Source organism: Microbacterium sp. BR1, assembly GCF_002812725.1.
In the GTDB taxonomy this organism is placed as follows: Bacteria; Actinomycetota; Actinomycetes; order Actinomycetales; family Microbacteriaceae; genus Microbacterium.
In genome coordinates, this window is record NZ_NMUN01000003.1 from 1 (window position 1) to 113,550 (window position 113,550).

Genomic DNA, 113,550 nt, shown 5'->3' on the forward strand with positions numbered 1-113,550 from the left:
CCTTCAAATGCTGAAAAGTCGCTCGCTTTTTCGGAACTCGTGCTGCAGGCGGCCGCGGTCCTGTTTTCTTTTCGGTGAACGCAACCGCGGCTTTTTTTTAAACCCCTTTGCCCCCGGAATTTTTTGGTTTTTCGGCGGAAGTGAATAAGTCCTCGGCGAATCTGAAGAAATCAGCGCCGCGAGCCTGACGAGCCTGAGCGTCGCGCTGGTTGCACTTGGCGGGGTTCTCATCCTCCTGCGCGCGACAGATCTGGGCCTGAAGATGCGCGCGACGGCACAGAGTATGTCGACCGCCGCCCTGGTCGGCGTGCGCACCCGACGTGTCGTCACCACGGCTCTCGTGATCGCGGGCGTACTGGCCTGCATCGCATCCTTCCTCTGGTACGCAAAGGCTGGCAGCGTCACCCCCCGGTCTGGCCTCGAGATCACGATGGTTGCATTCGTTGCGCTCGTCCTCGGGGGGCTGCGCAACATCGGCGGCGCCGTGCTGGGCGGGCTGCTGCTCGGACTCGTGGACTCGTTCATGGCCGCATATCTGCCCAGTGACGTTCAGGGCCTCACGCGCGCCCTCACGTACACCCTGCTGATCGCGGTTTTGCTGCTGCGACCGGACGGACTCCTTCAACGCAAGGTGGTGCCCACGAAATGAGCAGATCACGAATGTTCTTCCCCGACAGGGTGCAGACCTCGCGGGGATACGCCAGCGCGGTCGGCGGGCCGACGGCAATCTCACTCGTCGTGGTGGCAATCGCGTTTGCGATCGACGCCGCCACCGGCGGCACTTTCGAGGCCATCGTGGTCTCGGGTCTGGTCTTCGTCTGCCTGACGGTCTCGTTGCAGGTGATCATGGGCAACACGGGCCTGATCTTCTTCGGCCAGTTCGCTTTCGTCGCCGTCGGCGCCTATGTCTCCGGGGTTCTGACCGTCCCCGTGGCGTCGCGGACAAGTCTTCTGCCCGATCTGCCCGAGTGGCTCGCGGGTGTCGAGGTGAGCTTCGGGGTCAGCGTGCTCATGGGTGGACTCGCGGGCGCCGTGGTCGCGGCGATCGCGGGGCCGGTGCTCGTGCGGGTATCGGGACTTGCCGCCGCGGTCGTCAGCCTGGGGCTCATGTTCATCGTTTCCGATCTCTTGCGCGAGACGCCGGCGATCACGCGCGGGGCAATGGTCTTTCCGGGGGTGCCTTACGACACGACGATCCCGGTCGCCGGGCTCACCGTGGTCGCGATCACCCTCATCGGCACGGCATTCAAGTTCTCGCGGTGGGGCCTGGAGGCTCGCGGAGGGCGCGACGACGCCGTTGCCGCGGAGTCCTCCGGACTCTCGCCTACTCGGGTGCGTATGCCGGCTCTCCTGTTGGGAGGCCTCCTCTCCGGAGCCTCGGGGGCGGTGTGGGCGCACTACCTGACGGCATTCTCGCCGACGACTTTCAGCATCGACCCGGCGATCGTCGTCGTGATCATGGCCGTGATCGGCGGGGTGCGCAGCATCAGTGGAGCGATCGTCGGTGCGGCTATCGTCGCGATCTGGCAGGAGCTGGCGCGTCAGGTAGAGAGCGGGCTGTTCCTGTTCGGGTTGCAGCTGCCGCGCATGCCGGAGTTCGGGGCGCTGACGCTCGGAATCGGTCTGATCGTGGTCCTTGCGCTCCGACCGCAGGGGCTGTTCGGGTCGAACGAGTTCCAGGTATTGCGGCCGCGGGCGCGCGCGACGGGGGACGGTGACGGGCCGGAGGCGTCCAGCCCACCTGCGGCGGCGGCACCGCCGACCGTGGGCTGAGACACCCGGCGTCGAGTAGTTCGACAACAGCCGCCCGGAAGGGTGGTCCACATTGTGACAGGTCACGGAAACGAGGAACACATGAACAGACTCCGCATCGGTGTAATCGGCCTCGGTATGGTGGGGTCCGAACAGGTGGCGACGATCGCCCGTTCGGTCGCCCTGGGGGAGCTGGTAGCCGTCTCCGACTTTGACCTCGACCGGGCTCACGCGATCGCCGAAGGCCTACCCGGAGACGTACGGGTCGCGCGAAGCGCGGAAGAGCTGATCGCATCCGACGATGTGGATGCCGTCGCCATTGCCTCGAGCGCCGCGTCGCATCTGTCGTTGGTGCTGGCCTGTATCGAACATCGCAAACCGGTCTTCTGCGAGAAGCCGCTCGCGCTCACGGGTGCGGACTGCGAGCTGATCATCGATGCGGAGATCGCGGCGGGCCGGCGGTTCGTGCAGGTCGGGTTCATGCGCCGCTTCGATACGGCCTTCGTCGAGTTGAAAGCCGCTGTAGAGACAGGCGACCTCGGCGAAATCGTCGCGCTGCAGTACGTCCACCGCGCGGCGGACGTTCCGGAGTACTTCACCTCGGCGATGCACACGACCGAAGCCGTCGTGCACGAAGTAGATACGACCCGCTGGCTCGCTGACGACGAGATCGCCGAGGTCAGCGTCACGGGAACGGGAGGTCGTTCCGGTCTCGATGAGTGGCTGGACCCGCAGTTCTTCTCCTTCCGCACGGAGCGCGGCGCCATGGTGTACGCCGAGGTCTTCTTGCGCGCCGGTTACGGATACGAGATCGGCTGCGATGTCGTGGGACGTCAGGGCGTGGCGCGTTTGACCAACGCACCGGTGACCGCGGTCAGTCTGGACTTCCGGACGAGCGGGGTCCGTGAGAAGGACTTCACGGTGCGGTTCGGGGATGCGTATCGTCGCGAACTTACCGCCTGGGCAGAGGATGCACTGCACGGTGTCGTCACGGGACCGAACGCCTGGGATGGGTACGCCGCCGCCGCCGCGACGGATGCGTGCATCGAGGCTTTGCGGACCGGCTCGCCGACGGTGGTGAAGATGCGTGAGCGCCCGGCCTTGTACGGACAAGGCCCTTCGCGAGCCACATAACCGAGAGGATTCCTGTGTCCGAAGATCTCTCTGGAGCGATGTCGCGCGGACCGCGCACCCTGGCCGAGAAGGTCTGGGATGACCATGTCGTGGTCAAGGGTGATGACGGTGAGCCGGACCTGATCTACATCGACCTGCACCTGGTGCATGAGGTGACGAGCCCTCAGGCGTTCGATGGTCTGCGTGCTGAGGGTCGGCCGTTGCGGCGCTTGGATCTGACGATCGCGACGGAGGATCACAACACGCCGACGTTGGCGATCGACAAGCCGATCGCGGATCTGACGAGCCGGACCCAGATCGATACGTTGCGGCGCAACGCGGAGGAGTTCGGTGTGCGTCTGCACTCGCTCGGCGACACGGAGCAGGGGATCGTGCACGTCGTGGGCCCGCAGCTCGGCCTCACGATGCCGGGTATCACGGTCGTCTGCGGTGACTCGCACACGAGCACGCACGGGGCGTTCGGTGCAATGGCATTTGGTATCGGTACCAGCGAGATCGAGCACGTCATGGCGACGCAGACGCTGCCGCTCAAGCCCTTCAAGACCATGGCGATCACGGTCGAGGGCGAGTTGAAGCCCGGCGTGACGGCAAAAGACATCATCCTGGCGATCATCGCGAAGATCGGTGCGAACGGCGGGCAGGGCTACGCGCTCGAATACCGCGGCAGCGCCATCCGCTCCCTCTCGATGGAGGGCCGCATGACGATGTGCAACATGTCGATCGAGGGGGGCGCCCGCGCCGGCATGATCGCGCCCGACGAGACCACGTTCGCGTATGTCAAGGGCAAGCCGCACGCCCCGCAGGGTCAGGATTGGGAGGATGCGGTGGCCTACTGGCGCACGCTCCCGTCCGACGAGGGCGCGGTGTACGACGCCGAGGTGTTCCTCGATGCGAACGAGCTCGAACCGTTCGTGACGTGGGGGACGAACCCGGGTCAGGGTGTGTCGCTCAGTGACGTCGTGCCGGACCCGGCCGATATTGCCGACTCCAATGAGCGTGTGGCGGCCGAGCGGGCGCTGGAGTACATGGACTTGAAGGCGGGGACGCCGATGAAGGATGTCGCGGTCGATGCCGTTTTCATGGGCTCCTGCACGAACAGTCGCATAGAAGACCTGCGCGCCTTCGCCTCGATCATCCGGGGGCGCAAGAAGGCCGACGGCGTCCGCGTCATGGTGGTGCCGGGCTCGGCGCGGGTGCGGCTCGAGGCCGAGGCCGAGGGGCTCGACAAGATCATCACGGACTTCGGCGCCGAGTGGCGGTTCGCGGGCTGCTCCATGTGCCTGGGCATGAACCCGGACCAGCTCGCTCCGGGGGAGCGGTGCGCCTCGACCAGCAACCGCAACTTCGAAGGACGTCAGGGCGCGGGCGGACGCACGCACCTGGTCTCGCCTCTCGTCGCCGCGGCCACCGCCATCCGCGGCACGCTCTCGAGCCCGAGCGACCTCGAGGGCGACAGGAATCGCCGACCCCGACCTCGGCCCAACGCTACGACGCGCGAACCAGATCGCTGATTGCGAAGTCGGACGCGAAGCTCGGCATCCGCGGACGACCGCGCTGCCGCGAGCGCCGCTACTTCTCCTGCGCGACAGCGCGGCTCGCGCGTGCGGACTCCGGTGCCGGGTCGAGGATGAACCCGTTTGGAATCACCAGATCGTCGACGGTGACATCGCGGATCGAGGACTTGCCCAACCCGACGAGCGCTCGCTCGATCGTGCCGCGGAACGTTTCGAGGACCTCATATACACCGCGTTCCCCGTCGGCGGCGAGGCCGTAGAACCACGGCCGTCCGATCATCACGCTTGATGCACCGAGCGCGAGCGCCTTCAGCACATCGGTGCCCCGACGGACGCCGCTGTCCAATGTGACCTCCACCTGATCGCCGACCGCGCGGACGACCGAGGGAAGGAACCGCAGAGGCGAAGGAGTCGTGTCGAGGTTGTTGCCGCCGTGGTTGGAGACCCCGACGGCCGTCGCGCCCGCATCGACCGCTCGTCGCGCATCGTCGGCCGCCACCAGACCCTTCACCATGAACGGGCCGCCCCACAGCTCACGGAGCCAGGCGACGTCCTCCCACGTGGGGATGGCCGTGTCCATCCATTCGTAGAGGCCGCCGACCAGGGTCGGAACCGGACCTCCGCGTCGGCTCATGTTCGGAGCATTCAATCCCGGGATGACGCGACGCTTCGCGTAGCGCAGGAACCAGGACGGGTTGCCGATCGCCATCGGCGCGTATCTGAGGAGAGCGGCGAAGTTCAGGCGGTCCGGGTAGACCGGCGAGCCCCAGTCGCGAGGCTGGTAGGCGACACGTCCGCCGGACAGATCGAGCGTGAAGATCAGGCCCTTGACCCCGGCCTGCCGGAAGCGTTCTATGCGGTCCGCGACGACGTCGCGACCGCCCGACCAGTACACGTGTGCGAACGACTTCGAATTCTCACGCGTCACGTCCTCTATCGCGACGGACGCGAAGTTGCTCAGACCGATCGCGGTGCCGGCGCGCTGCGCTGCCCGTGCGACGCCGATCTCGGCGTCGGGGTGCATCGCCTGCGCCGCGGCGGGCGCGATCACCACCGGCAGGTCGATCGGCTGCCCCATGAATGTCGCCGACAGGTCGAGGCGCGTCGGGATCGCGGCGCCGATGCGGGGGATCATGCCGATCTCTTCGAAAGCGCGCAGATTCTCTTTCATCGTCGCGCCGCCGTCACTGCCGGCCTCGAGCGCGGTGTAGACATCGTGGGGCAACAACTTCTTGGCCCTGCGCTGAGCTTCGTCGACCGTCTCGATCGCCCTATGTGCGAACATGCCCATGACTTCTCCTCAATATCGTTATCCGCGAGCTCGTAGGGATGCTGGAGTGTGCGAGCCGGCTGTGTGGTGGGCGGGGAGCTGAATCGGTCGGGAACCGACTACGCCGAGTCGGCCGGGGTGAGCGCGATCACGCGTGCGGGGCTGCCGCTGCCGCCTTCGATACGCAATGGTGCGACGATCAACAGTGCCCCGGTCTCGGGCAGCCTGCTCAGGTTCTGAAGCGAGGTGATCCCGTACTTGTCGTGGCCGAGCAGGTGGTTGTGCATGGGAAACGGCGGGTCGAACTCACCGGCGCGACCGGCGTCGATACCGAGAGTGTCGGCACCGAAACCCGAGATGGGGCGTTCTTCTGCGAGCCACAGCGCGCACTCGCCCGAGACGCCGGGGCTGTGCGGTCCGTTCTCGTCGGCGTTCACGAAAGCCTCCTGGTCGTCGGAGTATCGGTCCCATCCGGTACGCAACAGCAGCCAGCTGCCGGGTTGCAACTGCCCGTGCCGTGCCTCCCACTCTTCGACATGATGCCGCTGGAGCAGGAAGTCGGGATCGGCGTCGACCTGTTCTCGCACGTCGATCACACAGGCCGGACCGATCAGGCGATCGAGGGGGATGCTCGCGACATCCCGGCCCTCTTTGCCGCTGAGCCAGTGGATCGGAGCATCAAGATGTGTCCCGGAGTGCTCGCCGGTGTGGATGTTGTTGTGATACCAGCCGGGCCCGTGCTCGTCGTACCGGCTCAGCTGCTCAAGGACGAAGCCGCTCTGACTCGCAAACGGGTCGGGCAGCGTCATGATCGGCGTGGATCCGCGGAGGGTGCTCGTCAGGTCGACGAGTTCCAGCCGGCTCGAGGCGATGCTCCTGAGCAGTTCGGCGATCAGGATGGGCGGGTCGACAGTCATTTCACTCCTGGGAGAGACGATGCGAAGGGGTTTTGAGGCCGGAGCGGCCAGCGAGCTTCCCGGCCGCCGGTGATGCCGGACGGGCGCAGGATCAGCACGACGACCAGGACGGCGGCCACCACGATGAGGCGGCTGCCGGCGGGCAGCGACACGATGACGCCCCCCATGTGCAGACCGCCCTCGAGCAGGCCGAGAACGTGATCGAGGGTGGAGATCAGAAGTGTTCCGACCACGGCTCCCCAGAGTGAGAGCATGCCTCCGATCACCAGCATCGCCATCGTGGTGAACGTGAAATCCAATGAGAACTGGGATGCCTGAACGACCCGGTTCGTCTGTGCCCACACGGCTCCGCCGATGGCTGCCAGTGCGCCCGAGAGGGCAAACGCGACAACGCGATGCAGGGTGATGCGGATGCCGGACCCGGGTGCGGCCACCACGCTCTCGCGAGATGCGCGAAGCATCCGTGCGCTCCGTGATCTTCCGTACGTCCAGGCGATCGTGATGACGACGAGGGTGATCAACAGCGTCGTCTGCAGGTCGAAGCTCTGGGGGATGCCTGTCATGGACTGACCTGACTTCGGCCCCACACTGCTCCAGTACGTGAGCACCTGGACGACGAGGCCGAGGAGGGCGAACGTGGCGATGCCCGCCTCCAGCCCGTGCAGTCGCATGAGAGCGAGACCGCTCACGAGGGCCAGCAGTCCGCCGACCGCTGCCGCGATCACCAGGGCGATGAGCGGCGCTACCGCAGCACCCGAGAGCCAGGGGAAGAGCTCGGGCATGACGGACGCCTTGACCACGGGGCTGATCGTCAGGAGCGACATCGTCCAGGCGCCGACGGCGACGAAAGCGATGTGGCCGAAGGAGAGAACGCCGCTGTTGCCGATGAACGTCCACATTCCCACGACGATCATCAGGTTTGCCAGGGCGTAGCTCAGGTCGATCGCGGCCGACTGCGAGACGGAGCTCGCGAACGCGGAGAACAACCAGACGACGACGAGGGGCACGACGAGTGTCCACAGATCCACGGCGGGGGACGGCACGACCCAGCGGGGCATCCAGCTACGAGCAGGTTGGGCGATGGTCATGCGCGCTCCTTGAGAGTACGGCCGGCGAAGACGCCGTTCGGGACGATCACGAGCACGACGATGACGAGCAGATATACGAACGCCGTCCGGAAATCGTTGAGCCCGCCCGGGAGCCAGGCGGTGAAGAGTGAGAGAACGAAGCCCACGGCGAACCCACCGACGACCGCGCCACCGAGGCGGTTCAGGCCGCCGATGACGGCGCCGATGAGACCGAACAGCGTGGCCTGGACGCCGAAAGTCGGGTCGACGGCACCGGATCGCGCGGTCAGGACGAAGGCAACGGCGGCGGCGAGTACCCCGCTGATGACGAAGGTGAGGGAGATGACGACCCCGGATCGGATGCCGAGGATGCGCGCGATCCGGAAATCGGCTGCTGCGGCCTGCACCTGCAGCCCGACGCGCGTCTGCGACAGGAAGAGCCCCACCCCCACCAGCAGGCAGACGGCCAGAACGACGGCGACGACCGCCAGCAGGTTGATCCGCAGACCGCCGATCGTCACCGAGGTGGTCAGGGCTGGAGCGACGGATGCCGTTCGGACGTTCGTGCCGAAGATGCCGTCATATGTCCGCTGCAGCAGGATGCTCAGGCCGAAACTCGCGATGAGGAGAGTCGCCGGCGACTGTGAGCGCATCCACCGGAAAACAGCAGCATCCATCAGGAGAGATAGTGCGACGGCGACGACCACCGAGGCGACCAGCGCCAGCGGCCACGAGAAGGGCCAGATGAGGATCAGAGCGTAGGCCGACCCGGTGATGATCTCGCCGATGGCGAAGTTCGCCAGTCGCAGCACGCCGAAGACCAAACCGATGGCGAGGGCCGCGAGCGCGTAGACGGCTCCCGCGGAGACGGCGTCGAAAAGTGATTGCAGGAGGGGCATCATGATCCCAGGTAGGCCTTCATCAGGAGGGCGGAGTCGGCCGCGTCGGCGGGAGCCAGGTCCATCACGATCCGCCCGTCGTTCAACACATACGTGCGATCGGCGGCCGCGACCGTTTGCTGTGCTCGCTGTTCGACGAGGAGCACCGCCGTGCCGCGCTCGCGGATGCGCGCGATGGCTGCGAAGACTGTGTCGACGACGGTCGGTGACAGTCCGAGAGAGGGTTCGTCGAGTGCGAGGAGAATCGGGTTCGCCAACAGGGCACGGCCGATCGCGAGCTGCTGCTGTTGACCGCCGGAGAGGAGCCCCGCGGGGCGATTCGCGAACTCATCGAGGATGGGAAACAGCTCGATCACCCATTTCAGGTCTTCTTCCAGGCCGCGGGGATCGCGCCGGGCCGTGGAGCCGAGACGCAGATTGTCGCGCACCGAGAGTCGCCCGAAGATGTGGTGTCCCTCGGGCACGAGGGCCAGTCCTGTTCGCGCCACGCGCTCGGGTGGCATGCGACGTAGGTCGACGCCGCCGAGGCTGGTCTCGGAGGAATCCGAGCGCACGGCGTTGACGATGCCGAGCAGGGTCGAGGACTTTCCGGCGCCGTTGGGTCCGATGATCCCGACGAGCTCGCCGGCATCGATGTGGAAGCTCACGCCCGACACGGCGGGCACGCCGCGATACGAGACCCGAAGGTCTGAGACGGTAAGGATCCGCGGCGATTCAGTCGACACCATGCTCGGCTCCTTCGGCGATCTGCTGTGCGGCGTTGCCCAGGTACGACGCTGCGAGGCGGGGGTCGGTGCGCACCGAGTCGGGTGAACCGTCCATGACGTTCAGTCCGGCGCCGAGGACGAAGATGTGGTCACAGCTTCCGAAGATGAGTGGCATGTTGTGGTCGATCAGCAGCACGCCGAGTCCGCGAGTCGCGAGGGCGCGCATCGTGTCCCTGAAGTGCTCGGCCTCGCCATCGTTCAGTCCGGCCGCGGGTTCGTCGAAAAGCACCCAGTTCGGTCGTGTCGCCAGCGCCCTGGCCACGCCGAGACGTCGTTCCACCCCGTGCGGCAGGTGGTCGGCGTCATGCATCGCCCATTCTTCGAGCTGCAGTTCCGCGAGGAGTGCCAGCGCGAGTGAGCGTCCCTCTCGTCGCGAGAGTCCACAGGCCAGGGCGGCGACCGTCACGTTCTCGAGGACGGTCAGCCGCGGGTAGAGGTGACCGTGTTGGAACGTGCGGGCGATACCTCGGCGAGTGCGCCGCTCGGCGCTCTCGCGGGGCAGCTCGCCGCCGTCGATGAAGACCCCGCCGCCGTTCGGACGGTCGTACCCGCTCAGGATGTTGACGAGAGTCGACTTGCCGGCACCGTTGGCTCCGATCAGGCCCGTGACTCGCCCGAGTGGGACATCGATCGTGACGTTCTGGAGCGCCTTCACCCCGCGGTATGAGCGTGTGATCCCATGCCCCTGGAGCAGGCCGCCTCCGCGGCCTGCTCCAGGGGCGAGACGATCAGTCACCGAGGATGACCTTCTCGGGTGCGCGTCGCTCGACGAACTTCAGGGCGCCGTCTTCGACCACCAGGACGCGCTGGGGGCGGTCGACGTTCACGTGGAGTTCCGGCGTGAAGGTCGTCGGGCCAGCCAGCAACTCGAGGCCGTCGAAAGTCAGGAACGCGTCCGCGAGCGCTTTTCCGTCCCAGCTCTGAGCGACCTCGTGCGCCGTGACGATGGCGTCGAGCGTGGAAGGACCGGTCACGAAGCTCCCCACGGTGGGGCGTGCGCCGTAGGTCTGCTCGTAGACCGTCGCGAGATCGTTGACCGCGGGGTCGGGGTCGTCTCCGGCGGTGGAAGCGAAGGTCACCACGTAGTAGTCCGTCAGGCCCGGGATGGAGTCGAGCCAGAATGTTCCGTCCATGCCGAAGCCCGAGACGATCGGGGCCGCGATGCCGCCGTCGCGCAGGTCTTTCGCGACCTGTGCGCCGCCCGGGCTATAGCCGCAGTTGAAGATCACGTCGGGGGCCGGGCCGGCGGCGATGCTCGAGACGGCCTCGCTGATGTTCTCGCCCTGGACGTAGTCGTAGCCCGCGATCTCGGTGCCGCCCAGCTCGAGGAACCGCTCGCGCGCGATGGCGCACTGGCTCTGGGTGTACTTCAGCGATGTGTCGGTCAGGAAGACGGCGTTCGTCCAGCTCTTGCTGTCAGCGAACTCCGCCATCACGCTGGCTTCTCCGGGTGTGGCGTTGCCCAACGAGAACCCGATGTCCAGTCCGCCCCGGGGGCCGTAGATCGTGTCGCCGACACAGGGGGAGACGTTCAGAACTCCGGCCTGCTCCGCCACGAGCGCCGCCGGGCTTGAGATGTCGTAGTCGCAGGTCACGATGATCGCCTTCGCGCCGGCATCGATGAGGGTCTGTGCGGACGGCGCGTACTTCTCGAGATCCGAACCCGTGTCGATCACCCGCAGCTCGACGGGGGTGCCGTCGATTCCGCCGGCTCCGTTGAGCTCATCGATCGCGATGCGGAGTGAGTTCAACGCCGGGGTGTCGAACGGGGACATGAAGCCTGTCTCGGCCATCACGGCGCCGAGGAGGATGGTGTCCGAGGTCGCCGTGCTGTTGTCGGTGGATGGCGCAGCCGTACTGACGCAGCCGGTCAGCGCGATGGCGCTGACCGCTACGAGTGCGGCCGCTCTGAGTGACGTGCTCATGGTGTCGTCCTTGCTGTTGGTGTGTGTGAAGGGCAGGCGGCGACGCGATGTGATTCTCACGAGCGACTCTGCAGGTGCAATATTCGGGTCACTTCGTATACGAAGTTGCGTCACTGTATCGCCGGCACCGACCGCCAGGCAAGATGTTTTTTCGGCGGTGCGTCGATGAATGGCTCGGGCTGGATACGATCGGGGTCGATCGATCGAGGAGGGGGCCGATGCCTGAAGAGACGATTCTGCGGGGCCCCGCCCTGGTGGATGCCGTTCGCGACATGATCATCAGGGGCGAGCTCGCCCCGGGATCGCGGGTGACAGAACCCGCGCTGGCATCGGCGTTCAATGTGTCTCGTGTGCCCATTCGCGAGGCTGTGCGAGCGCTGGCCGCGGAGGGATTCGTCGAGCTGCGCCATTTCGGTTCCCCGACCGTCATGAATCTGACCGAACGGGTCGTGCACGAGGTTCGAACGGCGCGGGCGGTGCTCGAGCCGCACGCCACCCGGCTCGCCGCCACCCAGCGCTCCGATGCCGATCTTGCTGCGATCAGGGAGATCCTGGACGAGGGTGACCGCGCCATCGATCTCGGGCAGATGGACAGGCTTCACCGACTGAACTCGCGCTTCCACGATGCCGTCGCATCGGCGAGCGGCAACAGCGTGCTCGGTGGGTTCGTGCACCAGCTGTCTGCGCGTTCGGAATGGATCAACACGGCTTCCATCCCGGTCGACAACCGGTTCTTCTGGCGTGACCATCGCGACATCTACGACGCGATCGAGGCGCGTGATGCCGATCGCGCGGAAAGTCTCATGGCCGAGCACGTGCGGCGTGCCGCGACGCAGCCTGGTGCGCACGACACGGGTGGTGACGACGGCTTCACGACCCACTGATCGCCGAGGCGTGCACGGAGCACGTTTCGTATACGATATGGTCTCGGGATAGTTCCCGCTTTCAGCCGGTGGCCGCTTGTCGGCACTCCAGAAGGACCGTGTCATGCAATTCACCACTCGCCCCGAGATCGTGGGCTCGTTCGGCGCGGTCGCGTCCACGCACTGGCTCGCGTCGAGTTCGGGGATGGCTGTCCTCGAAGAGGGCGGCAACGCGTTTGATGCCGCCGTCGCCGCGGGACTCGTGCTGCACGTCGTCGAACCGCACCTGAACGGCCTCGGCGGCGACACACCCATCATGGGTTTTGATGTCGCCGGGGGAGAGCCCTGGGTCTTGTGCGGGCAGGGACCGGCGCCCGCCGCCGCCACCGCAGCGGCCTATGCCGATCTGGGGCTGGGCGCCATTCCCGGAACGGGTCATCTCGCTGCCGTCGTGCCCGGATCGTTCGGCGCCTGGATGAGCATGCTCGAGCGCCACGGCACGCTGTCGCTGGAGAGGGTGACCCGCTTCGCGATCGAGTACGCGCGCCACGGGTACCCCCTGGTCCCCGACGCGACCGTCGCGATTGCTTCGGTGGCTTCGCTCTTGTCGGAGCACTGGACCACGTCGGCCGAGATCTATTTGCCGGGCGGCACGCAACCGGTGCCGCGGGCTCGTTTCCGCAATCCGCTCCTGGCCGACACCCTGGAGCGGATCGTGGTGAATGCGAACGCCGACGGAGGCAGTCGAGAGGCCGTGATCGCGCGCGCACGGGACGAGTTCTACCGCGGCTTCGTCGCCGACGCGATCGACGCGTGGATGCGCCAACCCGTCCGCGATTCGACCGGCTCCGACCACGCGGGGTTGCTCACCGGCGCAGACATGGCGGAATGGGAGCCCACCTGGGAGCGCCCGACGACGATCGAGTTCGGCGGTGTGACCGTGGCGAAGACGGGGCCGTGGGGTCAGGGGCCCGTCCTATTGCAGCAACTTGCGATGCTCGCCCATCAAGACATCGGCGCACCCGGTTCGGCGCAGATGATCCATGCCGTGACCGAGACCGCCAAGCTCGCGTTCGCCGATCGCGAGGCCTTCTACGGCGATCCGAACTTCGTCGACGTCCCGCTCGACGCGCTCCTCGCCGACGACTACGCCCGCAGCCGCGCACAGCTCGTGAGCGAGGAGTCATCGGGCGAATTGCGCCCCGGGTCGCCGGGCGGGCACGAACCGCACCTGTCCAGATCCATCTTCGACGCGCCGATCGATGCGGCCGCGGGTACGGGTGAGCCGACGCTCGCGAGCATGGGGGTGGTCCGCGGCGACACCTGCCACCTCGACGTCGTCGATCGTTGGGGAAACATGGTGGCCGCGACTCCGAGCGGGGGGTGGCTGCAGAGCTCACCGGCCATTCCGGGGCTCGGCTTCTCGTTGCCGACCCGAGCGCAGATGTTCTGGCTCGAGCAGGGACTGCCGAACTCGATCGCGCCGCGCAAGCGACCGCGCACGACCCTGAGTCCCGGCATGTTGCTGCGTGACGGTGCCCCCTATCTGGCATTCGGGACGCCGGGCGGAGATCAGCAGGACCAGTGGACCGTAACCTTCCTCCTGAACCTGCTCTCGCACGGCATGAATCTGCAGGAATCGATCGACGCGGCTACATGGCACTCCACGCATATGCCCTCGTCCTTCTTCCCGCGCAGTTTCCAACCGCGGGGCGTCGTCGTCGAGCAGACTGTGGGAGACGCGGCGCTCGACGAGCTGCGCGATCGCGGTCATGATGTCGTCGTGGCTCCCGCGTGGAGTCTCGGCAGACTGAGCGCCGCGGGATTCCGCGACGACGGGATGGTCATTGCTGCAGCCAACGCGCGCGGTATGCAGGGCTACGCCGTCGGGCGCTGAGCTGACCCCGCCCGCAGAGCAATCGACAGGATGTATCCCGTGCTCAACCAACTTCGATCCGCTCCTGAGCGCCTGCATCTGGCGCTCATGCTGGCTCTCACCTTCTCGACCGGCATCGTCGACGCGGTCGGTTATCTCGGCCTCGACAAAGTCTTCGCGGGCAACATGACGGGGAACGTCGTCATCCTCGGCATGGCGCTCGCGGGCGCCGATGACCTGCCCTGGATCGGCCCCCTGCTCGCTCTGTTCGCCTTCATGTTCGGCGCCGTGGTCGGGGGACGGGTGCTCCGTCCGGTCGCGGCGGGTTGGACGACGCGCACCACGTGGCTCTTTGCGGTCGTCGGGCTGGTTCAGGCCGCGCTCGCGGTGAGCCTCTTCGTCACGGACGGAGCGCCACCCCAGCCGTGGGAGTACCTCATCACGTTCTTCCTGGCCGCGAGCATGGGCATCCAGGCGGCGACGGCTCGGCATATCGCCGTCAAGGACGTCACCACGGTCGTGGTGACGTCGACCATCACCGGTTTCGCGGCCGACTCGCGGCTCGCGGGGGGCACCGGTCAACCGTGGTTCCGTCGGCTCGCCGCGATCGTGCTGATCGCCGCCGGTGCCGCTATCGGTGCTCTGCTGCTTCAGGTGCACATCGGCTGGGGCGTTGGTGCCGCGGCGTTGGTGACTGTGTTGGCGGCCCTTCTCGGGCACGCCGCCGCCCACGCAAGACACGCGGCAGCACGGAGCGCGAAGGAGGGCTCGATTCTCTGAGGTGGCTCCATGAGAAGAGGCCGGAATTCCGGGCCTCTGTGGCGTCTCGGGGCCGAGCGATCGTACGCACGGGTTTGCCGCTCACGCGCAGCTGCCCTGCAGGACGATGGCCATCCGATGCCGGATCGGGTCTACAATCGCTCAACGTCGGCCGCACCCGATCCTGTCCCGCAGGAGCGTGCCCACGGGGTGAAACCCAGATTCGTTGTGCGAGGGAGCATGAGGATGAGTCAGCAGCACGGTGTGCCGGGATCGCACGTGGCTGCGATTCCGATGCACGAGCAGGAGAGCATTCTGCCGTCGGGGGCCGAGGACGATCTTGATCTGTTTCGTAGTCGCCTGAACGCGGCCTACTACCCGGCGTTCGTCGACACCGTCGGCAGGAAGTCCGTTCTTCGCAACGGTCGGCTCAACGCCAAGGCACTCAACCGCATGACGGTCGGATTTGTGCGCTTCGGGCACGAGGCGATCGTCGATCCGGGACGCATCGATGCATACCACGTCAATGTGCCCCTGGCGGGCTCTATCGGCTCGCGGTGCGGTCACCAGGCTGTCCTGGCGCGGCCGGGTCTCGCCGCCGTTTTCACTCCGCACGCCCCGACACGGCTTCCCGCCGTGAGCGATGATGCCGCGCAGATCTGCGTCAAGATCGACGCCTCGGCTGTCATCGCCGAGCTCGAGGCGCTCCTCGCTCGACCGCTGAGCCGTCCGCTCGACTTCGACATCGCCTTCTCGACGGTCGGCGCGGGCGGGGCGACCTGGATGCGGGCGCTCCGGAGCCTGATCGACACCGTCGGCGCAACCGACATCCCGCGACCCGTGTCCGACTATCTCGAACGCGCGATGATCTGCCAGCTGCTGCTCGCGGCCGATCACAACTACCGCGAGGACCTCGATGGTTCGTCGACGCATGCGCTGCCCGGAGCCGTGAGCCGCGTCGTTGCGCTGCTCGACGAGTCCCCGAACATGCTCTTCACCGCGGCAGACCTTGCTCGTCATGCGGGGGTCGGCGTGCGCCGGCTCGAGCAGGCGTTTCGTGAACATCTGGGCATGACGCCGACGGCGTTCCATCAGCAGAAGCGTTACGAGCGTGCCCGCGCCGACCTGCGCGAGCCGCGACCAGACACCACGGTGACGTCGGTCATGTACCGCTGGGGATTCACCAACCATGCCCGCTTCGCCGCGGGATATCGTGAACGCTTCGGCGAGAACCCTTCGGTGACCCTCCGCAACGTGCGCGGATTCTGAGGTCGCAAACCGGCCCGGTGCATTTCGGAAAGCGGCCGGCAACCTTTCGGGATACGGCTGTCTCCGGGATTCGCGCACTTTCTACTCTCAGGTATTCGCCCGACGCGCACGTCGGGTCGACGACTCGAGAGGGGCAGATCGATGACGATCTCCGACATCCAGACATCCGTACGCGGCGACCAGGACTTCTTCGTGCCGCACTTCGACCAGGAGCTCGTCGCGCGAGCCACCGCGCTGATCCCGCTGATTCGTGAGCACGCGTCCGAGACGTCCGAGAACCGCGCCGTCTCACCGATCGTGATGAAGGCGTTGGAGGACGCGGAGCTGTTCAATCTGTTCGTGCCGCGGCGATTCGGGGGACACGAGGCAAGCATGCGGACCTCGATGGAGGTGCTCGCCGAGATCGCGCGCGGCGACGGCTCGACGGCATGGGCGGCATCCCTGCTGAACGTCTGCACATGGTTCGCCACGACATTCTCCGAGCAGGCGCAGGAGGACGTGTTCGGGCAGAACCCGCGCGCGAGGGTCGCCGGAATCTTCACCCCCGGCAGCACGATGACGCGCGTAGACGGCGGCTACCTCGTGAGCGGCCGCTGGCCATACTCGTCCGGATCGTTCGCCGCGGACTGGGCCGCGCTGGGCATTGCGATGGAGGTCCCCGAGGGCGAAGACCCCCGGGCGCTCGCGTTGTTCTCTCGCGACCAGTTCACCATCGAGCCGACCTGGTACGTCACGGGCATGAAAGGCTCGGGTTCCGACACGATCGTGGTCGAGGACCAGTTCGTTCCCGATCACCGCGTACAGCGCTTCGTCAACATGCGCGAGGCGGAGTACCTCACGCCGTACCAGGCGACCGAGCGCAATTCGAACATGGCGTTCATCCCCGTAGCGGCCCTCGTTCTCATCTCTCCGCAGCTGGGCCTCGCCCGGCACGCACTCGAGGTGACGCTGAAGAAGCTGCCCGAAAAGCCGGTCGCGTACACGCGGTACACCGCCGCGAAGAACTCCCCGAGTCACCAGCTCGGTGTCGCGCAGGCGGCGACGAAGTTCCAGCTTGCCGAGCTGCTTGCGGGCAATGCCGCAGACATCATCGACCACCACGCGATCCTGCGTGACCTGCCCGACCAGGTCACGCGAGCGCAGATCCGCAATGACACAGGTATCGTCGCCGAGCTCGTGAAGGACGGCATCGATCTGCTGCTCACGGCGAACGGGGCGGGTTCCTTCGCCGAGGTGAACGTCCTGTCGCGCATCTGGCGAGACGCCGAGATCGCGGGCCGACACGCGTACGTCAGCCCCGAGGTCGGCAAGGAGGTCTACGGCCGCGTCCTGCTCGGCGCGGACGACGGCCTCACGATGGACATCTGATCGGACAGCCGATGGTCTACGAATACGCGCTCCTGACGACCGCGCCAGAGCAGTCGGCCGAGTTCGAGGCATCCTTCCCGGAGGCGATCGCGATCCTGCGGTCGTCTCCCGGGTGCCACGATGTCGAGTTGCAGGCGGCGGTCGACCGGCCCGGGATCTACCTGCTGAAGGTTGGTTGGTCGCGGGTCGAGGACCACGTCGTCACCTTCGCTTAGAGCCCCGCAGCCCAGGAACTCGGTCGTGTTTTCGGCCGTTTCTTCACCGAGCCTCCCGTCGTGGCACATTTCGAGAAATGAGGACGGCGATGAACACGGAACAACGTGGCGCCACGGAACTCGTCCACCTCGCCGATGAGGCGGCCATCGACACCTCGCTGTCCGCGGATGCGTTCCGGGCGGCCTTCCGCGGTCATGCGGCGGGCGTGGCCGTCATCACCGCGGAGGGTGCCGACGGTCCGGCCGGTATGACGGCGACATCCGTATTCTCGGTGAGCGCGACGCCCCCACTGCTGGTGTTCTCGGTGTCGGATCTGTCCTCTGCCACGCCGACGATCGTCGCGGCGGCCTCCGTCGTCGTGCACCTGCTCGGCGCGGATCAGGTCGACCTGGCGAAGCTCTGCGCGACGAGCGGTGTCGATCGGTTTGCCGACACGAGCATGTGGAAGCGACTGCCCACGGGGGAGCCGTACTTCCCGTCGGCGCACACATGGGTCCGCGGGGTCGTGGTCAACACCCTGGTCGCGGGCAGCTCTACCCTCATTGTCGTCAACGCGACCCATACCGGATCCGGGACGGCCGCCTCCGGGGGAGACGCGCCTGAGTCCGAGAACGCATCATCCGCGCGGCCCCTCGTTTACCACAACCGCACGTGGCACGAGCTCGGCAGTCACTCGCGGCTCGGCTGATGGGCGACGGTGCGAACAGTGCCCTCACGGCACAGGTGGAGGCGAGCTTCGACGCGACACCGGATACCCGTCTGCGGGGGATCCTGCAGTCGCTCACGCGGCACCTGCACGCCTGGATCGAGGAGACCCATCCCTCGATCGAAGAGTGGGAGGCGGGGATCCAGTTCCTCACGCGAACCGGACAGACCTGCACGGATGTCCGGCAGGAGTTCATCCTGCTTTCGGATGTGCTGGGGGTGTCGATGCTCGTAGAGACGCTCAACGGCGCGGATGTTCCCGAGGCGACCGACTCGACCGTGCTCGGACCGTTCCACATGACCGAGTCGCCCCTCCGCTCGATAGGAGCCGACATCTCGCCCCAGAGTGTGGGCGACGCGTGTGTCGTGGTCGGTCGTGTCGTGGATTCTGGCGGGAATCCCGTGGCGCACGCCTCGATCGACGTGTGGCAGGCCAATGCCGAAGGCTTCTACGATGTGCAGCAGCCCGACGAGCAGCCGCCCGGCAACGGGCGCGGAATGTTCACGGCGGATGTCGACGGGGGTTTCTGGTTTCGGACGGTCGTGCCTTCGGCCTACCCGATTCCGACCGACGGGCCGGTTGGTGCGCTGCTCGGCGCAACCCGGCGGCACCCGTTTCGTCCCGCGCACATCCACTTCATCGTCGCCGCGCCCGGGTACCGCGAACTGGTCACGCACATCTTCGTGGCGGGCAGCGACTACATCGACAGCGATGCCGTCTTCGCGGTGAAGTCGAGCCTGATCGCCGACTTCGTCGAGATGGACGATCCGGCGCTCGCCGCTCGGTACGGCGTTGATGCGCCCTTCCGTCTGGCGCGCTTCGACGTCGTCGTGACGCGCGACGACGATACGGAGGGCTCCGAGCTTCGTGCGTGAGTTCACCTACAGCTCGTTACCGATGCGCGTGCGGTTCGGGCAGGAGGCGAAGACCGCTGTGATCCACGAACTGCAGCGCCTCGGTGCCGAGCGCGTCGTTGTGCTTTCGGCGAAGCGTCAGGCGGCACTCGCGTCGGGGATCAACGCGGCCCTCGACGCGATCGGTGTCGGTGTCTTCGAGGGGGCGGAAATGCACGTGCCCGCCGCGAGCGTGCAACGCGCAACACGATTCGTACGGGAACGCGGTGCCGACGCGTGTGTCGCAGTTGGCGGAGGGTCTGCCATCGGGCTCGGCAAGGCGGTCGCGCTCGAGCTCGATCTGCCGATCGTCGCTGTCCCGACCACGTACGCCGGCTCGGAGATGACGCCGATCTGGGGCATCACGGTGGGGGACCGCAAGCGTACGGGACGCGACGCGCGCGTCCTTCCTCGAGCGGTGGTCTACGACCCGCGGCTCGTGGCCGCGCTCCCGAGGGCGATCAGTGTGACGAGCGGATTCAACGCGATCGCACACGCGGTCGAGGCGCTGTACGCACCGGATCTCTCACCCATCGTGCAGGTGATGGCGTCCGAAGGCATGCGCGCGATGCTCGCCGGACTGGCGGGTGTCGCCGAGGCCGAGGGTGACCTCGAGGCGCGCTCGGAGTCTCTGCGCGGCGCGTGGCTCTGCGGCGCGTCACTCGGCGCGACCACGATGTCGCTGCACCACAAGCTCTGCCACGCGCTCGGCGGGACGCTCAACCTGCCGCACGCCGAAACGCACACGGTCGTGCTGCCGTACGTCGCGGCGTTCAACCTCGAGGCCGCTCCTGGTGCTCGAGCGACCCTGGCCGAGATCCTCGGTGATCAGAACCCCGCAGCCCGCCTCCAAGAGCTTGCTCGGGGGTGGGGCGCGCCGCACTCGCTCCGCGAACTGGGCATGGACGACAGCGCGATACCCCGCATCGTCGCGGACGTCACCGCCCAGCCGTACGCGAACCCTCGTGCCGTGACATCCGAGTCAGTTCGGCGAATCCTCGACCACGCCTATCGCGGGGTCGATTGCTGATCGAGAGTCGACCACGGGCCCCGCTCAGCGGGCCGCTGCCGCCCGCTCCGCAACCAGATCCGCGTGCCAGCGCTCCGCGACATCCGGATGCGCGCGCAGGCGTGACTTGAGCGCATTCTCGCCGTACAGCGCGTGAATGGGATTTGCGGGATCCTGTGTGACTCCGGATGCCTCGGCGGCGAGCTCGTCCGGCAGCTCGATGAGCGGCAGCCGTCGATCCAGCGCCGGGTTGAAGAAGAACGGCACCGAGATGCGCTCGTCGGGGTACTTCGGCGAGATCACGCGGTGATTCGTCGCCTTGAGGTAGCCCTGCGTGGCGTACTCGAGCAGCTCGCCGATGTTGACGACAAAGGCACCCGGGACGGGCGGCGCGTCGACCCACGCACCGTCGCGCTCGACCTGAAGTCCGCCCTTGCCCGGCTCGATCCACAGGAGCGTCAAGACGCCGGAGTCCTTGTGCGCGCCGACTCCCTGTTGCGGTTCGGGGTCGTCCTTGCCGGGATAACGGACGATCTTGATCAGGGTCGACGGCTCACCGAAGTGCTCGTCGAAGTAGGTCTCGGGTGCGCCGAGCGCCACGGCCCAGGCGCGGAGCAGTTTGCGGGCGATTCCCGTGAGGTGCTCGTGCCATTCGTCGATGACCTCGCGCAGCTCGGGTTGTGCGGCGGGCCACAGGTTCGGTCCGATCAGGCGCGCGAAGTCGGGCGCCTCGGGGTCGGTGATCGCCTCGCGCTCGGGCCCGATGTCGATCTGCTCACGCCAGTCCACGTGTCCCTGGGTGCGCTCGCCGCCGACGCGCGTGTAACCACGGAAGTGGGGGCTCGTCACGTTCTCGATCGCGAGCTTGTCGGCCTCGGGCAGCGCGAAGAACCCGCGAGAGACTTCCAGCAGTCGCTGCTCGAGCTCGGGGCTCACGCCCGTACCGGTCAGGTAGAAGAACCCGACGTCGTGGGTTGCGGCACGCAATTCGTCGCGGAATCGCGCCGCGGCAGCGTCCCCCTGATCGAGGAGCGAGAGGTCGAGGATCGGCAGGCTGGCTTCTGACATTTCTCGAGGCTAAGTCCCTCCGGCGAGCCGTCGCGTTTTGTTGCCGAGCATTACCGGTGCAAGCCACGCCAGGCGTCGCCCATCGCGCCGACCGCTTCCGCGAGGATCGGGCGTGGCGAAGACGAGGCGAACGTATCTCTCGTACCCGGCTCCCAGCAGCGCTCCGTCCGTCAGCACGACGTCGGCGTGGTCGCGGAAGAACGCGGCTGGAGAATCGGGGATGTCCAGGGCGGCGGTGTCGATCCACGCGATGTACGTCGCCTCGGGCGGACGATAGCGCGCGCCGGGCAGGTGTGTCGCGAGCAGCTCGGCGAGCAGGAGGCGGCTGTCCGAGAGATATGCCCGCGTCTCGTCGAGCCAGGATTTGCCCTCCCGGTAGGCGGCGGTCGAAGCGACAACCCCCAGGGTCGACGCCCCGTGCTGCACGGCGAAGCCGAAGCGGCGGTAGGCCTGCTGGTCTGCGTTGTTGGAGGTGATCAGCTGAGCGGCCTTGAGCCCCGGGATGTTCCACGCTTTCGACGCGCTCGTGCCGGTGACCGTGTGTGCGGCGGTCTCGGGTGAGAGCGACGCGTACGGGATGTGAGGGCGTCCGTCGAAGCGGAGCGGTGCGTGGATCTCGTCGGCGAACACGCGGCCGCCGTGACGCTCGACGATCGTGGCAATCGCGAGGAGCTCATCGCGGGTGAGGACGGTCCCGGTCGGGTTGTGCGGATTGCACAGCACCAGGGTGCGGGCGCCCGCCGCGAACGCGGCATCGATGCGCTCGAGATCGTGCTGCCATCGGCCGTCGATCAGGGCCCCCGGCACCTCGATCACCGGGTGCCCGATCGTCGGCAGGTAGGTCAGGAACGGCATGTACGCCGGCGTCGGAACGACGACCGCAGATCCGGCGGGGGAGTACTCGGTGATCGCCACGCCGAGCGCCGCCATGACGTCCGAGACCGAGTGCACGCGGGCGGGATCCACAGCCCAGCCGTACTCGGCAGACATCCATTCCGCCGTGGCGTCGGCCACGTCGGCAGCGAGCGGAGGGGACAGGTACCCCAATGTGCCGTCGGTGATCGCGCGCGCGAGGGCCTCCGCGATCGCGGGCGCGGTTCCGAAGTCCATCTCGGCCACCCAGGCACCGATCTTGCCCGCGTGCAGGCTCCACTTGCGACTCTCGGGACGATCGAGCCGCGCGCGCGTCAGCGCGTCGAACGGATGCGCGGGCGGATGCGCGGGCGAAGTCATGATCCCATTCTCACCAGTCCTCTCGCGGGCGCGAGCGCGCCCGAAACACGACGTCACATTCGTGCCGACGCGGGTCAGAAATCGAAGAGGTTGGCCCGCGCACCGCCGGTCGCATACTCGCGGCGCAGGATGCCGCGGCGCCGGAGCACCGGCACGAGTTCGTCGAGGTAGCGGTGGATCGTCGTGGGGTGGAAGTCGCCCGAGAAGATGAAGCCGTCGTTGCCCGCATCGTCCCCCAACTCCTCGATGAAGTCAGCGATCTCTTCGGCCGTGCCGACATAGCCCCGCCGATCGGTGATGCGGCCCTTGCGGGCGTGCTGGGTGAGGATCTCTCGGAGCGGAACGTCGTCGAAGGACTCGAACCCGCCGCGCAGCCACGAGATCGAGCCGCGGGACACATGCTCACCGAAGTTCGCAGGATCGAGGGGGCTGTCGAGGTCGAGCCGTGTCAGGTCGGTCTCGAGGTCGGACGAATGCCCGAGGGCGATCTGGCGCAACTCCGCCTCGGATGGGTGGAGCGACGCCGTGACGATCCGCTCTGCCTCCTCGACGCTGGACACCACCTGCGGTTTGAACACGAACAGCGTCCGGATGCGTCCCTCGCGGCCCTGTCGGGCGGCTGCCGCCCCGACCTTCTCGCGGTAGCTGCGCACCGTGTTGATGTCGAGACTCGCGAGCGCGAGCTGCACGTCGGAGTGCGTCGCCGCGAACTCGATTCCGCGCGGCGAGCCACCGGGCGAAACGATGATCGGGTCACCGCCGCCCGCGAAGGGGATCGCGTTGAGGGGCCCGTCGAATGCGAAGTACTCGCCGCGGTGCTGGACGGTGTTGATGTGGGCGGCGTCGGCAAAGCGCCCGGTCGACGCGTCGGCGACGAGTGCCCCCTCGCCCCAACTGCGCCACAACTCGCGCAGGCCGGAGGTCCATTCATCCGCGCGGTCGTAGGCGGCGTCGTGCGCTATCGGGTGGAGGCCGAGATGACGGGCGCTCCCGACATCCGTCACGACATTGATGCCGACGCGGTGATCGCTCAGGTGGTGCAGCGAGGCGAACTGCCGTGCCGCAACGTATGGCAGGTAGGACGCGACGTTCACGGTCGGCACGATCCCGATGTGCTCTGTCGTGCTGAGCAGGTACGGGGTCAGCGCGACGGGGTCGTGCTTGGGTCCGCCGTAGGCTCCGCGAACGCGGAGATCAAGGGTGTCGGGCAGACCCGCCGAGATAGCATCCTCGATGATCACGAGGTCGAGGCCCGCCTGTTCGAGCTCGCGCACGGACTGCTGATACAGGGCGGGACGCTGCCACTCGTAGCCCCAGTCCCAGGCCGGGCTGCCCCATCCCTGCGGTCCGAAACCGCGCGAGAGGAACCATCCGAAGTGCTGCGGACGGGGCATGTCAGGCCACTCTCGAAACGGCGGAGACAGAAGCATCGGCGGAGACGTCCCGCGTGGCTGCGAAGGCCCCGGCGAGGTCTCGGATCAGATCGTCGACGTCCTCGATGCCGACAGAGAGGCGGATGAGGCCCGGGGTGATGCCCGCGCGTCGCTGCTCCTCTTCCGTGCGCAGATTGTGGGTCGTCGTGCTCGGGTGGATGACGAGCGACCGGACGTCGCCCAGGTGGGTCATCTTGGTGAACAGGCGCAGCGAATCGTAGAAGCGCCGGGCCGTTGTCTCGCCGCCCCGGAGCGTGAAAGCGAAGACCGATCCGAATCCTCGGGACAGGTAGCGTGATGCGGTGGCGTGGTTGGGGTTGGATTCCAGTCCGGCGTAGTCGACGGACTCGACCTCGGGCTGCGCTTCGAGAAAACGCGCGATCTGCGCCGCGCTGCCCGACTGTCGGTCGACGCGCAGCGAGAGGGTTTCGATGCCCTGCTCGATCAGGAACGCGTTGATGGGCGACGGCGCCGCACCGAAACGGGGAACCGCGAGATCGCGGAGGAATCCCGCGAAGGCACGCCTTCCGTAGCGCTCGACGTGAGTGAGGCCGTCGATCGCCCGCGTTTCGGACAGGTGCGGGTAGGCGCCCGAACCCCAGTCGAACGTGCCGGCGTCGACGATGAACCCGCCCAGCACGCTGCCGTGCCCGGCGAGGAACTTGCTCGCGGAGTGAACGACGATGTCGGCGCCGTGCTCGATCGGGCGCAAGAGGTACGGGGTGGCGAGGGTGTTGTCGATGATCAGCGGAGCGCCGACCGAATGGGCGATCTTGGCCACGGCGGCGATATCGAGGACATTGTTCTTGGGATTCGAGATGGACTCCGCAAAGAAGGCGCGTGTGGTTGGAGTGACAGCCGCGCGCCAGGCATCCAGGTCTGTGGGATCGTCCACGAAGTCGATCGTGATCCCGAACCGCGAGAGGTGCTCGAGGAACAGGCCGCGCGTGCCCTCGTAGATCGTGCCGGACGAGACGAGATGGTCACCCGCGTGCAGGATCGCCAGCAGCGCGTTCGCGGTCGCGGCCTGCCCGCTCGCGACGAGCATCGCTTCGCTCCCGCGCTCGAGCGCCGCCAGGCGACGTTCGACGGATTCGCCGGTCGGATTGCCGTGACGCGAGTAGATGAAGTCCGGCTCGTCGCCCGAAAAAGCTCCCTGCGCGTGGTCGAAGTCGTCGAAGGCGAAACCGGCGGTCAGGTAGATCGGGGTGGCGCGTGCCTGGTGGGGGTCTCCAGGTTCACGACCTGCGTGCAGCTGCTGGGTTGCGAAGCCCGCGGCGGGATCGAGGGATGTTGTCATGGCGGCGTTCCGTGTCGGGTATTTCGGGTGACACTACGCCGGGTGCGGCCGGGCGACGAGGGCGATGAAACGCGCCGTCATACAACCCTCGTCAGACGAATCGCACCCAGTTCGCGCCCGTGCCGGTCTCGGCGCGTTGCAGCAGCTCCAGGCGGTCGCCGTCCACGGCGTAGAGCGAAACGGTCGTCGACCGCTCGCCCGCCGCGACGAGAAGGGACCCGTCGGGGCTGAGCGCGAAGCCGCGCGGCTGCGGCTCGGTCTCCTGGAACCGACGGGGTGCGGTTACCGCGCCATCCGTCCCCACCGTCGAGGCGGCGAGGGTGCTCTCGGTTCGCTCGCTGGTCCACAGTGTTGCTTCGTCCGCGCCCCAGTGGATGTCCGCGCCCCAGATGAAATGGTTCGCCATCGGATCTGCACCGAAAACACTGTGCCCGAGTCCCTTTGCGGCGTCGACGACGGATGTCGCGCCACGAAGCCCGAGCGTTCCTGTTGTGATGTCGCGGTCGTAGTGCAGTACCTCGCCCGAGAACTCGGTGACCACGTACACAGCGTCGTTGGCAGAATTCAGCACGAGGTGGCGCGGACCGCTCCCCGTAGGCGCCGACACCGTCTCGGGGGAGAGGGGAACCAGACGTCGGTCGTCGTCGAGCGCATACTGGGCGACCAGGTCGGCGCCCAGGGACACGAAATACGCGAACCGCCCGTCAGCGCTCCCCAGTACCGAATGCAGATTGGGGAAGGTCACGCGACTGACCGGCTCGCCCACGACGCCCCCGTCGATACGGCAGCTGATGCCGTAGCCGCCGCTGTAGGCAGCTCCCAGCAGTGTGGTGCCAGCGTGGGCGAGGGCGAGGTAGTTCATGCCTCCGTCGGGCAGGTCCAGACGGCTACGGGGTGTGAGGGTGCCGGTCGTTCTGTCGAGTTCGAGAGTGAGGATGCCGGCGGGTCGGCCCGACGCGTCACCCTTGACCGCGGCGTAGACCAGGTCTCGGGCTGCATCGACCGCGAACGTCGAGCAATCGTTCAGTCCTCCCGTGACGCCGAGGCGTTCGAGACGCTGCTCGACAACACGGAAGACGCTGATCGATCCGTCGCCGGCGTTGGCGACCAGGACACGGGGAGTTTCGGTCATCCCTCGATGGTACGGGCGGGCTGCCCTCCGGCGGGGATCCTCTCAGGTGATGCGACGCAGCGCGGCGCTGACCCAGCGGGCGTAGGAACGCCACGGGTCCGGGCAGTCGAGCGCTGCGATGTGGGTCAGCAGTTCGGGGGCAGCGCGAAACCACTCGCCGCCCTCGCGCCATGCCGCGAAGTGCCGGTGACGCTGTTGCTCGAGCGCACGACCGCCGAGTTCGAACGCGAGAAGTTCGTCGTGCCAGATCGCTCCGAGACGTTGGCGTGGCCGCGCGGACGTGCCGATCTTGATGCGGTCCGCATACCGCAGGTAGTAGACGACGTCGACACGGGGACGCTCGACATCCGGATCGATCGTGTCGCCGACCCGCCAGTGGCACACGCTGCAGCGCAGATATCCCGCGCTGCGCTCCGCATCCGTCCCGCCGCAGAGCACGCAGGGATCGGTCGCGGGGACGGGGGAGGGCACGCACCCACGCTAGGCCGCCCCATCGACACGGGCGCCGCGTGGAACAGAACGTGCCCCGGGAGCAAAAAGCAAGCCCCTTCCGCGAACTCCACGCGACGGGCATTCTCTGAGCTGCTCGTTCTTCGGCGAGCCCCGTGATCGCGCGAAAGGCACCACCATGCTCGGCCTCATCATCAGCATCATCGTCATCGGTCTCATCGCGGGTGCGCTCGCGCGCCTGATCGTCCCCGGCAAGCAGAGCATGGGCATCGGGATGACCATTCTGCTCGGCATCATCGGATCGTTCGTCGGCGGATTCCTCGGCTTCTTCCTCTTCGGCGCCGATGCGCAGGACGGGTTCTTCCAGCCGGCCGGAATCATCGGGTCGATCATCGGCGCGATCATCGTTCTGCTGCTCTGGGGCGCCTTCGCTGGTCGCCGTTCGCGCCGCAGCTGAGCGCTTACATGACGGGGGATGTCGCATCCGACTCGCGACCGGCCAACCATGGGCGGCGCGGGTCGGACGCACCGCGGGCGCACATGAACCGGGGCGGAGGCGCCCTGGTGGTCGGCGACGTGCTCGCGGAGAGATATCGGATCGACGCGTTCGTCGGCGCGGGAGGCATGGCGTCCGTCTACCGTGCGACCGACCAAGCGCTCGGTCGCACGGTCGCGATCAAGCTGTTCGCGCCGGGCACCGCCGGACGCGGCGACGAGGCGCGCCAGATGACCGAGACACGGCTGCTCGCATCGCTCAGTCACCACGCGCTGGTCACGCTCTTCGACGCGCACCTGCCCGAGCGTGGGCACGCTTTCCTGGTGATGGAGTACATCGACGGGGGAACCCTCGACGCGCGCGTCATGGGTGGCGCGATCAGCGACACGGACGCAGCCTCGCTCGCGCGAGAACTGGGTGAGGCGCTGCATGTCGTCCATGCCGCCGGGATCATCCATAGAGACGTCAAGCCGTCGAATATTCTCCTGCGTCCGACGCTGGCACCAGAGAGCACCCTGCGGCCAACACTTGCCGACTTTGGCATCGCGTACCTCGTCGACACGACCCGTCTCACAGCGCCAGGAACCGCTATCGGCACGGCCGCATACCTGGCACCTGAACAGGTGCGCGGCGCCGCCCCCACGACGGCGTCCGATATCTACTCTCTGGGCCTGGTCTTGATCGAGGCGTTGACGGGTCGTCGCGCGTTCGCTCAGCAGACCCCGGTCGAAGCGATCGCCGCGCGATTGTCCGTTCAGCCCGAGATTCCCGCCTCGTTGGGTCCGCGGTGGCGTTCGCTGTTGACCGCCATGACCGCGCGCGATCCCGAACATCGCCCCACGGCCCTCGAAGTCGCCACGCGGGCGCGTTCGCTCGACACGCCGCCGAGTGATCCGGCCGTGACCGAATTCGTCGTCGGACCGGGCGCGGCGTCAGACGATGCCGGTGGTGCTGCGGCATCCGTAGCAACGGTCGCCGAGATGGACGCGGTTCCGCCTGCACCCACTCTCATGCTTCCGACCGAAGCGCTCTCGGATACCCCCACGGCACCGCACGAACCCGCTTCGGTCGGCGGCGGCGGCGACGTCGACGCGCGGCAGACGAGCCCCCTCGCGCGGTCGCGCCGTCTGCGTTTCGGGTTGCTGGGACTCGGGGCGCTGCTGGCCGCTGCTGTGCTCGCCGTCGTGGTCTGGACCGCCAACCTCCCGTCTGAGCCGACGCAACCGGATCTGCCTGAGGTGGGCGAGCCGCTCGACACGCATCTGCAGGATCTGCTCGACGAGGTGACACCGTGAGGCGCCGGGCAGGATGGCTCGTCCCGGCGCTCGCCGTGATGCTGATGTTCAGTGGTTGCGCGCAGGCGAACACCGATCTGACCGCGGAGTCGGCGGCACAGCTCCAGTCCCACGTGGTGTCCGTTGCCGAGACCGCGGCGACGGGCGACTACGCCGCGGCGATGGCCGAACTCGATGCGCTTCAGGCGGCCCTCGATGCCGCACGGGAGCGGGGCGAGGTGAGCGACGCGCGGGCGACATCGATACAGGCAGCGCTCGACGTGGTGCGCGCGGACCTGATGCAGGTTGCCGAGGTCGAGACCCCGAGTGCGCCGGTCGAGGCGCCGGTCTCGGAGACGCCCGCTGACCCGAAGCCGGAGAAGACCAAAAAGAGTGATGGAGACGCCCCCGGGCAGGGAAACGGCGGCAACGGCAACAACGGGAACGGCGTGGGGAATGGCGTCGGGAACGGCAACGGGACGGGCACCGGTGGAAATGGTGGGAACGGCGGCAAGGGCGGCTGACGCTGCGGTCACTGAGCTGCCGAACTGACCCGCGGCACCCCTGTTGCCCGAGTTTTCCGAAAGATGTGAGAAGTCTCATGTTTTCGGCGTGATTCCGGGCCTTTCGGGGTGGTTTTCGGGTCGGGAATGTCGGTGGCCCTTCGTAGTCTTTAGAACATGCATTCGACAGTCCGTGGGGTTGATGCCGAGTTCGGGGAACTTGCGCTCGATCTCGAGCAAGCGCGTGTAGCGGTCGCGCGGGCGCAGGCTGCGGAGGCGCGGGTGTTCGCGCGGGCGGCTGCTGTTGGGGCGCGTCGGGTCGCGGAACTGGCGTCGCCGTCGTCGCGTGAGGCGGAGTTGCCGATGCGTGCGTTGGCGGCGGAGTTGGGTGCGGCAACCCGGATGTCGGACCGGACGGTGCAGCGCCGGATGAACGACGCTCTGACGTTGAGCGAGAAGTTCCCCGCAACGTTCGACGCGTGGGAAGACGGACGAATCAGCTCCGGGCATGTGCAGACGATCGTGGACCACGGTCTCCCGATCACGGATCCGGATGCGCGTGCCCTGTTCGAGGCCGAAGCGCTCATGCGGGCCGAAGAGACCACACCGGGGCGGCTCGGTGCGTCACTGGCGCGACTGGCGGAATCTCTGCAACCCCGAACACTGACGGAACGCCACCAGGAGGCACGCGCGTCCCGCGGTGCGTGCGTGCGGGACATCGGGGACGGGATGGCGGAGTTCAGCACCGTCCAACCTGCTGTGTTGGCGCACGCGATGCACGACCGGATCACGCAGCAGGCGAAGGCGTTGAAGGACGCCGACCCGGCGGATGCGCGCACGCTGGATCAGATCCGCGCCGACCTCATCGCAGACATGCTCCTCACGACCTCGCCCGACGCGCAGACCGGTCAGGGGATGTCGGACGGGTTCGGTGGGCTCGGGTCGATCCGGGGCATTGTGAATGTCACCGTCCCTGCCCTGGCGTTGGCGGGAGTCACGGAAGAGCCCGCAGAACTGGTTGGTCGGTGTCCGATTGATCCCGATACGGCGCGGCGGCTTGCCGGTCACGCAACGGGGTGGGACAGGGTCCTCGCCGATCCGATCACCGGGTGTGTTCTCGCGGTCGACCGGTACACGCCGTCCGCGGATATGAAGCGGTTCCTGCAGGCCCGGGATCAACATTGCCGGTTCCCCGGGTGTCGGCAACCCGCGCGCCGGTGCGACCGCGACCACACCCTCGACTTTGCGTTGGGTGGCGCGACCGATGTCTGCAACTTGGCGTGCCTGTGCAGGCGGCACCACACGCTGAAAGGTGAAACCGCCTGGACCGTGAGGCAACTCGGCGGCGGGGTACTGGAGTGGACGTCCCCGGGTGGACACGTCTATATCGACACACCACCACCCGCCATCCACTTCACCCCCAACGCGGATCCACCCCCGTTCTAGGTGTACCCGGTCGGCACGTTGGTGACGGTCGGGTAGGGAGAAGGCCTCCACGATTGGTGGTGTCTAACGTCACCGAAGTGGAGGCCTTCTCTTGGTCCACCGTAATGCGCGGCTCACTGTCGCGGGCCGTCTGATTCTCGTGCGCCGGGTCCTCGCCGGCCGACCTGTCTCACATGTCGCGAAGGAGATGGGCGTTTCGCGACAGTGTGCCCATCGCTGGCTTGTCCGCTACCGCGCGGCGGGCGAGGCAGGGCTGTCCGATCGGTCCTCGCGTCCGGTCTCGTCGCCGACGGCGACTCCCGCGGCGATAGCGGCGGCCGTTGTCGAGCTGCGCTCGCGGGAGCGGCTCGGGCGCGACGATGTCGCCCGCCGTTGCGGCGTCAGCCCGCGCACAGCCTCCCGGTTGATCGCGAGGGCGGGCCTTCCGGCGTTGCATGAGCTGGACCCGGTCACGGGGATCGCGTTACGCGCGTCCCGGCGCACCCAGATCCGTTACGAACGCGACGCCCCGGGAGATCTGATCCACATCGACGTGAAGAAGCTCGGCCGCATCCCCGCCGGTGGCGGCTGGCGCTCCCAGGGCCCTGACTTCATCGATCACAACCACGGCAGGGACCGCCGGGTGAAGCTCGGGTTCGACTACGTCCACGTCGCCGTCGACGACCACTCCCGGCTCGCGTTCGCGCAGATCCTCCCCGAGGAGAAGGGCACCACCTGCGCGGCGTTCCTCGCCGCCGCGGCGGAGTTCTTCGCCCGCCACGGCATCCGGATCCGCGAAGTCATGACCGACAACGCCAAGAACTACACGGTTTCGGCCGCGTTCCAGGGGCAGTTGGCAGCACTCGGCGCGAAGCACATCACGACCAGGCCGCACTGTCCCTGGCAGAACGGCAAGGCTGAACGCTTCAACCGCACCATGCAGGAACACTGGGCCTACCGCGCCCCCTACGCCTCCAACCAGCATCGCGCTGAAGCGCTCGCACCCTGGCTCGAGCACTACAACTACGCTCGACCACACACCGCCTGCGACAGCCAACCTCCGATCAGCCGACTGTCACCAACCTCATGACCGAGTACATCTAGGGGATGACGCCGCACCCACCGCTCACTGCGCCTGTTGATGTGATCAGCCGCGCCCTGAAACTGCGAACTGGCCGTGTATTTGGCCACATGGCCAAAACTAAGTTGGCCATATGGCCAAAAGTGCTTACCGTGGAGCCATGACCCCACCACGCGAGCATCGGCCTATCGAAGAACGACGCCAGCAGCTGGTCGACGCCAGCGTCGACGTCATGACCGAATCCGGAATCGCCGCCGTGACAACCCGCGCCATCACGGCACGCGCGGGACTACCGCACGGGGCCTTTCACTATTGCTTCGCGTCGAAGGCCGAACTTTTTGCGGCCATCCTCACGCAAGAGGTGCGGCGCTCCCTGTCGGCGGCATTCGAGCCTCCCGTCGAGCCCGAAGCCCCTGTCGACCGCATCGCACTCGGGCTGCGGGCGCGCCTCGACCTGGTCATGGCGCGGCCGACCTACGCCCTCGCGCTCACCGAACTCATGTCACTCTCGCACCGCGACCCCGAGCTGGGGCACCTGGCCACGTGGGAACAGCGCGAGTACCTGCGCGAGGTCACCCGCAACATCGCCGAATGGTCAGAGGCCGACGGTCTGCGATGGACCGTGACCCACACCGCCCTCGCAGCGCTGTTGATCGCGATCTCGGACGGCGTCGCAAGCGCCTGGCTCAGTTCGCGTGATGACGCCGCGGCCGACGAGACCATTCGCGTTGCCGCAACCGCCATTTCCACACTTCTCGAGGAGGGCCGATCATGAGGTGGATCTATCTGACAGCCGCGATCCTGACCGAGGTGACCGCGGCCTTGTCTCTGCAGGCGGCGGTCGACGCACCGGGATGGTACGCGCTCGTGGTGGTCGGCTACCTGGCGGCCTTCTTCTTCCTCACGCGCGTGCTGGCCGCGGGCATGGCCGTCGGCGTGGCGTACGGCATCTGGGGTGCATCCGGCGTGGCACTCACCGCCGTGATGGCGGCCGTGATCTTCGGACAGGCGCTCACCGGCTTCATGATCATCGGGCTCGTCGTGATCGTCGCGGGGGTGCTCCTCGTCGAGATCGGATCGCAGCGCGCGCACGCCGCGCGCGCACGCCAGGCGCACGGAGCCGCCGGGGCAGGTGCATCCTGATGGCCTGGGTGATGTTGGCCGCCGCCATCCTGCTGGAGGTCGCCGCGACGCTCAGTCTGAAAGTCGCCATAGATGGCAAAAAGCGCTGGTTCATCGCGGTCGGAGTCGGCTACGTCAGCGCGTTCTCGCTGCTCGCGGTGTCCCTGTCGCTCGGACTGCCGATCGGCGTCGCCTACGGAATCTGGGCCGCAACGGGCGTTGCCCTCACAGCGATCCTCGGGCGCGCGATCTTCAGAGAACCGCTCACGTGGACGATGGGCGCGGGAATCGCCTTGATCGTGGCCGGAGTGTTTCTGATCGAACTCGGCCACTGATCGCGCGTCCGGCTACTCCGGTTGGCGCGTCGACTGCCGCAGGATGAGCCGCGTCGGCAGGGGAGTGTCCTCGGTCACGCTTCCCGGTTCTTCCACCGCGATCAGAACCTTCTGCATCATCAGCTCCCCGAGGCTCGCAAAGTCCTGCCGCACCGTCGTCAACGGGGGATACAGGTACCCGGCCTCGGGGACATCGTCGAAACCGATGATGCTGACGTCCTCGGGAATCCGGATGCCTCGCTCGCGCATGGCCGACATGAGGCCGATCGCCATCTGGTCGTTGCCCGCGAAGATCGCCGAACCGGGATCGAGCTCCAGTCGAGTGCCGATCTGGTATCCACTTGCCGCGGTCCAATCGCCGATGGCGTGATCGATGACCTCGAGCCGCCTCGCCCCGAGTTCGTCACGCCATCCGCGGACCCGCTCCAATGCGTCGGGTGCCTGCAGCGGACCCGACACGTGGAGAATCCGGCTGTGTCCGAGCTCGGCCAGGTGCCGCACGGCCGAGCGCGCGCCCCGATATTGGTCGATCGACACGATCAACGGGCTCCGCCGAGGACTCGCCGCGGCCGCAACGATCGGGACACCGAGTTCGAGCCCCCGCACCATCTCGAGCACCCCGACATCGACCACGATCAGGACGATGGCGTCGACCCGCTGACGCAGGAGCCCTTCGACGGCGGCACGCGCGACGGCAGGATCCTCGTCCACTGCGCTCACGGTCTCCACGCTGTATCGGGCGTTCCGCGCGGCGAACGTGAAATGCATCGCGATCGACGCGGGACCGTAGTCGGTGATTCCCGGGGCGACGAGCCCGATCGTCCGCGTCCGACGCGTCACCAGGGCGCGGGCGGCGGGGGAGGGGCTGTACCGCAACTGCGCGATCGCTTGTTGAACTCGCGCTCGTGTTGCGGGGCGAACGTTCGGCAGATCGTTGATGACGCGCGAGACCGTCTGGTGCGAGACACCCGCAAGACGGGCGACATCGAAGATGTTCGCCGTCTTGGCCATCCCGTTGTCGGCGCCCCCGTTCTCGGTGACGGGCCGGTCCTCAGACATCGTCACCCCCGGGCTGAGCGACCAGCGCGAGCAGCGTGTCCATCGTCAGGTTCTCGCCGGGCAGCACGTCGACCACAACCCCGTCGCGCAGCACGGCGACACGATTCGCGACACGCACGACCTCTTCGAGCTCGGCGGAGATGAACATCACGGACAGCCCATTCTCGGCCATCTCGACAACGAGGTTCTGGATCTCGACCTTTGCGCCCACGTCGATACCGCGCGTCGGTTCATCGAGCAGGAGAACCTGCGGCGACAGGGCCAGGAGTCGTGCCAGCAAGACCTTTTGCTGGTTCCCGCCCGACAGGGTTCCCGCCGGGCGATCGAGGTCGGGCGGACGGATGTCCAGCGCCTCGACCCAGCTCGCGGCCAACTCGCGTCGACGAGCCGTCGGGATGCGGCGCAGGATGCCTCGATCCGCCTGAAGTGCCAGGGTGATGTTCTCGAGCACGCTGAGATCGCCGATGATCCCCTCGCGGCGGCGGTCCTCGGAAGAATAAAAAACGCCGAGGGCCATCGCGGCGCGCGGGCCGTCACCCGAGACATCCCTGCCCGATATACGGATGACCCCGCTGTCGACGCGATCGACGCCACTGATCGCGCGCGCCAGTTCGCTCCGCCCCGAACCGAGCAGCCCCGCGACACCCAGCACCTCGCCTGCCGCCAGGTCGATGTCGGCCCCGCGCAGCCGACGCCCGACCGTGACGTCTCGCGCTATGACAAGGGCCTCGGGCTCGTCCGACGCGCCGTCGGGCGAGAGATCCGTGGCCGGTCGCCGCGTCGTCAACGCCGCAGCGCTCCGTCCCAGCATCGCCTCGACCAGATCGATCCGCAGCAGCTCCTCGGTGAGGTATTCGCCGACGAACTTGCCATCCCGCAGCACGGTGAGGCGGTCGCACAGCTCGTACACCTGATCGAGGAAGTGCGAGACGAACAGCACCGCGACACCGCGTTGCGTCAACTCGCGGATGACCCGGAACAGCTCGGCAACCTCGTCCAGATCGAGGCTCGATGTCGGCTCGTCGAGCACGAGCACCTTCACGTCGGTCGAGATGGCGCGTGCTATCGCAACGAGCTGCTGCACCGCCACCGAGTGGGTTCCGAGCAGCGACGCGGGATCGATGTCGACCCCCAACTCGGCGAGGATGTCGCGGGCTTCGCGCCGCATCGTCTTCCAGTCGATCCCACCGAGCCTGCGGGGCTCACGTCCCAGCGCGATGTTCTCGGCCACCGAGACGTTCGGCAACAGATCGATCTCTTGATAGACCGTGCTGATCCCGGCCCGCTGCGCGTCATGCGGTGATGCGAACCGCACAGCCACACCGTCGAGTTCGAGCCGTCCGGCATCCAACGGGTAAACGCCGGTGATGGCCTTGATGACGGTCGACTTGCCGGCCCCGTTCTCGCCCATCAGCGAATGGACCTCGCCGGGGAAGAGCCGCAGACCCACCCCGTCGATCACGGCGTCCGCGCCGAACCGGACCGTGGCGCCGGTCAGCTCGAGGATCGGCGCGGCCGGTTGCATCTGGCCATTATCGCGGTCGCGGGAGCGCAGGCCTCCGACCGACATCGGGCGCGCCGCGTTACGTTCGCCGTTGCGAGCGCGCCACGATCACTCGCTGTACGACGATGAACACCAGAAGGAGGAAGCCGATGATGATCTGCGTCCACGACTGCTCGGCGCCCATGAACGAGATCAGCTTCTTGATCGTCCCGTAGACGAGCACGCCGACGAGCGACCCCAGCACGTACCCGGTGCCGCCGGCGAGCAGTGTGCCGCCGATCACGACCGCGGCGATCGCATCCAGCTCCGTGCCGATGCCGTTGCGCGGATAACCCGCCCCCGAATACGCCGTGAGCAGCAGGCCGGCGACACCGCCGCAGACACCGCTGATGACGTACACGAGGATCTTCGTGCGCGCGACCTTGAGGCCCATCAGCCGGGCGGACTGTTCACTGCCGCCGATCGCATAGACGGTGCGGCCGAACCGCGTCCAATGCAGCACATAGAACGCGATGGCGACGACCGCGAGCGCGATGAGCCCCGTCGGGGTGATGTACCACCCGCCGAAGGCGAAGCGGGTGCGCTGCAACCAGAGCACCGCCGGGTCCTCCACGCGGATCGACGACAGGCTGACGACGAATGCGAGGCCGCGGGCCAGGAAGAGCCCCGCGAGTGACGCGATGAACGGCTGCACGTTGAAGTACTGCACGAGGACGCCGATCATGAGACCGATCGCGGCCCCACCCAGCAGCATCACGGGGATCACGACGATAGCGGGCAGCTGCTGGGAGAGCAGGCTCGCGCTCAGGATGCCGGTGAAAGCCATGACGGACCCGACCGACAGGTCGATGCCGCCCGTCAGGATGACGAAGGTCATGCCGACGGCGAGCACAACGAGGTAGGCGTTGTCGAGCAGGAGGGCCGACAGGTTGCCGGGCGTCAGGAAGCGATCGAAGCGCACCTGCGCCGCGACCAGCAGGATGACGAGGATGGCGACCGCGGCAAGCGTCGGCATGAGCGACGAACGCCTGCTCATGAACGTGTTGTAGCGCGCGAGGAGGCCGCGTTCGGTTGGCGGAGTGCTCGGTCGGGCCTGCAGTTCCGTGGTCATGATGCAACCTCCGCCTTGTTCGAGGTGACGAGCGGGCTGCCGTTCGGCGTATCCGTGGGTCGTGGGGTGCGCCGTCGGGTCAGGTCCCGGATCGTCTTGTGGAGTCGTGGCGATTGCAGGATGACGACGACCACCACGACGACGGCGAAGAACACCGGGCTCTGCGCCGGGGGAACCCCGAGGAAGAGGATCGTCTTGTCGAGCGTCTGGATGATCAGCACGCCGACGACCGTGCCCGCGATCGTGAACTTGCCGCCCATGAGCGACGTGCCACCGAGCACGACCGCGAGGATCGCGTACAGCTCGATGAACAGCCCCGCCGCGTTGGCGTCCGCGGCGCGGATGTTGGCGCTGTAGATCACCCCGGCGATGCCGGCGAGCAGTCCGCTTGCCAGGTAGGCGCCGAAGACGATGCCCCGTGATCGGACACCGGCCAGGCGGCTCGCCTGCGGGTTGATGCCGACCGCCTCGGTCAGGACGCCGAGGGCCGTGCGGCGCTCCGCGAGCGCGACCACGATGATCGCCCCCAGGGCGATCAGGAAGGCGACGGGCAGGAACAGCAGGTATCCGGTCGCGATGAACGAATAGGGCGCGCTGTTCACGGTCGTGATGAAGCCATCCGTGATCAGCAGCGCGACACCGCGCCCCGCGAGCATCAGCACGAGGGTCGCGATGATCGGTTGGATCCCGACCACCGAGACGAGCAGGCCGTTCCAGGCCCCGAGCGCCAACGAGACGCCGAGCGCGACCACGAGCGCCAGCATGACCGTCGGCAGCCCGCCGGGATCGCTGGATGCGTCGATGATCGTCAGGGCGACCGCGCCCGAGACGGCCATGATCGCGCCGACCGACAGGTCGATTCCGCGAGTCGCGATGACGACGGTCATCCCGAGTGCGACGAGCATGAGCGGCGCACTCGTGCGGAGGATGTCGATGAGCACCCCGTACAGCTGCCCGTCGCGCACGGTCACGACGATGAACTGCGGCCGGACGATCGTGTTGACGAGGATCAGGGTGAGAAGCGCCGTGATGGGCCAGAACAGCCTGTGGCGCATGACTTTCTTCATGCTGCGTTCCCTTCGCCGCCTTCGGCGATGTAGTCGATGAGGTCGTCGAGATCTGTGCGGCTCGAGTCGAGTTCGCCGATGCGCCGACGATCGCGCATCACCACGACCCGCTGAGCCAGGCGCAGAACCTCTTCGAGCTCGGAGGAGATGAAGACCACCGCGAGACCCTGGGCGCTCAGCTCGGCGACCTTGCGCTGGATGTCGGCCTTGGCCCCGACGTCGATGCCGCGGGTGGGTTCGTCGAGCACGATCAATTCGGGGGCGGTGGCGAGCCAGCGCCCGAGGAGGACCTTCTGCTGGTTGCCGCCGGAGAGGTTTCCGGCGAGCTGGTTCGGGTCTGCGGGACGCACCCCGAGCGCCTTGATGTACTCGCTCACGATCGCATCCTGCTCCCCGCGGGGGATCTTGTGCAGTGCGCCTCGCCGGGCTTGGATGCCGAGGACGATGTTCTCGCCCACGGTGAGGTCGGCGATGATGCCTTCCTCGCGGCGGTTTTCCGACGAGAAGGCGATCCGATTCTCGATCGCGTGGCGCGGGGTCGTGACCCGGACGGGCTTGCCCTTGACCTCGATCTGTCCCGAGTCTGCGCGATCGGCGCCGTACAGCAGCCGGACGAGCTCCGTGCGCCCCGATCCGAGCAGGCCCGCAAGCCCCACGACCTCGCCGGGATAGACATCCAGATCCGCCGGTTCGAGAACACCGCGGCGTCCCACACCCGTCGCCTGGAGAACGGGGGTGCCGCTGCGGTCGATGATGCGCTCGGATACCGTGGCGAGCGCGGCGAGTTCGTCGAGCTCGCGGCCGATCATCTTGGTCACGAGCTGCCCGCGGGGAAGATCGCTCGCCAGGTACTCACCGACCAGACGGCCGTTGCGGAGCACGGTGATGCGGTCGGAGATCTCGTACACCTGGTCGAGGAAGTGACTGACGAACAGGATGGCCACGCCCCGATCCCGGAGCGTGCGGATCACGGTGAAGAGCTGCTCGACCTCGTTCCGGTCCAGGCTCGAGGTCGGTTCGTCGAGGATCAGCACCTTGGCGTCGAGCACCATCGCCCGGCTGATGGCGACGAGCTGCTGGACCGCGATCGAGTGGCTCGAGAGGATCGAGCGCGGGTCGATGTGCTGGCCGAGATTGTCGAGCTGTTCGGCGGCTGCTCGGTGCACGGCCTTCCAGTCGATCGTCGCGCCGCGGCGGATCTCTTGGCCGAGCATCACGTTCTCGCCCACCGAGAGGTTGGGGGCGAGGTTCACCTCTTGATAGACCGTCGAGATACCGGCGGCTTGAGCGTCCGCCGTCGTTTCGAAGACCCGCTCGACGCCGCCGACGCGGATCGTGCCGGAGTCGATCGAGTAGACGCCCGTGAGTGCCTTGATGAGGGTGGACTTTCCGGCGCCGTTCTCGCCCATGAGCGAGTGCACCTCGCCCGGCCGGAGCGTCAGGGCAACGTCATCCAGGGCCAGAACCCCGGGAAAGCGGATCGTGACGCCGGTCATCTCGATCACCGGGGGGACTTCGGTGTCCGCGGGCATGGCTTCTTCGCCTTTCGTGCAGTGGTGCCCGAAGCCGCCGGGAAGTGGTTCCCGACGGCTTCGGACGGGTGATCCGTGCTGGTTATCCGGTCAGCGGATCAGTACAGACGGGAGTCGATCACCTTCGCGGCCTCTTCGGGCGTGAAGCTCAGGTCCTCGACGTAGTACTCCTTCTCGACCTCGTTGCCCGCCAGGACATCGGTCACGATGCCGGCGGCGAGGTCACCGAGGAGCGGGTTGCACTCGACGATGAAGTTGATCTTGCCGTCGATCAGGGCGAGCATGCCGTCCTTGACCGCGTCGATCGAGATGATCTTGATGTCCTCGCCCGGAACGGCACCGGCAGCTTCGATCGCCTCGATGGCGCCGAGCGCCATGTCGTCGTTGTGCGCGTAGACCAGGTCGATCCCATCGACGCCGTACTTCTGCAGGAAGCCCTCCATGACCTTCTTGCCACCGTCACGGGTGAAGTCGCCCGTCTGCGAGTCGATCTTCTCGATCTGGGTGCCCTCGATGGCCTCGTCGAAGCCGGCGGCGCGCTCGTTGGCAGGAGCCGATCCCGTTGTTCCCTCGAGCACGACCATGTTGGTCGGGGTGTCGCCGAAGTTCTCGGCTGCCCAGGTGCCGGCGGTCACGCCCTCCTTGCGGAAGTCGAGGCCGACCCAGCTGGCGTAGAGGTCGTCGGAGGCCGAGACCGTGCGGTCCTCGAGCACGACGGGGATGCCGGCATCCGCTGCTTCCTGCAGGACGTCGTCCCAACCGTCCTCCACGATGGGCGCGATGACGATGGCGTCGACGCCCTGGTTGATGAAGTCGCGCACGGCCGCGATCTGCGCCGCGGGGTCGTTGTCGGCCGCGTTGAAGATCAGGTCGAACCCGTTCTCTGCCGAGAACGCCGTCTTCATCGACTCCGTGTTGGCCGAGCGCCATCCGGACTCCGATCCGGTCTGAGCGAAGCCGACCGTGATCGTCTCGTCGCCCCCGCCATCGCCGCCGTTGCCGGCATCGGTGGAGCTCGAGCATCCGGCAGCCGTCAGAGCGATCGCTCCTGCGAGTGCGAGACCGGCGAAGAGCTTGCCTTTTCTGATCATTCCAAAACCTCCTCGTTCTGGGCCGGCCCCTGTGCCGGCATCCTTGGTGCGCGTCGCTTTCGAGTTCGCGTCGCAGCTGAATGTTAGCCCTAACATTTCGCATCACAAAAGAGCGAGTTTGGTAACGATTGCGTCACGCAAGCCGCGTTTTTCAGAGCGTTTCGGGCGCGCTACGCAGGAAATTGACCGAAAGTGAGCCATCACATGTGATGAAATCACGCGACACGCCTCGTGCCATCCCACAACCGGTCCGCCCCGGAGATCCGCGGCGACCCCGGTAATCTGAACGGATGGCCGACGTGGTGGGACTCATCGCCGAGGTCTTCACGTGGATCGGCGTGCTGGGAGCCATCGGGCTCGCCTTTCTCGCCCTCGTCGCGCGCATCGCGGACGGCGACTGGGCTCCGGCGCGCGCGGTCGTCGAGCACACCGATGAGGGCTCGGTCGTGCGCTGGTTCGACGACCAAGGCAGGGTGAACGAGGCGCCCCTCGGCGCGCACGACCTCGCGAAGATCGGCCATCGCGACATGGCGGACATCGAGTACCGCCGGGGCTGGCAGAACCGTATGCGCCTGACGCACGGGTCGCCCGCCGTTCGTGTCTTCGTTCGGCTGTCGCTGTTGTTCGCGGCCGTCGCCGTGCTGGCCTATGCGGCCGGGTGGATCGCACTGATCGTCGAGGGGTGACCCGCATGTCAAGCTGGGTGGGTGAAGACCATCCAGCTGCGCACGTACACGATCGTCGATGGAGAGTTCGACGCCTTCCTCGCCTGGTGGAAGGAATGGATGCCTCGGGTTCGGGCCGCCGCGGGATTCGATATCGAGTTCGCCTACGCGGTGCGCGAATCGAACCAGTTCGTCTGGGCCGTGAGCGCCCCGGGTGACGAGGCCGCGTTCGTCGAGCTCGAGACGACGTACATGGCATCGGATGGCCGGGCCGCAGCGTTCGCGGGTCAGCCGAAGCGTGTGGACGTCAGCGTGGTGACGTTCGTCGAGGCTCTCGCCTAGACCCGCCCCCGCGCCCGCGCCCCGCGGACGGCGCCGAGTGCACGACCTATTGCCGAGTGCACCACTTATTCGCCGTGCGCAACCCGTGCACTCGACGCTAAGTCGTGCGCTCGCCGCGCCCCGTCACGGGGGCGGCGCGCGGCGCTACGCTCGGGGGATGACCAAGGCGCTGTTCATCGTCGATGTCCAGAACGACTTCACCGAGGGTGGGGCCCTCGCCGTCGCCGGCGGTGATGCTGTCGCTGCGAAGATCACGGACTATCTCGAGACCCACGGCGACGAGTACGACGTCATCGTCGCCTCGCGTGACTGGCACGATCCCGACCACGACAACGGCGGTCACTTCCACCCCCAACCCGACTACATCGACACCTGGCCCGTGCACTGCGTCTCGGGCACCGAGGGCGCCGAGTACGACCCCGAACTCGACACCTCGCGCGTCACGCATCACGTCAGGAAAGGGCAGGGCATTCCCGCCTACTCGCTCTACGAGGGGACGGCAGACGATGGCAGCAACGTCGCCGAGCTCATCGAGGCGAACGGCGTGACCGACGTGGATGTCGTGGGTCTCGCCACCGACTACTGCGTGCGCGCCTCCGCCCTGGATGCCATCGCGCACGGTCGACACGTTCGGGTCCTGACAGACATGGTCGCCGGGGTGGCGGACGAGACGAGTGAGGCCGCGCTCGCCGAGCTGAAGCGGGCCGGAGCAGAACTGGTGTGACCGCGACCACCCGCACCCTCACGACCGGCAGGCGCCGGGGCATCCTGGTCGCCCTGTCGCTGATCGCGATCGTCGCGGTCTACGCGGTCTCGGTTGCGCTGTACGCGCTGGGCGGGCAGGTCACGGATGTCGATGCGGACGAACCCGAGAAGTGGGACGTCAAGCTCTCGGTCGTGCCGCAGTCGGTTGATGCCGTTCGCGACCGTGTCGCGGTCCGGATCGACGTGGAAAACCCGGGGCCGGCCGACAACGACTACGGGTTGACGGAAACCCTCGGCGTTCTCGTCAGCGGAGCCGACGGCGACCGGATGCTCGAGTTCGGGTCCAGCGGGGTGCCCTCGCCGGTCTCGGTCGAGCTGGTGACGGACGGTGTTGTCGAGCAGTGGCCGTTCGATTCGCACACGGGTGTGACGACGATCATCGCCTACCGGCTGGTCGACGGAGAGCCCCAAGCTCTCAGAACGTGGGTGACCGCCTCGGGCCGCGTGCCGGGGTGGAGCATCTCGGCGCACGAGGTCGATCTCGGGATGCAAGCCGAGTTCGACGGCGTGAGGGAAGACGTCGACGCGATGGAGATCACCGCCACACGGTCGGGGAGCACGATCACGTTCGGCATCGTGCTGCTCGGGCTCATGATCGTCATGCCGGTGCTCGTGCTGACCGTGGCGATCGCGGTTTATCGCGGGCGGCGGCGCGTTGAGGCATCCTTCATGAGCTGGATGGGCGCGATGCTGTTCGCGACGATTCCGCTGCGCACCTTCCTGCCCGGGTCGCCGCCGATCGGATCGTGGATCGACTTCTTGATCGTGTTGTGGGTGATCGTCGGACTCATCGGCGGGCTGGCGATCTACGTCGCGGCGTGGATGCGGTGGTCACCGGCGCCCGACGCGCCCCCGGAAGCCTCAGTCGGCGTGCCGCTCGAGGAACGCGTAGACCTCGGAGTCGTCGACGCCCGGGAAGGCGCCGCGCGGCAGGGGTGAGAACATCTGCATGTGGACCCGCGCCGAGGGCCACGACTTGCCCTCCCACCGGCTCGCCGTCTCGGGTGCGGGGCGACGGCAGCACGCCTCATCCGGGCACGTCGAGACGGCCCGGCTGGGGGTCTCGCGGCCGCGGAACCAGCGTGCGTCGTCGAACGGAACACCCACGGTGATCGAGAACTCACCATCGTTCGTGGTGCCGGTCTGCGTGGAACACCAGAACGTGCCCGCGGGCGTGTCGGTGTACTGGTAGTGCTCGGTCGCGCGATTCTGCTGCGCGAACGCCCCCCGCGCCGAGAACTTGCGGCACACGATCTGCCCCTCTACCGACCCCGTGACATCCATCGGCAGCGGTAGTCCGTCGTTCTCGTAGACGCGGTCGAGGGACCCGGTGTGCCCCACGCGCAAGAAGTGCAGCGAGATCCCGAGGTGCTTCGTGGCGAGGTTGGTCAGGCGCATCCCGGCCGCCTCGTGGGTCACACCGAAGGCGTCGCGGAAGTCCTCGACGGCGAGATTGCGGTCCTTCTTGGCCTGCTGGAGGAACGCCACGGCCGCGGTCTCGGGCATGAGGCAGCACGCGGCGAAATAGTTGATCTCGAGCCGCTGCTGCAGGAAGTCGGCGTAATCGGTCGGACGGGTGTGGCCCAGCAGGCGGTGCGCCATCGCCTGCAGCGCCATGGATCGCAGGCCGTGGCCGCCCGGGATCGAGGCGGGCGGCAGGTAGATGCGTCCGTGCTCGAGATCGGTGATGGAGCGGGTCGAGCTCGGCAGATCGTTGACGTAGATCAGCTCGAAGCCGAGACGCTCGGCCATGATGCTGACGGTTCGATGGGTCAGGGCACCCGACACGTGGCCGGCCGCCTTGAGCTGCTTCTCGGCGAGACGCTCGATCTCGGGCAGGTAGTTGTCCTGCTCACGCATCCGCAGCCGCAGCTCGGTGTTCGCCCGCCGTGCCTCTTCGGGGGTCGCGATGGCCTCACGCTCGCGCCGCTGGAGCTCCCGGTGCAGCCCGAGCAACGACTCGATCGTCTCGTCCGGCATGGTCTTGGTGACACGAACGGGCGCAACGCCGAGGCGACGGAAGGTGGGGCTCGCCTGGGCGCGCTCGAGCTCGATCTCGAGCGCCGCGCGGTGGTTCGGAGGCTCGCCCGAGATGAGGTCGGAGACATCCGTGTCGGTCGCGGCCGCAACCGCCTGCAGCAGCGACAGTTTCGGTTCGCGTTTGCCGTTTTCGATCAGGCTGAGTTGGCTTCCCGCGACGCCGACGAGGGCGCCGAGTTCGTCGAGGGTCAGCCCCTTGCGCAGGCGGTGGTGCCGGATGCGGTGACCGAGCGTCGTGAGTTCGAGTGCTGAGACGACCATTCCTTGATCATATCGAAAGAAACACGATTCTTTCGGCAATCTTTCTCGAGAAGACCCGCACCAATGCGGGTGAAATGGAGGACAGCCGAGAAAGTAGGAGAGCATCGTGGCCCTTGCCGAGACACTGAGTACCTCTATCGCTGGACCCCGTCGCGTGACCGACTTCGGGCAGCGCCCCACCAATCAGCCGGGCCTGGCCGAGCTCGTGGCGTGGGTGGACGAGGTCGCCGCGCTGACACAACCCGCTCGTGTGCACTGGGTCGACGGTTCACGTGCCGAGAACGACGCCCTGCTGCGCCAGATGGTGAGCGACGGGACCCTGATCCGGCTCAACCCCGAGTGGCGACCCGGCTCGTACCTGGCGCGTTCACACCCGAAGGACGTGGCGCGCACCGAAGCGCGCACCTTCATCGCCTCCGAGCGCGAAGAGGATGCCGGCCCCACCAACAACTGGGCAGACCCCGCCGAGATGCGCGGCACCATGAACACCATCTTCGCGGGCAGCATGCGCGGTCGGACGATGTACGTCGTCCCGTTCTCGATGGGCGCCGTCGGCGGGCCGCTCTCGCACATCGGCGTGCAGGTCACCGACAGCCCCTACGCGGTCGCCAGCATCGGCCTCATGACGCGTGTCGGCGCCGAGGTCACCGATCAGATTGCCGCGGGAGCCGCGTGGGTTCGCACGGTGCACTCGGTCGGTGCCCCGCTCGCGCCGGGTGAGAAGGACGTCCCGTGGCCCTGCAACGACGAGAAGTACATCGTGCACTTCCCCGACACGCTCGAAGTCTGGTCCTACGGGTCGGGATACGGCGGCAACGCGATCCTCGCGAAGAAGTGCTTCGCGCTGCGGATCGCCTCGGTCATCGGACGCGATGAGGGATGGCTCGCCGAGCACATGCTGCTCATCCGCGTCATCGACCCGCAGGGTCGCAAGTACCACATCGCCGCGGCCTTCCCCTCGGCCTGCGGCAAGACCAACCTGGCGATGCTGCGCCCCACCATCCCGGGCTGGCGCGTCGAGACGCTCGGCGACGACATCGCCTGGATCCGTCCCGGCGAGGACGGTCGGCTGTGGGCGATCAACCCCGAGGCCGGGTTCTTCGGCGTCGCGCCCGGTACGGGTGAGTCGACCAACGTCACGGCGGTCGAGACCCTGTGGGGCAACACGATCTTCACGAACGTCGCGCTGCGGCCCGACGGCGACGTCTGGTGGGAGGGCCTGACCGACGAGGCGCCGCCGCACCTCACCGACTGGGAGGGGAACCCCTGGACGCCGGCATCCGGGCGCCCCGCCGCGCACCCGAACTCGCGCTTCACCGTGAGCGCCGCGCAGTGCCCGCAGATCGCGCCGGACTGGGATGCTGCCGAGGGCGTACCCCTCGACGCGATTCTCTTCGGAGGTCGACGGGCGACGAACGTGCCGCTCGTGGTCGAGGCGACCGACTGGACGCACGGGGTGTTCATCGGATCGAACATCTCGTCCGAGCGGACCGCGGCCGCCGAGGGCACGGTCGGCGAGCTGCGCCGCGATCCGTTCGCGATGTTGCCGTTCTGCGGGTACAACATGGCGGACTACTTCGGTCACTGGCTGAAGGTCGGTCAGAACCTGCGGTTCGACCGCGCGCCGCGCATCTTCCAGGTCAATTGGTTCCGTCGCGGCACCGACGGCCGGTTCCTCTGGCCCGGATTCGGTGACAACTCTCGCGTCATCGAGTGGATCATCCGCCGGGTCCAGGGTGAGGTCGGGGCCGTCGAGAGCCCGATCGGCCGGCTCCCGCGCACGGAAGACCTGAACCTCGACGGGATCGACGTTCCCGAGGCCGACCTCGAGGAGCTCTTCGCGGTTGATCCGGCGACCTGGCAGGCAGAGGCCGACCTCACCGAGGAGTTCTACGGGACGTTCGAGGGTCGCGTGCCCGCGGCGCTGCAGGCAGAGCTGTCGGCGCTGCGCTACCGCCTGCGCACCTGACTCCCGGCCCACCCCGCGCGGCCGGCACTTGGGGCGCTGAATTCGTGTTGGGGCGCGGAGTATCACGCCCCGACGTTGGCGCGACGCCCCGGGTGGGCTCGGAGTGGCGGTTCGGCCGACGCCCCGGGCGCGATCGGTATCTGGGGCGCTGAATTCGTGTCGGGGCGCGGAGTATCACGCCCCGATGTCGGCGCGACGCCCCGGGTGGGTTCGGAGTGGCGGTTGGCCCGACGCCCCGGGCGCAACCGGCACTTGGGGCGCTGAATTCATGTTGGGGCGCGGAGTACCACGCCCCGACGTTGGCCCGACGCCCCGGGTGGGCTCGGAGTGGCGGTTTGCTCGACGCCCCGGGCGCGATCGGTATCTGGGGCGCTGAATTCGTGTTGGGGCGCGGAGTACCACGCCCCGACGTTGGCGCGACGCCCCGAGTGGGCCCGGAGTGGCGGTTGGGTCGACGCCCCGGGCGCGATCGGTATCTGGGGCGCTGAATTCGTGTTGGGGCGCGGAGTATCACGCCCCGACGTTGGCGCGACGCCCCGGGTGGGCTCGGAGTGGCGGTTCGCCCGACGCCCCGGGTGGGCTCGGAGTGGCCGTTGGCCCGACGCCCCGACCCGGGCGGGAGAGGCTCAGACGAGCAGCTGGTGCTTGGCGAGCTCGCGATACAGCGGCGTCGACACGACGAGCTCGGAGTGCGTGCCCTGACCGACGACGCGACCCTGGTCGAGCACGACGATCAGGTCGCTGTCGACCACCGTGGAGAGACGGTGCGCGATGACGAGCAGCGTGCGCCCCGTCGCGACCGCGTCGATCGCGTCGCGCATCCGCTGCTCGTTGACGCCGTCGAGGGATGACGTCGATTCGTCGAGCAGCAGGATCGGGGGAGCGGACAGCAGGGCCCGCGCGATCGCGAGCCGCTGACGTTCGCCACCCGAGAGCATGACGCCGTCCTCGCCGACGGGCGCCTGCAACCCCTTGGGGCTTCGCTCCAGCACGTCACCGAGGTTGACGGCGCGCAGCACGGCCTCGCACTCGGCGTCGGTCGCTTCCGGTGATGCCAGCCGGAGGTTGTCGGCGATCGTGCCGGCCAAGGTCGGGGCATCCTGTTCGACGTAACCGAACCGCGCGCGCAACTCGGCGCGCGGGAGGATACGGATGTCCGCTCCGTCGAGCTCGATCGAGCCGGCCGTGGGGTCGTAGAAGCGCTCGAGCAACGACAGCACGGTGCTCTTGCCGGCGCCGCTCGGCCCGACGAGGGCCACGCGGGCGCCGTGGGGCACGTCGAACGAGACACCGCGCAGCACTTCGCGTGCGGCCTCCTGCTCTGCGGCGTCCTGGATTTCGGCGGTCTCTTGAGCGGGCTTCTCCAGGTGCACCTCTTCGAGGAGGGTGCGGGCCGCCGCCGCTGCGGCGGCGCGGGCCGCTACGACGTCGTCCGGGTAGCGGAAGTGCACATTCCGGAACGCCAGCGCCGGCGCGACGGTCGACGACCCGGATGCCGGGGCATCCGCTCGCTCCAGATCGGCGGCGACGGCCTCGTCGTCCTGATCCTCGGTCGGCAGGTCCAGCACCTCTTGGATGCGGCCGAGCGCGCCGAGCGCTTGGTTCACGCTCGTGATGGCGCCGAACGTCGAACCGAGGGGGCCGATCAGCATGAAGAGGAAGATGATGAAGGTCACCAGGCTGGCGATGCCGATCGCCCCCGACGCAACGCGGAAGCCTCCGACACCGAGCACGACGAGCAGCGACACCTGCAGCGCGATCCCCGCGACCGGGACGACGAGGGCCGAGACCTTCGCGATCCGCACGCCCACGCCGTACGCCTCGGTCGCGAGCGACGAGACCTGTGCGATCTCGCGCTCGGTCGCACCGGACGCGCGAACCGTGCGGATGGATCCGACCGCGCGTTCGACCCCCGAGGCGAGTTCGCCGACCTTGACCTGCTGTTCGGTCGAGGCGGTGCGGATGCGTCCGCTCAGCAGCACCACGACGGTGACGGACACCCCGATGACGACGACGATCAGGCCGAGGAGAAGTGGATCGATGATCGCCATGGCGATGAGGGCACCGACGAAGATGAGCGCGCTGCCGATCGCGTCGGCGAGTCCCTGCGTCAGCACGGCGTAGAGCAGCGTGGTGTCGGTGCCGACGCGCGACACGAGGTCGCCCGTGCGCCGCGCGTCGAACTCGCTGATCGGCAGGTGCAGGATGCGTGATATCAGCTTGCGGCGGCTGGAGTAGACGACGGCCGTGCCCGTCCGCTGCAGGAGATAGTGCTGGTACCCCGAGATGACCGAGGACACGATGACGAAGCCGATCAACAGCCAGATGAGGGCTCCGAGCGGCACCTCGTTCTGCACCCGCTCGATGATCTGGCCGACGAGCAGAGGCTGGACGAGCGTCGCACCGGCGCCCAGCACGCTGAGGATCGCGACGACGACCAGGACCCTCTTGTGCTCGAACAGGAACGGAAGCAGCTGGCGGAAGGTCGCTCGCGGGCCCTCGGGTTGGGTACGGCGGCGGCCGCGGCCTCGGGTGCTGGTGGTGTCGGACATGGTGTTCCTTGTGGTGGGACGGGCGCCGAATCGCGCTACCTTCGACCGTACTTCGTGTCCTCGATCCGGGGCCTCCCCCGCAGGACCGATATTGGCGCGAATGTCGGCGCCAATATGTGCCCGTGCGGTACTGTCGAGGCACTGTCGTGAGTTGACACCGCGGTGACAGGGTCGTCGCCGCAGAAGAACAGGAGGTCGGTCTTGGTTTCTGTTGCACCCGATGTCGAGTCGGCGCCCGGCGCACGGGTTGACCTCACCCAGCAGATCCGCGAGGCCATCCTGGGCGGTGAATTCGCTCCCCAGCAACGCCTCATCGAGGCCGACATCAGCGAACGCTTCGACGCGACGCGCGCCGCCGTCCGCACCGCCCTTCTCAACCTGACGGGGGAGGGGCTCGTCGAGCGACTTCCGAACCGCGGCGCACGTGTCCGGGCCATCAGCGTCGACGAGGCGGTCGAGATCGTCGAGGTCCGGATCGGCCTCGAGTCTCTCGTCGCGCGCAAGGCGGCCGAGAGACGCACCGACGCCGATGCCGAGCAGCTGCGCAATCTGCGCGATCGCATTCGCGCCGCGGTCTCCGGCGGAGACCTGGTCGAATACGCGCGTCTCAATCAAGAGATGGATCGACGGATCCGCGAGATCAGCGGGCACGAGACCGCGAGGCAGCTGCTCGAGCGCCTGCGCGCCCAGTCCGCACGCCATCAGTTCCGGCTGGCCTTCCACCCGGGCCGCGCCGCCGAATCCGCACCCGAGCACGTGGCGATCATCGATGCCGTGCTGGCGCAGGACGCGGACGCCGCCGAAGCGGCGACACGCGCGCACCTCGAGGGCATCGTCGGCGTGCTGCGCCGCCTGGACTGAGACACACAGAAGAACGGCCCGGTCGAGAACTCGACCGGGCCGTTCTTTCGTGTTCAGGCTGGCGTTATCCGAACTGCTCGGCTTATCCGAACTGCTCGGCGGTCGCGTAGCCCTTGCCGTTGTACTTCTGGACGGTCACGCCGGAGATGGCCGGCTGCCCGTCCACCGTCGTGTCGATGGAAGCCCCCTCGAGCATCAGCGGTGCGGTGAAGTCCTTGATGGTGCGCAGCTGCTCCATGAAGTTCTCACGCGTCGGCTCCGTCATCTTGGCGAAGACCTGCTCGAGCGTCGCACCGATCTGGTAGCTCCACACGCAGTGCGGGAAGGCCGGGACATCCGGGTAATCCGCGTACTCGGCGAGGTTCGCCAGGAAGGCCGCGCCCTCTTCGCTCTCTGCGAAGGTGGGAGCGGACGCCGACTGCGCGAACGCGACGGTGTAGATGCCGGGGAACGCAACGGCGTTTCCGGGGGTGAGGATCGCGCCCGGGCTCGACGTGTTCGAGGGCAGGAACCAGCTGGGCAGCCAGCCGAGCTCCTGCGTCTTGAGCAGCGACGAGATGACGAGCGGCGTGATCGACATCGCGTTGAAGAACACGTCCGCGCCGGTGGCCGCGAGCTCGGTGAGCTGCGCGTTGACGTCGGTGTCGGTGGCCTCGTAGGTCAGTTCGTCGACGATCTCGATGTTGTCGGCGCCCTCGATGGCCTCCTTGAAGCCCTCGACGTAGCCCTCGCCGTAGTCGTCGTTCTGCGCCAGAATGGCGACCTTGTGGTCTTCGCTGGAGCTGGCGAGCAACTCACCGAACGCGGCGCCCTCGTTCTGGTAGATCGGCACGAAGCCGAGCTGCCATGGGCTTTCTTCCTCGTTGCTGAAGATCGGGTCGCCGGTCTGGATCAGCACCTGGGGCACCTCGTCGGCGATCGCGGCTTCGCGGTAGGCGCGGTTGGTCGGCGTGCCGAGGCCCGACGTCATCAGGAAGGCGCTGCTCTCGAGCTGCTGGAAGTTCGCGAGCGCCTTCTGCGGGTCGTACGCGTCGTCCAGGGCGTCGATCTTGACCTCACGGGTCTTGCCGTCGCCGAACTCCACGCCGCCCTCGGCGTTCTTCGCGCCGAACCATGCCGTGATGCCGGCAACCGTGCACGTACCGGGGCCCGCCGTGGCGCCGCTGAGCGGAGTGGTGATACCGAGCGTGATGCTCGTGTCGGTGATTCCGGGGCTGGCCTCGGCGGGTCCATCGCTGGACCCGCCGCCGTCGCCTCCGCGGGAGCACCCGGCGGCCAGGACGGCGACGATGCCGATGCCTGCAACGACCGAGGTGATCCGCGTCTTCTTGCGCAGTGTGCTCATGTCACGTGCCTCTCTTCTTCTGTCTGTGTGTTGTGTGATGCGGGGGAGGATGAAGTCGGTGGTGTGGGCTCGGGACTCACCGAGCCGCCGGGCCGTCCGCCGCCGCGCTTCCGACGCCAGAGGCGCGGGAGCGAGACGAGACCACCGGGCAGGATGAAGAGGATCAGCAGCAGGATCGCGCCCTGCAGGGCAGCGGTCAGGTTCGGGTCGATCAGGTTCGTCAGCTGGGGGGCGAGCACGTAGTACGCGCCTCCGAGGAGGGACCCGATGATGCTTCCCGCGCCGCCGATGACCATCGAGGCCAGGAGCGTGATGGAGTGTCCGAAGCTCATCGTCTCGGGCGACGTGTACTGCACGACGACCATGTACAGGAAGCCGGCGACGCCACCGATCAGCGAGGCGATCGTGAAGGCGAGCACCTTGTAGCGGTAGGGCGAGATCCCCATGGACGAGGCGACGGCCTCGTTGCTCTTCACGATTCCGAACGCCCGGCCGAACTTGCCGCGCACGAGGTTGCGCGTCAGCACGAAGGTCGCTGCGCCGATCACGATGACGATGTACAGCTGCCACTGGTCATCGAACAGTCCGGTCCATTCCGGAGCATCCGAGAACCGTGCCGACGTTCCCTGCGATCCGCCGGTGAACTCCGACAGGCGCTTCGCGAGGGGCACGCCGACGATCGGCAGGGCGATCGTGACCATCGCGATGGCGAGTCCGCCGAGTCGCGCCGCCGCCAGTGCGACGAGAAGTCCCGCGATACCGGGGATCAGCACGGCGAGCAGGAAGACCAGGACGATGTTCCAGTCGTTGTTCACGCCGTACGCGGTGACGTAGGCGCCGACTCCGACGAAGAAGATCTGTCCGAGCGATACCTGCCCGGTGTAGCCCATGACGACGTTGAGGCCGAGGACCGCGACGGCGAAGACGCCGATACGCGCGATCGTCTGGTTGGCGAACTCCGGCAGGACCAGCGGCGCCACGAGCAGGACGACCGCGATGAGCACGACACCGCCCCAGCGGACCCACGGATTGTTCTTGAGACTTGCTGCCTGCGCCATCACACTCGCACCACGTCTTTCCGGCCGAAGAGACCCTGGGGGCGGACGATCAGCACGACGAAGATCAGGATGAACGGCACCGCGATCTTCAGGTCGTATCCGATGATCGGGACGTAGACGGCGGCGAGGTTCTCGAGGATGCCGATGGCCCACGCGGCGATCACCACGCCGATGGGACTCGACATCCCGCCCAGGATGACGGCGGCGAGTGCGTATACGAGCGCCGTGTCCATCATTCCGGGCGTGAGGGTGAGCTGCGGGGCGATCAGTGCGCCCGCCACGGCGCCGAGAACGGCCGCGAGGCCCCATCCGGTCATCAGGAGCCGACCGACGGGCAGGCCCGAGAACGACGCAGATTGCGGGTTGCTCGCCACGGCGCGCAACGCGAGACCGAGCTTCGTGCGCAGGAAGAGCAGCTGCAGGAGGAGCATGATCCCGACGATCACGAGCGTCGTGCCGATCGAGCGCACGCTGACGACGGCGCCGAGGATGTTGATGCTGTCGAGGGGGAAGAGCGACGGGAACTGGAGGTTGTTGTAGCTCCAGATCCAGCCGCAGATTCCCGTGATGAGGGTGAGTAGACCCACCGTCACGACGATCGCGGTGTCGGGCTCGCCGCCCTCGAAGCGACGCATCAGGAAGCGCTCGATGACCGCCCCGAGCAGGAACGACACGATGACCGAGGCGATGATCGCGACGATCAGCGGCAGCCCGAGCTGCAAGAAGGCGTAGGCGAAATAGGCCGAGAGCACGGCCATCCCGCCCTGCGCGAAGTTGATGAGCCCCGTGGCCTGGTTCACCAGCACGATCGCGAGCGCGAGCGCCGCGTAGATCGAGCCGGCCGACAGGCCGTCGATGACGAGTTGGACGAAGGTACCCATCGCTCAGCCTCCCAGGTAGGCGCGGCGGATCTCGTCCATGCCCTTGAGCTCGGACGAGGTTCCGGTGAGGACGTTCCTGCCGGTCTCGAGCACGGTGGCCGAGTCGACGAGGCTGAAGGCGAGGTTGGCGTTCTGCTCGACCACGAGCATCGCGATTCCGGACTCGCGGCGCAGGCGCGCGATCGCGTCGTAGACGTTGCGCGCGGTGCTCGGGGCGAGTCCGAGGGATGCCTCATCGAGCAGCAGTAGTCGGGGTCGCGCCATGAACGCCCGGCCGACGGCCAGCATCTGCTGCTCGCCGCCCGAGAGCGCGGCCGCGTGAGAGCCGATCCGATCCTTCAGCTGGGGGAAGAGTTCGAGGCAATAGTCGATGTCTTCGGCGATCGCCTTGCGGTCCTTCCGCAGATACGACCCGACGCGCAGGTTGTCGCGGACGGAGAGCTGCCCGAGCGTGCCGCGCCCCTCGGGGACGTGTGCGATGCCGAGGGCGGCGACCTGATCCGGCCGCATGCCGCTGATCTCGCGCCCGTCGAACCGGATGCTGCCGCCGGTCCGCACGATGCCGCTGATGGCTCGGAGGGTCGTGGTCTTACCCGCTCCGTTCGCGCCGAGGATGCCGACGGCACCGCCATCGGGAACGCTCAGCGAAACGCCCTCCAGCACCTGGACGGAGCCGTACCAGGCCGTGACGTCGACCAGCTCAAGCAGCGTCATCCGCGGATTCCTTTCCGATGTACGCCTCGATCACGCGGGGGTCGGACTGCGCTTCGGCGGCCGTGCCCTCCATGAGCTTGCGTCCGTGGTCGAGGACGACGACGCGGTCGGTGAGCGCCGAGATGAGGCCCATGTGGTGCTCGACGATGACGATCGTGATGTCTTCTTCGTCGCGCAGCCGCCGGACCGTGGCGATGAACTGCTCCACCTCGCCGTGCGACAGGCCGGCCGCGGGCTCGTCGAGCAGCAGCAGACGCGGGCGCGAGATCAGGGCGCGGCAGAGCTCGATGCCCTTGTGCAGCCCGTGCGACAGTTCGTCCGCCGGAAGGTCCGCGGCCCAGCCGAGTCCGTTGCGCTCGAGCAGAGCACGCGCCTCGATGCGCAGGTCGCGCTCGGCGCGGGGCGTCGGGGGCAGACGCAGCGACCACGAGATCGGGCCGCGCGGAAGTCGCGAGTGCCCACCGAGCAGGACGTTCTCGAGGACGCTCGAGTGCAGCTGCAGCGCCGGGTGCTGGAACGTCCGTGCCAGCCCGAGGGCCGCCAGGCTCGACGGCCGGGTACCGAGGATCTCGGTGTCGTCGATCTTGATCGATCCCGAGGTGGGGCGGTAATGACCACTGATGCAGTTGAACAGCGACGTCTTGCCCGCTCCGTTGGGGCCCACGAGCCCGAAGATCTGGCCGGGCTCGACGGTGAAGCCGACGTCCTCGAGCACGCGGACGCCGCCGAAGCGCAGGTTCACCTCGTTCAAGGTCAGCTGAGCCGCCATCGCTACCGTCCTCGTCGTCGCACCATTGCACTCAGCGGGTCGGGCCCCGCCTGAGGGACGTTACGGACCGACACCCGCATTGTCAACGATTTTGGTGTGAGTCCGACGTGTCGTGTCGTGATTGTGATTCCACTATCGAAACCGGACTATTGACAGACCGAATTCCTATGAACGGAATTCGCGAACACATCTCGTCCGGCTCCTGCCTACCATGAGGCTTCCTCCACAGGAAGGTCGAAGATGACATCCGAATCCCTCGCCCAGGCGATCGCTCGAGCCGGCGGAGCCGTCGAACTGCTCCGCAACCAGAACTGGCCCGCCTTCACGTTCCCGGTGGCGCCCGAGTTCACCAACTGGCGTGACGAGCAGCGCGCGTGGAACACCACGGTCGCGCTCATGGACCAGTCGCACCACATGACGCAGCTCTTCCTCGGTGGCGACGACCTGATCCCCCTGCTCGAATCGATCTCGCCCAACACGTTCGCCACCTTCCGGCCGGGCGTGGCGAAGCAGCTCATCTCGGTCAACCAGGACGGCTACCTGATCGGTGACGGCATCCTGTTCTACAACTCGACCGAGCGTGAGGGTCTCGTCCTGATCGGGCACCACCTGCTCATCGACTGGGTACGCTTCAACGTCGAGAAGGCCGAGGCCGCGGGCAAAGACGTCCACCACCGCCTCGAGGGCAACTCGCACATGCGCCAGGGCCCGCCGACCTTCTATCGCTACGAGCTGCAGGGTCCGGCCGCGAACGAGGTCATGGAGAAGCTGTTCGGCGGTCCCGTGCCCGAGGTCAAGTTCTTCCACATCGGCGACTTCACGATCGCGGGCCGTGCGGTCAAGGGTCTGCGCCACGGCATGGCGGGACAGCCCGGGTTCGAGTTCTTCGGGCCGTGGGCCGACAACGAGGTCGTGCTGGACGCGATCCTCGAGGCCGGGGCCGAGTTCGGCATCCGACGGGTCGGCGCGAAGGCCTATTCGGCGACGCCGCTCGAGGCGGGCTGGGTGCCGACGCCCTTCCCCGCGATCTTCGACGACGACCTCGCCGAGTACCGCGAATGGCTGCCCGCCGACCGGGCCGGATCGATCGCCGGGTCGCTCTTCTCCGACGACATCCACGACTACTACATGACGCCGTACGACCTGGGCCTTGGGCGCTCGGTCCGCTTCGACCACGACTTCCACGGTCGCGAGGCGCTCGAGCGGCACAGGGAGTCGCAGAAGCGCCACAAGGTCACGCTGCTCTGGAACGCGGAGGACGTCGCGGACGTGGTGCGTTCGCAGGTCGAGCCGGGCGTTCCGGCCAAGTTCCTCGACTTCCCGAAGGGTCGCTACGGGCTCTACCAGATGGACGAGGTGCGCCTCGACGGCAAGCCGGTCGGCATCTCGACCGACGCGGGCTACGTCGCGTTCGACCAGTTGTACATGTCGCTCGCGACCCTCGATGTCGACATCCCCGACGGCGCTGTTGTCGAGGTGGTGTGGGGCGAGGACCCGATCTCGCGCAAGGTCTCGGTCGACGCCACTCACCGGCAGGTGCGGATTCGCGCAACGGTCGCGCCCGCGCCGTTCCACGACTGGGCCCGCACGGTCTACCGCGCGAACGACTGAGGCGCGCGTGGGCTAGCATGGCGCCCGTCCTCGACGAAGCTGCGGGGACGTCGCGTCGAGGAGGATGCCCATGGCCCGCGGATCCGCAGGTGAGTCCGTGCTGCACAAGCACCTGCGCATCCTGGAGTCGTTCGACGCATGGCATCCGTTCCTCACGCTCACCGAGATCGCGGAGGCCACGGGACTCGCGCCCTCGAGCGTGCACCGTCTGATCGGCGAGCTCGAGCGCGAGGGGCTGCTGGAGCGGCAATCCGATCGCACCTACCGTCTGGGCGTGCGGCTCTGGGAGTTCGCGAGCCGCACGCCGGGGGCGGTCGGCCTGCGCGAGATCGCCCGTCCCTGGCTGGGCGCGGTGCACGAGCGCGTCCGCCAGCACGTTCAGCTCGGTGTGCGCGCGGGCCGCGATGTCCTGTTCATCGAACGGATGTCGGCGCAGGACGCCGTGCTCAACGCCACGCTCATCGGCGGACGCATCCCGCTGTTCGCGTCGTCGAGTGGACTCGTGCTCGCGGCCTTCGGGGATCCGTCCGTCGTCGAGGACGTGATCGCCGCGGGCCTCCGCCCCTACACCGAGCACACGCTGGTCGACCCCGCCGCGCTCCGGCGCGAACTGCGGCGCGTGCGGGCCGACGGATTCTCGGTCACCTCGGGACACATCCACGCCGAGTCCCGCGGCATCGCCGTGCCGGTGACGGGGCCGGACGGTTCGGTGTACGCCGCCTTGAGTGTGGTCGTGCCGAACGACGGCGCGTCACCTCAACCGCACATCGATCTGCTGCGCCGCGCCGCGGTCGGCGTCTCACACGATCTCGCCCGGGCATACATGCCCGACGAGGACGATGGATCCCGGGGCATCCGCTCGCTCGTCGGATCCTCGCGCCGATCGATCGAATACCTGGAACGCCTCGCCCATGACCCCCACGATCCGCCCCCGCTGCCCCGGGTATCCTGACGGGAGTCATGACCAGAATCGCGATCATCGGCCTGGGTGAAGCCGGCCGTCTCTACGCCGCGGGCCTCTCGCGGGCGGGGGCCGAGGTTCGCGGCTACGACCCGTACCACGACGCGCGTGCGAGCGTCGACGGCGCTGTGATCGATCAGCGCGACGGGCTCGGTGACGCAGTGACGGGGGCCGACGTCGCGTTGAGTCTGGTCGGCGCGGCGGCGGCGCTCGACGTCGCGGCGGAGGTGCTGCCGCATCTCGGCGGCGACGCGGTCTTCGCCGATCTGAACACCACCTCACCCGACACGAAGCTCGAGATCGCGCGATTGGGCGATGCGGCCGGGGTGCCGATGGCGGACGTCGCCGTTCTCGCGCCCGTGCTCCGGGATGCGCACCGGACCGCGCTGCTCGCGAGCGGGGGAGGGGCGGACGCGTTCGCCGTCTTCATGTCTCCGTTCGGCGTGCCGATCACGGTCGTGCCCGGCGCGGCGGGCGAGGCCGCCCGTATGAAGCTGCTGCGGAGCGTGTTCATGAAGGGTCTCGCGGCGCTCGTGATCGAGAGCCTGGGCGCCGCCCGCGCCTCCGGCTCCGAGGAATGGCTGCGCGATCGCATCGCGCAGGAGCTCGGCGAGGGCGGCGCGGCTCTGGTCGATCGGCTCGTCACGGGCTCGTACGAGCACGCGCCGCGCCGCGCACAAGAGGTGCGCGCCTCCCTCGCCGAACTCGAGGCATCCGATCAACCCGCCGACATGACGCGAGCGACCCTGGCGTGGTTCGAGCGGATCCTCGCCGAGCGAGGCTCCGCCCGGCTCGACTGACCTACTCCAGCGCGTCGACGATCGTGAAGCCCGCACCGTTGTATTTCTGAACGACGACCGTGCTCATGGCCGGTCGGTCGTCGGATGTCGTGTCGATCACGCCGCCATCGAGCAGGAACGGGGCCGGGTAGTCGCTGATCGACCGCAGCGCTTCCATGAAGCTCTCGCGCGTCGGCTCCTCCATCTTCGCGAACGCCTGTTCGAGAACCGAGGCGCCGATCCAGCTCCACAAGCACTGCGGGAAGCTCGGGACGCCGGTCTGCGCCGTGTACTCCGCGAGCGCGTCGAGGAACGGGCCGCTGTTGGGGTCATCGGTGAACAGCGGCGAGCCCGCAGTCATCGACGATGCGGTCGTGTAGATCCCGGGGAAGGCGCCCGCCACGCCGGAGGGGACGAGGAAGGCCGCGGGGCTCGCCGAGACGGAGGGGAGGAACAGGCTGGGGTGCCAGCCGATCGTGTCGGCCTGCTGCAGCGAGCCGATCACGAGAGGCGCAAGCGACGACATGGCGTTGAAGAAGACATCAGCGCCGGTCGAGGCGAGGTCGGTGATCTGCGCGTTGACATCGGTCGAGGTGGCTTCGTAGCCGAGCTCTTTGACGATCTCGACGTTGTCCGCTCCCTCGATCGCGGCCTTGAAACCCTCGACGTAGCCCTGGCCGAAGTCGTCGTTCTGGAAGAGGATGGCGACTTTGTGATCACCGGGCGAGCTGGCCAGCAGCTCGCCGAATGCCTCGCCCTCCTGCTGATAGATCGGAAGCAGTCCCAGCTGCCACGGGCTCTCTTCGCGGTTGCTGAAGAGCGGGTCACCCGTCTGCAGCAGGACCTGCGGGAATTCCGCATCGATCGCGGCCTCGCGCCAGGCCCGGTTCGTGGGCGTTCCCAGGCTCAGGGCGGCGGCGAACGCGCCGTCCGCCTGCATCTGCTGGAAGTTCGCCAGCGCGCGCTGGGGGTCGTACCCGTCGTCGTACGCCTTGAACTCCACGGTGCGCGTCTTGCCGTCGCCGAACTCGATGCCGCCCGCGGCGTTCTTCGCCTCGAAGTAGGCCAGGCCGCCGTCGACGGCGCAGTTGCCGACGCCGGCGGCGTTTCCCGTGAGCGGGGCCGTCGTGCCGATCGTGATCGTTGTATCGGTGATACCGGGGCTCGCCTCGACAGAGCCATCGGATGCTGCGCCCGTTCCCGCACCCCCTCGGGCGCATCCGGTCACTGTCAGGGCAATGACACCGATCGTGGCGAGCGTCGCGTATGCGCGTCGCGAGGAACCTGAGATCTTCATCGAGCTGTGCCTCTCGTGGTGGTGACGCTCATCCCGTCCTGGTCTTCGCTGACCGCGACGGTTGTCGATGGCGCCTCGACCGCGTCCGTCGTTGCGGAGCGCGGCCGGGATGTGGATCCGCGTCCATCCTGTGGGCGTGCGTTTCGCCGGTCAAACAGAACAATGCGAGGAAGATGCACGATTTTGGCGTGCTATACAGTGGGGCGCATGGTCACCGACGACCCGCAACTCGAGGCACAGCTCACGCGCGGCGAACTGACGTTTCGGCAACTCGCCCACTTCGTCGCGGCCGCAGAGGCGGGCACGATCAGCGGTGCCGCGAAGCGCCTTCGATTCTCGCCCTCGGCCATCTCGGCGTCCATCACCGAGCTCGAGCGGGCGCTCGGAGCCGAGTTGTGCGTGCGGCGCCGCGCACAGGGGGTCACACTCACGTCCACCGGAACCCTCGTCCTCGAGAAGGCGCGCAGGCTGCTCGAGGACGTCGCCGAACTGAACTACGCCGTGCAGGGCGGCGGGACCGAACTCGTCGGACCCCTCGTGGTCGGGTGCTTCGCGACTCTTGCCCCCGCAGTGCTGCCCCGCATCCTCGAGGAATACGAGGCCCGGCACCCGCGGGTATCCATCGACTTCGTCGTCGGCGCGCAGGACGAGTTGAGTGCTGCGCTGAGATCGGGAGCCATCGACGCCGCCATCATGTACGACATGGGAGGGCTCGACGCACTCGAGTCCTTCGAGCTGTACGTTGCCCGGGGATACGCCCTCTTCGGCGCCGGCCATCCGTTCGCGGCGAAGCGTGAGGTCACGCTCGAAGAGTTGGCCAACCTGCCACTCGTGCTGTTCGATCAGACACCGAGCACCCGGTACGCGATGTCGATGTTCGAGGCACGGGGCCTCGTGCCCCGCGTCCGCCACCGCACCCACGCGTTCGAGCTCACGCGGTCGATCGTGGCGCGATCCGATTCTGCCTATGCCGTGCTCGTGCAGCGTCCCGCCAACAAGCTGAGCTACGAAGGACTGGATCTGGTCGAGCGAGAGATCGTACCCGCACCACCGTCGGTCAACGTCGTGTTTGCGTGGGCGCGCGGAGTCGAGTTGTCGTCGCGCGCGCGGGCACTCGCTGATCTGGTCAGGCGCCAGTATGAGGTTCCCGCTCAATAACACGCCTCAGGCGTGCTTTATCGTCAGATTGTTCTGTTTGACCGCATAAGACGCGGGTGTTGAGGATGGACGCAACACTCACCCAGTCACCGCAGCATCGACGCTGCGGGAGAGGCGGCACTGATGACCACCACCCTGAACCCCACCGGCGCGCCGCGCGTCGCCCCTTCCCCCGCTCTCACGGCGGACGACGTCATCTCAGCGGCCGAGGGAATGATCCCTCTGCTCCGCGAGCGAGCGAGCGAGGTCGATCGCGACCGACGCATCCCGCAGGACACGTATCGACGACTGGGCGACGTCGGCCTTCTGCACGTGCTCAAGCCCAAGAAGTACGGCGGGCTCGAGCTCAGCGAACACGAGCACGCGCGCATCGCGATGAATCTGGCGCGCGGTTGCGCGTCGACCGCCTGGGTCTTCTCGATTCTCAGCTCCGACAACATGGCGATCCTCGCATTCCCGGAAGAGGTCCAGGACGAGATCTGGGGAGCGGACACCTACGCCACGCTCGCCGGTAACACCAACCTCAACCCGAAAGCCGTCGTGAAGAAGGTCGACGGCGGCTACCTGTTGACCGGAAAGTGGGGCTTTTGCAGCGGCTCGGACTTCTCCGAGTGGCTGATCTTCAACGCCCCCGTGGGAGAGGACGGCGAGGGGTACATGTTCCTCGTGCCGCACGACGAGGCCGAGACGATCGACGACTGGCATCCCACCGGCATGCGCGGCACCGGCAGCCGCTCGATGTCCGTGACCGAGGTGTTCGTTCCGGAGCATCGTGTCCAGCGCACGGCCGACACGGTGCGGAAGCTCAAGGAACGTCGATCGATGCACCCCACGTTCGACACGATGTACGCGACCTGGCCCTCGCACGGGCGTTTCCCGTTCGCCTCGTGCGCGGTCGGCGCGGCCTGGGGGGCGGCCGAGTACTTCACCGAGACCGTCGGGTCGTCGACGCGCGTCGCGAACGCCCTCGGCGGGTCCGTCAGCCTCGCCGAGCAGGAGTTCGTCGCGACGGAGTTCGCCCAGGCGCAGGGCGACATCCAGATGGCGCGGCTGCTGATCGAGAAGCGCAGCTTCGAGGCATCCGAGCGCGCCCGCATGCGCGAAGAATCCAGCGAGGCGGACACCGCCCGCGAGGCGCGCGACAACGCCCTCGTCACGCGGACGGCACTGCGGTCCGCACAGCAGATATTCTCGCTCGTGGGTGCCCGCGCGGGCAACGCCGAGCACCCGATCTCGCGCGCCAAGCGCGATATCGAGATGATCTCGCATCACGTGACCCTGAACTGGCGCCAGAGCGCGATCCGCTATCTCGCGTCCGTCTCATCGTCGGAGTCGGTCGCGCCGTGATCAACGCGGACGACTTCAAGGCCGCGTTCCGCTCCCACCCGGCGGGTGTGGCGCTGATAACCGCGGACGCGCACGGCGTGCCGATCGCGCTCACCGCTTCGTCGGTGTCGGCCGTCAGCGCCGATCCGCCGCTGCTGATGTTCTCGGTGTCGGTGCACAGCTCGAGCGCGGTCGTGCTCCGCCTCGCCGACACGGTCGTGGTGCACCTGCTGTCGGCCGACAACCTCGACCTGGCGGTGCTCGGCGCGACGAGCGGCATCGATCGGTTCTCCGACACCGAACGGTGGCGGAGACTGGAAACGGGTGAGCCCGTCTTCGATGACGCGCACACGTGGCTGCGTGCGCGCATCCTGCACCGGATCGACGCGGGTGGATCGACGGTCTTCGTCGGCACCGCGATCGAGTCCCGGCTCGCGCGAGAGGGCAGCGGTGGCGGCGCGGAGGGGCTCGTCTACCAGAACCGCACGTGGCACCGCTTGAGCGCCGAGTCGGTAGCGGATCCCGCCGACCTGATCCGAGAGAGCGTGCGGTAGACGACGGAATCTCGCGTAATCGAAGAAAGGCCCGCACCCGTGAAGGGGTGCGGGCCTTTCGCTTTCAGGCTTAGAGCTGTCCGGTCGAGCGCCAGCCGCCCTGGTACTCCTGGCGAGCGGTTACGGCATAGGGGACCGGGCTGACGACCGCGCGGACCGCGATCTGCTCGTGCGGCTGGACGGTGGTCTTGGCGGATCCGCCGTTCGGCTCGCCCCAGACGACCTTCAGTTCGGTGCCGATGGGCACGTCGCGGTCGACGGTCGCGAGCGAGAGGCCGCGCTTCTCGTTCGCGGTCACACCGGTGAACAGCGACAGGCCGACGTTGTTGCCTTCGGCGTCGATCACCGCGTCGTAGTTCGACGAGCCGTAGTTGGCGTTCGGCAGGTCGAAGAACTGGTAGCCGACGCCCTCGCGGTCGATGACGCTCGTCAGGATCCTCTTCAGATCCTCGTCGTTCCAGGCGAGCGTGACCTTCTTGCGCTGCGTCTCGGGGTCGATCTTCTCGAGTGCGTCGCGGCCGATGAAGTCGTGGTCGAACTTCACGAACGAACCGTAGCCGAGCTCCCACGGGCTGAGGTAGTAGTCCTCGATGTTGTCGGAGACGAACGAGCCGGCGAGCGCGTTGATCGCCTCGTAGCTGTTCGCGGGCAGCCACTCGCGGTAGCCGCGCTCGGCCTCGCTCGAGTAGATGGCGGGCAGCGGCGAGGGGATCCAGCCCGACTCGAGCGTGTTCGAGGAGTAGGCGCGCGAGCCGCAGGGCTCGATGCCGAACTCGGCACCGGCCTCGAGGATCGCCTGGCGGATCTTTCCGTGCTGCTCGTACGGGCCCCAGAGCTCGAGCCCGGGTGCGCCGGCCATGCCGTGGCGGAGGGTGTGGACCTTCTCGCCCGCGATCGTCAGCTCGCCCATGTGGAAGAACTTGACCTTCTCGAGCTCGCCGCCGTTGAGCTTCTCGATGATCGGCCAGGCGTTCGGCCCCTGGATCTGGAAGCGGTAGTACTTGCGCGACACGGCCTCGCCGTAGGGGCGCGACGGGGAACGGTCGTCGTAGGTGACGTCGACCTTGTAGCCGCCGGTTTCGGCGTGGTACTGCAGCCAGTTCGCGCCCGGGGCACGACCGACGTACACGTAGTCGTTCTCGCCCTCGCGGAACAGGATGCCGTCACCGATCACACCACCGTTGGACGCGGTCGGCACGAACTGCTTGGCCGTGTTGACGGGAAAGTTCGTGAAGCTGTTGATGCCGGTCTCGGCGAGCAACTTCAGGGCGTCCGGGCCCGAGACGAAGAGGTTGACCATGTGGTGCGTCTGGTCGAACAACACCGCCGCTTCGCGCCACGCGATCTGCTCGCGGCGCCAGTTCGAGAACTCGGCCGGCACGACGGGGTAGATGTACGTGCCGAGCTTCGAGTTGCGCAGCATCTCGACGGTGTTGCCCGCCTCGTCGAGTACCTGCTGCAGATTGCTGGCCATGGTTATTCCTTTCAACATCTTTGTCGTGTGGTCCTGATGGTACGGAGGGCATATCACTATGTCCAGAGGGATTCAGCGTCGCCAGAATTGTAACCAATATCTTGACCATCGCGCTAGTGGTGTGATTCGCTGTCCAGACAAGACAGGAGTCCCCTATGGCAGAGACCACCCCTTCACTTCTTGTCGTCAGCGCTCACGCGGGCGATTTCGTGTGGCGTGCGGGCGGCGCGATCGCCGCCGCGACCCTGCGGGGCGAGCGGGCAACCGTGGTGTGCCTTTCTTATGGCGAGCGCGGTGAATCCGCGAGCCAGTGGCTCGCCGGCAAGCCGCTCGACGAGATCAAGGCCATCCGGCGGGACGAGGCTGCGGCCGCAGCGGCGGCCCTCGGCGCTGAGATCGAGTTTCTCGACCTCGGCGACTACCCGCTGATCGAGTCGCCCGAGGCGGTGGAGAAGCTCGTGGACGTCTACCGCCGCGTGCAGCCGACGGTCGTGCTGACGCATCCGCTCGCCGATCCCTACAACGGTGACCACCCCGCCGCGGCGCGGATGGCGCTGCAGGCACGCGTGCTCGCACAGGCGATCGGCGTGGCGAATTCGGACGGCTCGTTCCCGACGAAGGACGAGATCATCGGCGCTCCGCCCGTGTTCTTCTTCGAACCGCACCAGCCCGAGCAGTCGGACTTCAAGCCCAACGTGCTGCTCGACATCACCTCGGCCTTCCCCCTCAAGCAGAAGGCGATGGAGTGCCTGCCCGCGCAGAAGCACATGTGGGACTACTACACGTCCCTCGCCGTGCGCCGCGGCGTGCAGGTCAAGCGCAACGCGGGACCGAACCTCGGGCTGCCCGTCGACACGATGGGTGAGGCGTACATGCGCTATTACCCGCAGGTCACGGACGTGCTGGTATGACCGGCACGCAGCAGACCGGCCTCGTCGTGACCGACGTCGCCCGAGCCGACCCCGCGACGATCGACGCCCTCGGCGTGCACGGCGTCGCGACGGTCCACGAGGCGATGGGGCGCATCGGCCTCGTCGGGGCGGACATCCGTCCGATCCAGGATGGTTCGCGCATCGCCGGTTCGGCGGTCACGGTGCTGTCGTGGCCCGGCGACAACCTCATGATCCACGTCGCCATCGAGCAGTGTCGGCCCGGCGACATCCTGGTCGTCTCGACGACGTCACCCTCGGTCGACGGCGCGTTCGGCGAGCTGTTCGCGACCGCGCTCGCGCAGCGAGGTGTGCGCGGGCTCGTCACGACGACGGGCGTGCGCGACGTCGTCGACCTGCGCGACATGGGATTCCCGGTGTGGTCGAGCGCGATCAACGCCCAGGGCACCGTGAAGGCGACGGCCGGTTCGGTCAATGTTCCGATCGTCGTCGGGGGAGTCGTCGTGCGGGCGGGAGATGTCGTCATCGCCGACGACGACGGGGTGATGTGCGTTCCCCGTGCCGACGCCGCACGTGTGCTCGCGGCATCCGACTCCCGCGTGGAGAAAGAGGCGGCAGACCGTGCTGCCTATCAGGGCGGCGAGTTGAGCCTGGATCGCAAGGGACTTCGCGATGTCTTCCGCGAACTCGGTGGACGCTATGTGAGCGAAGCGGAGTACGAGGCGGAGCATGGCGGGCGCTGACGGCATCCGCTGCATGCTCATGCGGGGCGGCACCTCGAAGGGCGCCTACTTCGTCGCGGATGACGTGCCGGAGGACCCCGCGGAGCGCAACGACCTGATGCTGCGGGTCATGGGCAGCCCCGATCCGACCCAGATCGACGGACTCGGGGGAGCGCACCCGCTCACGAGCAAGGTCGCGATCGTCTCGCGATCGAGCGAACCCGGTATCGACGTCGATTACCTGTTCCTGCAGGTCGTCGTCGACAAGCCGATCGTCAGCGATGCGCAGACCTGCGGCAATCTGCTCGCGGGGGTCGGACCCTTCGCGATCGAGCGGGGGCTGATCGAAGCGCGCGACGGTGAGACCCCGGTGCGCATCCGCATGCTGAACACGGGGGATGTCGCAACCACACGCATCCACACGCCCGGGGGAGTCGTCGACTACGACGGGGACTTCTCGATCGACGGCGTGCCGGGGATCTCGTGCGCGATCGAACTCGAGATCGGGGGAGACTCCCCCCTGTTCCCGACGGGGAACGTCGTCGACGAGATCGCCGGGCACCGCGTCACCCTGATCGACAATGGCATGCCCGTCGTGCTCCTGCGGGCGGACGAGTTCGACGTGACGGGGGACGAGACGCCCGAAGAACTCGAGTCGCGCCCCGACCTCGCCCGACAGATCGAAGAAATCCGCCTCCGGGCGGGCGCGCTGATGGGACTCGGGGATGTCTCGGCGCAGACGGTGCCGAAGATGTTCCTGCTGTCGGCGCCACGCAAGGGTGGCGCGATTTCGACGCGGGCGTTCATTCCGTCGCGCATACACACGTCGATCGGTGTGCTGATGGCGGCATCCGTCGCCGCCGGCATCCGCATCCCGGGCGCCGTCGGCTCCGACCTGGCCGTCGAGGCCGAATCCGACCCGACCCTGATCGAGCACCCCACCGGCGCCTTCCCCGCGCGGGTCGCCGTCGAGCGACGCGCCGACGGCGTCTGGTACGGCACGTCCGTCTCGGAGCGCACGGCCCGCAAGATTTTTGACGGCACCGTGTTCCCCCGGCCGCGCCGGTAACCCTGCAAGATTCGACATCAGAAACGTCAGAGAGGACACCCCCATGGCCCGCACCGAGAACTTCGACATCGCCCACCTGGGCGCCGTCGAGCTGTTCACCCCCAAGTTCGAAGAGAGCCTGTGGTTCTTCCGCGACCTGCTCGCGATGCGCGAGGTCGCCCGCATCGGCGACTCGGCGTACCTGCGCTGCTGGGACGAGTACCAGCTCTACACGATCAAGCTCACCGCCTCCGACACGAACGGCGTCGGCCGCTCGCTCTACCGCGCGTCGAGCGAGGAGGCACTCGAGCGCCGGGTCGCGGCGATCGAGGCCGCTGGGCTCGGCCACGGTTGGCGCGATCCCGAGGTCGGCGTCGGTCGTTCCTACGAGTTCGAGGACCCGGATGGCCACCTCATGGCCATCTACTACGACACCGAGCACTACGTGCCGGACGAGAAGGACACCCCGGCGCTGAAGAACCAGGCCTCGGCGTTCCCGGGCCGCGGCGTGAACGTGCGCCGCATGGACCACATCAACTACCTCGCCGCCGATGTCACCAAGGCTGGCGAGTTCTGGCGCGACGTCATGGGCGCGCGCGAGTCCGAGCGCGTCGTGAAGGACGAGGGCGGATACGCGGCGTGGTGGTTCCGATTCGCGCAGAAGTCGTACGACGTCGTGTACTCCGAGGACTGGACGGGAACCCGCGGCCGCTTCCACCATTTCGCCCTCGCCCCGGACACGCGCGAGGACATTCTGAAGGCCGCCGACATCTTTCTCGAGAACAAGGTCTACATCGAGTACGGCCCTTACAAGCACGCCATCAACCAGACGTTCTTCCTGTACGTCTGGGAGCCCGGCGGCAACCGCATCGAGTTCGCCAACGCGGGCGCGCGTCTGATCCTCGACCCGGACTGGCCGGTCGTGGAGTGGACGGCAGCCGAGCGCGCCAAGGGTCAGGCCTGGGGCATGAAGACGGTCGCGACCTTCCACACGCACGGCACGCCGTTCGTCGAGAACCAGGAAGAGATCGACCGCGCAGCCCTCGAGGGTCGCAAGCTCTGACGGAGCCCGCCAGCGTACATCTCGAAGGAAGAATTCGTTCGGAACGCCCGGGAATGCATGATTTCCGGGGTCGAGGGAACGGATTGTCCTTCGAGATGTTCGCGTCGGCGCGAGCTCCGTCCGAGCGAGTGTGATGTCGTAGCCTGCGACTAGGGTGGTGCGGTGCCAGAAGCCGTCATCTCCGCAGACTCCCTCGTCAAGTCCTATCGAGTGAAGGGGAAGCCGGACTTCGTCGCCGTCGACGGGCTGAGCTTCGAGGTCGCTCCGGGGGAGTCGTTCGGGCTGCTCGGGCCCAACGGAGCAGGTAAGTCCACGACGATGAAGATGATCGGTGCCGTGTCGACGCGCACGAGCGGCGACCTGTCGATCCTGGGGCTCGATCCCGACCGGCACGGTCCAGACATCCGTTCGCGCCTGGGGGTCGTGCCGCAGCAGGACAACCTCGACGGCGAACTCAACGCCCGCGAGAACCTCTTCATCTACGGGCGCTACTTCGGTCTGCCCGCGAGCGTCTGCCGGCGGAAGGCCGACGAGCTGCTGGCCTTCGCCCAGCTCGAAGACAAGGCGACGAGCAAGGTCGATCAGCTCTCGGGCGGGATGAAGCGGCGCCTGACGATCGCGCGCGGACTCGTCAACGACCCGCGCATCCTGCTGCTCGACGAGCCGACGACCGGGCTCGACCCCCAGGCCCGGCATGTCCTCTGGGACCGGCTGTTCCGTCTGAAGGAGCGCGGCACGACCCTCGTGCTCACGACCCACTACATGGACGAGGCAGAGCAGCTCTGCGACCGCCTGATCGTCGTCGACAAGGGTCGCATCATGGCCGAGGGCACCCCCGCGTCCCTCATCCGCGCCCACTCGACGCGCGAGGTGCTCGAGGTGCGCTTCGGATCCGACCGCAACGCCGAGGTCGCGCCGCGACTCGAGGGCATCGGCGAGCGGGTCGAGGTGCTGCCCGACCGCGTGCTGATCTACACCGACAACGGCGAGCACGCGCTCGAGCGCATCACGCAGCTCGGACTCGAACCGATCACATCGCTCGTTCGCCGGTCGAGCCTGGAGGATGTCTTCCTGCGCCTCACCGGAAGGTCGCTGATCGAATGAGCGACCGGCTCGCCTCGCCCTCGCTCAACGACGCGCCGTCGCTCGACGAGCTGCGTCAGGAGGCCCTCGCGTGGGGTCGACGGCCTCGTGCGCGGGGCGCGTGGTACGTCACCGAGCACATGGTCCGGGCGATGCGGGCATACGGATGGACGATCGTCGTCGGTGCGCTCGGACAGCCGATCCTGTACCTGCTGGGTCTCGCGGTGGGCCTCGCCGCGCTGATCGACGTCCCGATCGTCGACGGCGGACGCGAGGTGTCGTACCTCGTGTTCGTCGCGCCCGCGCTGCTCATGACGGCGACGATCTCGGTCGCGAGCGAAGAGTTCACCTATCCGGTCATGGCCGGATTCAAGTGGCGCCGCTACTTCTTCGGCTTCAACGCGTCGCCGCTGTCGAGCGCCCAGATCGCGACGGGCGTCGTATTCGGGGCGACCGCCCGGATGGTGGTCGTCGCCGTCGCGTACTTCGCGTTCCTGTGCCTGTTCGGTGCGGTGCCACTGCTCGCGACCGGCTGGATCGCCGTGCTGGTCGGTCTGCTCGCCGGACTCGCCTTCGGAGCACCGCTCCTGGCCTACGCCTCATCGTTGCCGGACGATCGGGGCCAGTTCGCACTCGTCCAGCGCTTCGTCTTCATGCCGATGTTCCTGTTCTCGGGAACGTTCTACCCGCTCGTGACGCTGCCCGTGTGGCTGCAGTGGATCGGATGGATCTCACCGCTCTGGCACGCCACCGAGCTCGGTCGCGCTCTCACCTATGGGCGCGACGAATCGATCCTCATGATCGTCGTGCATATCGCCTACCTTACGACACTGTCGGTCGGCGGCTACCTGCTCGCCCGCCGGATCTTCACGCGGAGGCTCGCCCGATGAGCGCGGAAGTCATGACCGAAGCGCGGCCGGTCCGTGGCGGCGGGGTGCGCGCGCTCTGGGCGGGCAACCCCGGAGCGGTCGTGCAGCGAGGCCTGCTCGCCGCCCGCTCGTCGAGCTGGATCGTCGTTCTGTCGGGATTCTTCGAGCCCGTGTTCTACCTCGCCTCGATGGGCATCGGGCTGGGTGCGCTCATCGGAACCGTCGAGACATCCGCGGGTCTCGTCGTCTCGTATGCCGCCTTCATCGCGCCCGCCCTGCTCGCGGTGTCGGCCATGAACGGTGCGATCTACGACTCGACGTGGAACGTGTTCTTCAAGCTCAACTACGGCAAGCTCTACGAGGGGATGCTCGCGACCTCGCTCGGGCCGTTGGATGTCGCGCTCGGCGAGATCCTGTACGCCCTCCTGCGCGGGCTGCTCTACGCGACCGGATTCCTCATCATCATGCAGTTCGCGGGGCTCAACCTGTCGTGGACCGCGATCCTGGCCCTGCCGGCCGTCATGCTCATAGCCTTCGGGTTCGCGAGCCTCGGAATGGCCGTGACGAGCTATATGAAGGCGTTCCAGCACATGGACTGGATCAATTTCCTGCTGTTGCCGATGTTCCTGTTCTCGGCGACGTTCTACCCGATCACCGTGTACCCCGAGTGGGTGCAGGCGATCGTGCGCGCCCTACCGCTCTGGCACGGGGTCGAACTCGTCCGCGGGCTGACGACGGGGTCGCTGCACCCGGGGATGCTGTGGCACGTTCTCTACTACGTCGTGATGATCGCGATCGGCCTGGTGTTCACGACGAAGCGGCTGCGGGCCCTGTTCCTGGACTAGGAGCAGCTAGCGCCAGATGACCGCGATGCCCGCGTTGAGCAGGGTCAGCACGCCGATCGACCAGAACAGCGGCGGGGGGACGCTGCCGTTGCGGCGACCCCGCGCCTGACCGATGCCCATCAGGGCTCCGATGATCAGCAGGACGACGAGCTTCACGCCGATCTTGGCGTAGTTGAGGTCGTACTCGATGCCCCACGGAGCCGCGAGCGCGAGACCCGCGACCGCCGCGATCACGAGGCCGACGTACATCAGGCCCGTGATCTGGCGCTTTCCGCCCCAGGCCTGCGCGGCCCAGGCGCCGAACAGCAGCGCGAACCCGGTGAGGTGGACGAACACGACGATGTGACGCAAGATCTCCATGATGCCCACGGTAGGGCGGGTGGTCGCTTTTCGCCAGGAAGGCGGGCCTCACCCCGGCGGCCGCGATCGTCGATTGTGCGCGGGAGGGTCAGGCGCGTAGCGCCCGCAGCACGAGGGCCGTGCGGATGGCGGCATCCGCGGCCTCGTAACCCTTGTCCTCGCGCGAGCCCGGCAGACCCGCCCGGTCGATTCCCTGTTGCTCGTCGTCCAGTGTGAGCACGCCGAAGCCGACCGGCTTGCCGGTGTCCAGCGCGACACGCGTCAGACCATCGGTCGCGGCCGACGAGACGAACTCGAAGTGCGGGGTTCCGCCGCGAATGATGACGCCGAGAGCGACCACCGCATCGGCCCCGGCCTCGAGCGCTGCCTTGCTCGCTACCGGCAACTCGAACGAGCCGGGCACGCGCACGAGGGAGTGGTCGGCCCCGGCTTCGTCGAGTGCACGTGTCGCACCCGCGATCATGCCGTCGGTGATCTGCTGGTGCCACTCACCCGCGACGATCACGACCCGCATCCCCGTCGCATCCGGTCCTTCTCCGACCCGCACGGCGGGCGCCCCCTTACCGCTCATACGTCGTTTCCCGTCTTCATGTCGGCGAATGCGTCGGTGAGCTCCTGATCGGCGATCAAGTGACCCATCCGGTCGCGCTTGGTCTCGAGGTACTGGTGGTTGTTGGGGCCCACACCGACCAACAGGGGCACCTGCTCGACGATGTCGAGGCCGAACTCGCGCAGTTGATCGACCTTGTCGGGGTTGTTCGTCATGAGTCGCACACGCTCGACGCCGAGGTCCGCGAGGATACCTGCGGCGGCCGCGTAGTCGCGTGCATCGGCGGGAAGCCCGAGCGCGAGGTTCGCGTCGACGGTGTCGAGGCCCGCCTCTTGCAGGCTGTAGGCGCGCAGCTTGTTGATCAGTCCGATGCCGCGTCCCTCGTGGCCGCGCATGTAGACGACGATCCCGCCCTGCGCGTCGATCTTGTCGAGCGCGGCGTTCAACTGGGGACCGCACTCGCACTTGAGCGATCCGAATGCCTCGCCCGTCAGACACTCGGAATGCACGCGCACGAGCGGCGCATCCGAGATCTCGCCCGAGACGACGGCGAGATGGTCGGTACCCGTGACGCGATCCTTGTAGGCCAAGAACCGGAATGTCCCGTGGCGCGTCGGGACGAGCGACTCGGCACGAAGACTCACGCGGCGGCGGTGCACCGACTGCGCGTCGACCTGACGGGGCTCGTGTTCTTCGAGGTACGCGATGAGCTGTTCGATCGTGATGACGGGCACGTCGTCGCGCTCGCCGAGCTCCATCAGCCCGGGCAAGCGCATCATGCTGCCGTCCTCGGCAACGATCTCGGCGATCGCGCCGACGGGGCGCAGCCCGGCGAGCCGCATGAGCTCGACCGCCGCCTCGGTGTGCCCGCCTCGCTCGCGCACGCCGCCGTCGACGGCGCGGAGGGGCAGCACGTGCCCGGGGCGGGTGACGCTGCTCGGCGTCGAGTCAGGGTTCGCCAACACATTGAGGGTGTGGGCGCGGTCCGCGGCGCTGATCCCCGTCGAAATGCGGTCGGCGGCGTCGACACTGACGGTGTACGCCGTGCCCCGGGCATCCTCGTTGTGCGCCACCATGGGGGGCAGATCCAGCGCGTCGGCGATTTCGGCGGGCATGGGCGCGCAGATGAAGCCGGACGACCAGCGGACCGTCCACGCCACCCACTCGGGTGTTGCGAGTTCGGCAGAGAGGACGACATCGCCCTCGTTCTCTCGGTTCTCGTCGTCGGCGACGATCACCGGGCGTCCGGCGCGGAGTGCGTCGAGGGCCGCGGAAATGGGGGAAAGGCTCATCGTGAGCCTCCTTCACTCGGGGGTGTTGCGGTGAATGCGAGCATGCGCTGCACATGGCGGGCGAGGATGTCTGTTTCGAGATTGACGGCGTCACCGGGGACGCGCTCGGCGAGCGTGGTCGCCTCGAGCGTCTCGGGGATCAGGGAGACCTCGAGCCATGGCTCGGGCGCGCTCGGGTCGCTCACGGCGCTGACCGTCAGAGAGACGCCGTCGATGGCGATCGACCCCTTGTCGACGACCAGGGGTGCGAGGTTCGCGGGGACGCCGACGCGGAGGACCCGCCAGCGTTCGCCCGGTCGCACCTCGCGGATGACCCCCGTGCCATCGACGTGACCCTGAACGACGTGTCCGCCCAGGCGCGTGCCGACGGCCGTCGCGCGCTCGATGTTCACCGGGCGCCCGGGAGCGAGGTCCGCGAGCGTCGACATGTCGAGCGTCTGACGCATGACGTCCGCGGTGAACGACGCATCGTCGCTCTCGACGACGGTCAGGCAGACCCCGTTGACCGAGATCGAGTCGCCGTGCGAGGCATCCGATGTCGCCAGCGGCGCGCGGACGCTGAGTCGCACCCCGTCGCCCGAGGTTTCGATCGCCGTGACGGCGCCGATCTCTTCGATGATTCCGGTGAACACGTCAGTGGGTCCTTTCGTCGGGGCGGGTGGGTACGGGTTCGGCGACGAGCAGCAGGTCATCGCCCAGTCGTTGCACGTCGGTGAGCGCGAGGCGGCGCGCTTGCGACATGGTCTCGACGCCGATGTCGCCGATCGCCGTCTTCGTGCCCCCGATCAGCACCGGGGCGACGTAGGCCAACACGCGATCGGTCAGGCCCTCACGGATGAAGGAGCTCGCGAGCGTGGGTCCGCCCTCGACGAATACGCTCTGCACACCGCGTTCGCGCAGCTCGTCGAGTACGCCCCGTAGGTCGTGGGTGCGCGATTCGAGAACACCGCGTGGATGACTCCGCAGCGCCGCGTCCCGGGGCACCGGGCGCGTCCCGATCACGACGGGGAGGGGCTGGAACGGGGCGAGCTCGCCGTTCCCCAGGCGGGCGGTCAGGGCGGGGTCGTCGGCGAGCACTGTTCCCGTGCCGACGACGATCGCGTCCGCCTCCGCGCGACGACGGTGTACATCGGCGCGCGCATCCGACCCGGTGATCCACCTGCTCGAGCCGTCATCTGCGGCCGCGCGACCGTCGAGACTCTGCGCCCACTTGACGGTGACGAACGGGCGGCCGAGTCGCACGACCGTGAGCCACGACTCGAGCATCTCGGTGACCTCGTCGGCGCGCACGCCCCCCTCGACGTCTATGCCGTGGGCGCGCAGGCGGTCCGCGCCTCCGGCGGACGGCTCGGCCGGATCGGTCACCGCGTAGACGACGCGCGCCACCCCGGCTTCGATCAGGGCAACCGCGCACGGCCCGGTGCGACCCGTGTGGTTGCACGGCTCGAGAGTGACGACCATGGTCGCGCCCCGTGCCTCCGCGGGCGACAGGCGTGCGAGGGCCTCGATCTCGGCGTGCGGATTGCCCGCGCCCCGATGCCAACCCTCGGCGAGGACGTCGCCACTCGGGCTCAGGACGACGGCACCGACCTGCGGGTTGATGCCCCGGGGACCGAGGAGCGCCAACTCGCGCGCGCGGCCCATGGCCTGCCACTCGGTATCGCTGTACGTCATCCCGGATCCTTCGGTTCATCCGGGGTTGTCACAACAAGTTGCGTATCGGCGACCATCAAGATGGTCGCCGCGTGCTGCCTCTCATCCGGACTCGCGTGGTTTCCCACGCATCACCGTCGGTTCCGGAATTCCACCGGATCAACCTCAGCGCCGAAGCGCCGCAGTTCGCGGACTATCACCGCCGGTTCGGATTCTCACCGACCCCGGAGCACGTTATCGTTCTCGATCCTATCCAACGCCCAGACCGCCGGTGCATTCCCGGCCGAAACGGTGAGTCTCTACTTGAGAAGCCGCGACATCCGGCGGTCGGCCAGCACCTTGCCGCCGGTCTGGCAGGTCGCGCAGTATTCGAGCGAGTTGTCGGCGAAGAAGACGCTTCTCACGGTGTCCCCGCAGACGGGGCAGGCCTCACCCCGTCGCCCGTGCACGCGCATCCCGCGGCGCTTCGCATCCTTCAGATCGGCGGGCGGCTTGCCGGAGGCGGTGGACACGGCATCCTCGAGCGTCGCGCGCATCGCGTCGTACAGGCCCCGCACGTCGGCCGGGGTCAGCGAAGCAGCCAGGGCGTAGGGAGACATGCGTGCGACGTGGAGAACCTCGTCCGAATAGGCGTTGCCGATGCCCGCGATGATCGACTGGTCGCGCAGCACCCCCTTGATCTGAGTCCGTCGTCCCGCGAGCAGACCCGTGAGCGTCTCGGCCGTGAACGCGGGGTCGAGGGGGTCGGGTCCCAGCCGTGCGATGCCCGGAACGTCGGCCGGATCGCGCACGACGTACACGGCGAGCGACTTCTTCGTGCCGGCCTCGGTCAGATCGAATCCCGAGCCATCGCTCAGCGAGACCCGGACCGCGATGGGTGATCGCCCGGGCTTGACGAGGGTCGTCGGCACGGCGTCATACCAGCGCAGCCACCCCGCCTTGGCCAGGTGGAAGACCAGATGCAGTGGTTCGTCGGCGGGCCCGCGGCATCCGATGTCCACGAACTTGCCGGCGCGGTCGACCGAGACGACGGATGCCTCGTGCAGGGCGTGCACGGGCGGGTCGAAGGTCTTCAGAGCCGCGATCTGGGCCACCGATATGCGCGTCACGTTCAGCCCGACGATCCGTCCGCGCAGAAAATCGACGAGTCCCTGCACCTCGGGCATCTCCGGCATGGCGCCAATCCTGCCACGGGGCGCGGACGCCGGGCAGGTCCGATCGCGCGGGATCAGTCCAGCATGGGCCAGGGCTGAGGCGTGCGCTCGTCCGCGGGGAGCAGGCCCGCGATCCACCCGTCGTGCCGACCGCGCGGATCCGACAGACCCTGCCGCAGCAGACCCTCGTACCGGAAGCCGAGCGCGCGGGCGGCGCGGGCCGAGGGGACGTTGCCCGCTATGGCGCGCCACTGGATGCGCGCGAGCGAGAGCGGTTCGGTGAACGCGAAGTCGATCACGCGTGCGGCCGCCTCGGTCAGGTAGCCGTGGCCGCGAGCCGACTCCGCCATCCAGAATCCGATCTCGGCGTCACCGCCGACGGTGACGCCGTGGAGGCCGATGCCGCCCACCCATGCGCCGTCGACGCGGACCGCCCACGTCAGATCGGTGCCCGCTTCCCACCGCCGGGCGCTGAGCTCGACGAACTCTTCTGCGTCCGAGCGCGAGTACGGCGAGGGCAGCGTCGTCCAGCGGGGGACCGCGGGGTCCTGCGCCGCCTCGGTGATCGCGTCGATGTCGGACGCGACCGGAATGGACAGCTCGAGCCGTTCGGTGTGCAGGATGACGGGTTCCACCCCGCGACCCTATCTCGCGCCTGCCCTCTCCTCGATTTCGGGCCCCGCTCTCGCCTCGGCCCGGCTCGCCGTTCGCGATTCAGTCCCGGCGGGGTGGGCTCTCGGGCCCGGACTGCACGTCCGACCCGTGCGCTCGGGCCCCCAGCTCAAGAGCTCAGCGGCGGCGCAGCAACCCGACCCGTTCGTAGACGGTGTCGAGCGTCGAGTTCGCGACGGATTCGGCCCGGTCGGCGTTGGCGGCGAGCACCCGGTCGAGCTCCGCGGGATCATCGAGGAGCTCGAGCGCACGCGCCCGGACCGGCTCGAACTCCGACACGACGACGTCGGCGAGGCCCTTCTTGAAGTCGCCGTAGCCGCGCCCCGCATACTCGTCCTCGATCGACGGAATCTGGCGTCCCGTCAGAGCCGCATAGATCACGAGCAGGTTCGACACTCCGGGCTTGTTCTCGCGGTCGTACCGCACCGCACCCTCGCTGTCGGTCACGGCTCGCATGACCTTCTTGGCGGTAGCGGCCGGGTCGTCGAGCAACCAGAGCACGCCCGCGTCCGACTCCGCGGACTTCGACATCTTGGCGAGGGGGTTCTGCAGGTCGTAGATACGCGCCGATTCCTGCTGGATCATCGGCCTCGGCACACGGAAGGTCTCGCCGTACCGCGCGTTGAACCGCTCCGCGAGGTCGCGGGTCAGTTCGATGTGCTGCTTCTGGTCGTCGCCGACCGGCACGACGGCGGTCTGGTACAGCAGGATGTCGGCAGCCATCAGCACCGGATAGGTGAAGAGGCCGACGGATGTCGCATCCTGCCCGTAGCGGCTGGACTTGTCCTTGAACTGCGTCATCCGCCCGGCCTCGCCGAAACCGGTCAGCGTTCCGAGGATCCACGCCAGCTCGGCATGCGCGGGCACGTGCGACTGCACGTACAGCGTCGATTTGGATGGCTCGATCCCGGCGGCGATGTACTGCGCGGCCGTGCGGCGGGTCTTCTCGCGCAGCTCGGCCGGGTCGTTGGGCTGCGTGAGGGCGTGCAGGTCGACGACCGAGAAGAACGCATCGTACGACTCCTGCAGATCGCGCCACTGCAGCAAAGCACCGATGTAGTTACCGATCTGGAGGGAATCCGCCGAGGGCTGCATTCCGGAGTACAGGCGCGCTTTGGTCACCCATCGATTCTAGGTCGGGGGATGCTTCGGCTCGCGCGCGGTGCTACCGGCCGAGTGTGTAGTCGACGATGACCGGGGCGTGATCGCTCCAGCGCTCGGCGTACGCCGCGGCACGGGCGACCCGATAGTCGGTCACCCGGTCGGCGAGCGCCGGGGCCGCGAGCTGATAGTCGATGCGCCAGCCGGTGTCGTTGTCGAAGGCCTGACCCCGGTTCGACCACCACGTGTAGGGCCCGTCGACCTCGCCATGGAAACGGCGGCCGACGTCCACCCACCCGAGCCCCATTCCCACCGATCCGTCCACGCCCGTCACCGGCTCGCCCGCGGGCCCGAGGAAGCGGTCGAAGTACGCGCGTTCGCGGGGCAGGAACCCGGCCTTCTTGACGTTGCCCTTCCAGTTCTTGATGTCGAGCTGGCGATGGCCGACGTTCAGGTCGCCCATGATCACGGACAGCGAACCATCGGCGGCGAGCTCGGGCATCCGGCGCTCCATCGCATTCAGGAATCCGTACTTCGCATCCTGTCGGGGCGTGCCATCCTCGCCGGAGTGCACGTAGGCGCTCACGACGGTCAGCTGCTCGCCGTCGATGTCGAGGTCGGCCTCGATCCACCGGCCGCGCGAATCGACCGTCTCGTCGCCGAGCTCGATGCGCGAATCGGCGATCGGCAGCCGGGTTGCGATGGCGACGCCCGAGCGGCCCTTGGTCAGGGACTCGTCGTGCACGAGGTTCCAACCGGGTAGCGCGGACTCGACGTGAGTGCGCTCGGCGCGCACCTCTTGCAGCGCGAGGATGTCGACATCGGCACGGTCGAGCCATCAGGCATGCCGTTGCGCACCGCCGCTCGGATGCCGTTGACGTTGACAGAGGCGATGCGGATGGATCGAGGCACGCGCTCTACTGTAGCCACGGCCTCGGACATGCTTCGGACACCGCGGGACCGGCAAGGGCGGTCGGTGAGGCCGCGCGGGTCAGTCGAGCAGGAAGCCGCGCGGCTTGGGCTCCGGTGGGGGAGAGGCGCGCACCCGGGCCAGCTCGTCCTCGGCGCGTCGCACGTCGCGACCCGCACGCCATGCGCCATACCAGGGTGCCCCGTCGCGGGCGATGCGTGCGTCGCGCAGACGAACCTCGGTCGCCACGAGCAGTGCCCGGTATTCGTCGCGCAGTACCTCTTCTTCCGTGCGCTCGGTGAGGGCGAGGTTGCGGTCGGCCGCGCCCACCGCGATCCACGCCCCGGCGACCAGGATGACGACGCCGATCAGACGGAACCACAGCAAGAACCCGATCAGCACGGCGAAGGTCGCCAGCAGGGGGTTCGAAGGCGTGTAGATCAAGAGCACGCCCGCACCGACCTGGAGCACCGTGATGGCTGCGCCGCCGAGCAGCGCGCCCGGCCAGATCCGGTGCCAGGCGAGCGCCGCGCCCGTCAGGAACCGGAACAGGGCGGCCATCGCCGCGCCGTTGATCGCGAACGAGACGATGAGCGACACGGTTCGCGCGGTCACGTTCGACAGCACGCTCAGGTCACCGATCCCGAACCCGGTGAACAGCAGCGTCAGCGCCCAGGTGGCGATGCTGCTGACAGCGAAGCCGACGAGCAGCGCGACGGCGAGAATCGCGGCGGCGAGAAAATCGCGCGCCTTCAACAGGACGTAGGAGCGGCTGTCGAAGGGCAGGCCGAAGATGTCGCGGACCGCACGCCGGGCGTAGGTGATGAATCCGATCGCGGTCCAGACGACGACCACCAGCGCGACCGCACCGGTGATGCCGAGGGTTGTCGCCGTGTACGTCGTCACGGACTCGACCTGTTCGGGGGTGACCAGACCGTTCTCACTGATCAGGTTGGGAATGTACTCGTTGATGATGTCGATCATCCGGTTGATGGCCGCGGGGCTCGCACCGATCCACAGGCCGACGATCGCGAAGGCGAGATAGATCACGCCGAAGATCGCGAAGAGCGACTGGTAGCTCACCCCCGCGGCGAGCAGGAACCCGTTGTGGCGCAGGAAGTGCCGCCAGACACGAATCGGAAACCACGAGAGCGTCTGCCGCGTCAGCTGGGTCGCGCGCTGGACGGGCTCCTCGAGGCGGCGACGCAGGGCCTCTTGCGCCGACTCCCAGCGCCCGCCGGGGTCATCCGCTCCGCCGACGGAGTCACCGGATTCCGGTTCCTGATCGTCGGTCGGGCGGCGCGTACTCACGACTCCAGGCTAGCGAGCCCGGCCGTTCCCGCGTCGGCCGGACCCGTCGAACGGGCTACTTGCCGCGGAGGATGGCCTGCTTGACCTCGGCGATCGCCTGGGTCACCTGGATGCCTCGGGGGCACGCATCCGTGCAGTTGAAGGTCGTGCGGCAACGCCACACGCCCTCTTTGTCGTTCAGGATGTCGAGGCGCACGTCGCCCGCGTCGTCGCGCGAGTCGAAGATGAAGCGGTGCGCGTTGACGATCGCGGCGGGACCGAAGTACTGACCGTCGGTCCAGAACACGGGGCACGACGAGGTGCATGCGGCGCAGAGGATGCACTTGGTCGTGTCGTCGAAGATCTCGCGGTTCACGATCGACTGCACGCGCTCCTTGCCCGGCTCGGGCGTCGAGTTCGCGATCAGGAACGGTTTGACCTCGCGGTACGAGGCGAAGAACGGCTCCATATCGACGATCAGGTCCTTCTCGAGCGGCAGGCCCTTGATCGCCTCGACGTAGATCGGCTGCGAGATGTCGAGATCCTTGATCAGGGTCTTGCACGCGAGCCGGTTGCGTCCGTTGATGCGCATCGCGTCGGATCCGCAGATCCCGTGGGCGCACGAGCGGCGGAAGGACAGCGACCCGTCGACCTCCCACTTGATCTTGTGCAGGGCGTCGAGCACGCGGTCGGTCGAGTAGAGCTCGACGTCGTAGTCGACCCAGCGCGGTTCGTCGTCCACTTCGGGATCGAAGCGGCGGACGATGAACGTCACCAGGAAGGACTGGATGCCCGTGTCGTTGACGACCTCGGTCTCGGCAGGAGTTTCGGTCGTTTCGACGAGGGTGGCGGACATCAGTACTTCCTCTCCATCGGCTGGTAGCGCGTGATCACGACGGGTTTCCAATCGAGCGAGATGTGGTCGTCTGCTTTGGACGAGTGCGGGTCGCCGGTGAGGTAGGCCATGGTGTGCTTCATGTAGACCTCGTCGTCGCGCTTGGGGAAGTCGTCGCGCATGTGGCCGCCGCGGCTCTCCTTGCGGTTGCGGGCGGTGACGACCACGACCTCGGCGATGTCGAGCAGGAATCCGAGTTCGACGGCCTCGAGCAGGTCGGTGTTGTAGCGCTTGCCCTTGTCGTCGACGTGGATGTTCATGAAGCGCTCGCGGAGCTCTTCGATGACCCCGAGCACGTGCGTCAGGGACTCCTCGGTGCGGAATACCTGGGCGTTCTTGTCCATCTCTTCCTGCAGCTTCTTGCGCAGGACCGAGATCCGCTCGGTTCCGGTGCCGGCGCGCAGTCCCTCGATGAGGTCGCGCACCGCGCCCGCGGGGTCTTCCGGGAGCGGCACGAACTCGGCGGTCTTGACGTACTCGACGGCGTTCTTGCCGGCCCGCTTGCCGAAGACGTTGATGTCGAGCAGCGAGTTGGTGCCGAGACGGTTCGAGCCGTGCACCGAGACGCACGCGCACTCGCCGGCGGCATAGAGGCCGGGAACGACCGTGTCGTTGTCGGCGAGTACCTCGGCCGCGACGTTGGTCGGGATGCCGCCCATCGCGTAGTGCGCGGTCGGCATGACGGGAACCGGCTCGACGACCGGGTCGACGCCCAGGTACGTGCGTGCGAACTCGGTGATGTCGGGGAGCTTGGTCTCGAGGACCTCGGCGCCGAGGTGGGTGCAGTCGAGCAGCACGTAGTCCTTGTGGGGACCCGCGCCGCGGCCCTCCGCGACCTCCTGCTGCATACAGCGACTGACGATGTCACGCGGTGCGAGGTCCTTGATGGTCGGCGCGTAGCGTTCCATGAAACGCTCGCCGGAGGCGTTGCGGAGGATGGCTCCTTCACCGCGCGCTCCCTCGGTCAGGAGGATGCCGAGGCCGGCCAGTCCGGTCGGGTGGAACTGGAAGAACTCCATGTCCTCGAGCGGCAGGCCCTTCCGCCAGACGATGCCGACGCCGTCGCCCGTGAGCGTGTGCGCGTTGGAGGTCGTCTTGTAGATCTTGCCGAACCCGCCGGTCGCGAAGATGACCGCCTTGGAGTGGAAGACGTGCAGGTCACCCGTGGCGAGTTCGTACGCGACGACGCCGGACGTCTGGGTCTTGCCCTCGGCATCCTTCGACGTCAGCAGATCGAGCACGTAGAACTCGTTGAAGAAGTTGATGCCGAGCTTGACGCAGTTCTGGAACAGCGTCTGCAGGATCATGTGACCCGTGCGGTCGGCTGCGTAGCAGGCGCGGCGAACGGGCGTCTTGCCGTGGTCGGCCGTGTGGCCACCGAAGCGGCGCTGGTCGATCTTGCCCTCGGGGGTGCGATTGAAGGGCAGGCCCATGTTCTCGAGGTCGATGACCGCGTCGATCGCCTCTTTCGCGAGGATCTCGGCCGCGTCCTGGTCGACCAGGTAGTCGCCGCCCTTGACGGTGTCGAAGGTGTGCCACTCCCACGAGTCCTCTTCGACGTTCGCCAGCGCCGCGGCCATGCCGCCCTGCGCGGCGCCCGTGTGCGAGCGCGTCGGGTAGAGCTTCGAGATCACCGCGGTCTTGGCGTGCGGGCCGGCCTCGATCGCCGCACGCATGCCGGCGCCGCCGGCGCCGACGATGACGATGTCGAACTGATGGTGGTGCACGTCGGTCTTGCGATCGGTGCCGGTCACGGTCGTCGTCACAGTGAGGTTGCCTTACGTAGAGGGGGTCGTCGAGGAGCGTGTCAGGCCGCGGCCTGGCACGACTCCCACAGGGTGCTCGATTCGGTGACCCCGATGCAGGGGTCGAAGGTGAAGACCACGAGCGTGCCGAGGATGATGAGGAACGCGGCGGACAGTCCGATCGCCCAGACCAGCACGCGACGCGCGGTCGGGTGCGCCACGTAGTCGTTGACGATGGTGCGCATGCCGTTGCCGCCATGGATCAGCGCGAGCCACAGCATGGCGACGTCCCACCACTGCCAGAGCGGGTTCGCCAGCTTGCCCGCGACGAAGCCGAAGTCGATGCCGTGGATGCCGTCGCCGACCATCAGGTTGGCGAACAGATGGCCGAAGATCAGGACGACCAGGATCGCGCCGGAGACGCGCATGTAGACCCAACCCCACTTTTCGAGGTTGATGCCGCGGCGCTTCGGCCGGGCGTAGGGCGATCGGGGCGCCGCGAGCGTGTCAGCGGTCATCAGTGCCCACCTCCCGAGAAGACGTTGATGAGATGTCGGGGTGTGAATGCGGCCATCGTGACGAACCAGACGCCGAGGACGATCCAGAACATCTGACGCTGGTATTTCGCCCCCTTCGACCAGAAGTCGATCAGGATGATGCGCAGGCCGTTGAACGCGTGGTACGCGATCGCCGCGACCAGGAAGACCTCGCCGATACCCATGATCGGGTTCTTGTAGGTACCGATGACCGCGTCGTATGCCTCGGGTGACACGCGGATGAGCGCGGTGTCGAGCACGTGCACCAGCAGGAAGAAGAAGATCGCGACGCCGGTGATGCGGTGTAGAACCCAGGACCACATGCCTTCGCGGCCACGATAGAGCGTGCCGGCGGGGCGCTTGGAGGTGGTCTCTGAGATCGACAGTGCCTGGCGGGTGTCTGCGGACACGGTCGTCCTCCCTGATCGGTGCGAGGTACGGATGCGCCGAGCCGACGCGGCCCGAACACTACGAACATCCTATTCCCGGTCGACGACGGTAAGGCGATTAGGTCACCCTAACTATCTCGATGTCGAGAGAGTTCGGGCGGGTTCGATGGCAGGGGAGCGCCCCGGCTACCCTGGCTGCATGGCACATCCGATCGAAGGCTTCTACGCCGTCATCCCGGCGGGCGGTGTGGGTAGCAGGCTGTGGCCGCTCTCTCGCGCCGACGCCCCGAAGTTCCTGCACGACCTGACGGGGTCGGGGCAGACGCTCCTGCGCGACACCTGGGACAGGCTCGCGCCGCTGGCGGGGGACGACCGCATCGCCGTCGTCACGGGTCGCGCCCACCGCGCGGCCGTGGAGGCGGAGCTGCCGGACATCACGGACGCCAACGTGCTGCTCGAATCCGAGCCCCGCGATTCCGCGGCCGCGATCGGGCTGGCGGCCGCCGTTCTGTCGCGCCGCGAGCCCGACGTGATCATCGGCTCGTTCGCGGCCGATCACGTCATCCGCGGCGTGCGGACGTTCGAGTTCGCGGTGCAGCAGGCGGTTTCCGTCGCGCGCGAGGGGTACATCTGCACGATCGGCATACAACCCTCCGAACCATCCGTCGGCTTCGGCTACATCAAGAAGGGCGACGAGCTGGTCGTCGACGGGGCGCCCGAGGCGGCCGCCGTCGAGCGATTCGTCGAGAAGCCCGACCTCGAAACCGCCAAGCAGTACTTCGCGGACCGCTCCTATCTGTGGAACGCGGGAATGTTCATCTCGCGTGCCGACGTGCTGCTCGCCGAGATCGAGCGCAACGAGCCCGAACTCCACGCGGGGCTCATGGAACTCGCCGAGGCGTGGGACGATCGCGATCGCCGCGGTCCCGTGGTCGACCGTGTCTGGCCGCGGCTGAAGAAGATCGCGATCGACTACGCCGTGGCGGAGCCGGCCGCCGAACGGGGACGTCTGGCCGTCATCCCGGGGCACTTCGACTGGGACGACGTCGGGGACTTCGCCAGCCTGGCGAAACTGAACTCCCACGGCCGAGGCGAGCTCGCCATCCTCGGCGGCAACGCGCGAGTGCTGGCGGATGCCTCGAGCGGCATCGTCGTCTCGCAGACCAAGCGCGTCATCAGCGTCATCGGGGTGCAGGACATCGTGATCGTCGACACCGAGGACGCGCTGCTCGTCACGACGAGCGAGCACGCCCAGCGCGTCAAGGGCGTCGTGGATGCCCTGAAGCTCAGTGGACAGGGCCAAGTCCTGTGACCGCAGATGCGGTTGCCGAGGCCGTCGACGCACAGAGCCCGATCCCTCTCGTCATCGACACCGACACGGCGCAGGATGACTGTGTCGCCCTGCTCGTCGGGCTGCTCGATCCGGCCGCGGACCTGCTCGCCATCACGATGGTGGCGGGTAACGTCGGGTTCGACCAGCAGGTGCGCAACGCCCACCTGACGCTCGCCGCCGCGGGCCGCCTCGGCGAGGTGCCGATCCACCTCGGCTGCCGGCGTCCGCTCGTGCGCGACTGGGTCTCGGCCGAGAACGTCCACGGCGACGGCTCCGGCGGTCTCTCGATCGACGAGGACGGCCTCGAGGTGTCCGCCGAACACGGGGTAGACGCCCTCATCCGCTTGGCCGCCGAGAACCCGGGTACGCTCCGGATCGTCGCGATCGGGCCGCTGACGAACATCGCCACGGCGCTCGTGAAAGACCCCGACTTCGTCCGGAACGTCGGCGAGCTCTACATCATGGGCGGCTCGAACAACGGGCGGGGCAACATCACGGCCGCGGCCGAGTACAACTTCTACGTCGACCCCGAGGCCGCCAAGGCCGTCTTCGCCGCGGGCTTCGACATCACCGTCATCCCGTGGGACCCGCTGACCCTGCGCGATGCGGTCTTCTCGCGCGACCGGCTTGCCGAGCTCGCCGAGATCGGAACGCCCCTCGCGGCCTTCTTCACGCGCATCGTCGACACCACGCTGGCGTTCGACGAGTCGGTCGGCATCCCGGGGTCGACGCATCCCGACTCGCTCACAGCGGCCGTGCTGGTGCGTCCCGAGCTCGTTCTCGAGTCGTCGCGATACGCCGTCGACGTCGAGACGGGGTCGGACCTGACACGTGGCTATTCGGCGATGTCCTGGGGAGTGCACGACCTGGAGCCGAACGCCCGCGTCATCGAGCGCGTCGACGCGGACGGATTCTTCGGCTACATCCGTCGGTTGCTTGCCGCGCACGTCGCCCCGAGCAGGTCTATCCGCGGGTTCTGACGTCACGTTCGCGGCCGCATGCGATGGGGCCGCGAACGGTCATGTTTCGGATCGGTAGCGCTTTGATAACGCTTCGCGCCCAGAGCCCGTCAGCGGTGTCGGGAGTCGCGTCACACGACGTAACGTTTCTTTGTCCGTCCCGGCTCGCTTCGCGTTCCCGGGGCTGAACCAAGAGAGGAATCCCGTGAAATCATTCACCCGCAAGCGCGCGCTCGGCGCCGCAGCGATCGCCGGCGTCGCCGCCCTCATGCTCACCGCCTGTGGTGCCGCCCCCGAGGACGACGCGAGCGGCTCGCCCGCTGCCGACACCGACTTCCTGGCCTGCGCCGTCTCCGACGAGGGCAGCTGGAACGACAAGAGCTTCAACGAGGCGGCCTACGGCGGCCTCGTCAAGGCCGAGGACGAACTGGGCGTCGAGATCCAGGGCCTGGAGTCCTCCAGCGGTGAAGACTTCGAGCCCAACCTGACCGCGATGGTCGAGGCAGGCTGCGACGTGACTTTCGCCGTCGGCTTCAACTTCTCGATCAATGACGTCATGACCAACGTCGCGAACGACAACCCCGACGCGCACTTCGTCTGGATCGACGGCTGGAACTCGGGCGAGACCAACCTCAAGCCCATCCAGTACTCGATGGCCGAGTCCAGCTTCCTCGCGGGCTACCTCGCCGCGGCCTACTCGACGACCAAGACGGTCGGCACGTACGGCGGCATGGACATCGACGCCGTCACCGTCTTCATGAAGGGCTTCGAGAACGGCGCGAAGTACTACGAGAAGGAGACCGGCACCCCGGTCACCGTCGTCGGCATGACCGACTTCGTGGGCGACTTCGAGAACACCGGCCTGGCCAAGTCGATCTCTGAGGGCCAGCTCACCGCCGGCGCCGACGTGATCTTCCCGGTCGCCGGTGGCCTGTTCACGGCCACCGCCGAGGCGATCCGCGAGTCCGGCGGCAACGCCGTCATGCTCGGTGTCGACAAGGACATCGCCGTCACGCAGCCCGAGCTCGCCGACATCACGCTGACCTCGGTCGAGAAGCGCATGACTCAGGCCGTGTTCGACGTCATCCAGGCGCTCGCCGACGGTGAGGCGTTCGACATCGAGCCCTACATCGGCACCCTGGCGAACGACGGCACCGCGCTCAGCAGCTTCGGCGAGTTCGACGACAAGGTCTCGGACGAGATCAAGACGAAGCTCGACGAGCTGAAGGCCGGCATCATCGACGGGTCGATCGACCCGCTCGCTGCGCCGTAACGACACGAGCGCCGAAACGACGCACGCACGCATTCCGGGGCGGCCGATCGGTCGCCCCGGTTTGTGTCGTCTGGGGCCGGTTTCCGGCAGGATGGGTGGACCATGAAACTCGAGCTCCGCGGGATCACGAAGCGATTCGGATCCCTTGTTGCCAATGACGCCATCAGCATCACCGTCGAGTCGGGCCAGATCCACGCCCTGCTCGGTGAGAACGGCGCCGGCAAGTCCACCCTCATGAACGTCCTCTTCGGGCTGTACCAGGCCGACGAGGGAGAGATCCTTCTCGATGGCGTTCCCCAGCACTTCTCCGGCCCCGGCCAGGCGATGTCGGCCGGAATCGGGATGGTGCACCAGCACTTCATGCTGATCCCGGTGTTCACGGTCGCCGAGAACATCATGCTCGGCCACGAGCCCACCCGGGCGGGCGTGATCAACCTGCCCGAGGCGCGCCGCCGAGTGCGCGAGATCTCCGAACGGTTCGGATTCCACATCGATCCGGATGCGCTCGTCGAGGACCTTCCCGTCGGAGCACAGCAGCGTGTCGAGATCATCAAGGCGCTCTCGCGCGAGGCGAAGGTCCTCGTGCTCGACGAACCGACCGCCGTCCTGACCCCGCAAGAGACCGACGAACTGATGGCGACGATGCGTCGGCTCGCCGAGCACGGCACGTCGATCGTCTTCATCACCCACAAGCTGCGCGAGGTCAAGGCCGTCGCCGACACCATCACCGTCATCCGCCTCGGCAAGGTCGTCGGAGAGGCCCCGCCCAGTGCGTCGACCGACGAGCTCGCCGCGCTCATGGTCGGACGCGACGTCGAGCTGACCGTGCACAAGGACGCCCCGAAGCTCGGCGATGAGGTGTTCGTCGTTCGCGACCTGACCCTGTTCAGTCCGGCCGGCGTCCGCCAGCTCGATGACGTGTCGTTCTCGATCCGTGAGGGCGAGGTGCTCGCCATCGCGGGCGTCCAGGGCAACGGCCAGACCGAGCTCACCGAGACGATCGTGGGGCTGCGCGACAAGGCTCGCGGATCGATCACGCTCCACGGCAAGGAGCTCGTGTCGGAGGACGTCCGTCACGTGCTCGAGAGCGGCGTCGGCTTCGTTCCCGAAGACCGCACGGTCGATGGACTCGTGGCCGAGTTCTCGGTCGCCGAGAACCTCATGATCGACCGATCGTTCTCGGGACCGTTCACCAAGGGACCGTCGATCGACTTCGCCCACCGCGACCGTTTCGCCGAGCAGGCGATCACGGACTTCGACATCCGCACGCCCAGCCGCGACACGCTGGTCGGTCGTCTGTCCGGGGGGAACCAGCAGAAGGTCGTGTTGGCGCGGGAGTTGGGGCGCGACCTCAAGCTGCTCGTCGCGTCGCAGCCGACCCGCGGCGTCGACGTCGGTTCGATCGAGTTCATCCACGAGCGCATCATCGCGGTGCGCGACTCGGGCGTTCCGGTGCTCATCATCTCGACCGAGCTCGACGAGGTCATCGCCCTCGCCGACCGGATCGCCGTCATGTACCGCGGAGCGATCATCGACATCGTCCCGGCCGACACACCCCGCGAAAAGCTGGGTCGCCTGATGGCAGGAGTCACGGAATGAGCACGGCACAGGCCGCCCCGCAGGCCCCCACCCCCGCCGAAGCCGGACGCCCGCGCTGGAACGACGTCCTGCACGACATCGCCGCGGGCGGCTTCGTCCGCACGATCGCCGCCGTCATCCTGTCGCTGGCCGTCGCATCCATCCTGATCGTCTTCACGAACGACGATGTGCTCGGAACCCTGAGCTATTTCTTCTCGCGTCCGGGCGACTTCTTCGTCGCCGCCGGCCAAGCGATCGGCAACGCCTACGCCGCGCTGTTCCGCGGGGCGATCTACAACTACACCGCAACGTCGTTCGAGGCCGGCATCCGTCCACTCGTCGAGTCGCTGCGTTTCGCCGGGCCGCTCATCGCGGCCGGCCTGGGTGTCGCCCTCACCTTCCGTGCGGGCCTGTTCAACATCGGTGGGCAGGGGCAGCTCGTGATGGGCGCGATCTGGTCGGCATGGGCGTCGTTCCAGCTGCACCTGCCGTGGGGCCTGCACCTGATCGTCGCGATGATCTTCGGCTTCGTCGGCGCGGGACTCTGGGCGGGCATCGCCGGTTTCCTGAAGGCCAAGACGGGCGCCCACGAGGTCATCGTCACGATCATGATGAACTACATCGCGGTTTCGCTCGCGACCTACCTCATGCGCACGCCGGTCCTGCACGACATGGACGGCGGAAACAACCCCACGACGAGGCCGCCGGACGAGACGGCCGTGTTCCCCCGCATCCTGGGCGAGGGCTTCGATCTGCGAGTGAGCTTCATCCTGTGCCTGGTGGCGGTCATCGTCTACTGGTGGCTGATGGAGCGGTCGTCGCTCGGATTCCGTCTGCGGATGGTGGGGCTCAACCCCGACGCTGCACGCGCCGCGGGCGTCAACGTGGGTCGTATGTACATCACCGCGATGGTGTTGTCGGGCCTCTTCATCGGTCTCGCCGGCATCAACCAGTCGCTCGGACGCGACGGCAATTTCGGGCCGGGGATCGATTCCGGTATCGGATTCGACGCGATCACGGTCGCCCTGCTCGGAAGCTCGACAGCGCCCGGTGTGCTTCTGGCGGGCATCCTGTTCGGCATGTTCCGCGCCGCGAGCCCGACGATGCAGCTGGCGGATGTCTCGCCCGAGATCCTCGGTGTCATCCAGGGCCTGATCGTGCTCTTCATCGCCGCCCCGCCCCTGGTGCGGGCGATCTTCCGGTTCCTGCCGAAGCCGCGCGAAGTGACCGAACTCAATACCAGGTCCAAACCGCAGCTCGAGGCGAAGGAAGAAGTCCAATGAGCGCCGTCGCGACGCACATCGAGCCCGAGGTGACACAGGTCGCCTCGCTCGCCCCGCGCAAATGGCGCACCCCGGTGCTGCTCGCGATCGTGGCCGGTGTCGCCCTCATCGCGTTCGGTCTGCTGGGTCGCGACGAGCCCGTCCGATTCGTCTGGTCGAACGCGGCGGACTCGATCGTGCTCCCCGCGCTGGAGTCCACGTCCCGGCTCGTCGGCATCGTCACGGGTCTGATCGCGGCGATCGCCGCCGGGGCATCGTTCTGGTACGCGGCGAACCGCCGCAAGGTGCCGGTCTGGATCATCCTCATCGTCGGCCTGGCGTTCCTTGCCGGCCTCGTCGCGTGGGTGGGCGCGGGCGGGAACGTGCCCGTCGTGTTCCTCCTGACGGGCGCGATCGCCCTCTCGACCCCGATCGTCCTCGGCGGCCTGGCGGGTGTGCTGGGCGAGCGCGTCGGCATCGTGAACATCGCGATCGAAGCCCAGTTGCTCGCCGGTGCCTTCGTCGCGGCATTCGTGGCCTCGTCGACGGGGAGCTACCTCGTCGCGCTCATCGCGGCCATGGTCGCGGGCTCGCTCGTCTCGGTCATCCTCGCGGTGTTCTCGATCCGCTATCTCGTCGACCAGGTCGTCGTCGGCGTCGTCCTGATCGGTCTGGTCAGCGCGATCACGAACTTCCTGTACTCGTCCGTGTTGTCGCAGAATTCGGCCGCGCTCAACAATCCCGGCACGTTGCCGCGCATCGCGATCCCGTTCTTGGCGGACATCCCGGTGCTCGGTCCCGTCGTCTTCAACCAGCGCATCACGACGTACCTGATGTTCATCCTCGTTCCGTTGGTCTGGTTCATCCTCTTCCGCACCAAGTGGGGCCTGCGCATCCGGGCTCTGGGCGAGCACCCGCTCGCGGCCGACACGGTGGGCATCAACGTCAACCGCTGGCGCTTCTGGACCGTCAGCCTCGCCGGGCTGATCGCCGGCCTCGGCGGTGCGGCCCTCACGATCGGCGCGGTCGGTCCGTTCGTCCGAGAGATGAGCGCCGGGCAGGGCTTCATCGCCCTCGCCGCCGTCATCCTCGGCCGCTGGAACCCGTGGGGGATGGCCGCCGCCGCCCTGCTGTTCGGATTCAGCAGCAACTTCCGCGTCTGGGCCGGCCAGGCCGGTTCCGCGCTTCCGCCCGACCTGATCGAGATGACCCCCTACGTCGTCACGATCATCGCGGTCGCCGTCGTCGCCGGCCGGGTGATCGGCCCGAAGGCCGCGGGCAAGCCCTACATCAAGGAGTGAGAATCTTGACCGACATCGACTGGGACGAACTGCGCGCGGTTGCGACCGACGCCATGCAGCGCGCGTACGCTCCGTATTCGCGGTATCGCGTCGGCGCCGCGGCGCTCGTCAGCGACGGGCGGATCGTCTCGGGCTGCAACGTCGAGAACGCCTCGTACGGGGTGGGGCTCTGCGCGGAGTGCGGACTCGTCTCCGACCTGCAGATGTCGGGCGGGGGGCAGCTGGTGGCGTTCGTCTGCGTCAACAACAACGGCGAGACGATCATGCCGTGCGGCCGCTGCCGACAGCTGCTGAACGAGTTCGCGCTGCCGGGCATGCTTCTCGAGACGGTCTCGGGTATCCGCACGATCGATGAGGTCCTGCCGGATGCCTTCGGCCCGCGCGATCTCGAAGAAGTCGCACGGTGACGGCGCGCGCCGTGTCTTCTCAATCCCTCGAGGCGTTCGACGCCGTCGACGTGATCCGCGCCAAGCGCGACGGGGGAGCGGTTCCCGAACCCGCGCTCCGTTGGATGGTCGACGCGTACACACGGGGATACGTCTCCGATGCCCAGATGTCGTCGTTCGCGATGGCGGTGCTGCTGAACGGTATGGAGCGCGACGAGATCCGGGTGCTGACGGATGCGATGATCGCGTCCGGAGAGCGGATGAGCTTCGCGGGGCTCGGCAAGCGGACCGTCGACAAGCACTCGACCGGTGGTGTGGGGGACAAGATCACCCTTCCGCTCGCGCCGCTCGTCGCATCCTTCGGCGTCGCCGTGCCGCAACTCTCGGGGCGCGGCCTCGGGCACACCGGCGGAACCCTCGACAAGCTCGAGTCGATCCCGGGATGGCGCGCGGCTTTGTCGAACGACGAGATGTTCGCGCAGCTGCGCGAGGTCGGTGCCGTGATCTGTGCCGCCGGTTCGGGACTCGCTCCCGCGGACAAGAAGCTCTACGCCCTGCGCGACGTGACCGGAACCGTCGAGGCTGTCCCGCTGATCGCGTCGAGCATCATGTCGAAGAAGATCGCCGAGGGCACGGATGCGCTCGTCCTCGACGTCAAGTTCGGGTCGGGAGCGTTCATGCAGGACATCGATCGTGCGCGCGAACTCGCTCGCACGATGGTGGCGCTCGGCACGGACTCGGGCGTCGCGACCACGGCGCTGCTGACCGACATGAACACCCCGCTCGGGCTGGCGATCGGCAATGCGAACGAGGTGCGCGAATCGGTCGAGGTGCTCGCGGGCGGCGGCCCCGCCGACGTGGTCGAGCTGACGATCGCGCTCGCGCGCGAGATGCTTGCGCTCGCGGGACGACCCGACGCCGACGTCGAGGGTGCGCTCGCCGATGGCCGGGCCATGGATGCCTGGCGGGCTCTCATCCGTGCGCAGGACGGCGATCCGGATGCTGCGCTGCCGACGCCGCGCGAGACGCACACGATCACGGCCGACCGCGCCGGTGTCGTGTCGCGGATGGAAGCCCTTCCGTTCGGCATCGCCGCGTGGCGCCTGGGCGCCGGACGCGCCCGTGCCGAAGACGCGGTCATCCACGCCGCGGGTATCGATCTGCACGTCAAACCCGGAGACACCGTGTCGGTGGGGCAGCCCATCTTCACCCTGCTCGCCGACGACGCCGCGCGTTTCGATCGTGCGCTCGATGCGCTCGATGGTGCCTGGTCGATCGGTGACCCGGCCGACGCGACGGAGCGCGCACCCCTGGTGCGCGAACGCATCACCGCATGACGAACGACCGACTCGAGAGGAAGGCGATCGCATGACGATCGACGCGAACGGCGACTTCAGCCTGGAGGGCGTCTCGTTGCGATCCCTGCCGAAAGTCAGCCTGCACGACCACCTCGACGGCGCGGTACGCATCGAGACCGTCGTCGAGCTGGCCGAAGCGGCGGGGATCGACCTGCCGGGCGCCGGCGTCGATGGCCTGACCGAGTGGTTCGAGGAACGCACCGACTCGGGCTCGCTCGTGGAGTACCTGTCGGCGTTCGACGTCACGGTCGGCGTCATGCAGACGCGTGAGGCGTTGACGCGGATCGCGCGCGAGTTCGTCGAAGACCTCGCCGACGATGGCGTCATCTATGGCGAGGTGCGTTGGGCGCCCGAGCTGCACGTGGTCGGGGGTCTGAGCCTCGACGAGGCCGTTGAGGCGGTTCAGTCGGGGATCGAGGAGGGCGAGGACGCCGCGGAACGTGCGGGCCACAGCATCCGTGTCGGTCAGATCCTGAGCGCGATGCGACACACGGATCGTTCGCTCGAGATCGCTCAACTCGCGGTGCGCCATCGCGAGAGCGGCGTCGTCGGCTTCGATATCGCCGGGCCCGAGGACGGCTTTCCGGCATCGCGGCTGCGCCCCGCATTCGACTATCTCGCCTCGGAGTTCTTCCCCGTCACGGTGCACGCCGGCGAGGCCGCGGGCATCGACTCCATCCGTTCGGCGTTGATCGATGGCCGCGCCCTGCGCATCGGCCACGGTGTCCGGATCGCCTCCGATCTGGACGTCGTGTCGCGCTCGGGCGACGAGGTCCTGGTGACGTTCGGACCGGTCGCGCGCTGGGTGCGCGACCGTGAGATCCCGCTGGAGCTCTCGCCGTCATCGAACCTGCAGACGGGTGCGATCGAGGCCTGGGGCACAGACCTCTCCGATCACCCCTTCGATCTGCTGTACCAGCTCGGGTTCTCGGTGACCGTGAACGTCGACAACCGCACGATGAGCCGCACGTCGCTCACGCGCGAGCTGGCCCTGCTGGCGCGAGCGTTCGACTACGACCTCGACGACCTGCAGACGTTCCAGCTGAACGCGGCCGCGGGCGCGTTCCTCACGGTCGAGGAGCGTGAGGAGCTGATCGAGCTGATCGCCGAGGGCTTCGACCGGTAGCAGGCGGACTCGGGCGGCGACCGAGACATCTGCAACGCCGCGACGACGCCGTTGGATTCCCGCATCAGGCCCTGTCGGGCGAAAGTCGCACATCCCTCTGGAGGCACTCATGCGCATCGGAATCCCCGCCGAGGTCAAGAACAACGAGAACCGCGTCGCCATGACGCCGCCCGGCGTCGACGCGCTCGTGCGACGAGGGCACGAGGTCGTCGTGCAGTCCGGCGCCGGAGCGGGTTCTCGGATCAGCGATGAGGACTACATCCGCTCGGGTGCGACGATCCTCGCGCGGGCGGACGAGGTGTGGGCCGCCGCCGACCTGCTGCTGAAGGTCAAGGAGCCGATCGCCTCGGAGTACGGCCACCTACGCGCGGACCAGGTCGTGTTCACCTACCTGCACCTGGCCGCCAACCCGGCCCTCGCCGATGCGCTCGTCGCAGCGGGCACGACCGCCATCGCGTACGAGACCGTGCAGAGCGCGGACGGCTCGCTCCCGCTCCTGTCTCCGATGAGCGAGGTCGCGGGGCGCCTGTCCGTCACCGTCGGCGCCTACCACCTGATGAGCTCATCGGGCGGGCGAGGCACGCTGCTCGGCGGGGTGGTGGCGACGCCTCGGGCGAAGGTCGTCGTCATCGGTGGCGGGGTCGCGGGTGAGCACGCGGCAGCGAACGCCGTCGGGCTCGGCGCGGACGTGACCATCGTCGACGTCTCGCTGGCACGCCTGCGGGCGCTCGAGATCCAGTTCTCGGGTCGCATCCAGACACGCTATTCGACCCCCTATACGATCGCTGAACTCGTGAGGGATGCCGACCTGGTGATCGGGTCCGTCCTGATTCCCGGCGCGGCCGCACCGAAGCTCGTCACGGACGAGATGGTCGCCACGATGAAGGCGGGCTCCGTCCTCGTGGATATCGCGATCGATCAGGGCGGATGCTTCGAGGGATCGCGTCCGACGACGCACGACGATCCCACCTTCGCGGTGCACGACGCGATCTACTACTGCGTCGCCAACATGCCCGGCGCCGTCGCGGAGACCTCGACGCGCGCGCTGACGAACGCCACTCTGCCGTTCGTGCTCGCCCTGGCCGATCGAGGGGTCGACGAAGCCTTCGACCGTGATCCGGCGCTCGCGCGCGGGCTCAACGTCCGCGATGGCCGGGTCACCAACGAGCGCGTCGCCGCCGCTCTGGGGTCGGCCCGCGGATCGGTGGAACGGCGCCCGAGGTGACGCTGGCGGTCGCGCCCGCGAGCCGGGTCAGCATCGCGGCGGTCGGTGCCGTCTATGCCGTGCAGGGTCTCGGGTTCGCCATGATGGTGACGTCCTTTCCCGCGATGAAGGACCGCTACGAGCTGAGCGACACCCTCGTCTCGATTCTGCTCCTCTCGCTGGCGCTCACCGCGGCGGCCGGATCGATGCTCGCGAACGTGATCTCGGTGCGTCGCAACAGCCGGATGGCCGTGCTGGTCGGGCTCGCCCTGCAGGCCCTGGGTCTCGCGACGGTCGGCTCGGGACTGCCGCTGGAGGCGTATGTGCTGGGTGTCGTGATCTACGGCGTGGGTCTGGGCGCGATCGACGCGTCGTCCGCGATGCAGGGCGTGCTCGCGCAACGCGGTCGCGAGCGAACGCTTCTCGGCCGGTACTTCGCCGTGAACACGCTCGCCGCGATCACCGCGACGATCGTGATGTCGACGGTGCTGGGTGCCGAGATGGATGTCACCACCGCGCTGCTGTCCCTTGCCGTCGTGAACATCGCCGTGGCCGTCGTCGGGTCCCGCACGCTGATCCCCGAGCACGCCGCACGGTCGACCTCCCAGGCCCGTGCGGGTCGGCTACCCTGGCGCCCGGTGCTGATCCTCGGCGCCCTGATCTTCGCGGCGTTCACGGCGGACTCGGCGGTTGCGTCGTGGAGCAGCGTGTACACGGACGGCACCCTCGACGTGCCTCCGGCGACCGCGCCCCTCGCCTACGGCGCATACCTGGTCGTCGTGCTGCTGTCGCGGTTGAGTGTGGATTTCTTCTCGCGCCGGGTGTCGACGTCCACGCTCGCCCTGGGAGCCCTGGCGATCGGCGTGCCGGGCTGCGCGCTCGTCGCGTTCATACCGACGCTTCCCGCCGCTCTGATCGGATTCGCGCTGATCGGGGTCGTGGCGGGTGCCCTGGTTCCCGTGACCTTCACGGCGGCAGGGCTGGTCTCGGCCGAGCGCAGCGACGAGCTGGTCGCCCGTGTGAACCTGTTCAATTACGCGGGAGCGATCGTCGGCGCCGTCGCCACCGGCCTGATCGGAGAGTCGATCGGCCTGGGCCTGGCGTTCCTGCTGCCGCTCGTCGTGCTCGTCGCTGTCGTTCCCGCGGCGCTGGCGCTGGGGCGGCTGACGCGCCGGAGCGCTGTCGGAGGGTCTGGCTCGGGGGTCTAGCCGGCGGCGGAGTGATAGCGACCCCGGGGGAGCACGAGCGGAGCGCCCGACACGGGGTCGATGATCACCTGGCAGTCGAGGCCGAAGACCTCGCCGACGACCTCGGCGGTGATGACGTCGTCCGGGCGCCCGAACGCATGGATGCCGCCCTCGCGAACGGCCACCAGCCGATCGGCGTACCGTGCGGCGAGGTTCAGGTCGTGCAGGACCATCGCGATCGTCGTGCCGCGGGAGCGATTGAGGTCGGTCAGCAGGTCGAGCACCTCGATCTGGTGGGTGACATCCAGGAACGTCGTCGGCTCGTCGAGCAGCAGGATGTCGGTCTGCTGCGCCAGCGCCATCGCGATCCAGACCCGCTGCCGCTGCCCGCCCGACAGCTCGTCGACGGCTCGATCCGCGAGGTCGGCGATCCCCGTCGCGTCGAGGGCATCCGCTACGGCGGCGTAGTCGGCCGCGGTCCAGCGGGCGAGAAAGCGCTGGTGCGGATGCCTGCCCCGGCCGATCAGGTCCGCCACGACGATCCCCTCGGGTGCGGTGGGGCTCTGCGGCAGCAGTCCCAGGCGCCGCGCGACCTCGCGCGAGGGCAGGTGGTGGATCTCTTCACCATCGAGCAGCACGGCGCCGCTGCGGGGCTTGAGCAGACGGGCCAGGGCGCGCAGGACGGTCGACTTGCCGCACCCGTTGGGTCCCACGATCGCCGTGATCTGCCCGGACGGGATCGACAGGTCGAGGCCGTGTACGACCTCTCGGTCGCCGTACGCGAGGGTGAGCGATTCTGCCGAGAGCCGATCCGCGTGCGTCATAGTGAGCCTCCCGCGCGATTGTTCCGAATGAGGAGATAGATCAGGTACGGGGCACCGAGCACGCCGGTGATGACGCCGACGGGATAGCGCGTGCCGAAGGCGAACTGGCCCACGAGGTCCGCGACGAGCACGAGCAGCGCGCCGACGAGCGCCGACGGCACCATCAGCGACCCGCCGTGTCCGACGATCCGTGCCGCAATCGGACCGGCCATGAAGGCGACGAACGCGATGGGGCCGCTCGCGGCGGTCGCGAACGCGAGCAGGACGACGGCGGCGAGGATCATCAGCAGTCGCATGCTGTTCGTTCGGACCCCGAGTGCCGCCGCAGAATCGTCGCCGAGGTGAAGTGCGGCAAAGGACCGCGACGATCCCGCCAGGAGAGGTGCGAACAGGGCGACGACCACGAGCAGGGGCAGCACCCGCTCCCAGGACGCGCCGTTCAAGCTCCCCGTCAGCCATTGCATCGCGACCTGCAGGTCCCATGCGGCGGCCCGCGAGAGCAGATAGGTGATCAGGCTGTCGAGCATGGCTCCGACCCCGATTCCGATCAGGATGAGCCGGATGCCCGAGAAGCCCGCCTTGTACGACAACAGGTAGATGGCACCGGCCGTGACGAGCGCGGCGACCAGCGCGAAGATCGAAACCTCGCGGTCGCCGAGACCGAGTGTCACCCCGGCGAAGACGGCGGCCGCGCTCGCGCCCGCGCTGATTCCGATCACGTCGGGCGAGGCGAGCGGGTTGCGCAGCAGGGTCTGGAACGTCACACCCGCCAGTCCGAACGCGGCTCCGGCCAGCAGGCCGAGCGTGGCGCGCGGCAGCCGAAGGGTGCCCACGGTGAAGGATGCGCCCGGTACCTGCTGCCCGAGAATCACCTGGATCACCTCGCCGGGTGAATAGAGGGTCTGCCCGACCATGAGTGTCACGCCGTACGCGACGAAAACGGCGGCACCGAGAACCGCGATTCTTCCGGCGCGTCGGCGGAATCGGGCACGGCGGCCCGCGATGACGGAGTCGAGGGTCACAGTTCCCGCACCCGCTGTCTCCTGACGATCCAGATGAAGACCGGTGCTCCGATGAATGCGGTGACGATGCCGACGTCGATCTCTTCCGGGCGGGTGATGATGCGTCCGACGACGTCGGCGAGGGTCAGCAGTGCGGCGCCCGCGATGGCAGAAAAGGGCAGGAGCCAGCGATGATCCGTACCCACCAGCAGGCGGCAGAGGTGCGGCACGACCAGGCCGACGAAGCCGATAGGCCCCGCGATCGCCGTGGCCGCTCCCGCGAGGATCACGGCGCCGACGGCGGCGAGCAGGCGCGTCCGACCGACCTGGACCCCGAGACCCGCGGCCATGTCGTCCCCGAGGGCGAGGGAGTTCATGCCCCGTGCGCTGATCAGGCAGATCAGCGCGCCGAGGCCGAGGAATGGCGCGACCACGAGGATCCTGTCCCAGCTGGCGCCGCCGACGCCACCGATCTGCCAGAAGCGGAAGGTCTCGAGGATGTCGACGCGGGGGAGCAGGATCGCGCTGACGAGCGAGGAGAAGGCGGCGGCGGACGCGGCACCCGCGAGGGCGAGCTTGAGCGGCGTGGCGCCGCCGCGTCCCATCGAGCCGACGGCGTACACGAAGGCGGATGCCGCGGCCGCTCCGAGTGTTGCGACACCGATGTAGGAGTAGGGATTGCTGAGGCCGAAGAAGGCGATGCCGACCACGACGGCGAGCGCCGCCCCGGATGACACCCCGAGGATGCCGGGGTCAGCCAGGGGATTGCGGGTGATGGCCTGCATGGCGCAGCCCGACAGGGCGAGCGCGGCGCCGACCAGCATGGCCAGCACCGTGCGAGGCATCCGGAGCGTGACGGCGGCCTCGCCGACGCCCTCCGCCCCTCCGCCCAGTGCCGCGAGGACCTCGGTGAGCGAGACATCCCGCGCGCCGAAGGCCAGCGATGCCGCGCCCAGGAGGACGAGAAGAGCGAGCCCCGCGAACAGCCAGGCCAGGCGGACGCCGACGGGCCGCCGCAGCGCGGCGACTCCGGTCGGTCGCACGCCCGGCCTGACGGTGGTCACGGGTGGGTGCTAGTCGTTCTGCGACAGTGCGCCGGCGAGCACGGCGAAGTACTCATCGATGCCCCAACCGATCGACAGGGGCGACGGGTTCGCCGAGGCCGCGAGCGGCGTGGAGTTCTCGAGCACCGCGATCTGGCCGTTCGCGATAGCGGGGATCTGCGACAGCAGAGGGTCGGCCTTGATCGCCTCGACGAAGGCGCCGTCTGCGTCGCCGTAGGTCACCCAGATATCGACGTCCGAGAGGCGGTCGGCCTCTTCGGCGCTGACCTGCAGGTAGAACTCCTCGGTGTCGGCGGACATCTCGGCGACGATGGCGGGTGCGGGAAGACCGTTCGCCTCGAGGAAACCGGGGCGCGTGTCGTGGCTGGTGTAGAAGCCGATCTGGCTGAAGTCCTTCGGATCGATGTACGAGAACAGGACCTTCTTGCCGTCGAGCTCGGGGTAGGCGGCGAGCGCGTCGGCGACCTCGCCCTGCAAGTCCGTGATCAGCTGTTCGCCCTCGGCCGCGAGCCCGATCGCCTCGGAGTTGAGGCGGATCATGTCTTCGTACGACGTCCCCCAGGCGACGTCGGGGTAGGCCACGACGGGGGCGATCTGCGAGAGCGTGTCGTAGTCCTCCTGCGTCAGGCCCGAGTAGGCGGCGAGGATCACGTCGGGATCGGTGTCGGCAACGGCTTCGAAGTCGATGCCGTCGGTCTCGTCGAACAGCACGGGGGTTTCGGCGCCGAGCTCTTCGAGGCGCTCTTCGACCCACGGCAGCACACCGTCGCCGTCGTCATCGCCCCACGTCGCCTTGCTCATCCCGACGGGCACGACGCCGAGCGCGAGGGGTACCTCGTGGTTCGACCAGGCGACCGTGGCGACGCGCTCCGGCTTCTCGGAGACGGTGGTTTCGCCGAAAGCGTGCTCGATCGTGACGGGGAAGCCTTCTGCGGCGGATCCGGTCGAGGTGTCACCGTCGGCGGCCGGCGATGCGCACGAGACGAGGGCTGTCGAGGTGAGGGCTGCTGCAACGAGCAGGCCCATGCTGCGGGGCACTCTCATGGATGGTCCTTTCCGGGGAGGGCGCGAGGATTCTCGCTAAGGACAGGCTAACCTAACCGGATGCCCGCCTCGAATTGTTACCGACGCGGGCGTCACATCTCGGCACGGCCACGGCGCCAGTAGCCCATGAAGGCCACGGCCTTGCGGTCGACGCCGCGCTCGGAAACGAGGTGTCGCCGCAGTTCTTTGATGGGTTGCGCCTCACCGGCCAGCCACGCGTAGAAGGGTGCCCGCGTGAGCAGCGGATCACCCTGGGCGTCGGTCGGGACCTCCCAGAGGAGGCCCGCGTCGATGTCGACGTCCTCGAGTTCGGCGGTCGTCGTCGACGGGCCATCGAGCAGTTCGGCGGCGGCGGCGTGTACCGACGGGATCAGCTCGGTGCCCACGGCTGCGTCGCCTCGCACGACGACGCGTACCTCGACGCCGCGCGGGGGCAGGGCGAGCGCTGCGGCATCACGCGCATCCGGCACCTCGACGACGGCGATGCCGCGCGCGTCGTCGGTGAGTCGCTCGAGGATCCCCGACACCGCGGGCAGGGCCGTCTCGTCCCCGGCGATCAGCACCCGGTCGACCTCGGCCGGCGGCCGCCAGTCGACGCCCCCGTGGAAGTCCCCGGCGTAGCCGGTATGAGGCACGCACACCACGATCCGATCGCCCACGCGCGCGTCGAGCGCCCAGGTGGACGCGGGTCCGATGCGGCCGTGCAGGGCGATGTCGACATCGAACTCGGATGCCTCGGGCCGGACCTCTCGCACCGTGTAGGTCCGCATGGGTGGCCGCACGGCATTGTCGAGGTCGCGCCACGCGCCGTACCAGTCGTCCTCCAGGGGCAGCTCCGCGATGTCCGCGCCCGGGACGGGGAACAGGATCTTGAACCGCTGGTCGAACCGGTTGTCTGCCACGGTGTGCAGCTCCGGACCGGTGAGGGTGAATCGGCGGAACGTCGGGCTCACGACCTCGATGCGTGCGACCTCGGCCAGCATCGGCACGAAGGCGACGTCGGGGGAGCGCTTCGGCAGGGTCCGCGTCTGAGTGTTCACTTAGGTAAGGCTAAGCGAACACCGATCGACGTGCAAAGCCTGGCCGGTGAACCGCACCGGTGCCCGGGCGTTTCTCGCGAGGGCTCAGGCGAGCTCGGCCTGCCGCTTCGCGACGACCGCCTGTACCCGTGCGAACAGCGGATGCTCGGGCTCCAACCCGGTCACCGTCGCCGTGAACTCCACGGCACTCAGCTCACGGAGCATCCGCTGCGCGTCCACCGACTGCGGGTCTTCCGCGTCCTCGAAGGCGAGGGCGGCGCCCATCGCGGCCACCAGCGCGGAGGTCGGCAGCCCGCGCTCCGCCGCCTCGGCGGCGGGTCCCACGAAGCGCTCGTGACGCGACAGCTTGCGCAGCGGCTGGCGCCCCACCCGCCTCACCGTGTCGGGCAGCGCGGGATTGCGGAAGCGATCGAGGATCCGCGCGCGATACTCGGCGAGCCCACCCGGGTCGAGTTCGTGCTTCGCGACGAGCAGCGCGGATGTCTCTTCGAGGGTCGCGCTGACCCGATCGGCGATCTCCGGTATGGCGAGCGCGTCCGAGATGCGCTCGACGCCCGCCTGCGCGCCGTAGTACGCCGTCGTGGCGTGGCCGGTGTTGACCGTGAACAGCTTCCGCTCGATGTACGGCGTGAGATCGTGCACGAAGTGCGCACCGGGGATCTGCGGAGGATCGTCGCCGAGCGGCGGACGCTCGATCGCCCACTCGTAGAAGGGCTCGACCGTCACATCGACGCCGGGGTTGTCCTGCGGGGCGGGCACGATGCGGTCGACGGCGGTGTTGGCGAACACGGCGCGACTCGCCACGGCATCCCAGGCCTCGCCGGCCTGCTCGCGAATGAGGTCGCGCAGCACGTCGGTGGCGTTGATCGCGTTCTCGCACGCCATGATCTGCAGCGGCGGAGAGGACGGATCGCGCAGCGCCAGTCCCGCCAGAATGACCGGCGCGACGAATTTCAGGACGGTCGGGCCGACGGCGGTCGTCACGATGTTCGCTCCGGCGATCTCGTCGATCACCTCGTCGGCGTGCTCGGCGCTGTTGATCGCGCGGAAACCGGTCACGACCTTGTCGACACCGCCGGTGCCGACCTCGTGGACGGTGTACGACGTCGAGGCGTTGATCGCGTCGACCAGGGCCGCCGAGACATCCGAGAAAACCAGCTCGTAACCCGCCTCGTGCAGAAGCAGGCCGACGAAGCCGCGCCCGATGTTACCGGCCCCGAAGTGGACGGCCTTCACGATTCGTTCACCGCGCTCAGCACCGCGAAGAGTTCTTCGGGCGACGCGACGCCCTTGAGGACGGCGACCTCGTCCTCGTCCGAGAAGACCAGGGCGATCTGGGACAGGATCTCGAGGTGCTCATCGCCCTTGCCGGCGATGCCGATGACGAAGGTGACGGGCTCCCCGCCCCAGTCGACGCCGCCGTCGTAACGGACGACCGAGAGGGCGGAGGCGAGGATCGCATCCTTGGTCTCGTTCGTCCCGTGGGGGATCGCGAGTTCGTTGCCCATGTAGGTCGAGACGGTCATCTCCCGTTGCTGCATCGCGTCGAAGTACGCGGGCGTGACGGCGCCCGCGGCTTCGAGGATGTCGGCGGCCTCTTTCATGGCCTCCTCCCGCGTTGCGGAGCCGGAGTGGATGCGGACCTGACCGAGGGTGAGGACGTCGCGTGCCATGGTGTCGCCTTTCTGTTGAACAACCTCTAGCGTGTCCCACTTTTGCTCGCTTCGGGGGGCCGATAGCGAGCAAGAGTGGGACACGGTCGTGCGGGAGAGCGCTGCGGGGCCGGGGCCGAAGGGCCGACCGACCCCGCAAACGGATCAGACCCTACGCACCATCCTGGTGCTGGTCGCGCACGAGCTCCACGACCTCGTCGTATTTCGGCGAGTTCATGAAGTTGTCGACCGAGACGTGGATCGCCTCGGGCGTCTTCTGACGCGCGCGGTCGGTGAGCTGGTTCTGCGTGATGACCAGGTCGGCCGACCCGTCGAGAGCCGCGATCGCCTTGTTGGTGACCGTGACATCCTCGATGCCCGCCTTCTTGATCTTGTTGCGCAGGACGCTCGAGCCCATGGCCGACGATCCCATGCCCGCGTCGCACGCGAAGACGATGTTGCTGATCGTCCGCTCGGTCATCACGGCCGGCTCGACGCCGCCGCCCGTCGAGGTCGCGGCGCCGCCGCGGAGGTTGCTGAGCGCGTCCGAGGACTTGCCCTTCGCCGCCTCGGTCTGGGTGATCGCCGCGCCGAACGCGTCGTCCGTCGCCGCCATCGCCGCGAGGTCGCGCTTACGCGATGCGCGCAGGATCACAGCCGCGATGACGAAGGTGACCGCCGCCGACAGGATCACCGACAGGATGACCGCGAAGTACGCCCCCGAGGCGGTTTGCGCGATCACCGCGATGATGCTGCCGGGCGCAGCGGGCGCACGCAGCGCACCACCGAGGACCATGTTCGTCGTGACACCCGTCATGCCGCCCGCGATCAGCGCGAGGATGAGGACCGGCTTCATGAGCGCATAGGGGAAGTAGACCTCGTGGATGCCACCGAAGAACTGGATGATGGCGGCACCGGGTGCCGAGGCGCGTGCCGCCCCGAGTCCGAAGAACGCGAACGCGAGCAACAGCCCCACGCCAGGGCCGGGGTTGGCCTCGAGCAGGAACAGGATCGACGAGCCGTTCTCGGAGGCCTGCTGGATGCCCAGCGGCGTGAGGACACCGTGGTTGACGGCGTTGTTGAGGAACAGGACCTTGGCGGGCTCGATCAGGATGCTCGTGAGGGGCAGCAGGTTGAGCTCGATCAGCCAGTTGACCCCGTTCGAAAGGATCTGCATCAGGCCGTTGACGAGCCACGCGACGGGGTAGAACCCGACGATGGCCATCGCGAAGCCCCAGATGCCCGCCGAGAACATGTTGACGAGCATTTCGAAGCCCGCGCGGATCTTGCCCTCCCAGAGGCTGTCGAGCCACTTCATGGTGTACGCCGAGAGCGGGGCCATGATCATCGCACCGATGAACATGTGCACCTGGCCGAGCTGGTTGTCGGCCGGCAGCGTCGCATTCACCTGGGCGATCAGCAGGTCGGAACCGGCGATCGCGCCCATCGTGGCGATCGAGGCGACCACGCCGCCTCGGATGCCATAGACGATGCTGCCGCCGGTGTAGGCGATCAGCAGGGGCAGCAGGTAGTGGATGAACGGGCCGACGATCGTGGCGAGGTCGGCGTTCGGGGTGAACCCGACCGCGATGAAGAACGCGGTGAAGATGCCCCACGCGATCAGCGCGGGAATGTTCGGCATGATCATGCCGGACAGGAACGTGCCGAAGCGCTGGACTCCGACTCGCGCCTTGCTGCCGCCCGCGGTCGCGGGGGCTGACGTCGTTGTCATCAGTGTGTCTCCTCTTTGGTTGGTGTGGGGATGGATGCGGCCAGGGCCGCGGATCGTGCCGATGCCGCGTCGTCCGCGGCGAGGGCTGCCTCGGCGATGCGACGTGCATCCCCGAGGGAGTGATTGAGCAGGATCGCTCGGACATCGGCGAGCGCCGTGGGCGCCATCGACAGGGTGGTCGCGCCGAGGCCCACGAGCACGACGGCGAGCAGCGGGTCGGCCGCCGCCTCGCCGCAGATGCCGACCGGCTTGCCCGATTCGCGCCCGGCGTCGCCGACCTCGCGGATCAGCCGGAGCACGGCGGGATGCCACGGGTCCTGGAACGATGCGACCGAGCCGAGCAGGCGATCCGCCGCGAGCGTGTACTGCGTCAGGTCGTTCGTGCCGATCGAGGCGAAGTCGGCGTGCGCGAGGACGCGGTCGGCCAGGAGAGCGCTCGAGGGCACCTCGATCATCACTCCGGCCGTCTTCAGCCCGTACTCGCGGGCGATCGCCACGAAGTACTCGGTCTCTTCCACCGTTGCGACCATCGGCGCCATGACCCAGAGGTCGGCCGAGGTCCGAGCATCCGCTTCCGCCAGCGCGGTCAGCTGCTCGCGCAGGATGTCCTCGCTCGCGCGCAGCGCCCGCAGTCCCCGGAGCCCCAGGGCGGGGTTCTCCTCGTGCGCGTCGTTCAGGAACGGCAGCGGTTTGTCCGCCCCGGCATCGAGCACGCGCACGACGACCTTCTTGCCGGGGAACGCCTCCAGCAGTTGCACGTACGACTCGCGTTGCTGCTCGACGGTCGGGGCCTGGCTCGCGCTGAGGAACAGGAACTCGGTGCGGAACAGGCCGACGCCCTCGGCCCCCAGTTCGACGGCCTCGGTGGCACCCTTCGGCGAGCCGAGGTTCGCGAGCAGCGGCACGGGCGTCCCGTCCGACAGGGCGCCCGGCGTGATCGGGGCCGAGGCCGCGTCGCGTCGTGCGTCCGCGCGGTTCTGCGCCCGGGCGAGCTCCTCGCCGGTCGGCTCCGTGATGACGACGTGCGCCGCGGCATCCACGATCACCGTGTCGCCGTCCGCGAGATCCTTCGCGCCGGCCACGCCGACGACCGCGACGATCGACTTCTCGCGGGCGAGGATCGCCGTGTGCGATGTCGGGCCGCCCTCCGTCGTGATCAGGGCCAGCACCATGTCGAGATCGAGCAGGGCGGTGTCTGCCGGTGCGAGGTCCTTCGCGACGAGCACGAACGGATGCCCCGGGTCGGGCACGCCCGGAGCCGGAACACCGCGCAGGTTCGCGATGACGCGCTGGGCGACGTCATCGAGGTCCGCGGCGCGCTCGCCGAGGTAGCCGCCGACGGCCTCGAGCTGTGCGCGGAACGACTGGAATGCGTCGAAGACGGCGAACTCCGCCGTCTTTCCCGCCTCGATGCGGGTGTCGAGTTCTTCTTCGAGGGTCGGGTCCTCGGCCATCATCGCCTGGGCCTCGAGCACTTCCTGCGCTAGACCGCCCGCGGCGACGGCGCGCGACTCGAGCTCGCGTGCCACCTCGGCAACCGCGGCGCGGGCGCGCTTCGTCTCCTCTGCGGGGGTCAGGGCGCTCGCCGTGTCGGCGGGCGCGGGCAGGGGTTCGGCCATGCGCGCGACAGGACCCTGGGCGACACCCAGGCCGATCCCGACGCCCCGCAGCTCTGCCATGCTCACGCCGCGTCGTGGTCGGTGGTGAGCAGCTCGGCCAGGCGGTCCAGCGTCGCCTCACCCGCATCGGCGTCATCGGTGTCGACCCCGAGCGTGACGTAGTCGCCGTGCTCGACACCGAGCGAGATGACGCCGAGGATGCTCGCCGCGTTGACCGGCTTGCCCGAGTCCTTCGCGACCGTGACGGGGAACCCGGCCTCCTTCGCCGCCTGCGCGAACATCTTCGCGGGGCGCGCATGCAGTCCGTGTGAAGATCCGATACGCACGGTGCGTGTGATCTCAGCCATGGGGTGTCCTTTCGGTCGGGGAGTCAGTGGTCGGGGCGGGAATCAGTGGTCTGTCGGGGACGTGAGCCGGACTTCGGTGGCGGTGAGCGGGGCGTCGGTCGTGAGCGCCGGCAGCACCGCCTGCAGCGTCCGCGATCCGTCGAGGTCGGAGAAGACGTCGTCGGGGAGCAGGATGACGCGAACGCCGCGCTGCTTCGCGAGGTGCTCGAGGTCGGGAAGGCTGCGGGCGAGGTGCGGCGCGACGAGGAGGATGTCGGCGGAATCGAGGTCGACGGCCAGCGACTCCACGGCGCCGGCGAGTGCCTGCACCGCGAGACCGGCGTTCTGCGCGGCATGGCGCAGACGCATCGCCACGAAGGTGCTGGACGCTCCCGCGCCACAGACCACAAGGATCCTCATCGATCCGGACCTCCTTCCGTTCCATTGTTGTGAGTTGGCTGTGAGCCGACAATGCACTTCGCTTTCCGCCCCCGCGGAAAGCGAAGCCGGTCGTCGCCGCTCGGCGCGGGGGGCGTGATTGACTGAGAGCGGACGCGCGAATCAGTCGGCGCGTCATCGGGGAAGGGACGGCGGCGCGTGACGAGGGCGCGACAGGACCGGGTCATCGCGCTGCTCGCGCGCGACGGCGAGTGGGTCACCGCGGCGACACTCGCGGATGCCCTCGGTGTGACGCCGCGCAGCATCCGCAGCTACGTCACCGCCATCAACGCGCGCCTCGCGGATGTCGACCCGATCGAATCCGGTCCGTTCGGCTACCGGATCGATTCCGCGACGGTCGCGTCGCTGCACAACGTGGCCCCGGATGCCTCGACACCGCGTGATCGACTGCACGCGCTCGTGCGGGCGCTGCTCGACGCCGAAGACGGCATAGACGTCTACGCGACCGCGGCGGCTCTGTTCGTCAGTGAAGCGACGCTCGAGGGGGACCTGGCACGGGTTCGGGCTCTGCTCGCGGGCGCGGGGCTGACCCTCGAGCGGTCGGGGAGCATTCTGCGGCTGCGTGGTCCCGAAGAAGCCCAGCGGCGCCTGCTCAGCAGGCTCGTGCACGACGAAATGGATGCCGGATCCCTCGGAACACCTCTTCTGCGCCGTTCCCTGGCCGCGGAATACGTCGACCCGGACGCGCTCGCGGCGTTCAAGGACGACCTGGTGGGCGAGCTCGCGGCGCACGGCTTCTACATCAACGAGTACGCGATAACCGATGTGCTGCTGCACGTTGCGATCGCCGTGGACCGCACGCGGCGCCGTCGGGTGATCACGGATGCCCCGGACGAAGACGAGAGCCCCGGTATCGACTCGGGCGTGGCCGAGATCGTCGGGCGCCTCTCCGAGGATCGTTTCGGCGTCGAGCTCGGGCTCGCCGACCGCCGTCACCTCGCGACGCTGCTGCAGACGCGCGTCGTCGCGCCCGCGGACGAGGGCGGCGACCAGCGCGAGATGCTCGAGCCCGATGTCGAGTCCGCGGTGCGCGACGCGGTGAGTCGCGCCGTCGACGAGTTCGGGGTCGACCTCGACCACGAGGATTTCGTCCTGCGCCTCGCCCTGCACGTGCAGAACCTGCGGCATCGGTCCCGGGTTGGCGCCTGGTCGCGAAATCCTCTGACGCGGTCGATCAAGTCGAGCTATCCGATGATCTTCGAGGTCGCGGTGTTCCTCGCCCTGCAACTGCAGGAACGGCTCGCCCTCGAACTCCATGACGACGAACTCGCGTACATCGCGATGCACGTCGGTGGACGACTCGAACGCAGCAGGCGGGCGGATGCGATCGTGACGGCCACGATCGTCTGCCCGGGCTACTACGAACTGCACGAGCTGCTGCGATCGAGCGTCGACAGGTCTCTCGGCCGCGCGATCGAGGTCGTGACCGTGGACACGCGCGCGGACCCCGACTGGTCGGCGATCTCGACCGACCTGGTGCTGACGACGATCGCCCCGCCCGAGGCATCCGATCGCATCGTGCGCGTGCAGCCGTTCCTCACCGAGGGTGATGTCGACCGGGTCGCCGCCGCGGCGGCGCGCGTGCGGCGCGGGCGACGACTGGCCCGGCTGCGAGGCGAGCTCGAGCAGTACTTCGATGCCGCCGCGTTCGTGCGGGGCCTGGATTCGGCCGAATCGGAAGAGGCGATCATCCGGCGCCTCGGTGAGCCGCTCGTGCGCGCCTCGGTCATCGACGAGGACTACATCGAGCGCACGATCGAGCGCGAGAGGCTGTCGTCGACCGCTTTCACGGATTCGCTCGCCGTGCCGCACGCGCTGACGATGACGGCGACGCGCACGGCGATCTCGATCGCGGTATCGGAGCAGTCCGTGCCCTGGGGCGACTCCCGCGTGCATGTCGTGGCGCTCGTCGCGTTCAGCGAGGGCGATCGCGCCGCGTTCCAGACCGTGTTCGAACAGCTCGTCGAGGTGTTCTCGGAGCGCGAGAGCGTACAGCGGATCCTGCGTCGCGGCGTGACGTTCGCCGCCTTCCTGGACGAACTCGTCGCGGTCATCGACGGATGAAGGGCGACGGGCCGTCGCGTACAGTGGGCGCACGTGCCCCGGCGGGGTCCATCGAGTGCAGGGTTGCGGGAGGTGTCGTGGTCGAACGCGTCATCACCGTGACGGCCGCAGCGGGTCTGCATGCCCGTCCGGCCGCCGAGTTCGTGCGTCTCGCGAGCGCCCATGCGGGTGCCGTCGAGGTGCGAGCCGCGGGCCGTGCGCCGATCGACGGGGCAAGCATCCTGGGCATCATGACGCTCGACGTCGATCGGGGCGAATCCATCGTCGTCTCGGTCGCGGGGCCCGGCGGCGAGGCGCTGCTCGACCGTCTCGAGGCAGTCCTCGACCCGGCCTAGCGCCGGCCTGGCTCCGGCTCTCCTCTCGATGAGTCACGGTCTTGGGGCGTCGCATCCCCGTTGGGGCGCGAGAACCCGCGCCCCAACGGGGATCTGGCGCCCCGAGTCTTGTCGGCGACGACGGGGTGGCCACCGGCGCACAGAATCACGCGGCGCGAGGTCGTACGCGGAAAGAGGCCAGTCGACGGCTCAAGGCTCTCGCGGAAGCCAGATCTCGCATCGTCCAGCGCACCAGCGCCCATCCGGTCGTTGCACGGATCCAGTCCTCGCGATACTTCTCGTCGCGCAGCGCCTCTTCCGGTGTACGTCCTGCGAGAAATATGGGGTCACGGTATTTCGAGTCCCCGTCGAACTCGCCGAACACCCGGAGATCGTCGAATCCGAAATCGACGAAGTACTTCTTCCCGCGCGGTCCCGGAATCTCGATCTGCAGTCGAGGGGCGGCGAACCCGAGGTGGTGGAGGTAGAGCCGGCTGATGCTCTCGCCCGGTCGGTCGGCGCGCGGATCCGCGAATCGGATGTTGCGCGACGAAGCTGCCGAACCCGGTGCACGCGGGGGAAGGAACTCCAGCGCGAGCTGGCGGAAATCGGCGATGGCCGTGGCATTCGGTAGTGGACTGATGGTCCTGAGTGCTGCGTCGGCGGCGCTGATGGATGCCTCGGCGGTTTCGAACCGACCAAGATCGGCGATCGTCCGGGCCAGGGTCGTCACGCGCAGTCCGCCGATCTCCGTCACACCGGAGTCGACTGTGCCGCGATGGCGACTGATGTCCTCGGCGAGGTGATGTCGCGGAAGCGGCACGACCACGTGCGTCCGTTCATCCCGTGCGCGGAATACGGGCAGACCATGGATGGCCGCGGCTGTCGCGTGGGAGAAGACGGGTGCGGCGCCAGACGTCTCGGCCCAGCCTCGCGCTCGTACTATCCGTCTCTCCTCGGGCAACAGCCGCGACCAGTCCGCACCCTCGATGTACAGCCCGCGCCTGAGCCGGACGAGCTCGCCGGTGTTCAGGCGACGCTCGATCTGCCGAGAAGTCGCCCCCTCGCGGGTGAGTCTGCGCGCGGTCAGGAGGGGGACTGCGAACGGATCGATCATGCGCTGAGCTTGGTCGTGCGACGCGATCGACCGAACCCGCACAAGCGACATCCGTGGACGAAACGGCCATCACGGCGGCTGGGGAGGAACCTTGTCGCCGACCCGACCCGATGCGACGACCCCGGGCGACCGGTGCGACGACCCGATGCGACGACCCGATGCGAGCCGGGGCGCTGGACCCGACCCGATGCGACCCGGGCGACCGGGGCGCTGGACCCGACCCGATGCGACCCGGGCGACCGGGGCGCTGGACCCGACCCGATGCGACCCGGGCGACCGGGGCGCTGGACCCGACCCGATGCGACCCGGGGCGCTGGAATCTCGTCGGGGCGTGTCCTTCCGCGCCCCGCGGGGGCCCCGGCGCCCCATGTATCCCTGCACGGATCGGCTTGGGGCGTTGATGCGCCGCTGGGGCGTCGAAACCCGCGCCCCAAGGGGACGCTGACGCCCCAAGGAGACGCTGACGCCCCAGGATCGGATGTCGGGGCCTAGCGCAGCCCCGCCCGTTGAGCGAGCACCGCCCCGCCCGTTGAGCGAGCGCAGCCCCGCCCGTGGAGCGAGCGCAGCGAGCCGAAACGGGGCGTCAGTCCCGCAGCCGGGCGATGAGGGCCCGCGAGGCGTCCTCGAGCGCGGCGGTGCGCGCCGCGGCGTCGTCGGCGGAGTCGCCGCGAACGTCGATGTACACCTTGAGCTTCGGTTCCGTGCCGCTCGGGCGCACGATGAGCAGCGATCCGTCGTCGAGCCACAGCCGCACGACATCGCCCGGCGGAAGGGTCGCCGTGCCGTCCAGCAGGTCGTCGACGCGCGAGACATGGATGCCCGCGACGTCGGTCGGATGCTCCGCCCGCAGCCGCGCCATGATCCGACCGATGACGGCGATGTCATCGACCCGCATCGACACCTGCGCGCTCGCGAAGTGCCCGAACTGCGACGCCAGATCGTTCAACATCCCCCCGAGCGATGAACCCGACGCGCGCGCCTGGGTCGCGAGCTCGAGGACGGCGAGCGCCGCCGAGAGTCCGTCTTTGTCGCGGACCACGTCCGGATCGACGAGGTATCCGAGGGCTTCTTCGAAACCGAAGACCATCCCGGGCGAGCGCGAGATCCACTTGAATCCCGTGAGCGTCTCGTGGAAGTCCAGGCCGTAGTGGCCCGCGATCGCGGCCAGCCCGGGCGACGACACGAGCGAGCAGGCAAGGGACGAGCCCTCGGGCGCTCCCGCGGCGCGAGCCCGACGAGCCGCACGCCAACCGAGCAGCAGGCCGACGTCGTTGCCGCTCAGGCGCCGCCACCCATCCGGGCCGTCCGGGATCGCGACGGCCAGCCGGTCGGCGTCGGGGTCGTTCGCCAGGATCAGCTCGGCATCCGCCGCGGTGGCCGCCGCGATCGCGAGATCCATCGCGCCCGGTTCTTCCGGGTTCGGGAATGCGACGGTCGGGAAGTCCGGGTCGGGCTGGATCTGCGCATCCACGGTGATCGGTGCCGGGTACCCCGCCGCAGCGAGCAGGCGATCGAGCGTTTCGTGCCCGACCCCGTGCATCGCGGTGTATACCCAGCGCAGGTCTTCGGTTCCCGCGGGAGCGGGAGCGGGAGCGGTGGCCGCGGTCTCGGCGACATAGGCGTCGACGAGGTCCTCGCCCGCGATCTCGAACCCGAGCGAGCGCGGTATGCGCGACACGGGGGTGTCGGACGCGACCTCGTCGATCCGCGCCGCGATCCGCGCATCCGCCGGGGACACGATCTGCGCCCCACCGTCCTCGCCGCCGAGGTAGACCTTGTAGCCGTTGTCGCGTGGCGGGTTGTGGCTCGCCGTCACCATCACCCCGGCATCGGCCCCGAGGTGCCGCACGGCGAACGCCAGCACCGGCGTGGGCAGCATCCGGGGGAGCAGGATGGCGCGCAGGCCCGCGCCCGCGAAGATCTCGGCCGAGTCACGCGCGAACACCGCGGAGTTCTTACGTCCGTCGTACCCGATCACGATCGTTGCCGTGTCGTCCGTGCCCGTCGTGTCCGCTACGCGATCGCGGACGAACGCCGCGAGGCCCGCGGCGGTCTGGGCGACCAGCACCCGATTCATCCGGTTGCTGCCCGCTCCGAGCTCGCCGCGCAGACCCGCCGTCCCGAATGCCAGGCGGGTGTCGAAGCGGTCGTGCAGTTCAGCGGATGCCTCGGCGTCGCGGTCCTCGGCGCGCTCCACGAGCGCGGCCAGCTCGGCGCGGGTTTCGGGGTCGGGGTCCTGGGCGAGCCACGCGTGCGCGGCCTCGAGCGTCGGGTCCGCCGCCGATGCGGCGTCCGACTCCGTTGCGATGATCTCGGTCATAGTTCGCCGATCACGCGGGCCAGCAGCGACGAGATGACGGGCTCGGCCTCACGGCCGGCCTCGATGACCTCTTCGTGGCTGAGCGGGGTCTTCTGGATGCCGGCGGCCAGGTTCGTGACGAGCGAGAACCCGAGCACCTCCATGCCCGCCTGCCGGGCGGCGATCGACTCGAGCGCGGTCGACATGCCCACGAGATGCCCGCCGATGGTCTTCGCCATCTGCACCTCGGCGGGGGTCTCGTAATGCGGGCCCCGGAACTGGCAGTACACGCCCTCGTCGAGGCTCGGGTCGACGGTGCGGGCGATGTCGCGCAGGCGAGACGAATACAGGTCGGTCAGGTCGATGAACGTCGCGCCCTCGAGCGGCGAGTCCGCGGTGAGGTTGATGTGGTCGCTGATCAGCACGGGCTGGCCCGGTGTCCAGGTCTCGCGGATTCCGCCCGCGCCGTTGGTCAGCACCATGGTGCGGGCCCCCGTCGCGGCGGCGGTACGGACGCTGTGGACCACGCGGCGGACCCCGTGACCCTCGTAGTAATGCGTGCGCGCGCCGATCACCAGCACGTGCTTGCCGCCCGGGGTGCGGACGCTGCGGAGGGTTCCGGCGTGCCCCTCGAGCGCGGGCTTGCTGAATCCCGTGACCTCGGTCGCCGGGATGGAAGCGACGGTCTCGCCGATGAGTTCGGCTGCTCGACCCCAGCCCGACCCCAGGGTCAGGGCGATGTCGTGACTCTCGACACCGGTCAGCCGCGCGATGTCGGCGGCCGCGTCGGCCGCGATCGCGAACGGGTCCGCTGCGGGGTCGTCGAGGGGGTGCGGGGTATGCGTTGACATCCCCCCACTCTAGGAAGCTCGGGCCCGGTCGGCCACACGCGACGCGAGAGAGACCGGCTCGCCTGGCAGGAGGCGCGTTGTCGCGTCGCGGGAGGCGGCGGCCGCGGCCAGGCGAGCCGGCCTCTCGTCCGTGTCGTCGGGCATGAGGTGGCGGATGACACAATGGGGACCATGTCCGGTGAGTTCGAACGTACGCAGAGAATCGCAATCATCGGCGGCGGGCCCGGTGGCTACGAGGCGGCGCTCGCCGGCGTCCAGCTCGGAGCCGAGGTCACGCTCGTCGAGCGCGCGGGCGTCGGTGGTTCGGC

Annotated in this window: 109 protein-coding genes, 1 pseudogene and 1 riboswitch (1 of these 111 only partly in view); of the genes and pseudogenes, 54 read left to right on the plus strand and 56 right to left on the minus strand. The window is 68.0% G+C overall.

What is annotated here, in order from left to right; genetic code table 11:
- Window positions 1–169 precede the first annotated feature (169 nt).
- From CGU35_RS02720 to leuC, 4 genes are all read left to right on the plus strand, one after another.
- Window positions 170–649, plus strand: coding sequence for an ABC transporter permease subunit (locus tag CGU35_RS02720; RefSeq protein ID WP_100810106.1), 480 nt, complete (start codon window positions 170–172; stop codon window positions 647–649).
- Window positions 646–1,773, plus strand: coding sequence for a branched-chain amino acid ABC transporter permease (locus CGU35_RS02725; protein WP_081766287.1), 1,128 nt, complete (start codon window positions 646–648; stop codon window positions 1,771–1,773). Before CGU35_RS02720 ends, CGU35_RS02725 begins: the two co-directional genes overlap by 4 nt.
- A gap of 81 nt (window positions 1,774–1,854) precedes the next feature.
- Complete coding sequence (locus CGU35_RS02730; protein WP_100810107.1) at window positions 1,855–2,886, plus strand: Gfo/Idh/MocA family oxidoreductase; 1,032 nt, start codon at window positions 1,855–1,857, stop codon at window positions 2,884–2,886.
- 38 nt (window positions 2,887–2,924) lie between these two features.
- A complete protein-coding gene (gene leuC / locus CGU35_RS02735) occupies window positions 2,925–4,397 on the plus strand; it encodes a 3-isopropylmalate dehydratase large subunit (RefSeq protein ID WP_100810108.1) in 1,473 nt (490 codons plus the stop codon).
- Window positions 4,398–4,455: 58 nt separating this feature from the next.
- Here the strand turns inward: leuC and mftD are convergent, their stop codons facing one another.
- The 7 genes from mftD to CGU35_RS02770 form a co-directional block, all read right to left on the minus strand.
- Entirely contained in the window at window positions 4,456–5,691 is a 1,236-nt protein-coding gene (mftD, locus tag CGU35_RS02740; protein ID WP_219811442.1) for a pre-mycofactocin synthase MftD, read from the minus strand.
- 98 nt (window positions 5,692–5,789) lie between these two features.
- Window positions 5,790–6,587, minus strand: a complete 798-nt coding sequence (locus tag CGU35_RS02745; protein ID WP_100810109.1) for a cyclase family protein — start codon at window positions 6,585–6,587, stop codon at window positions 5,790–5,792.
- Window positions 6,584–7,675 carry a branched-chain amino acid ABC transporter permease gene (locus CGU35_RS02750; protein ID WP_100810110.1) on the minus strand — a complete coding sequence of 364 codons (1,092 nt, stop codon included), beginning with the start codon at window positions 7,673–7,675 and terminating at the stop codon, window positions 6,584–6,586. The genes CGU35_RS02745 and CGU35_RS02750 overlap by 4 nt, the downstream gene beginning before the upstream one ends.
- Window positions 7,672–8,553, minus strand: a complete 882-nt coding sequence (locus tag CGU35_RS02755) for a branched-chain amino acid ABC transporter permease (protein ID WP_157811297.1) — start codon at window positions 8,551–8,553, stop codon at window positions 7,672–7,674. Before CGU35_RS02755 ends, CGU35_RS02750 begins: the two co-directional genes overlap by 4 nt.
- A complete protein-coding gene (locus tag CGU35_RS02760) occupies window positions 8,553–9,281 on the minus strand; it encodes an ABC transporter ATP-binding protein (protein WP_036298223.1) in 729 nt (242 codons plus the stop codon). Before CGU35_RS02760 ends, CGU35_RS02755 begins: the two co-directional genes overlap by 1 nt.
- Window positions 9,268–10,056 (minus strand): ABC transporter ATP-binding protein, encoded by a 789-nt coding sequence (locus tag CGU35_RS02765; protein WP_081766289.1) that lies wholly within the window; start codon window positions 10,054–10,056, stop codon window positions 9,268–9,270. Before CGU35_RS02765 ends, CGU35_RS02760 begins: the two co-directional genes overlap by 14 nt.
- Window positions 10,049–11,245 carry an ABC transporter substrate-binding protein gene (locus CGU35_RS02770; protein WP_157811296.1) on the minus strand — a complete coding sequence of 399 codons (1,197 nt, stop codon included), beginning with the start codon at window positions 11,243–11,245 and terminating at the stop codon, window positions 10,049–10,051. Before CGU35_RS02770 ends, CGU35_RS02765 begins: the two co-directional genes overlap by 8 nt.
- A gap of 218 nt (window positions 11,246–11,463) precedes the next feature.
- Here CGU35_RS02770 and CGU35_RS02775 point away from each other — a divergent pair, with 218 nt between their 5' ends.
- The 9 genes from CGU35_RS02775 to CGU35_RS02815 all read left to right on the plus strand — a co-directional run bounded on the left by CGU35_RS02775 (window position 11,464) and on the right by CGU35_RS02815 (window position 20,225).
- A complete protein-coding gene (locus CGU35_RS02775) occupies window positions 11,464–12,129 on the plus strand; it encodes a GntR family transcriptional regulator (RefSeq protein ID WP_198517763.1) in 666 nt (221 codons plus the stop codon).
- A 103-nt stretch (window positions 12,130–12,232) separates the two neighbouring features.
- Window positions 12,233–14,005 (plus strand): gamma-glutamyltransferase family protein, encoded by a 1,773-nt coding sequence (locus tag CGU35_RS02780; RefSeq protein ID WP_100810113.1) that lies wholly within the window; start codon window positions 12,233–12,235, stop codon window positions 14,003–14,005.
- Window positions 14,006–14,044: 39 nt separating this feature from the next.
- Window positions 14,045–14,764: a YoaK family protein gene (locus tag CGU35_RS02785; protein ID WP_232711123.1), complete on the plus strand. Its 720-nt coding sequence runs from the start codon at window positions 14,045–14,047 to the stop codon at window positions 14,762–14,764.
- Between the two features lie 225 nt (window positions 14,765–14,989).
- Window positions 14,990–16,012, plus strand: a complete 1,023-nt coding sequence (locus CGU35_RS02790; protein ID WP_198519498.1) for an AraC family transcriptional regulator — start codon at window positions 14,990–14,992, stop codon at window positions 16,010–16,012.
- Between the two features lie 141 nt (window positions 16,013–16,153).
- Window positions 16,154–17,380 (plus strand): acyl-CoA dehydrogenase family protein, encoded by a 1,227-nt coding sequence (locus tag CGU35_RS02795; protein ID WP_100810116.1) that lies wholly within the window; start codon window positions 16,154–16,156, stop codon window positions 17,378–17,380.
- An 11-nt stretch (window positions 17,381–17,391) separates the two neighbouring features.
- On the plus strand, window positions 17,392–17,595 hold the full coding sequence (locus CGU35_RS02800; protein WP_100810117.1) for an antibiotic biosynthesis monooxygenase family protein: 204 nt from the start codon (window positions 17,392–17,394) through the stop codon (window positions 17,593–17,595).
- 89 nt (window positions 17,596–17,684) lie between these two features.
- The gene (locus CGU35_RS02805) at window positions 17,685–18,284 is read left to right on the plus strand and encodes a flavin reductase family protein (RefSeq protein ID WP_100810118.1); all 600 of its coding nucleotides are present in this window, start codon (window positions 17,685–17,687) and stop codon (window positions 18,282–18,284) included.
- Window positions 18,284–19,177 (plus strand): dioxygenase family protein, encoded by an 894-nt coding sequence (locus CGU35_RS02810; RefSeq protein ID WP_100810119.1) that lies wholly within the window; start codon window positions 18,284–18,286, stop codon window positions 19,175–19,177. Before CGU35_RS02805 ends, CGU35_RS02810 begins: the two co-directional genes overlap by 1 nt.
- Entirely contained in the window at window positions 19,170–20,225 is a 1,056-nt protein-coding gene (locus CGU35_RS02815) for a maleylacetate reductase (RefSeq protein ID WP_198519499.1), read from the plus strand. The genes CGU35_RS02810 and CGU35_RS02815 overlap by 8 nt, the downstream gene beginning before the upstream one ends.
- Window positions 20,226–20,249: 24 nt before the next feature.
- Here the strand turns inward: CGU35_RS02815 and CGU35_RS02820 are convergent, their stop codons facing one another.
- The 6 genes from CGU35_RS02820 to CGU35_RS02845 form a co-directional block, all read right to left on the minus strand.
- Window positions 20,250–21,272, minus strand: coding sequence for an isopenicillin N synthase family dioxygenase (locus CGU35_RS02820; protein ID WP_036298230.1), 1,023 nt, complete (start codon window positions 21,270–21,272; stop codon window positions 20,250–20,252).
- Between the two features lie 9 nt (window positions 21,273–21,281).
- Window positions 21,282–22,505, minus strand: a complete 1,224-nt coding sequence (locus CGU35_RS02825; RefSeq protein ID WP_100810120.1) for a MalY/PatB family protein — start codon at window positions 22,503–22,505, stop codon at window positions 21,282–21,284.
- A 74-nt stretch (window positions 22,506–22,579) separates the two neighbouring features.
- The gene (locus CGU35_RS02830; protein WP_100810121.1) at window positions 22,580–23,899 is read right to left on the minus strand and encodes an LLM class flavin-dependent oxidoreductase; all 1,320 of its coding nucleotides are present in this window, start codon (window positions 23,897–23,899) and stop codon (window positions 22,580–22,582) included.
- A gap of 1 nt (window position 23,900) precedes the next feature.
- Window positions 23,901–25,238 carry an O-acetylhomoserine aminocarboxypropyltransferase/cysteine synthase family protein gene (locus CGU35_RS02835; protein ID WP_100810122.1) on the minus strand — a complete coding sequence of 446 codons (1,338 nt, stop codon included), beginning with the start codon at window positions 25,236–25,238 and terminating at the stop codon, window positions 23,901–23,903.
- Between the two features lie 91 nt (window positions 25,239–25,329).
- A complete protein-coding gene (locus tag CGU35_RS02840; protein ID WP_100810123.1) occupies window positions 25,330–26,370 on the minus strand; it encodes a lactonase family protein in 1,041 nt (346 codons plus the stop codon).
- A 42-nt stretch (window positions 26,371–26,412) separates the two neighbouring features.
- Window positions 26,413–26,841 carry a GIY-YIG nuclease family protein gene (locus tag CGU35_RS02845; protein ID WP_100810124.1) on the minus strand — a complete coding sequence of 143 codons (429 nt, stop codon included), beginning with the start codon at window positions 26,839–26,841 and terminating at the stop codon, window positions 26,413–26,415.
- A gap of 157 nt (window positions 26,842–26,998) precedes the next feature.
- Here CGU35_RS02845 and CGU35_RS02850 point away from each other — a divergent pair, with 157 nt between their 5' ends.
- The 8 genes from CGU35_RS02850 to CGU35_RS02885 all read left to right on the plus strand — a co-directional run bounded on the left by CGU35_RS02850 (window position 26,999) and on the right by CGU35_RS02885 (window position 33,056).
- Window positions 26,999–27,277 (plus strand): GlsB/YeaQ/YmgE family stress response membrane protein, encoded by a 279-nt coding sequence (locus CGU35_RS02850; RefSeq protein WP_100810125.1) that lies wholly within the window; start codon window positions 26,999–27,001, stop codon window positions 27,275–27,277.
- Window positions 27,278–27,384: 107 nt separating this feature from the next.
- Window positions 27,385–28,611: a serine/threonine-protein kinase gene (locus CGU35_RS02855; protein ID WP_198519500.1), complete on the plus strand. Its 1,227-nt coding sequence runs from the start codon at window positions 27,385–27,387 to the stop codon at window positions 28,609–28,611.
- Window positions 28,608–29,114, plus strand: a complete 507-nt coding sequence (locus CGU35_RS02860; RefSeq protein ID WP_157813874.1) for a hypothetical protein — start codon at window positions 28,608–28,610, stop codon at window positions 29,112–29,114. The genes CGU35_RS02855 and CGU35_RS02860 overlap by 4 nt, the downstream gene beginning before the upstream one ends.
- 156 nt (window positions 29,115–29,270) lie before the next feature.
- Complete coding sequence (locus CGU35_RS02865; protein WP_100810128.1) at window positions 29,271–30,539, plus strand: HNH endonuclease signature motif containing protein; 1,269 nt, start codon at window positions 29,271–29,273, stop codon at window positions 30,537–30,539.
- A gap of 91 nt (window positions 30,540–30,630) precedes the next feature.
- Window positions 30,631–31,608 carry an IS481 family transposase gene (locus CGU35_RS02870; protein ID WP_100810129.1) on the plus strand — a complete coding sequence of 326 codons (978 nt, stop codon included), beginning with the start codon at window positions 30,631–30,633 and terminating at the stop codon, window positions 31,606–31,608.
- Window positions 31,609–31,759: 151 nt separating this feature from the next.
- Complete coding sequence (locus tag CGU35_RS02875; RefSeq protein WP_157813875.1) at window positions 31,760–32,374, plus strand: TetR/AcrR family transcriptional regulator; 615 nt, start codon at window positions 31,760–31,762, stop codon at window positions 32,372–32,374.
- A complete protein-coding gene (locus tag CGU35_RS02880) occupies window positions 32,371–32,742 on the plus strand; it encodes a DMT family transporter (protein ID WP_198519501.1) in 372 nt (123 codons plus the stop codon). The genes CGU35_RS02875 and CGU35_RS02880 overlap by 4 nt, the downstream gene beginning before the upstream one ends.
- A complete protein-coding gene (locus tag CGU35_RS02885) occupies window positions 32,742–33,056 on the plus strand; it encodes a DMT family transporter (RefSeq protein ID WP_100810132.1) in 315 nt (104 codons plus the stop codon). The genes CGU35_RS02880 and CGU35_RS02885 overlap by 1 nt, the downstream gene beginning before the upstream one ends.
- Window positions 33,057–33,068: 12 nt before the next feature.
- Here the strand turns inward: CGU35_RS02885 and CGU35_RS02890 are convergent, their stop codons facing one another.
- From CGU35_RS02890 to CGU35_RS02915, 6 genes are all read right to left on the minus strand, one after another.
- Window positions 33,069–34,115, minus strand: coding sequence for a LacI family DNA-binding transcriptional regulator (locus CGU35_RS02890; RefSeq protein WP_232711124.1), 1,047 nt, complete (start codon window positions 34,113–34,115; stop codon window positions 33,069–33,071).
- A complete protein-coding gene (locus tag CGU35_RS02895) occupies window positions 34,108–35,640 on the minus strand; it encodes a sugar ABC transporter ATP-binding protein (RefSeq protein ID WP_100810342.1) in 1,533 nt (510 codons plus the stop codon). The genes CGU35_RS02890 and CGU35_RS02895 overlap by 8 nt, the downstream gene beginning before the upstream one ends.
- A gap of 58 nt (window positions 35,641–35,698) precedes the next feature.
- Window positions 35,699–36,730 (minus strand): ABC transporter permease subunit, encoded by a 1,032-nt coding sequence (locus CGU35_RS02900; protein ID WP_100810133.1) that lies wholly within the window; start codon window positions 36,728–36,730, stop codon window positions 35,699–35,701.
- Entirely contained in the window at window positions 36,727–37,797 is a 1,071-nt protein-coding gene (locus CGU35_RS02905; RefSeq protein WP_100810134.1) for an ABC transporter permease, read from the minus strand. Before CGU35_RS02905 ends, CGU35_RS02900 begins: the two co-directional genes overlap by 4 nt.
- Window positions 37,794–39,329, minus strand: coding sequence for a sugar ABC transporter ATP-binding protein (locus CGU35_RS02910; protein WP_100810135.1), 1,536 nt, complete (start codon window positions 39,327–39,329; stop codon window positions 37,794–37,796). The genes CGU35_RS02905 and CGU35_RS02910 overlap by 4 nt, the downstream gene beginning before the upstream one ends.
- A gap of 98 nt (window positions 39,330–39,427) precedes the next feature.
- Window positions 39,428–40,420: an ABC transporter substrate-binding protein gene (locus CGU35_RS02915; RefSeq protein ID WP_100810136.1), complete on the minus strand. Its 993-nt coding sequence runs from the start codon at window positions 40,418–40,420 to the stop codon at window positions 39,428–39,430.
- A gap of 290 nt (window positions 40,421–40,710) precedes the next feature.
- Between CGU35_RS02915 and CGU35_RS02920 the strand changes: the two genes are divergently transcribed.
- The 4 genes from CGU35_RS02920 (at window position 40,711) to CGU35_RS02935 (ending at window position 43,131) form a co-directional block, all read left to right on the plus strand.
- Entirely contained in the window at window positions 40,711–41,106 is a 396-nt protein-coding gene (locus CGU35_RS02920) for a hypothetical protein (RefSeq protein WP_100810137.1), read from the plus strand.
- A 21-nt stretch (window positions 41,107–41,127) separates the two neighbouring features.
- Window positions 41,128–41,427, plus strand: coding sequence for a hypothetical protein (locus CGU35_RS02925; protein WP_100810138.1), 300 nt, complete (start codon window positions 41,128–41,130; stop codon window positions 41,425–41,427).
- A 157-nt stretch (window positions 41,428–41,584) separates the two neighbouring features.
- Window positions 41,585–42,151 carry an isochorismatase family protein gene (locus tag CGU35_RS02930; protein WP_100810139.1) on the plus strand — a complete coding sequence of 189 codons (567 nt, stop codon included), beginning with the start codon at window positions 41,585–41,587 and terminating at the stop codon, window positions 42,149–42,151.
- A complete protein-coding gene (locus CGU35_RS02935) occupies window positions 42,148–43,131 on the plus strand; it encodes a DUF4436 family protein (RefSeq protein ID WP_100810140.1) in 984 nt (327 codons plus the stop codon). Before CGU35_RS02930 ends, CGU35_RS02935 begins: the two co-directional genes overlap by 4 nt.
- Here the strand turns inward: CGU35_RS02935 and CGU35_RS02940 are convergent.
- Entirely contained in the window at window positions 43,054–44,493 is a 1,440-nt protein-coding gene (locus tag CGU35_RS02940) for an XRE family transcriptional regulator (RefSeq protein WP_100810141.1), read from the minus strand. The two genes, CGU35_RS02935 and CGU35_RS02940, sit on opposite strands and share 78 nt — an antisense overlap.
- A 154-nt stretch (window positions 44,494–44,647) precedes the next feature.
- Here CGU35_RS02940 and CGU35_RS02945 point away from each other — a divergent pair, with 154 nt between their 5' ends.
- A complete protein-coding gene (locus tag CGU35_RS02945) occupies window positions 44,648–46,462 on the plus strand; it encodes a phosphoenolpyruvate carboxykinase (GTP) (RefSeq protein ID WP_232711145.1) in 1,815 nt (604 codons plus the stop codon).
- 626 nt (window positions 46,463–47,088) lie between these two features.
- Here the strand turns inward: CGU35_RS02945 and CGU35_RS02950 are convergent.
- Complete coding sequence (locus CGU35_RS02950; RefSeq protein WP_100810143.1) at window positions 47,089–49,014, minus strand: ABC transporter ATP-binding protein; 1,926 nt, start codon at window positions 49,012–49,014, stop codon at window positions 47,089–47,091.
- A 201-nt stretch (window positions 49,015–49,215) separates the two neighbouring features.
- On the opposite strand from CGU35_RS02950, the gene CGU35_RS02955 reads away from it, so the two are divergent.
- Complete coding sequence (locus CGU35_RS02955) at window positions 49,216–49,875, plus strand: GntR family transcriptional regulator (RefSeq protein WP_100810144.1); 660 nt, start codon at window positions 49,216–49,218, stop codon at window positions 49,873–49,875.
- An 82-nt stretch (window positions 49,876–49,957) separates the two neighbouring features.
- On the opposite strand, the gene CGU35_RS02960 is transcribed toward CGU35_RS02955, so the two are convergent.
- Genes CGU35_RS02960 through CGU35_RS02980 form a run of 5 tightly spaced genes read right to left on the minus strand, consistent with a single transcriptional unit; the run spans window position 49,958 to window position 54,642 of the window.
- Window positions 49,958–51,220 carry an ABC transporter substrate-binding protein gene (locus CGU35_RS02960; RefSeq protein ID WP_100810145.1) on the minus strand — a complete coding sequence of 421 codons (1,263 nt, stop codon included), beginning with the start codon at window positions 51,218–51,220 and terminating at the stop codon, window positions 49,958–49,960.
- Window positions 51,217–52,278, minus strand: coding sequence for a branched-chain amino acid ABC transporter permease (locus CGU35_RS02965; protein ID WP_100810146.1), 1,062 nt, complete (start codon window positions 52,276–52,278; stop codon window positions 51,217–51,219). The genes CGU35_RS02960 and CGU35_RS02965 overlap by 4 nt, the downstream gene beginning before the upstream one ends.
- Window positions 52,278–53,159 (minus strand): branched-chain amino acid ABC transporter permease, encoded by an 882-nt coding sequence (locus CGU35_RS02970; protein WP_100810147.1) that lies wholly within the window; start codon window positions 53,157–53,159, stop codon window positions 52,278–52,280. The genes CGU35_RS02965 and CGU35_RS02970 overlap by 1 nt, the downstream gene beginning before the upstream one ends.
- Window positions 53,160–53,162: 3 nt before the next feature.
- Window positions 53,163–53,873, minus strand: a complete 711-nt coding sequence (locus tag CGU35_RS02975; protein WP_100810148.1) for an ABC transporter ATP-binding protein — start codon at window positions 53,871–53,873, stop codon at window positions 53,163–53,165.
- Window positions 53,860–54,642, minus strand: coding sequence for an ABC transporter ATP-binding protein (locus CGU35_RS02980; RefSeq protein WP_100810149.1), 783 nt, complete (start codon window positions 54,640–54,642; stop codon window positions 53,860–53,862). The genes CGU35_RS02975 and CGU35_RS02980 overlap by 14 nt, the downstream gene beginning before the upstream one ends.
- 240 nt (window positions 54,643–54,882) lie before the next feature.
- Here CGU35_RS02980 and CGU35_RS02985 point away from each other — a divergent pair, with 240 nt between their 5' ends.
- The 3 genes from CGU35_RS02985 (at window position 54,883) to CGU35_RS02995 (ending at window position 58,014) form a co-directional block, all read left to right on the plus strand.
- Window positions 54,883–56,253 (plus strand): aminomethyltransferase family protein, encoded by a 1,371-nt coding sequence (locus CGU35_RS02985; protein WP_100810150.1) that lies wholly within the window; start codon window positions 54,883–54,885, stop codon window positions 56,251–56,253.
- Between the two features lie 70 nt (window positions 56,254–56,323).
- Window positions 56,324–57,205, plus strand: coding sequence for an IclR family transcriptional regulator (locus CGU35_RS02990; RefSeq protein ID WP_100810151.1), 882 nt, complete (start codon window positions 56,324–56,326; stop codon window positions 57,203–57,205).
- A gap of 8 nt (window positions 57,206–57,213) precedes the next feature.
- Window positions 57,214–58,014, plus strand: a complete 801-nt coding sequence (locus CGU35_RS02995) for a DUF1932 domain-containing protein (protein WP_100810152.1) — start codon at window positions 57,214–57,216, stop codon at window positions 58,012–58,014.
- Window position 58,015: 1 nt separating this feature from the next.
- Here the strand turns inward: CGU35_RS02995 and CGU35_RS03000 are convergent, their stop codons facing one another.
- Window positions 58,016–59,290 (minus strand): ABC transporter substrate-binding protein, encoded by a 1,275-nt coding sequence (locus CGU35_RS03000; protein ID WP_100810153.1) that lies wholly within the window; start codon window positions 59,288–59,290, stop codon window positions 58,016–58,018.
- A gap of 207 nt (window positions 59,291–59,497) precedes the next feature.
- On the opposite strand from CGU35_RS03000, the gene CGU35_RS03005 reads away from it, so the two are divergent.
- From CGU35_RS03005 to CGU35_RS03015, 3 genes are all read left to right on the plus strand, one after another.
- A complete protein-coding gene (locus tag CGU35_RS03005) occupies window positions 59,498–60,448 on the plus strand; it encodes a LysR family transcriptional regulator (protein ID WP_181003445.1) in 951 nt (316 codons plus the stop codon).
- Window positions 60,449–60,571: 123 nt separating this feature from the next.
- Complete coding sequence (locus CGU35_RS03010) at window positions 60,572–61,795, plus strand: acyl-CoA dehydrogenase family protein (RefSeq protein WP_100810155.1); 1,224 nt, start codon at window positions 60,572–60,574, stop codon at window positions 61,793–61,795.
- Window positions 61,792–62,328: a flavin reductase family protein gene (locus tag CGU35_RS03015; protein ID WP_308455396.1), complete on the plus strand. Its 537-nt coding sequence runs from the start codon at window positions 61,792–61,794 to the stop codon at window positions 62,326–62,328. Before CGU35_RS03010 ends, CGU35_RS03015 begins: the two co-directional genes overlap by 4 nt.
- A 70-nt stretch (window positions 62,329–62,398) precedes the next feature.
- Here the strand turns inward: CGU35_RS03015 and ligM are convergent, their stop codons facing one another.
- Entirely contained in the window at window positions 62,399–63,802 is a 1,404-nt protein-coding gene (gene ligM, locus CGU35_RS03020) for a vanillate/3-O-methylgallate O-demethylase (RefSeq protein ID WP_100810156.1), read from the minus strand.
- A 155-nt stretch (window positions 63,803–63,957) separates the two neighbouring features.
- Between ligM and CGU35_RS03025 the strand changes: the two genes are divergently transcribed.
- From CGU35_RS03025 to CGU35_RS03055, 7 genes are all read left to right on the plus strand, one after another.
- Complete coding sequence (locus tag CGU35_RS03025; protein ID WP_100810157.1) at window positions 63,958–64,713, plus strand: PIG-L deacetylase family protein; 756 nt, start codon at window positions 63,958–63,960, stop codon at window positions 64,711–64,713.
- On the plus strand, window positions 64,710–65,435 hold the full coding sequence (locus CGU35_RS03030) for a 4-carboxy-4-hydroxy-2-oxoadipate aldolase/oxaloacetate decarboxylase (protein ID WP_100810158.1): 726 nt from the start codon (window positions 64,710–64,712) through the stop codon (window positions 65,433–65,435). Before CGU35_RS03025 ends, CGU35_RS03030 begins: the two co-directional genes overlap by 4 nt.
- A complete protein-coding gene (locus CGU35_RS03035) occupies window positions 65,422–66,483 on the plus strand; it encodes a 4-oxalomesaconate tautomerase (RefSeq protein WP_100810159.1) in 1,062 nt (353 codons plus the stop codon). Before CGU35_RS03030 ends, CGU35_RS03035 begins: the two co-directional genes overlap by 14 nt.
- Before the next feature lie 43 nt (window positions 66,484–66,526).
- Window positions 66,527–67,525, plus strand: coding sequence for a VOC family protein (locus tag CGU35_RS03040; RefSeq protein WP_100810160.1), 999 nt, complete (start codon window positions 66,527–66,529; stop codon window positions 67,523–67,525).
- 162 nt (window positions 67,526–67,687) lie between these two features.
- Window positions 67,688–68,629 carry an ABC transporter ATP-binding protein gene (locus tag CGU35_RS03045; protein ID WP_100810161.1) on the plus strand — a complete coding sequence of 314 codons (942 nt, stop codon included), beginning with the start codon at window positions 67,688–67,690 and terminating at the stop codon, window positions 68,627–68,629.
- Window positions 68,626–69,498 carry an ABC transporter permease gene (locus tag CGU35_RS03050; protein WP_100810162.1) on the plus strand — a complete coding sequence of 291 codons (873 nt, stop codon included), beginning with the start codon at window positions 68,626–68,628 and terminating at the stop codon, window positions 69,496–69,498. Before CGU35_RS03045 ends, CGU35_RS03050 begins: the two co-directional genes overlap by 4 nt.
- Window positions 69,495–70,322 (plus strand): ABC transporter permease, encoded by an 828-nt coding sequence (locus CGU35_RS03055; protein WP_181003444.1) that lies wholly within the window; start codon window positions 69,495–69,497, stop codon window positions 70,320–70,322. The genes CGU35_RS03050 and CGU35_RS03055 overlap by 4 nt, the downstream gene beginning before the upstream one ends.
- Window positions 70,323–70,328: 6 nt before the next feature.
- On the opposite strand, the gene CGU35_RS03060 is transcribed toward CGU35_RS03055, so the two are convergent.
- The 14 genes and pseudogenes from CGU35_RS03060 to sdhC form a co-directional block, all read right to left on the minus strand.
- Entirely contained in the window at window positions 70,329–70,682 is a 354-nt protein-coding gene (locus tag CGU35_RS03060) for a Fe-S protein (protein WP_100810163.1), read from the minus strand.
- 88 nt (window positions 70,683–70,770) lie between these two features.
- The gene (gene ribH / locus CGU35_RS03065; RefSeq protein WP_100810164.1) at window positions 70,771–71,253 is read right to left on the minus strand and encodes a 6,7-dimethyl-8-ribityllumazine synthase; all 483 of its coding nucleotides are present in this window, start codon (window positions 71,251–71,253) and stop codon (window positions 70,771–70,773) included.
- The gene (gene ribA, locus CGU35_RS03070) at window positions 71,250–72,524 is read right to left on the minus strand and encodes a GTP cyclohydrolase II (protein WP_100810165.1); all 1,275 of its coding nucleotides are present in this window, start codon (window positions 72,522–72,524) and stop codon (window positions 71,250–71,252) included. Before ribA ends, ribH begins: the two co-directional genes overlap by 4 nt.
- Window positions 72,521–73,156 (minus strand): riboflavin synthase, encoded by a 636-nt coding sequence (locus tag CGU35_RS03075; RefSeq protein ID WP_100810166.1) that lies wholly within the window; start codon window positions 73,154–73,156, stop codon window positions 72,521–72,523. The genes ribA and CGU35_RS03075 overlap by 4 nt, the downstream gene beginning before the upstream one ends.
- A gap of 1 nt (window position 73,157) precedes the next feature.
- Entirely contained in the window at window positions 73,158–74,198 is a 1,041-nt protein-coding gene (ribD, locus tag CGU35_RS03080; protein ID WP_100810167.1) for a bifunctional diaminohydroxyphosphoribosylaminopyrimidine deaminase/5-amino-6-(5-phosphoribosylamino)uracil reductase RibD, read from the minus strand.
- 68 nt (window positions 74,199–74,266) lie between these two features.
- A riboswitch (FMN riboswitch) is annotated at window positions 74,267–74,413 on the minus strand.
- A gap of 63 nt (window positions 74,414–74,476) precedes the next feature.
- Window positions 74,477–75,352 carry an Fpg/Nei family DNA glycosylase gene (locus CGU35_RS03085; protein ID WP_100810168.1) on the minus strand — a complete coding sequence of 292 codons (876 nt, stop codon included), beginning with the start codon at window positions 75,350–75,352 and terminating at the stop codon, window positions 74,477–74,479.
- Between the two features lie 53 nt (window positions 75,353–75,405).
- A complete protein-coding gene (locus CGU35_RS03090) occupies window positions 75,406–75,966 on the minus strand; it encodes a GNAT family N-acetyltransferase (protein WP_100810169.1) in 561 nt (186 codons plus the stop codon).
- 154 nt (window positions 75,967–76,120) lie between these two features.
- The gene (gene trpS, locus CGU35_RS03095) at window positions 76,121–77,125 is read right to left on the minus strand and encodes a tryptophan--tRNA ligase (protein ID WP_100810170.1); all 1,005 of its coding nucleotides are present in this window, start codon (window positions 77,123–77,125) and stop codon (window positions 76,121–76,123) included.
- Between the two features lie 43 nt (window positions 77,126–77,168).
- A pseudogene (locus tag CGU35_RS03100) lies at window positions 77,169–78,046 on the minus strand (exodeoxyribonuclease III).
- Between the two features lie 49 nt (window positions 78,047–78,095).
- Complete coding sequence (locus tag CGU35_RS03105; RefSeq protein ID WP_100810171.1) at window positions 78,096–79,325, minus strand: YihY/virulence factor BrkB family protein; 1,230 nt, start codon at window positions 79,323–79,325, stop codon at window positions 78,096–78,098.
- 55 nt (window positions 79,326–79,380) lie between these two features.
- Complete coding sequence (locus tag CGU35_RS03110; protein WP_100810172.1) at window positions 79,381–80,160, minus strand: succinate dehydrogenase iron-sulfur subunit; 780 nt, start codon at window positions 80,158–80,160, stop codon at window positions 79,381–79,383.
- Complete coding sequence (gene sdhA, locus CGU35_RS03115; RefSeq protein ID WP_100810173.1) at window positions 80,160–81,965, minus strand: succinate dehydrogenase flavoprotein subunit; 1,806 nt, start codon at window positions 81,963–81,965, stop codon at window positions 80,160–80,162. Before sdhA ends, CGU35_RS03110 begins: the two co-directional genes overlap by 1 nt.
- A 41-nt stretch (window positions 81,966–82,006) precedes the next feature.
- Window positions 82,007–82,462 (minus strand): succinate dehydrogenase hydrophobic membrane anchor subunit, encoded by a 456-nt coding sequence (locus CGU35_RS03120; RefSeq protein WP_100810174.1) that lies wholly within the window; start codon window positions 82,460–82,462, stop codon window positions 82,007–82,009.
- Window positions 82,462–82,890 (minus strand): succinate dehydrogenase, cytochrome b556 subunit, encoded by a 429-nt coding sequence (sdhC, locus tag CGU35_RS03125; RefSeq protein WP_269800316.1) that lies wholly within the window; start codon window positions 82,888–82,890, stop codon window positions 82,462–82,464. The genes CGU35_RS03120 and sdhC overlap by 1 nt, the downstream gene beginning before the upstream one ends.
- A 178-nt stretch (window positions 82,891–83,068) precedes the next feature.
- On the opposite strand from sdhC, the gene CGU35_RS03130 reads away from it, so the two are divergent.
- The 11 genes from CGU35_RS03130 (at window position 83,069) to CGU35_RS03180 (ending at window position 95,857) form a co-directional block, all read left to right on the plus strand.
- The gene (locus CGU35_RS03130) at window positions 83,069–84,181 is read left to right on the plus strand and encodes a mannose-1-phosphate guanylyltransferase (protein WP_100810175.1); all 1,113 of its coding nucleotides are present in this window, start codon (window positions 83,069–83,071) and stop codon (window positions 84,179–84,181) included.
- Window positions 84,178–85,182, plus strand: coding sequence for a nucleoside hydrolase (locus CGU35_RS03135; protein ID WP_232711125.1), 1,005 nt, complete (start codon window positions 84,178–84,180; stop codon window positions 85,180–85,182). The genes CGU35_RS03130 and CGU35_RS03135 overlap by 4 nt, the downstream gene beginning before the upstream one ends.
- A gap of 184 nt (window positions 85,183–85,366) precedes the next feature.
- The gene (locus CGU35_RS03140) at window positions 85,367–86,434 is read left to right on the plus strand and encodes a BMP family lipoprotein (protein WP_100810176.1); all 1,068 of its coding nucleotides are present in this window, start codon (window positions 85,367–85,369) and stop codon (window positions 86,432–86,434) included.
- A gap of 102 nt (window positions 86,435–86,536) precedes the next feature.
- Entirely contained in the window at window positions 86,537–88,033 is a 1,497-nt protein-coding gene (locus tag CGU35_RS03145) for an ABC transporter ATP-binding protein (protein WP_100810177.1), read from the plus strand.
- Complete coding sequence (locus CGU35_RS03150) at window positions 88,030–89,295, plus strand: ABC transporter permease (protein WP_100810178.1); 1,266 nt, start codon at window positions 88,030–88,032, stop codon at window positions 89,293–89,295. The genes CGU35_RS03145 and CGU35_RS03150 overlap by 4 nt, the downstream gene beginning before the upstream one ends.
- On the plus strand, window positions 89,292–90,575 hold the full coding sequence (locus CGU35_RS03155; RefSeq protein ID WP_100810179.1) for an ABC transporter permease: 1,284 nt from the start codon (window positions 89,292–89,294) through the stop codon (window positions 90,573–90,575). Before CGU35_RS03150 ends, CGU35_RS03155 begins: the two co-directional genes overlap by 4 nt.
- A gap of 5 nt (window positions 90,576–90,580) precedes the next feature.
- Window positions 90,581–90,982, plus strand: coding sequence for a cytidine deaminase (locus CGU35_RS03160; RefSeq protein ID WP_100810347.1), 402 nt, complete (start codon window positions 90,581–90,583; stop codon window positions 90,980–90,982).
- Window positions 90,983–90,993: 11 nt separating this feature from the next.
- Window positions 90,994–92,298, plus strand: a complete 1,305-nt coding sequence (locus tag CGU35_RS03165) for a thymidine phosphorylase (RefSeq protein WP_100810348.1) — start codon at window positions 90,994–90,996, stop codon at window positions 92,296–92,298.
- 31 nt (window positions 92,299–92,329) lie between these two features.
- Entirely contained in the window at window positions 92,330–93,445 is a 1,116-nt protein-coding gene (locus CGU35_RS03170) for an adenosine deaminase (RefSeq protein WP_100810180.1), read from the plus strand.
- Between the two features lie 109 nt (window positions 93,446–93,554).
- Window positions 93,555–94,670, plus strand: coding sequence for an alanine dehydrogenase (gene ald / locus CGU35_RS03175; RefSeq protein WP_100810181.1), 1,116 nt, complete (start codon window positions 93,555–93,557; stop codon window positions 94,668–94,670).
- Complete coding sequence (locus tag CGU35_RS03180) at window positions 94,667–95,857, plus strand: MFS transporter (RefSeq protein ID WP_100810182.1); 1,191 nt, start codon at window positions 94,667–94,669, stop codon at window positions 95,855–95,857. The genes ald and CGU35_RS03180 overlap by 4 nt, the downstream gene beginning before the upstream one ends.
- On the opposite strand, the gene CGU35_RS03185 is transcribed toward CGU35_RS03180, so the two are convergent.
- The 11 genes from CGU35_RS03185 to CGU35_RS03235 form a co-directional block, all read right to left on the minus strand.
- Complete coding sequence (locus CGU35_RS03185; RefSeq protein WP_100810183.1) at window positions 95,854–96,660, minus strand: ABC transporter ATP-binding protein; 807 nt, start codon at window positions 96,658–96,660, stop codon at window positions 95,854–95,856. The two genes, CGU35_RS03180 and CGU35_RS03185, sit on opposite strands and share 4 nt — an antisense overlap.
- Window positions 96,657–97,682 (minus strand): FecCD family ABC transporter permease, encoded by a 1,026-nt coding sequence (locus tag CGU35_RS03190; RefSeq protein WP_100810184.1) that lies wholly within the window; start codon window positions 97,680–97,682, stop codon window positions 96,657–96,659. The genes CGU35_RS03185 and CGU35_RS03190 overlap by 4 nt, the downstream gene beginning before the upstream one ends.
- Window positions 97,679–98,725 (minus strand): FecCD family ABC transporter permease, encoded by a 1,047-nt coding sequence (locus tag CGU35_RS03195; RefSeq protein ID WP_198519504.1) that lies wholly within the window; start codon window positions 98,723–98,725, stop codon window positions 97,679–97,681. Before CGU35_RS03195 ends, CGU35_RS03190 begins: the two co-directional genes overlap by 4 nt.
- Before the next feature lie 9 nt (window positions 98,726–98,734).
- A complete protein-coding gene (locus CGU35_RS03200; protein ID WP_100810185.1) occupies window positions 98,735–99,769 on the minus strand; it encodes an iron-siderophore ABC transporter substrate-binding protein in 1,035 nt (344 codons plus the stop codon).
- Window positions 99,770–99,861: 92 nt separating this feature from the next.
- Complete coding sequence (locus CGU35_RS03205) at window positions 99,862–100,809, minus strand: siderophore-interacting protein (protein WP_232711126.1); 948 nt, start codon at window positions 100,807–100,809, stop codon at window positions 99,862–99,864.
- 84 nt (window positions 100,810–100,893) lie between these two features.
- Window positions 100,894–102,045 (minus strand): mannitol-1-phosphate 5-dehydrogenase, encoded by a 1,152-nt coding sequence (locus tag CGU35_RS03210; RefSeq protein WP_100810186.1) that lies wholly within the window; start codon window positions 102,043–102,045, stop codon window positions 100,894–100,896.
- A complete protein-coding gene (locus CGU35_RS03215; protein ID WP_100810187.1) occupies window positions 102,042–102,482 on the minus strand; it encodes a PTS sugar transporter subunit IIA in 441 nt (146 codons plus the stop codon). Before CGU35_RS03215 ends, CGU35_RS03210 begins: the two co-directional genes overlap by 4 nt.
- Before the next feature lie 151 nt (window positions 102,483–102,633).
- Window positions 102,634–104,193 carry a PTS mannitol transporter subunit IICB gene (locus tag CGU35_RS03220; protein WP_100810188.1) on the minus strand — a complete coding sequence of 520 codons (1,560 nt, stop codon included), beginning with the start codon at window positions 104,191–104,193 and terminating at the stop codon, window positions 102,634–102,636.
- Window positions 104,193–105,872 (minus strand): phosphoenolpyruvate--protein phosphotransferase, encoded by a 1,680-nt coding sequence (gene ptsP, locus CGU35_RS03225; protein ID WP_100810189.1) that lies wholly within the window; start codon window positions 105,870–105,872, stop codon window positions 104,193–104,195. The genes CGU35_RS03220 and ptsP overlap by 1 nt, the downstream gene beginning before the upstream one ends.
- 2 nt (window positions 105,873–105,874) lie before the next feature.
- The gene (locus CGU35_RS03230) at window positions 105,875–106,159 is read right to left on the minus strand and encodes an HPr family phosphocarrier protein (RefSeq protein ID WP_100810190.1); all 285 of its coding nucleotides are present in this window, start codon (window positions 106,157–106,159) and stop codon (window positions 105,875–105,877) included.
- Between the two features lie 42 nt (window positions 106,160–106,201).
- On the minus strand, window positions 106,202–106,558 hold the full coding sequence (locus CGU35_RS03235) for a PTS sugar transporter subunit IIB (protein ID WP_100810191.1): 357 nt from the start codon (window positions 106,556–106,558) through the stop codon (window positions 106,202–106,204).
- A 177-nt stretch (window positions 106,559–106,735) separates the two neighbouring features.
- On the opposite strand from CGU35_RS03235, the gene CGU35_RS03240 reads away from it, so the two are divergent.
- Together CGU35_RS03240 and CGU35_RS03245 are read left to right on the plus strand one after the other, a co-directional pair.
- Complete coding sequence (locus tag CGU35_RS03240) at window positions 106,736–108,661, plus strand: BglG family transcription antiterminator (RefSeq protein ID WP_198519505.1); 1,926 nt, start codon at window positions 106,736–106,738, stop codon at window positions 108,659–108,661.
- Window positions 108,662–108,738: 77 nt separating this feature from the next.
- Window positions 108,739–108,996, plus strand: coding sequence for an HPr family phosphocarrier protein (locus CGU35_RS03245; RefSeq protein ID WP_100810192.1), 258 nt, complete (start codon window positions 108,739–108,741; stop codon window positions 108,994–108,996).
- Between the two features lie 145 nt (window positions 108,997–109,141).
- Here the strand turns inward: CGU35_RS03245 and CGU35_RS03250 are convergent, their stop codons facing one another.
- The 3 genes from CGU35_RS03250 to CGU35_RS03260 form a co-directional block, all read right to left on the minus strand.
- Entirely contained in the window at window positions 109,142–110,092 is a 951-nt protein-coding gene (locus CGU35_RS03250) for a hypothetical protein (RefSeq protein WP_146048044.1), read from the minus strand.
- Between the two features lie 583 nt (window positions 110,093–110,675).
- Complete coding sequence (locus CGU35_RS03255) at window positions 110,676–112,412, minus strand: phospho-sugar mutase (protein ID WP_100810194.1); 1,737 nt, start codon at window positions 112,410–112,412, stop codon at window positions 110,676–110,678.
- Window positions 112,409–113,242, minus strand: coding sequence for a purine-nucleoside phosphorylase (locus tag CGU35_RS03260; protein ID WP_100810195.1), 834 nt, complete (start codon window positions 113,240–113,242; stop codon window positions 112,409–112,411). Before CGU35_RS03260 ends, CGU35_RS03255 begins: the two co-directional genes overlap by 4 nt.
- Before the next feature lie 171 nt (window positions 113,243–113,413).
- Between CGU35_RS03260 and CGU35_RS03265 the strand changes: the two genes are divergently transcribed.
- Window positions 113,414–113,550, plus strand: partial view of an NAD(P)H-quinone dehydrogenase gene (locus tag CGU35_RS03265; protein ID WP_100810352.1) — the 5' end (the start) only. Its footprint extends 1,315 nt past the window's final position; the window shows 137 of its 1,452 coding nt (coding positions 1–137); its start codon is at window positions 113,414–113,416; its stop codon lies off the right edge, out of view.

What these genes read in the sequence shown, in the direction of transcription:
- mftD (WP_219811442.1), bottom strand. Translation starts at nt 5,691, where the DNA reads ATGGGCATGTTCGCACATAGGGCGATCGAGACGGTCGACGAAGCTCAG.
- CGU35_RS03025 (WP_100810157.1), top strand. Translation starts at nt 63,958, where the DNA reads ATGGCAGAGACCACCCCTTCACTTCTTGTCGTCAGCGCTCACGCGGGC.
- CGU35_RS03260 (WP_100810195.1), bottom strand. Translation starts at nt 113,242, where the DNA reads ATGTCAACGCATACCCCGCACCCCCTCGACGACCCCGCAGCGGACCCG.
- CGU35_RS02810 (WP_100810119.1), top strand. Translation starts at nt 18,284, where the DNA reads ATGGGCGACGGTGCGAACAGTGCCCTCACGGCACAGGTGGAGGCGAGC.
- ribH (WP_100810164.1), bottom strand. Translation starts at nt 71,253, where the DNA reads ATGAGCGGTAAGGGGGCGCCCGCCGTGCGGGTCGGAGAAGGACCGGAT.
- CGU35_RS02885 (WP_100810132.1), top strand. Translation starts at nt 32,742, where the DNA reads ATGGCCTGGGTGATGTTGGCCGCCGCCATCCTGCTGGAGGTCGCCGCG.
- CGU35_RS03150 (WP_100810178.1), top strand. Translation starts at nt 88,030, where the DNA reads ATGAGCACGGCACAGGCCGCCCCGCAGGCCCCCACCCCCGCCGAAGCC.
- CGU35_RS02940 (WP_100810141.1), bottom strand. Translation starts at nt 44,493, where the DNA reads ATGGTCGTCTCAGCACTCGAACTCACGACGCTCGGTCACCGCATCCGG.
- CGU35_RS02915 (WP_100810136.1), bottom strand. Translation starts at nt 40,420, where the DNA reads ATGATCAGAAAAGGCAAGCTCTTCGCCGGTCTCGCACTCGCAGGAGCG.
- CGU35_RS03230 (WP_100810190.1), bottom strand. Translation starts at nt 106,159, where the DNA reads ATGGCTGAGATCACACGCACCGTGCGTATCGGATCTTCACACGGACTG.
- CGU35_RS03000 (WP_100810153.1), bottom strand. Translation starts at nt 59,290, where the DNA reads ATGAAGATCTCAGGTTCCTCGCGACGCGCATACGCGACGCTCGCCACG.
- ribD (WP_100810167.1), bottom strand. Translation starts at nt 74,198, where the DNA reads ATGACGTACAGCGATACCGAGTGGCAGGCCATGGGCCGCGCGCGCGAG.
- CGU35_RS02970 (WP_100810147.1), bottom strand. Translation starts at nt 53,159, where the DNA reads ATGGGTACCTTCGTCCAACTCGTCATCGACGGCCTGTCGGCCGGCTCG.
- CGU35_RS02880 (WP_198519501.1), top strand. Translation starts at nt 32,371, where the DNA reads ATGAGGTGGATCTATCTGACAGCCGCGATCCTGACCGAGGTGACCGCG.
- CGU35_RS02965 (WP_100810146.1), bottom strand. Translation starts at nt 52,278, where the DNA reads ATGGCGCAGGCAGCAAGTCTCAAGAACAATCCGTGGGTCCGCTGGGGC.
- CGU35_RS02900 (WP_100810133.1), bottom strand. Translation starts at nt 36,730, where the DNA reads ATGACCACGGAACTGCAGGCCCGACCGAGCACTCCGCCAACCGAACGC.
- CGU35_RS03155 (WP_100810179.1), top strand. Translation starts at nt 89,292, where the DNA reads ATGAGCGCCGTCGCGACGCACATCGAGCCCGAGGTGACACAGGTCGCC.
- CGU35_RS03030 (WP_100810158.1), top strand. Translation starts at nt 64,710, where the DNA reads ATGACCGGCACGCAGCAGACCGGCCTCGTCGTGACCGACGTCGCCCGA.
- CGU35_RS02750 (WP_100810110.1), bottom strand. Translation starts at nt 7,675, where the DNA reads ATGACCATCGCCCAACCTGCTCGTAGCTGGATGCCCCGCTGGGTCGTG.
- ald (WP_100810181.1), top strand. Translation starts at nt 93,555, where the DNA reads ATGCGCATCGGAATCCCCGCCGAGGTCAAGAACAACGAGAACCGCGTC.
- CGU35_RS02745 (WP_100810109.1), bottom strand. Translation starts at nt 6,587, where the DNA reads ATGACTGTCGACCCGCCCATCCTGATCGCCGAACTGCTCAGGAGCATC.
- CGU35_RS02805 (WP_100810118.1), top strand. Translation starts at nt 17,685, where the DNA reads ATGAACACGGAACAACGTGGCGCCACGGAACTCGTCCACCTCGCCGAT.
- CGU35_RS02775 (WP_198517763.1), top strand. Translation starts at nt 11,464, where the DNA reads ATGCCTGAAGAGACGATTCTGCGGGGCCCCGCCCTGGTGGATGCCGTT.
- CGU35_RS02770 (WP_157811296.1), bottom strand. Translation starts at nt 11,245, where the DNA reads ATGAGCACGTCACTCAGAGCGGCCGCACTCGTAGCGGTCAGCGCCATC.
- CGU35_RS02985 (WP_100810150.1), top strand. Translation starts at nt 54,883, where the DNA reads ATGACATCCGAATCCCTCGCCCAGGCGATCGCTCGAGCCGGCGGAGCC.
- CGU35_RS02910 (WP_100810135.1), bottom strand. Translation starts at nt 39,329, where the DNA reads ATGCCCGCGGACACCGAAGTCCCCCCGGTGATCGAGATGACCGGCGTC.
- CGU35_RS02960 (WP_100810145.1), bottom strand. Translation starts at nt 51,220, where the DNA reads ATGAGCACACTGCGCAAGAAGACGCGGATCACCTCGGTCGTTGCAGGC.
- CGU35_RS03120 (WP_100810174.1), bottom strand. Translation starts at nt 82,462, where the DNA reads ATGACCGCTGACACGCTCGCGGCGCCCCGATCGCCCTACGCCCGGCCG.
- CGU35_RS03060 (WP_100810163.1), bottom strand. Translation starts at nt 70,682, where the DNA reads ATGGAGATCTTGCGTCACATCGTCGTGTTCGTCCACCTCACCGGGTTC.
- CGU35_RS03005 (WP_181003445.1), top strand. Translation starts at nt 59,498, where the DNA reads ATGGTCACCGACGACCCGCAACTCGAGGCACAGCTCACGCGCGGCGAA.
- CGU35_RS02905 (WP_100810134.1), bottom strand. Translation starts at nt 37,797, where the DNA reads ATGAAGAAAGTCATGCGCCACAGGCTGTTCTGGCCCATCACGGCGCTT.
- CGU35_RS03040 (WP_100810160.1), top strand. Translation starts at nt 66,527, where the DNA reads ATGGCCCGCACCGAGAACTTCGACATCGCCCACCTGGGCGCCGTCGAG.
- CGU35_RS03200 (WP_100810185.1), bottom strand. Translation starts at nt 99,769, where the DNA reads ATGAGAGTGCCCCGCAGCATGGGCCTGCTCGTTGCAGCAGCCCTCACC.
- CGU35_RS02920 (WP_100810137.1), top strand. Translation starts at nt 40,711, where the DNA reads ATGGCCGACGTGGTGGGACTCATCGCCGAGGTCTTCACGTGGATCGGC.
- CGU35_RS02795 (WP_100810116.1), top strand. Translation starts at nt 16,154, where the DNA reads ATGACGATCTCCGACATCCAGACATCCGTACGCGGCGACCAGGACTTC.
- CGU35_RS02865 (WP_100810128.1), top strand. Translation starts at nt 29,271, where the DNA reads ATGCATTCGACAGTCCGTGGGGTTGATGCCGAGTTCGGGGAACTTGCG.
- CGU35_RS03085 (WP_100810168.1), bottom strand. Translation starts at nt 75,352, where the DNA reads ATGCCGGAGATGCCCGAGGTGCAGGGACTCGTCGATTTTCTGCGCGGA.
- CGU35_RS02780 (WP_100810113.1), top strand. Translation starts at nt 12,233, where the DNA reads ATGCAATTCACCACTCGCCCCGAGATCGTGGGCTCGTTCGGCGCGGTC.
- CGU35_RS02840 (WP_100810123.1), bottom strand. Translation starts at nt 26,370, where the DNA reads ATGACCGAAACTCCCCGTGTCCTGGTCGCCAACGCCGGCGACGGATCG.
- CGU35_RS02830 (WP_100810121.1), bottom strand. Translation starts at nt 23,899, where the DNA reads ATGCCCCGTCCGCAGCACTTCGGATGGTTCCTCTCGCGCGGTTTCGGA.
- CGU35_RS03035 (WP_100810159.1), top strand. Translation starts at nt 65,422, where the DNA reads ATGGCGGGCGCTGACGGCATCCGCTGCATGCTCATGCGGGGCGGCACC.
- CGU35_RS02890 (WP_232711124.1), bottom strand. Translation starts at nt 34,115, where the DNA reads ATGTCTGAGGACCGGCCCGTCACCGAGAACGGGGGCGCCGACAACGGG.
- CGU35_RS02975 (WP_100810148.1), bottom strand. Translation starts at nt 53,873, where the DNA reads ATGACGCTGCTTGAGCTGGTCGACGTCACGGCCTGGTACGGCTCCGTC.
- CGU35_RS03185 (WP_100810183.1), bottom strand. Translation starts at nt 96,660, where the DNA reads ATGACGCACGCGGATCGGCTCTCGGCAGAATCGCTCACCCTCGCGTAC.
- CGU35_RS02850 (WP_100810125.1), top strand. Translation starts at nt 26,999, where the DNA reads ATGCTCGGCCTCATCATCAGCATCATCGTCATCGGTCTCATCGCGGGT.
- CGU35_RS02755 (WP_157811297.1), bottom strand. Translation starts at nt 8,553, where the DNA reads ATGCCCCTCCTGCAATCACTTTTCGACGCCGTCTCCGCGGGAGCCGTC.
- CGU35_RS03170 (WP_100810180.1), top strand. Translation starts at nt 92,330, where the DNA reads ATGACGATCGACGCGAACGGCGACTTCAGCCTGGAGGGCGTCTCGTTG.
- CGU35_RS03010 (WP_100810155.1), top strand. Translation starts at nt 60,572, where the DNA reads ATGACCACCACCCTGAACCCCACCGGCGCGCCGCGCGTCGCCCCTTCC.
- CGU35_RS03235 (WP_100810191.1), bottom strand. Translation starts at nt 106,558, where the DNA reads ATGAGGATCCTTGTGGTCTGTGGCGCGGGAGCGTCCAGCACCTTCGTG.
- CGU35_RS02995 (WP_100810152.1), top strand. Translation starts at nt 57,214, where the DNA reads ATGACCAGAATCGCGATCATCGGCCTGGGTGAAGCCGGCCGTCTCTAC.
- leuC (WP_100810108.1), top strand. Translation starts at nt 2,925, where the DNA reads ATGTCGCGCGGACCGCGCACCCTGGCCGAGAAGGTCTGGGATGACCAT.
- CGU35_RS02820 (WP_036298230.1), bottom strand. Translation starts at nt 21,272, where the DNA reads ATGTCAGAAGCCAGCCTGCCGATCCTCGACCTCTCGCTCCTCGATCAG.
- CGU35_RS02875 (WP_157813875.1), top strand. Translation starts at nt 31,760, where the DNA reads ATGACCCCACCACGCGAGCATCGGCCTATCGAAGAACGACGCCAGCAG.
- CGU35_RS02950 (WP_100810143.1), bottom strand. Translation starts at nt 49,014, where the DNA reads ATGTCCGACACCACCAGCACCCGAGGCCGCGGCCGCCGCCGTACCCAA.
- CGU35_RS02895 (WP_100810342.1), bottom strand. Translation starts at nt 35,640, where the DNA reads ATGCAACCGGCCGCGCCGATCCTCGAGCTGACCGGCGCCACGGTCCGG.
- CGU35_RS02980 (WP_100810149.1), bottom strand. Translation starts at nt 54,642, where the DNA reads ATGGCGGCTCAGCTGACCTTGAACGAGGTGAACCTGCGCTTCGGCGGC.
- CGU35_RS03215 (WP_100810187.1), bottom strand. Translation starts at nt 102,482, where the DNA reads ATGGCACGCGACGTCCTCACCCTCGGTCAGGTCCGCATCCACTCCGGC.
- CGU35_RS02730 (WP_100810107.1), top strand. Translation starts at nt 1,855, where the DNA reads ATGAACAGACTCCGCATCGGTGTAATCGGCCTCGGTATGGTGGGGTCC.
- CGU35_RS02800 (WP_100810117.1), top strand. Translation starts at nt 17,392, where the DNA reads ATGGTCTACGAATACGCGCTCCTGACGACCGCGCCAGAGCAGTCGGCC.
- CGU35_RS03130 (WP_100810175.1), top strand. Translation starts at nt 83,069, where the DNA reads ATGGCACATCCGATCGAAGGCTTCTACGCCGTCATCCCGGCGGGCGGT.
- CGU35_RS02930 (WP_100810139.1), top strand. Translation starts at nt 41,585, where the DNA reads ATGACCAAGGCGCTGTTCATCGTCGATGTCCAGAACGACTTCACCGAG.
- ribA (WP_100810165.1), bottom strand. Translation starts at nt 72,524, where the DNA reads ATGAGCCTTTCCCCCATTTCCGCGGCCCTCGACGCACTCCGCGCCGGA.
- CGU35_RS02990 (WP_100810151.1), top strand. Translation starts at nt 56,324, where the DNA reads ATGGCCCGCGGATCCGCAGGTGAGTCCGTGCTGCACAAGCACCTGCGC.
- CGU35_RS03220 (WP_100810188.1), bottom strand. Translation starts at nt 104,193, where the DNA reads ATGACAACGACGTCAGCCCCCGCGACCGCGGGCGGCAGCAAGGCGCGA.
- CGU35_RS02825 (WP_100810120.1), bottom strand. Translation starts at nt 22,505, where the DNA reads ATGACTTCGCCCGCGCATCCGCCCGCGCATCCGTTCGACGCGCTGACG.
- CGU35_RS03145 (WP_100810177.1), top strand. Translation starts at nt 86,537, where the DNA reads ATGAAACTCGAGCTCCGCGGGATCACGAAGCGATTCGGATCCCTTGTT.
- CGU35_RS02760 (WP_036298223.1), bottom strand. Translation starts at nt 9,281, where the DNA reads ATGGTGTCGACTGAATCGCCGCGGATCCTTACCGTCTCAGACCTTCGG.
- CGU35_RS03055 (WP_181003444.1), top strand. Translation starts at nt 69,495, where the DNA reads ATGAGCGCGGAAGTCATGACCGAAGCGCGGCCGGTCCGTGGCGGCGGG.
- ptsP (WP_100810189.1), bottom strand. Translation starts at nt 105,872, where the DNA reads ATGGCAGAGCTGCGGGGCGTCGGGATCGGCCTGGGTGTCGCCCAGGGT.
- ligM (WP_100810156.1), bottom strand. Translation starts at nt 63,802, where the DNA reads ATGGCCAGCAATCTGCAGCAGGTACTCGACGAGGCGGGCAACACCGTC.
- CGU35_RS02835 (WP_100810122.1), bottom strand. Translation starts at nt 25,238, where the DNA reads ATGACAACATCCCTCGATCCCGCCGCGGGCTTCGCAACCCAGCAGCTG.
- CGU35_RS03250 (WP_146048044.1), bottom strand. Translation starts at nt 110,092, where the DNA reads ATGATCGATCCGTTCGCAGTCCCCCTCCTGACCGCGCGCAGACTCACC.
- CGU35_RS02725 (WP_081766287.1), top strand. Translation starts at nt 646, where the DNA reads ATGAGCAGATCACGAATGTTCTTCCCCGACAGGGTGCAGACCTCGCGG.
- CGU35_RS03050 (WP_100810162.1), top strand. Translation starts at nt 68,626, where the DNA reads ATGAGCGACCGGCTCGCCTCGCCCTCGCTCAACGACGCGCCGTCGCTC.
- CGU35_RS02790 (WP_198519498.1), top strand. Translation starts at nt 14,990, where the DNA reads ATGAGTCAGCAGCACGGTGTGCCGGGATCGCACGTGGCTGCGATTCCG.
- CGU35_RS03110 (WP_100810172.1), bottom strand. Translation starts at nt 80,160, where the DNA reads ATGTCCGCCACCCTCGTCGAAACGACCGAAACTCCTGCCGAGACCGAG.
- CGU35_RS03255 (WP_100810194.1), bottom strand. Translation starts at nt 112,412, where the DNA reads ATGACCGAGATCATCGCAACGGAGTCGGACGCCGCATCGGCGGCGGAC.